Here is a 109,442-nt window from a genome sequence, read left to right on the forward strand (position 1 = left end):
CGTACAGCTCACGGTCCTTCTCGCCGTACGACAGCTCGTGCGCGTGAAAGTCCTTCAGCCGCGCCAACTGGGCCGGCGTGGTGGCGACTTCGAGCACCCCGCCCTTGTGCAGGTCGGCCTCGATGCCCTCTTCCCGCGCCACCCTCACGACCTCGTCGACGGTGTCGTTCATGGCCTTCTGCAGCCCTACGGCGGCCTCGTGCCCGTGCAGCCTCGCGTACCGGTCGCGACCCGCGATCCCGTTGTACAGCCAGCCGCCGTTGCGCCCCGAGGCCCCGTATCCGCAGAACTTCTGCTCCAGGACGGTGACGCGGAGGAAGGGGGCCGCCTTCTTCAGGTAGTACGCGGTCCACAATCCCGTGTACCCGCCCCCGACGATCACGACGTCCGCGGACGCGTCACCGCCGAGCGGCTCCCGCACCGCGGGGGGGCCGTCGTCCGCGTACCAGAAGGAGATCCCGCCGTTCACGACACTGCTCGCCGAGCTGCTCATGGCCGGAAAGCTAATCCCTCAGGGCGGCCACTGTCTCCTTCGGATTCCATGCTTTTCCACGCCCTCTGACCAGCGGATAGCACGCCAGCCCGATCAGCACGGAGAGGAGGTGCCCGAAGTCGGTGAAGGTCGGCGATGACACGAACGGAACCCCGTACACGGCCAGCACGCCCGCCAGATACAGATACCGCCAGGGCGCCGCGATCCGGTACGTCAGCACCGCCACCACTCCGGCGAGCGCGTAACTCACCCCGATGTCGAGGGAGTTGACCGCCGAGTGCGGCACCATCCCGTCCCGGACCGCCTTCAGCAGCGCCCCCTCACTGATCAGCGTCGCCAGCACGTGCGCGGCCACACACACCATCAGCCAGCGCAGCGTCCCCAGCCAGCGCTCGGCCTGCGCATGGAACACCGTGTAGAGGAAGACGTACGGGAACCAGTGGCCGCCGTCGATCCACATCGCGCTCTGCACCAGCACCCGCGTCGGGTCGCTCGACAGCTCGTGGATGTTGGTGGACCGCTGCCGCAGGAACTCCTGCTCGAACTCCGGTGACATGTGGTGCAGCGCGACGGTGGTCACGAACAGGATGGCCAGCCAGACATACGTGCCGGGGGCGGAGCGGACGTAGGCCCACACCTTCTCTCCGAGCCCCCGGTCAATTCGCATGAAGCGATTCACGCACGCCAGTATCGTCGGTCGGGTGATCGACATCCCGAGCGAACTGGCTGCGGCACAGGCGGAGTACAACGGCGAGGCGGGTCGGGCCTTCATCGCGGCGCTGCCGGACCTGGCGGAGGAGTTCCTCCACCGCTGGGAGCTACGACTGGACGGGCGCCCCATGCACGGAGTCACCGCCCTCGTCCTGCCCGTCGTCCGCGCGGACGACACCCCGGCCGTGCTCAAGCTGCAGCTGCTGGACGAGGAGAGCGACGGTGAGCCCGTCGCCCTGCGCCTGTGGGACGGCGACGGCGCGGTCCGCCTCCTCGACCACGACGAGACGACCCACACCATGCTCCTGGAGCGCCTCGACCACACCCGCATGCTCTCCGCGCTCCCCAGCTCCCGCGAGGCCGTCCTGGTCATCGCCCACCTGCTCGCCCACCTCAGCGCCATGCCGGCCCCGAAGGGCATGCGCCGCCTCGGCGACATCGCCCAGGCCATGCTGGACCGCACCCCGTGGGCGCTGGAGCGCATCCCGGACCCCGACACCCGCCGCCTGGTCGCGGACGGCGCGGCCGCCGTACGGGAGGTCGTGGACGAACCCGGCGACCGCCTCCTGCACTGGGACCTGCACGACGAGAACGTCCTCGCCTCGGACCGCGCCCCCTGGCTCGCCATCGACCCCAAACCCCTGGCCGGCGACCCGGGCTTCGAGCTCTGGCCGGCGCTCGACAACAACTTCGACGCCGACGAGATCCGCTGGCGCTTCGACGCCATGACCGACGTGCTCGGCCTGGACCGCGCCCGCGCGCGGGCCTGGACCCTGGGCCGCCTCCTGCAGAACACCCTCTGGGACGTCGAGGACGGCCGCCCGGCGGAGCCCCGCCGACTGGAAATCGCACGACGCCTGCGCGATTAGCCCAGCTAGCCTCCCCTCTATGATCCGCACCGCGACCCCGGCCGACATCCCCGTCATCCACGCCTTGATCCGCGAACTGGCCGACTACGAGAAGGTCCCGCACGAGGCGAAGGCCACCGAGGCCCAGCTCCACGAGGCCCTCTTCGGCGAGCACCCCGCCGCCTACGCCCACATCGCGGCCGACGACACCACCGGCGACCCGGTCGGCTTCGCGCTCTGGTTCCTGAACTTCTCCACCTGGCGCGGCGTCCACGGCATCTACCTCGAAGACCTCTTCGTCCGCCCCACCGCCCGAGGCGCCGGCCACGGCAAGGCCCTCCTCACCGAACTGGCCCGCATCTGCGTGGAGCGCGGCTACGAACGTCTCGAATGGGCCGTCCTGAACTGGAACACCCCGACCATCGCCTTCTACGACTCCCTCGGCGCCCGCCCGCAGAACGAGTGGACGGTGTACCGGCTGACGGACGACCCCCTCACCGAGCTTGCCGGACAGGGCAACTGACTCCCGCCCGGCCATGCGAAAGCCCAGGCCGGATCGCTCCTGGCCTGGGCTTTGAGCCACCCCTGCGGGAGGGCGGCGAGGGTCTCGCGGAGAAGGGTGTGATGCGGCCGCTCAGAGGGCCTTGCTGTTGCAGCCCATGTCCGAACCGAGGTGGTGGTCCTGCGCGCCCGGGTTGCCTTCACCGTTCAGCGCGTTGCCCAGCACGCCGTTGAGGGCGCCGACGCTGCCGAGAACGTCGATGTTCATGTCGTGCGAACGACATTCGATGCCCTGCGAGATCTCGAAGCCGTCGTGCCCCGGCTCGCCGTGCGCGAAGGCGGGCCCGGCGCCGAAGGATCCGATGCTGCCGAGGACGGCGGCGCCCACGACGGCGGCCTTCTGAAGCTTGCGCATTTCTTCTCCATTGATCGAGCGAAAGTGATCTGCAGCAGATCGGGTTGAGACGGAGGACAACCGACGACGGCCGTCAGCCGAGTCGCGGCAGACCCAACTGACCGACGGGCGGCGCCGCGACCTGTCCAAGGCCGAGCCCGGGCACCTGCGGCGCGCTGGCCGGCGAGATCAGCGGGTTGATGAGCGGGTTCACCTCGGGGTTCACCTGCGGGTTGACCTGCGGGGCGACCCGCGGCGGGGGCTCCGGGTTGAAGACCTGCGGCACGGCAACCTGGGGGGCGACCTGCGGAGTGACCTGCGGCGCCGTCTGCGGGGCGACCTGCGGCACGACCTGCGCCGGCTGCTGCTGCGGAGCGGCCTGCTGGGGAGCGTACGACGGCGCACCGGCCTGCGCGGTGCCACCGGACGAGGCGAAGGCGGAGGCCTGACCGATCTGCGGCGCGGGCGCCGGAGCGGCCTGCATCATCGGCTGGGCGTACGGCTGCGGACCGGACTGCGCGCTGCCCGCCGCGGAGGTCGCGGCCGTGGCCTGCTGCTGGGGCGCCGGGTAGTACTGAGGAGCAGGTGCCGCGGCCGGCTGGTAGTACTGCGGAGGGGGCGCCTGGTACTGGGGCGCCGGGGCGGGCTGGTAGTACTGGGGAGCAGGCGCCGGAGCTGCGGCCTGAGGTGCCGGGTAGTAGGGAGCGGGCACCGGAGCAGCACCGGGATACCCGCCGTAAGAGTCGGCGTGGCTGACGCCGGCACCGATGGCGGACAGACCGCCGGCCGCCGCTACGACGAGCGCGGCCTTGTGAAGCTTTCGCATGGAACCCTCGGCCCTTCAATACCTGTACAGGGAAATCCGTTGTATTCAGTGCAGTCGTGCGTGCGCTCAGTCTGATGTTCACACTGCGCACCAACAGGGTTAATCCTGGGCTGTCTTGTGGACTTCACGCCGGAGGCGACAGCGGATCCCGTCGTCCCTCTCACCGATTCACGTCCGCTGTTCTCTCCCAGCTGGCAACGACATTTCATCGGTCCCGGTCACGGCATACAAAAGCCCGTCACCCGTTTGGCATCGATCGGATGAACAGCCCGCCGGTCGACGATTCACTCCGCTGGCAAATGGGTGACCCCGCCCCGACTCCCGTGACTGGGCCCGCACTTATGTCGTTCCCCACTGGGTCAGAGCAATGATGCATCGCCGCATTTCAGTACGTTCCATGCACGTCAATGAAGGGCCGAGGGTTTCATGCGCAAGTTCCAGCACGTCGCGCTCGTAGCAGCAGCGGCCGGCGGTCTGTCGGCCATCGGCGTCGTCCCAAGCTTCGCCGACGCCCCCGCCGCGTACAACGCCGCTCCGCCGCCCGCTCCACAGCAGGGGGTTCAGGCCGCGTCCTGGACCGGCTCGCAGGCCACCGCCCACACCTACGGCTCGCCCGCTCAGCAGCAGGCGCTCCCGCAACGCGGTGCCGATGTCAGCCCGCAGGTCAACCCGCAGGTGAGCCCGAAGCTCAGCCCGCAGCTGACCCCGCAGCCCGCCGCGGCGCAGTCCGGCGCGGTGGAGCAGAACAACCTCTTCCGTCCCTACCAGGAGTGCAGCCCGCAGAACCTGCTGAACGCGAATCTCCCGGTCGCCGTGCTCGCCGCCGCCGAGACCAAGGGCGTCAACTGCGGGCAGTCCAACAGCCAGGCGAACGCCCTCGCCAAGGCCCACTAGAGCCACGGGACCAGCGGATACCCACACCCGGCACGGGCCCTTCGAGGGAGTTCCAGAAGGGCCCGCCAGAAGGCGATACGGCTTCAGGGTGCTTCTACGACAAGATCACACGACACGGCGCGTCGGTGGTCGATTTGCCCATATTTCCTATTAATCTCCGTGACTGTACGAAGTCGATCTGGCACAGATCGCATCCACTTCACTCCACCGGAGATGACATGCACAAGCTTCGCAAGGCTGCCGTTCTGGTCGCTGCCATCAGCAGCGTCGCGCTCCTCGGTGCCGGCACCGCCTCGGCCGGCGAGGGCGGCCGTGACGGGGGCAAGGGCGGCGACCAGCGCACCAACGTTCTGCAGAGCTCCAACTGCAAGTCGCACGACCTGAACCTGGACGTCCTCGGCCAGGTCGGACTGCTCAACGGCCTGCTGGGCAACGCGCTCAACGGCGAGGGCAACCCCGGCGCCCAGGACACCCACATCGGCTCGAGCATGGGCTGCAACAACAGCGCGTTCTAGTCGCATGACGGTCGCATAGCGGCCAAGCGGGAATCAGGTCCCGGCACCGAGCGCGGAGCTCGGTGCCGGGACCCCCTTTTTCCCGGTTTTCCCGGGCGGGAAATATCCCGCCTTCGACCAAGGCAGTGATGGCGTTCCGAATACGGCGTGCCGCACGGTTTTTGACGGATATTTCGTATTAGCCTCCGTAACTACACGAAGTCGATCTGTCACAGATCGCATCCACTTCACTCCACCGGAGATGACATGCACAAGCTTCGCAAGGCTGCCGTCCTGGTCGCTGCACTCGGCAGCGTCGGACTTCTGAGCGCCGGCGCCGCCCACGCCGACCAGGGCGGCTGGGGTTCGGGCTCGGGCGAAGGTGGCAGTCGTGGCGGCTCCTCTGCCTTCAGCGTCCTGCAGAGCAGCACCTGCAGGTCGCACGACGCCAACGTCGACGTCCTCGGTCAGGTCGGCATCCTCAACGGCCTGGGCGGCAACCTGCTGAACGGCGAAGGCAACGCGGGCGCGCAGTCGACCTCGCTGGGCTCGAACATGGGCTGCAACAACAGCGTCGGCAAGTAAGTCACAAACCTTCCTCGGTGCCCCGGCCCACAGGCCGGGGCACCGAGGCTTTGATGTGCCAGGAACGCCAGAATGCCGGATCGGGATCCATCCCCGATCCGGCATTCGCCGTTCGCACCCGGTCGCGCCTCAGAACTCGATATGAGGGCGAGTGATGTGAGGCCGCTTGAAACCCTTGGGCAGCGGCGTCGTGTTGGAGCATTCCACGACCGGACCGACGTTCGTGGATCCCGTGTCCAGCATGCTGTCCTCGGGCAGCACCACCCGCGGCCGGTAGATGGTCGAGCAGTTCTGCGCCTGCTTGACGACGTACGTGCCGTCCTTGCCCTTGTGGACGGTCTCGGTCTTGTGCACGCAGGTGGTTTCACCCACGGCCGTGGTCTTGCAGTCGCCCGGGGACCCGTCGGCGTGTGCCTGCGCGGCACCGCCGACGTAGACCAGGGCGAGACTCCCGATGAGGCCTGTGACGGTTGCGATCTTCTGCCGACTGACCATGCGTGGTGCTCCCTTGCAGTCGAGGCCCGGGCGCCGATGCCGTCGATCGGCGTGCGCCCGAGCCTTGGGGTGAAATGCGGAAACCGGCGCCTGACGCGTCATCAAACGCATCCGGCGACGGCATTGGCGCAGCCCGGACGCGCACCGTGATGGTTTTGCCGCGCGTCCGGGCTGCCATTGCTTTGTGAGGGGTGTTGCTACGGGGCCCGCTGAAGCCTGCGCACCGGGCCCTCGGCGCTTCCTTTACTTGGTGCCGTACGGGGCGGCGTACTGGCCGTAACCGGCCTGCGGCGCGGCGTAGCCCGTCTGCGGTGCGGCGTAGCCGGTCTGCGGGGCCGCGTAGCCGGTCTGCGGGGCCGCGTAGTAGCCCGTCTCCGGCGCGTAGTTGGAGCCGTTCGTGGGCGCGAAGGACGGGGCCGCCTGCGGAGCGGCCTGCGTGCCGTACGGGGCGCCCGACGTCGCGATGGCGTTGGCCTGCGACGACGCCACCGCGGTGACCCCACCGTCGTAGCCGCCGGCGCTGCTGACGCCGGCGCCGAGAGCGGACAGCCCGGCGACCGCTGCGACTACGACCGCGACCCGCTGGAACTTGCGCATAGTTAGACCCTTCCCTAGCTGGGCATGACGCCCTTGCTTGACTACTTAATGTGAGCATATACACACGTAGCGTAGCCATTTGGGACATTCCGCCCTTCTATGCGCCGTGTCGGCCTATGGCGAGGCACCTTTCGTCCGCCAAGCGTTTTCCCTGTGGAAACGACGCTTCCCCCAGGCCAAGTCACGGGCCCCGAAAGGCAGTCACCCATTTGCCCGCCGACGCGTCGCTGCTCGCGCGCACACCAAAACAGCGGACGGCCGGTCCAGGTCACCCCGGTCCGGCCGTCCGCCGCTTGGAAGTTGAGGAAGGCGTCGGAAATCCGCCCCCCGAGGATCAGCTCAGCAGGCCGCCAGGCAGCTCGAATCCGCCTTCGCCCTTATCGGCCTGGTCGGCCTGGTCGGCCACCGGGGTCGCGCCGGGGTTGCAGGTCACCTCGGGACCGATCCGCGTGGACCCGTTGTTCAGAAGGGGGATGACAGGCAGCTGCATGGGCTTCACCGGCGTACAGGTCGACGCCTTGCGGATGGTGAAGCCTCCGCCTTCGGGCATTTCGCCGGTGACCCGCTGGACGCAAGTGACGTCGCCGGAGAGGCTGACGGAGCAGGCGCCCGGGTCCGCCGCAGCGTGGGCCTGGGTGACACCGACACCGGTCACCGCGAGGCCACAGAGAAGCCCCGAGACGGCCGCGATCTTCTTCCTACTGAACATGGATCCGTTTCCTTTGTTCCCTGGGAATGTCGGAAAGTGAAGGGCTGACCTGATCGATGCACCGAATCTCAGAGCCGTCGTAGGCGCATACGGGTCAGACGAGCGGCCTCTCGCTCCGCGCCGCCACACGTCAACGGGCCCCTTCGGGGGGTGACCCCCGAGGGGCCCGCGGAAGGCGTCGCGCAGGACCTGGCCGCCGACTTCAGCCAGTGAAGGCGTTGTTGAACTGGCCGCAAGTGGTGTCGAAGGTCTCGGAGAGACCCAGTACGCCGATCGGCAGGTCGCCCTCGGCCACCGTCTGCGGGCTGCACTCCTGGTAGGGGCGGTAGTGCTCGGCCACCTTCGGCACACTGTCGTGGCCGTGGTCGTGGGCGTAGGCGGTACCCGCACCGGCACCGATGGCGGACAGCCCGCCGGCCGCCACTGCCGCTGCGATCATGGCCTGTTGAAGCTTGCGCATGGAACCCTCGGTCCTTCATTGCCTGGATGTCGAGGCGGATTGCCTACTGTGACTGCACGAACACTATCAGTTACAACACGGTATTCCGCACTCCCGGAAATCCCGTGTCCAAGCGGGGACATGAGGGCATGAAGACTCACCGCGCTTTCAGGCACGACCTGTTCGTATGCTGAAAAGCCTGAATCGGCGCCACAGGATGTCCGGCAGACCGATTGGCTCACATCCGCCGATCACTCAATCCACTCAAAAGTGGGAACACATCATGTTCCGGGTATCTCCTTTCGCGGTCGCGGCATTCCCTTGATCGGGTCCGCCCGATCCGGGCTCCAACTGCGAACGGAGACGCCCGTGCGAATGACCGACATCCAGCGTTGCGAGGTCCGGCCCGGACGGCTTGTCGAGTGGGCGCTCAGTCCGGCGACGATCGCGGCCGCCGCGGACCTTCCGGCCGACCCCCGCCCGCCGGCGTACGTCCAGGAAGGGCACATCAGGACCGCCCGATCCGTGCGGGAGGACGGTCTGTTCGTGCCAACCTGGCTCGGTACCGCCTTCGACATCCCGGGCGCTGTCGACCTCGACGCGCTGGAGGTCGCACTGCGTGGCTGGACCCTGCGGCACGAGACGCTGCGCAGCGGATTCCGCTGGGCGGGCGACGACATGCACCGCTTCACCCTCGCCCCCGAGGCGGTGTCGCTGCAGCGTGAGGAGGTCGGCGACTTCCCCGACGCGGACGCGCTGGTCCAGCGCCTCCAGGACCGCTTCGACGCCGCCGCGAACGCGCTGAGCTGGCCCAACTTCCTCTACGCGGCGGTCATCAGGGACGACAGCACCAGCGTGTACGTTGGCTTCGACCACAGCAACGTCGACGCCTACTCCATCCAACGCATCCCGGCCGAGATCCACGAGCTCTACGCGGCAGCAGTCGAGGGCCGTCCCGTGGAGGAGCCGCCGGTCGGCAGCTACGTCGACTTCTGCGAGATCGAGCGCGCGGACGCCGACCGGATCGACGGCACCCACGCGATCGTCGCCCGCTGGCGGGAGTTCATCCAGCGCTGCAACGGCAAACTGCCCAACTTCCCCGTCGAACTGGGCCTTGAGCCCGGTGGGCCACTGCCCACGCAGAAGCTGATGCGCGAGATGCTCGTCGACGCGGACGCCGCCGCCGCGTTCGAGGCGTACTGCCGGCCCTTCGGCGGCAGCCTCGTCGGAGTCCTGGCCGCCACCAGCCTCATCGTCCACGAGATCGGCGGACAGCCCGTCTACCGGGCCGTCGTTCCCTTCCACACCCGAGTGAAGTCCAAGTGGTCCAACTCCGTGGGCTGGTACGTCGGCGGCGCACCCGTCGAGGTCGCCATCGACCAGGCGCCCGACTTCACCGCCGCCCTGAAGGTCGTGCGCGCCGAACTGCAGGCCAACCGGTCGCTGGCCCGCATGCCGCTGGCCCGGGTACTGCGCCTGCTCGGTGCGGACTTCCGGCCGACCTCGCCCGACCTGTACTCGATCGTCTCGTTCGTGGACGCCCGCGGGATCGCCGGGGCGGAGCGCTGGGACGAGCTTTCGGCCTACGGACTCGTCAGGGTGTCGTACGGCGACCAGGTCTGCGTCTGGCTGAACCGGCTCCACGAGGGCCTGTGGTTCACCTGCCGCTACCCCGACACCGACATCGCGTACAAGAACATGCAGCTCTACGTCGAGCGGCTGCGGGACGTCATCCTCACCGTGGCCCGCGAACAACGCGCCACGGAACTCGCGGCACACGGTCTCGCCGGATGACCGACAAACACAGCAGGCCCCGCCGGCGGTGACGCGGGCGGGGCCTGCTGTTCGACGAGCCCCCTGTCGGATTCGAACCGACGACCTTCGCTTTACAAGAGCGGCGCTCTGACCAGCTGAGCTAAGGAGGCCTACGCACGTGCGTCACGTACGTGCCCGTGCAGTGTACCCAGGTCCCAGAGGCCCCCTGTCGAAAATTTCCGCGAAGTTCACAGGCCCGAAGCTACTGACAGATCGGGCAAACGCCAGGTACCGTCCTGAGCCAGTTCACTCTCGTGGACTACACCACCACCTTCCTACAACGGATCGTCCGGCACGTTCCTGCCGGTAGAAGGGGGCCCTTCATCATGGCCACTGTTTCGTTCGACAAGGCGACCCGGATCTACCCGGGCACCGAGAAGCCCGCCGTCGATGGTCTGGAGATCGAGGTCGGGGACGGCGAGTTCCTCGTCCTCGTCGGTCCGTCCGGCTGCGGCAAGTCCACCTCGCTCCGCATGCTCGCGGGGCTCGAGGACGTGAACGGCGGCGCCATCCGCATCGGTGACCGCGACGTCACGCACCTGCCGCCGAAGGACCGGGACATCGCCATGGTGTTCCAGAACTACGCGCTGTACCCGCACATGACCGTCGCCGACAACATGGGCTTCGCGCTCAAGATCGCCGGCGTCAACAAGGCGGAGATCCGCAAGAAGGTCGAAGAGGCCGCGAAGATCCTCGACCTGAGCGACTACCTGGACCGCAAGCCGAAGGCGCTCTCCGGTGGTCAGCGCCAGCGTGTCGCCATGGGTCGCGCCATCGTGCGTGAGCCGCAGGTCTTCCTCATGGACGAGCCGCTGTCCAACCTGGACGCCAAGCTCCGCGTGTCCACCCGTACGCAGATCGCGTCGCTGCAGCGCCGTCTCGGCATCACCACCGTCTACGTCACCCACGACCAGGTCGAGGCCATGACGATGGGCGACCGTGTGGCCGTACTCAAGGACGGTCTGCTCCAGCAGGTCGACTCCCCGCGCAACATGTACGACCGCCCGGCCAACCTCTTCGTCGCCGGCTTCATCGGCTCCCCGGCCATGAACCTGGTCGAGGTGCCGATCACCGACGGCGGTGTGAAGTTCGGCAACAGCGTCGTCCCGGTCAACCGTGACGCGCTGAAGGCCGCCACCGACAAGGGCGACCGCACGGTCACCGTGGGTGTCCGCCCCGAGCACTTCGACATCGTCGAGGAGAACGGCGGCGGTGTCGCCGCGTCCCTGACGAAGGACACCGAGGACAAGCCGGCCGGTCTCGCGGTCTCCGTCAACGTCGTCGAGGAGCTCGGCGCCGACGGTTACGTCTACGGCACCGCCGAGGTCGGCGGCGAGACGAAGGACCTGGTCGTCCGCGTCGAGGGCCGCCGGGTGCCGGAGAAGGGCGCCACGCTGCACGTCGTGCCGCGCCCGGGCGAGACCCACGTGTTCTCGACCTCCACGGGCGAGCGCCTCACCGACTGAGGCCAGTTGGCCGACCGGCAACTCCCGAAACGCCCATCCCGGGTAATTCACCCAGGTTGACGAAGAGGGCCCCGTAAACCACTGCGGGGCCCTTTTCCATGTCGACAAATACCCCGACAGATCGGTCATTTCGAGCAGCGTGCGTCAACCTCGTACCCCATCCGAGTCACCTCTTCATCCCCCGAACCGGTGACTAAATGTCGCCAAATCATCACCGGGCGCTACTCTCACTCGGGTGAAGCACTCCACTAACGAACAGACGCGACGTGGCCGGGGCCCCGCCCGCCGGATCGGCCGCTCGCTCGCCCTTGTCCTGCCCGTCGTCCTGGTGCTTTCCGGGACCCTCGCGGTCACCCGAGTGAACTGGACGGGGAACCCCTCGAACTCGGTCCTGACCGCCTCTGACGCCTCCGACATCACCTCGGACGCCAAGGCGCTCCACCGCGCCCCGCAGGACGTGCTGCGCGACAAGCTCCTGGCCGAGCTCCAGGAGAACGACCCGGGCGTGGTGCTCACGCACCTCCAGCAGGCGGTGAACCAACGCCCGTCACTCGCCAAGCACTGCGCGTCCATCGCCCGCGCCGTGGGCCGCGCCGCCGTCCGCGTGTACGGCCCGACGCGCGCCCAGTCCTACGCCCGCCCGGTCTGCGACACGTCGTTCGCCTCGGGCGTCGCGACCGCGCACATCTGAGACCCGCCCCTCCTCCACCGCCGATGGTTCGGAGGAGGGTAACGGCTGATTAAGGAACGGTTGCCGGCTCCGGCCGTGGGCGGGCAGCGCCGTACAGTTCGGTCATGACCGATCCGAACGCCGCTTCCCGCCCCGTTCAAGCCGTCGTCCTGGCCGGTGGCCAGGGCTCCCGGCTGCGTCCCTACACCGACGACCGGCCCAAGCCGATGGTCGAGATCCCCGGGACGGGGACTCCGATCATCGGCCATCAGCTTGTCTGGCTGGCCGACGAGGGCGTCACGGACGTGGTGGTCAGCTGCGGCCATCTCGCCGAGGTCCTGCAGGACTGGCTGAAGTCGTCCGACCTGCCGGTGAAGGTCACCACGGTCGTGGAGACGGAACCGCTCGGGCGTGGTGGCGGGTTGAAGTACGCCGCCGCGCATCTCCCGCACCCGGACCGGCCCTGGTACGCCACCAACGGCGACATCTGGACCCGCTTCTCGCTGCGCGACATGGCGGACTTCCACGCGGAGCGCGACGCGGTGGCGACGCTGGCCCTGGCCCGCCCGCGCATCCCCTGGGGCGCCGTGCAGACGGACGGCTTCGGGCACATCACGGACTTCATAGAGGCGCCGCCGTCGACGTTCGAGATCAACGCGGGGGTGTACGTCTTCTCCCCCGAGTTCGCCGGTCTGCTCCCGGAGCGCGGCGATCACGAGCGTACGACGTTCCCGCATCTGGCCCGTGAGCGGCGCCTTGCCGGTTTCCCGCTCCCTCAGGGCTCCTACTGGCGTGCCATCGACACGGCGAAGGATCTGACCGAAGCGGCGAAGGAGCTGGCCGCTCTGGGGCGGTGAGGGCTTGGGGGGCGGGCGGTTTTTGGCTGCCTGGTTAGTGGGGGCTGATCGCGCAGTTCCCCGCGCCCCTTGCGGGGCATTGCGGCGGCGTATGTCGAAAGGGCCCCGCACATTGGTCGTGCGGGGCCCCTTCCTATCGGGTGCGGCCGGCCCGGCAAGAGGATCGTCATGCGGCTGCGGCCCGGTGGGGGCTGATCGCGCAGTTCCCCGCGCCCCTTGCGGGGCGTTGCGGCGCTGGGCGTTGAAGGGGCCCCGCACCTTTGTGGTGTGGGGCCCCTTTCGTTGGGTGGCTTGGCTAGCCCAAGAGGCCGCCTACCAGGCCCGAGTCGCCGGAGGATGAGCCTCCGGAGCCGGTGCCGCCGGTTGAGCCGGTGCCGCCTGTGGCGCCGCCCGAGGTGGGGCCGGCGCTGGTGCTGGGGGCACCGCCGGTCGGGGAGGACTGCTGGGGCGGGGTCTGGCCCGCCGTGCCCTGGGTCTGACTGGGCGCGCCGCCGGTCGCGGTGGCACCCGGCGTCGTCGCCGCGCCGGACGGAGTGGAACCGGCGGTGGCGCCCTGGGTGGGTGCGTTCGAGGCCGACGGCGACTGGCTGTGCCGCTTGTTCGGCTTCTGCGGGAGCGGAGAGCCCGGCAGTTCGTTGCGCGGAGCCTCGCCGGGCCCGGGGACGATCACGCGGTCGGCGTCGCGGACCGCACCGCCGAGCAGCGAGCCGACGAGCAGCGTGATGCCCGTCACGATCGCCGTGACGAGGGCGCCGCGGCGCAGGACGTAGCGGCGCAGCTCCCAGATGTCGGAGCCGGGACCGAGGCGCCGCCAGGCGCCGCCCGCGAGGCGGCCGTCGACGGAGTAGACGGGGGCGCCGGCGATGATCAGCGGTGACCAGGCGGCGAGGTAGATGATGTCGGGGGCGTCATAGGCGGGAACGGTCTTCCAGCTGACGGTGACGATGAGCGCGGCGGAGAGCAGGGCGCCGAAGACGGCGGCGACGCGCTGCCAGCAGCCGAGGACCGTGAGGACGCCTACGACGACCTGTGCGAAGGCGATGACTAGGCCGGAGCCGACAGGGTGCTGGAGGGCGAACTGGCGCAGCGGCTCGGCGACTTCCCACGGGTGCAGGGTGTTGAGCCACTTGACCATGGAGCCGCGCTTGCCGCCGTCGAAGTAGACGGGGTCGCACAGCTTGCCCATGCCGGCGTAGATGGAGATGAAGCCGAGGAAGATGCGGAGGGGGAGCAGGACGACGCCGAGGTTCATCCGGCGGCCGGGGTAGTACGCGTGCCGCGCCGGGTCGTCGCCGTGGCGCTTGGCCGGCCGGCCGGTGTCGTCGTCCGCCTCTTCCGAGTCGTCGAAGTCCTCGAACTCCTCGGCGCCGTAAGCCTGTTCCTCCTCGTATGCGCTGCCGACGGTGCGCATGTGGGGGAGCAGGCGGGTGCCGCCGGTGTCGTCGTGGTAGCTGCGCTGGGCGCCGACGACCCGGGTCTCGACGGTCTGCTCCAGCTCGTCGTAGACCTTGTCGTAGTCGCCGGCCTCGACGCGGGGGATGACCTGGGTGGCTCCGGCATCGGCGGAGGATTCCTCGCCGTGCCGGACGCTGCCGCCCCGTACGGCCTGGAGCAGGCGGTGCGCGCCCGTGTCGTCGGGGGCGGACCTGCCGCTCCAGACGACGGGCCGACGCCGGGCGCCCACGGCCGCCCCCGCTCTGCCCGCGGCGGCGCCGACGGGTACCCGGGCGCCGTCCTGGGTGGCGCTCAAATGCCGTGCGATCCGCGGCGACTGGGTGCGCGTCGAGGCGCCCAGCATCACGCGGAAGCTCGCATGATTGACGATGACCTGCGCTGGATCGCTCGGCACCTTCACCATGCTCAGCGCGGGAGCGTCATCGAATCCCGACGGGCCGTCCCCCGTGGGTGTGCGGGGTGTTCTGGTGTCCACGCTCATCTAACCGAGTGACGTGCGGTTAGGACACTGCCTTGACTCGCCGGATGTGTCCGGATCGCGTCAAGCTTGTCCTGGACAGCCAGATTGCCCCGTACGAGTGAAGATGCGGACGTGCGTTCAGCCGCGCCGACGCGACGCCTCGTACAGCACAACTCCCGCCGCCACGCCCGCGTTCAGCGACTCCGTCCCACCCGGCATCGGGATCCGGACCCGGAAGTCGCAGGTCTCGCCGACGAGTCGGGACAGGCCCTTGCCCTCACTGCCGACGACGATGACGACCGGGCCCGCCAGGGCCGCCAGCTCGCCGACCTCGGCCTCTCCGTCGGCCGCGAGGCCGACGATCGCGATGCCCTGCTTCTTGTACGCCTCCAGGGCGCGCGTCAGGTTGGTGGCGCGGGCGACCGGCGTGCGGGCGGCAGCGCCGGCGGACGTCTTCCAGGCACCGGCGGTCATGCCGGCCGCGCGCCGCTCCGGTACGAGGACGCCGTGGCCGCCGAAGGCGGAGACGGACCGGACGACGGCACCGAGGTTGCGCGGGTCGGTCACGCCGTCCAGGGCGACGATCAGCGGGTCCTCGCCCTCGTCGTAGGCGGCGTTCGCGAGGTCCTCGGGGTGGGCGTACTCGTACGGCGGGACCTGGAGGACGAGGCCCTGGTGGTTGAGGCCGTTGGTCATGCGGTCGAGCTCGGGGCGCGGCGCTTCCATGAGGTTGATGCCGCCGCGCTCGGCGGCGAGCTGCAGCGCCTCGCGGACCCGCTCGTCGTTGTCGATGAACTGCTGGACGTAGAGGGTGCTCGCGGGCACGCCCTCACGCAGCGCCTCGACGACCGGGTTGCGGCCGACGACCAGTTCGGAGGACGACTTGCCACCGCGGCCGCGGGGCGCGGGGCGGCGTGCGGCCTGCTTCGCCTTGGCGTTCGCGATGCGGTTCGCCTTGTGCTTCTTGCGCATCTCGGCGGGCGGGGTGGGGCCCTTGCCTTCCAGGCCCTTGCGCCGCTGGCCGCCACTGCCGACCTGCGCGCCCTTCTTGCCGGACATGCGGCGGTTGTTGGCTGCCATGACCTACCTGTCTGCTCTGTGAAGGAGTGAAGCGTGTGTTCGTACGTCTATGAAGTGTGCCGCCCGGAGACCCGGACGGCACAATCGATCTTCTGATCAGCTGCTGGGCTCAGCGCGGGCCGAGGCTCCAACGCGGGCCCTGCGGGCCGTCCTCGATGTCGAGGCCCGACTGGTTGAGCTGGTCGCGGATGGCGTCCGCGGTGGCCCAGTCCTTGCGGGCGCGGGCGGCCTCGCGCTGGTCGAGGACCAGACGTACGAGGCTGTCGACGACGCCGTGCAGGTCCTCGCCGCGGTCGGTCTCGCCGGCCCAGTGCGGGTCGAGGGGGTCGAGCCCGAGGACGCCGAGCATGGCGCGCACCTCGGCGAGGCGGGCCACAGCGGCTTCCTTGTCGTCGGCGGCGAGGGCCGAGTTCCCCTGCCGGACGGTCGTGTGCACGATCGCGAGGGCCTGCGGCACGCCCAGGTCGTCGTCCATCGCCTCGGCGAACGCGGGCGGCACCTCGGCGGACGGCTCGACGGCACCTGCCTTCTCCACCACCCGCTGCACGAAGCCCTCGATCCGCGCGAACGCCGACTCGGCCTCGCGCAGCGACTCCTCGCTGTACTCGATCATCGAGCGGTAGTGCGGCGTACCGAGGTAGTAGCGCAGCACGATGGGGCGCCACTGCTTGACCATCTCGGAGACCAGGACGCTGTTGCCGAGCGACTTGGACATCTTGTCGCCGGCCATGGTCACCCAGGCGTTGTGCACCCAGTACCGGGCGAACTCGTCGCCGTAGGCCTTGGCCTGGGCGATCTCGTTCTCGTGGTGCGGGAAGATCAGGTCGAGGCCGCCGCCGTGGATGTCGAAGGCGGTGCCGAGGTATTTGTGCGCCATCGCCGAGCACTCCAGGTGCCAGCCGGGACGCCCGCGGCCCCACGGGGTCGCCCAGGTCGGCTCGCCGGGCTTGGCGGACTTCCACATGGCGAAGTCGCGCGGGTCGCGCTTGCCGGTCTCGCCGACGCTCGCGGGTTGCTGGAGGTTGTCGAGCTCCTGCCGGGACAGCTCCAGGTAGCCCGGGAAGGAGCGCACGTCGAAGTAGACGTTCCCCTCCGACTCGTACGCGTGACCGCGCTCGATGAGGCCCTGCATCATCTCGACCATCTCGGTCACATGGCCGGTGGCCCGCGGCTCGTACGTCGGCGGGAGGCAGCCGAGCGCGGTGTAACCGTCGTTGAACGCGCGCTCGTTCTCGTACCCGATCGACCACCACGGGCGGCCCTGCTCGGCCGCCTTCGCGATGATCTTGTCGTCGATGTCCGTGACGTTCCTGATGAAGGTCACGTCGTAGCCGCGGTAGTCGAACCAGCGGCGCATGATGTCGAAGTTGAGGCCCGAGCGGATGTGCCCGATGTGGGGTGCGGCCTGCACGGTGGCACCACAGAGGTAGATCGAGACACAGCCCGCTGCGAGCGGGACGAAGTCACGGATCTGCCGGGCGTTGGTGTCGTACAGGCGAATAGTCACGACACCTAGGGTAGTGGGCGCAAGGGGGTGCGTGGAGCAGTCCCTTGTTTGTCGCGCCCCCGTCCGGTCGGGCCACTTATCCCACTCGTACGACCAATGCGGTCGCCACTGCCATCAGGCCCTCGTCGCGACCCGGAAAGCCCAGGCCGTCCGTGGTCGCTCCCGATACCGACACCGGGGCCCCGGCCGCCTCCGACAGGAGTTTCTGGGCCTCGTCGCGGCGCTTGCCGATCTTCGGGCGGGGGCCCACGACCTGTACGGCGATGTTGCCGATACGGAAGCCGGCCTCGCGGACGATCCGGGCGGCCTCCGTCAGCAGCGTGATGCCGGACGCGCCGGACCATTCGGGACGCCCGGTGCCGAAGTGCTGCCCGAGGTCACCGAGCCCCGCGGCGGAGAACAGTGCGTTGCACGCGGCGTGCGCGACGACGTCCGCGTCGGAGTGGCCGGCCAGCCCCGGCCCCTCGCCCTCCCACTTCAGGCCCGCGCACCACAGCTCGCGGCCCTCCTCGAAGGCGTGGATGTCGGTGCCGATACCGACCTGGGGCAGCGGCGGAAGCGGCTCAGAAGCCATCGTTCAGCCTCCTGCGGGCCAGGACCGCCTCGGCCAGGACCAGGTCCAGCGGGCGCGTGACCTTGAAGGCCTCTTCGTGGCCGGGCACGAGGAGAACCGTCTTTCCGAGCCTCTCGACCATGCTGGCGTCGTCGGTGACGTCGTCGGTGACCTCTTCGTGGGCGCGGATCAGCGTGACCCGGTCGAAGCCCTGCGGGGTCTGCACGGCACGGAGGCGGGCGCGCACCGGGGTGGCCACCACCGGCTCCGGCTCACCCGGCACCGACGCCGGCTCGACCTCCTTGACGGTGTCGGCGAGGGGCAGCGCGGGCACGACGGCCGGCGCGCCCTCCCGTACGGCCTCGATCACCGCGTCCACCGTGTCCACCGGCACCAGCGGCCGCGCGGCGTCGTGCACCAGCACGATGTCGTAGTCGGGCGGCAGCGCGTCGAGACCGAGCTTCACGGACTCCTGGCGTGATTCGCCGCCCGGCACCACCAGGAAGTCCGTCCGCTCGGGCAGTGCGTGCGCGTCGAGCAGCGACTTGACCTCGGGGGCACCCTCGGGCGGTGCCACCACGACGACCAGGGAGACCGCGCGGGATGCGGCCATGGCGCGCACCGCGTGGATGAGCATGGGGGTTCCGCCCAGCGCGCGGAGCGCCTTGGGGGCGCCCGGACCGAGGCGTACGCCCCGGCCGGCGGCCGGGATCACGGCGGCCGTACGGGCCTTCGTGCGGTCTCCGACGGGCGAAGGACGCGAATCGTCAGACATCGGTTCCTGTCAGGTTTGTGTGCCGGCCCTGCGTGGGTATGGCCTGGGGAGTGCCGGGCGCGACGCCTTGACCGGACCCTTCCGTGACACCGGTCGAGCCAGCAGCCCGGGCCCGGCACGCCACACAGGGGTCCCAACCTCCCCGCACGTAGTTGTACGCACGGCGTTCGAGGACAAGCATGCCCGGGTACGAACATGCCGCAGCGCCCGGCGACAAAAATACGTCATCGGGCACCGCGGCATTTCGATGTACTGAGTGCTGAAGCGGGCTTACGCCTGCGTCAGGTTCAGGACGCGAGAACCTCGTCGAGCAGGGCCTCGGCCTTGTCCTCGTTCGTGTTCTCCGCGAGGGCGAGTTCGCTCACCAGGATCTGGCGGGCCTTGGCAAGCATCCGCTTCTCACCCGCGGACAGTCCGCGCTCACGCTCACGACGCCACAGGTCACGCACCACTTCCGCGACCTTGATGACATCACCGGAGGCGAGCTTCTCCAGGTTTGCCTTGTATCGACGCGACCAGTTCGTGGGCTCCTCGGCGTACGGCGCGCGCAGTACCTCGAAGACCCGGTCCAGCCCGTCCTGACCGACCACATCACGTACGCCGACGAACTCCGCATTGTCCGCTGGCACACGTACCGTCAGGTCACCCTGGGCGACCTTCAGCACCAAGTAGGTCTTGTCCACGCCTTTGATCTGGCGAGTTTCGATAGCCTCGATCAGCGCGGCCCCGTGATGGGGATAGACCACGGTGTCGCCAACCTTGAACGTCATGTGACAGGTACCCCTTCCGTGGCTATCCAGAGTAACACGGAAACTGCGGGTTCTGAATGGCGTTTTCGCAGGTCAGGGCATATCTCGGGGCTTGACAACTGCAACAGGAACGTGCTGCGCGGCCCGAGCGGAAGAAGGTATTCGCAGGTCGGAGCGGCTCTCCAGGGGAGGAGAAACGCGTACGTTACACACATCCGGAGGCCCCTCCAAGGGGACGAACATCCACATATGTCTGGTTCCAAGTGTGCGACTTCCGCTACTCCGTTCGGTACCGGGAGTCGCTTCCGCGTCGATTCCGAAATTGATCACAGGTGCCCGTCCACGTGGTCCGTTGTTCCGCGCGGTGATCAATTCCGGGGTCCTCGCGTATTCCTTCACGGAAATTTTGCGCACCGCCGGATGGGGTATGCCGGAGGGGCTTATGTGAATGGCGGACGAGTGTCCCGGCTACCCCTGCCGAGCGATGCCGGGGGCTGAAGGGAGGGTCGGGTGCGGTGACTCGGGAACGGCTCGGTAACCTGAGGCCGCTGACAGACACTTAGGGCGGCTTTCGTGAGTCGCCACGCTCAAGTCAAGGAGTTGCCGCCGCCGTGAGCAGCAGCCTTCGACGCGGGGCCCTCGCCGCCTCCGCCATCGCGTTCTCGATCGCCTCGCTCGCCGGGTGCGGTGCCGGGAGCGACGCCCAGACGCTGGAGGTCAAGCCGGACAACGCGGCGACCAAGGTCGGGAACCTCAAGGTTCAGAACGTCCTCATCATCACCCAGCCCGACCTGCAGTCGACGGGGCCCGCCGCGATCGCCGCGACCCTCTTCAACAACGGTGACAGCGCCCAGACGCTGGACGCGATCACGCTGCCCGGCACGGGCAAGACCGCCGAGCTGAAGCCCGCCAAGGGCAACGGGCCGCTGAGCGTCCCGGCCCACGGCTCGCTCGTGATCGGCGGCAAGGGCAACGCCTCCGCCTCCCTGCCCAGCAGCCGTGAGGCCCTCCAGGACGGCAACGCGCAGCAGATCACCTTCACCTTCAGCGAGACCGGCGCGGTGAGCCTGCGCGCCTTCGTGGTCCCGTCCGACAGCTACTTCAAGAAGTGGGGCCCGAGCGACATCCCGACGGGCGTCCCGGCCACGAGCCCCAAGCCGAGCAACAGCACGTCGGCGACGCCGAGCGGCGCGGCTTCCGGGAACACCCCGAACAGCTCGGCCACCCCGACCGACGCGGTCTCCGCGAGCGTGTCGGCGTCGAAGCCGGCCGCCGGGCACTGAGCAGTCGTCGTACTCAGTCACCGTAGGACGAAGGGCGGGACCTCCCCTGGAGGTCCCGCCCTTCGTCGTAAGGCCTGGTGGTCGGTCTACGGCTCAAATTTGTAGCCGAGGCCTCGGACCGTGACCAGGTACCTGGGCGCGCCCGGGTCCGGCTCGATCTTGGCGCGCAGGCGCTTGACGTGGACGTCGAGGGTCTTGGTGTCGCCGACGTAGTCGGCACCCCAGACCCGGTCGATGAGCTGCATACGGGTCAGCACCCGGCCCGCGTTGCGCAGCAGCATCTCCAGCAGGTCGAACTCCTTGAGGGGGAGGTCGACCTTGGAGCCGGAGACGGTGACCACATGGCGGTCCACGTCCATGCGGACCGGACCGGCCTCCAGGGCGGCCGGGGTGACCTCCTCGGGCTCCCCGCGGCGGCGCAGGACGGCGCGGATACGGGCGACCAGTTCGCGCGAGGAGAACGGCTTGGTGACATAGTCATCGGCTCCTATTTCCAGGCCGACGACCTTGTCGATCTCGCTGTCCTTGGCGGTGACCATGATCACCGGGACGTTGGAGCGGCCGCGCAGCTGGCGGCACACCTCCGTGCCGGGCAGGCCCGGCAGCATCAGGTCGAGGAGGACGAGGTCGGCGCCGTTGCGCTCGAACTCGTCGAGTCCGTCGGGCCCGGTGGTCGCGACAGCGACCTCGAAGCCCTCTTTGCGGAGCATGTAGGACAGGGCGTCGGAGAAGGACTCCTCGTCCTCGACGACGAGCACACGGGTCACGGAAGGACCTCCGGGGCGGGAAGCGGTTCGTACGGGGATGACTGGGGGGTGCTCAGGCCGGCCTCGTCGTCGAGATCGTCCAGGTCGGGGTGTTCGTGCGCGCGGTCGCGGGCAACCCCCGCCTCCGGCAACCTCAGGGTGAACGTGGAGCCCTGACCCTCGGAGCTCCACACCGTGACCTCCCCGCCGTGCGAGGCGGCCACGTGTTTGACGATCGCGAGCCCCAGGCCCGTGCCGCCGGTGGCACGGGAGCGAGCGGGGTCGACGCGATAGAAGCGCTCGAACACGCGCTCCCTGTCCTTCTCGGAGATGCCGATGCCCTGGTCGGTGACGGCGACCTCGATGTGGTCCCCGCCGGGCGCGGTCACCCGGCGGGCGGCTATGCCTACGCGGGTGCGTGCCGGGCTGTAGTTCACGGCGTTCTCGACAAGGTTTCCGAGGGCGGCGGCCAGCTGGCCCCTGTTCCCCCAGACGTGCAGGTCGGCGGTGCCGCCTGCGGCCATGGTGATCTGTTTGGTGCCGGCCTGGTGCCGGCAGCGGTCGATGGCCTCGGCGACCAGTTCGTCCACGCGGACCGGTTCGGCGTCCTCAAGGGGATCGTCGTTCTGGACCCGGGAGAGGTCGATCAGTTCCTGCACCAGGTTGGTGAGCCGCGTGGCCTCGATCTGCATACGGCCGGCGAAGCGCTCGACCGCCTCCGGGTCGTCCGAGGCGTCCATGACGGCCTCGGACAGGAGGGAGAGCGCGCCGACGGGTGTCTTCAGCTCGTGGCTCACGTTCGCGACGAAGTCGCGCCGTACCGCTTCGATACGGCGGGCCTCGGTGAGGTCCTCCACCAGCAGGAGCACCAGCCGGGAGCCGAGCGGGGCGACGCGCGCGGAGACGGCGAGTGCATCGCCCCGCCCTGTCCCCCGCCGCGGCAGATCCAGCTCGACCTGCCGTATCTCCCCGTCCCGCCGTGTGTCCCTGGCCATCTTCAGCATCGGCTCCACGGAGAGCCGGCCGCCGCGGACCAGGCCGAGGGCGTACGCCGCCGAGCTGGCCTTGACGACCGCGTCGGCCTCGTCGAGGACGACGGCCGACGAACGGAGCACGGAAAGGACGGTGTCCACGCCCGGCGGAAGCACCGGGTCGGTGTGGAGAGAGGTGCGGGTGGGGCGCTTCTGCTCCCGCTCGCTCCAGCGGAACGCCAGCACGGCGATGACACCGGTGAGCACCCCGGCGATCGCTGCTGCTGCGGCGACCGCCGCGTTCACGTTCATGCATCCAGGTTAGGCATGCGATACGACATCCCCACAGCCGTCGAGGTGCGACCTCGAACACTCGTCGCCCAGAGTTCACCTTGGAGCCAGTGATGGTTCATTTGGGGTGACGGAAACCGACGCGTTCCGGCCGGATCGTGGGAGCGTGGGGTGCGGAGCGTCGGTTTTGGACGGCCGGTGTCGGCCGACGGACGCGCGGGCCCCTGCCCGGCAGCCCCGAAGAACACGTAAGAGAGGGACCCCTGATGCGGGACGCGTACCACGAGGAACTGGACTCGATCGGCGACAGTCTGGTCGAAATGGCCCGGCTGGTCGGGTCGGCGATCGGGCGCGCCACGACCGCCATCCTCGACTCCGACCTCAAGCTGGCCGAGACCGTCATCGAGGGCGACCAGAAGGTCGACGACCTCCAGCACGACCTGGAGGCCCGGGCCATAGCCCTGCTGGCCCGCCAGCAGCCGGTGGCCACGGATCTCCGTATCGTCGTCACCTCGCTCCGTATGTCGGCCGACCTGGAGCGTTCGGGTGACCTGGCGCAGCACGTCGCGAAGCTCGCCCGCCTCCGCTTCCCGGAGAAGGCGATCCCGCACGACCTGCACGCGACGATCCTGGAGATGGGCCAGCTCGCGCAGCGCCTGATGGCGAAGGCGGCCGAGGTGATCATCACGAAGGACGTCGATCTGGCGATGCAGTTGGAGCAGGACGACGACGAGATGGACCTGCTGCACCGCACCCTCTTCCAGCACCTGCTGGACGACCGCTGGAAGCACGGCATCGAGACGGCGGTGGACGTCACCCTCCTCGGCCGCTACTACGAGCGGTACGCCGACCACGCGGTGGCGGTCGCCAAGCGCGTGGTGTTCCTGGTGACCGGTGAGCACGCGGACGAACTGCAGCCCGACATCCAGCCGGAGATCCAGGCGGTGGCCGGGGGCGAGGGAGCGTAGTCCGGCGGGTGGCGGGGGCGCGGGCCCGAAGGGCGGGGCGTGCGGGCGCCACTGTGCGCCGTTGATGCGCCCAATGGAACGGGCATGCAATGGGCACAGGCACCAGCCTGCCTCTAGGCCTCCAGGAGGACCCATGGCCGAAGCCCCCACCACGCCCGACCCGACGCAGGAGCGCGAGACGGAGCAACCCGCCGACATCAAGAGCCTCCCGCTCTTCGGCGCGTGCGGCTGCGGCTCGGGCTGCGGCTGCGGGTGCCAGTCGGGTAACCCCTGCCAGTGCGGTTGACCGCGTAGGACGCCGGTCCCGTACGGCGATCTTGTACTACCCAGCAGTGCGGTGAATGGCGAAGGGCTCCGGTGCACACACCGGGGCCCTTCGTCGCGCGTGGGCCGCCGTGGGCGGGGCGCCACCCAGTGCGCTCAAGGAGTTGCATTCTCCTCGTCGGCGGCCGGGCGCGTCTTGGTCCATCCCACCGAGAGGGCCCAGGATCCGCTTGTCCTGCTGGTCACCGATACGGCGACGTTCTTGTGGCTGCGTCCGAAAGTTGGGGTGGCCTGTGCGTGTCCGCGGTCAGGGTCGCGGTCGCGGAAGAAGTGGCGGAGGGTGCGGCGGACGAGGCGGTCTCGACCGGCGTACCGCTCGCGGTTGACCGGTGTCCCGTTGGCGTCGTACCGGTGCATCCCGTCAACGCCAGGAGGGCAACCGGAATGGCCAAGGCCACCCCTGTCCGGTACCAGGCGTGACGTCCCGGACGTCGCGGAGCCAGGTGCACTTGTTCCCCCTTGTCACCCGTGAGTGGAAACGGATGGTCAGACCGTTGATCACGAATCCTAGGAGGCGGGTACGGGGGTCGGGCAGGCGAGGTCTGCCTCTGTCGTCATCCCGGTTGCGGTCGCCGGTCTTGAAGCAGCCCACACTGGCTTGCGGGTGCCGGTGGGGGCGGTTCTCATTGTGTGGGGCGTGTCGTCAGTCCCGGGGAGCCGTGTCGGCGGCTACGGAGCACCTCCTGCAGGGCCTGGGAAGCGTGAGTTGTGGGCCGTCAACCGTGCCACCGACCGCTGGAGGCGGAGATGGGCAGCATGGAAGCGACACCCGCCGGGAGCACCGGAACGCCTCCGGTGCAAGCCGGTGAGCTGCGACTCGAAGTCGTGACGTTGCCGGTCTCGGATGTTGACCGGGCCATGCGGTTCTACGGATCGCTCGGCTGGCGGCTGGATGCCGACCTGGCCGTCGAAGAGGGCTACCGCGTGGTGCAGTTCACCCCGCCGGGTTCTCTGTGCTCGATCATCTTCGGCGAGGGCGTGACCTCGGCCCCGCCCGGCTCCGCGCAGGGCCTGCAGCTCTCCGTGTACGACATCGGCGCGGCCCGGGCGGATCTCGTCGAGCGCGCGGTGGACGTGAGCGAGGTGTTCCACGACGTCACGGGCGTCTTCCGCCGCGCCGGGACCCGGGGACGCGTGGCCGGACCCGCTCCCGAGCACGCGGACTACGGTTCCTTCGTGTCGTTCGGTGACCCGGACGGCAACGGCTGGTTGCTCCAGGAGATCAAGACCCGCCTGCCCGGCCGCTGACAAGGACAGGCCGACGGCGCCCGCGTGGCCACCCGGCCCCCGGCCACCCGGGGCGGGATGTAGTGAAGGAGTCTGCGGTGACAATCCCAGCGCGCAAGCCCGAACTGCTCGGCCAGACCGTCGTTGTCATCGGCGGTAGCGCCGGCATCGGGCTGGAGACAGCCAGGCGTGCCCAGACCGAGGGTGCCGAGCTCGTCCTCGTCGGCCGCGATCCCGGCCGGCTGGAGCGCGCGGCCAAAGAGCTCGGCACGCAGCGCACCGCGGCGTTCGACGCAACCGATCCCGCGGCCTTGGCGGGGTTCTTCCAGGATCTGCCGGCCCCGATCGACCACGTGATGGTGACGGCCGGCGGCCCGAGCTACGGGCCGCTGCTCGACATGAGCGCCGCACAGCTACGCGACGCGATCAGTGATCACGCAGTGCTGGAGCTCGAGGTCGCGCGCAACGCAGTCGGCCGGGTGAGGCCCGGAGGCAGCCTGGTGTTCATGGGCGGCACCGGCGCACGACGCGTCGCCCGAGGTCTCGGGGTTGCCTCCGCCGCCACCAACGCGCTGCCTCCGTTCACCGCAGCCCTCGCACTCGAACTTGCACCGGTACGCGTCAACCTCATCGCGGCCGGCTTCGTCGACACTCCGCTCTCGGCCTCGCTGCTGGGCGACCGGATCGAGGAACGCCGCGCCGAGCTGCGCGCGACACTGCCGATCGGCCGCGTCGTCGGACCCGCGGACGTCGCGGCGCTGGCCGTCCACCTCATGGTCAACACGGCATTGACCGGCGCGACTTACGACATCGACGGCGGCCAGCAGTTCGTCTCATGAGGTGAAGCCGCGTCCCGGGCAGCGGCTGAGGGACGCCCGGGACGCGATCCGCCAGGAGCGGAAGGGAAAGGAAAGGAAAGGAAGGGACGGGACGGGAATGGGCGGTCAGGAGGTCTCCGTACCCGCGCGGCGACGCCGTACGGCGAGGACCAGGAGGGCACCGAGCGTCGCGGCGGCGGCTGCGGCGCCGGCGATCAACGGGGTGCCGTCGGAGCCGGTGCTCGCCAGGTTGCCGGTCGCGGAGCTGTCGGCGGACCCGTATGTGGAGCCGCTCGTCGACGCACCGCTGGTCGAGGAGCCCGAGGTGCCGGTACCGCCCACGGTCTGCCCCTGCGGGTCGTTGCCGCCCGTGTCGGAGCCGCCGTCCCCGGAGCCACCGGTGCTGGAGCCGCCCGAGGTGCTGGGGCCGTCTTCGTTGTCGGTGGGGATGGCGATGTGGATCTGCGCCTTGTCGTTGGCGGGGTTCTTGTCGAAGGCCGGATGGATGTCGTAGACCGAGGTCGCCTTCACCTCGCTGGTGGTGGTCTTGGTGCCCTTCTTGATCTTCAGCATGAAGGTGAAGGTGGCCGTCTCACCGACGTCGAAGGTGTCGTCGGCGGGCCGGCAGACATAGCGGGGCCTGCCCGGCTGCCCCGCGGATCCGGCGGGCCCGTCGATCCCGAACGGCACGCACTCCTTGGGCACTTCGGTGGCGACGGTGCCTGCCGGGATGTTCACCATGAGCGCCGTCAGGTCGTCGCTCTCCTGGTTCTGGATCCAGCCGGGGCCGTCGTTGCGCAGACTCACGTTGATCGACTGACTGCCGCCGGCGAGGGCCTCGGTGTCGTCACCGATGGCGACGAGGTCGGCCGTGCTGTCGGCGGTCAGGGTCTGACGCCGGTAGCTGTCGCCGAACCCCTCGCCCGGGGTCTCGCCGGTCTTTCCTGTGCCGTACTCGACGGCTTCCATCAGCGCCTGCGGCAGCGCCTTGAACCGTACGGGAGTCTCGATGGACGTGCCGGGTTCGATGACCTTGTCGAGTCGGCACAGAGCCTGCCTGACCTGGTTCTCGATGGTCGAGTAGGCGCAGCCCTCGACGGGTTCGGGAAAGTCGAGACCCCTCGTCAGCCGGATCCGGAAGCTGACGCCGTCGGCTGCCGCAGTGCCCTTGTTGGTGATGACGACGTTCTCGTCGTACACCTCACCGGGCTTCGGCGAGGAACTCGGCAGCTCCGAGATCACCAGGTCGGCCCCGGCCTCCTCGGCATACGCCGCGGGAGCCACGACCGCGGGCACGGCGGCGGCGATCGCGGCAGCGGCCACGACGGCGGCCGATGGGCGGATGTGCGAGCGCATGTGCTGGCGCACGGGGGATCTCCTCGTCGGAACAGTGAAGTCGGAACAGGAAGTACGGCGACCGGAATGTTCGTCATCCGGTCATGTACTGGACACCCGAGGTGCGCGGAGGGTTGTGGCCGCGTTCCCGACTTCGCCGCGCCGTTGCTGCCGCCCGCAGTGGGCCAGGCCATGAAAACGCCCCCGCCCTGCACCGTAAGCGCAGGTCGGGGGCATGATCGCAAAGGCTACTTCTTCTTGCCCTGGTTCTTGACCGCCTCGATCGCCGCTGCCGCTGCCTCCGGGTCGAGGTACTTGCCGCCCGGGGTGACCGGGTTGAAGTCGGCGTCCAGTTCGTAGTAGAGCGGGATGCCCGTCGGGATGTTCAGGCCGGCGATGTCGGCGTCCGAGATGCCGTCCAGGTGCTTGACCAGGGCGCGGAGGCTGTTGCCGTGGGCCGCGACGAGGACCGTGCGGCCCGTCAGGAGGTCGGGGACGATGCCGTCGTACCAGTACGGGAGCATGCGGACGACGACGTCCTTCAGGCACTCCGTGCGGGGGCGGAGCTCCGGGGGGATCGTCGCGTAGCGCGGGTCGTCCGACTGGGAGAACTCCGTGCCGTCCTCAAGCGCCGGCGGCGGGGTGTCGTACGAGCGGCGCCACAGCATGAACTGCTCCTCGCCGAACTCCGCGAGGGTCTGCGCCTTGTCCTTGCCCTGGAGGGCGCCGTAGTGCCGCTCGTTCAGGCGCCAGGAGCGGTGGACCGGAATCCAGTGGCGGTCCGCGGATTCGAGGGCCAGCTGGGCCGTGCGGATCGCTCGCTTCTGGAGGGACGTGTGGACCACGTCGGGGAGCAGGCCGGCGTCCTTCAGCAGCTCACCGCCGCGGACCGCCTCCTTCTCGCCCTTCTCGTTCAGGTTGACGTCCACCCAGCCGGTGAACAGGTTCTTCGCGTTCCATTCGCTCTCGCCGTGGCGGAGGAGGATCAGCTTGTACGGTGCGTCGGCCATGGGACAGAGCGTAATCCACGCATTCACCCCCCAGGAGGGGCGCCCATCAGCCGGACAGTTGACGAGATCCGTTAATTGAGTGGCCCGGGGAGACAGACGCTTTGTAAGTTGTGCCTGCACAAGGCGCCGCTTACATGCGCGGCTTACGTGCGCCGCTTACGTGTGCTTCATCTTCGTGGGGGATCCCGATGTCACTCGCCAGCCTGAGACGTGCCACTCGGGAAACCGTCTCGGGGCTCCCCCGCGCGTTCTGGTGGCTGTGGACCAGCACCCTCGTCAACCGGCTCGGGGCTTTCGTCGCCACCTTCATGGCGTTGTACCTGACCATCGACCGCGGGTACTCCGCCTCCTACGCCGGTCTCGTCGCCTCCCTGCACGGGCTCGGCTCGGTCGTCTCCTCGCTGGGTGCCGGCGTGATGACCGACCGGCTCGGCAGGCGGCCCACACTCCTGATCGCCCAGTCGTCCACCGCCGCCTCCGTCGCCCTCCTCGGCTTCATGCACGACCCCGTCGCCATCGCCGCGGTCGCGTTCCTCGTGGGCATGGCGTCCAACGCCTCCCGGCCCGCCGTGCAGGCGATGATGGCCGACATCGTGCGGCCCGAGGACCGGGTACGGGCCTTCTCCCTGAACTACTGGGCCATCAACCTCGGCTTCGCCGTCTCCTCCATGGCCGCCGGGTTCATCGCCGAGTTCAGCTATCTCGCCGGGTTTCTCATCGAGGCCGGTATGACGGCGGCGTGTGCGGTCGTCGTGTTCCTGAAGCTCCCCGAGTCCCGGCCCGCCGTCCCTGGCTTGAAGGGAGCCAAGGACGAGGTCGGGCTCGGCACCGTCGTACGCGACAAGCGCTACATGGCCGTCGTCGGCCTGTCCTTCCTCGTCGCCCTCGTCTTCCAGCAGGGCTCGGTCGGACTACCGGTCGCCATGGGCGAGGCCGGGTTCACTCCCGCCGACTACGGCATGGCCATCGCCGTCAACGGCGTCCTCATCGTGGCGCTGCAAATCCCCGTCACGCGGTTCATCGAGACCCGGGATCCCCGGCGCCTGCTCGTCGTCTCGTCCCTGCTCGCCGGGTACGGCTTCGGGCTCACCGCGTTCGCCGGATCGGTCGGCCTCTTCGCACTCACCGTCTGCGTGTGGACACTGGGCGAGATGGTCAACGCGCCCACGCAGACCGGACTGGTCGTCCGGCTCTCGCCCATGCACGGGCGCGGGCGCTACCAGGGCGTGTACACCCTGTCGTGGTCCCTCGCCGCGCTCATCGCTCCGCTGATGTCCGGCCTTGTCATCGACCGGTTCGGTGCGGAGTGGCTGTGGGGGTTGTGCGCCGTCGTCGGCACGGTGGCGGCCGTGGGGTACGAGGTGTTGATGCGGCGGCTTCCGGCGGCGGAGGAGCCGGCGGCGCGGGTTCCCGCCTCCGCCGATGCCGAGGCTGAGGTCGGTACGGCCTGATACGTCGGCCGGATCCGGGTCAGCCCTCGGACGCGTACGTCACGAACTCCGCCCACGGGTAGTGGCGGTCTCGATGCAGGAGTCGCCGTCGGGGCCGCTGCTGTAGCTGCTCTTGAACCACTCCCGCTCGGACCTTCACCGGCGGTGGACTTGCGGATCATGTGTCTCCGTCAGAACGCCCGACGGCTGTGCCGTCCTCGAATTTCAGCAGCTCGATCCTGCCGCTCATGCCCGGGTGGGCCGCGCTGTTCATGCAGAGCGGCAGCCCGTCGGTCGGGATCGTCCAGTCGCCGACGGTGACGTCCTCGCCGTGGACAGGACTGATGACCGTCCTCGGCCCGTACAGAGCGAGGCCCTCGTCAGGGATGCATCCGCGCCCCCTTGATCACCTTGTCCACCGCGTTCTTCGGGCCGTACACCGCCAAGCCCACCAGGTCCAGCTCGCCCGTGCCCACGGCGCGTACCGCCGCCCGGTTGTCGTGGTCGTTGCCCGTGGTGAACAGGTCGGAGGTGAAGAGCGAGCGGGGCAGGGACCGGGAGAGGGTCTTGGTGTGCGCCGCCGTGAGGATCTCCTTCGTGCCCTCGAAGACCAGTACCGGCTGGCGGAACATCGGCAGGTACGGGACGCCGTCCGCATCCTCGTACGGGGCGCCGATCACCTCGGGGACCGTCGAGCCCAGGCCGCTGACCAGGAACGCTGTCACGTTCAGGCGCTGCCAGGGCTCCAGGTCCTCCCGCAGCAGGACGGCGATCTTGGTGTCGAAGCGCATCGGTTCAGTGCTCATGCACTGAGACTGCCGACCGTGGTCCAACCTGGTCTTGTACGTTTTTTGCATGGCCCCGCAGCCGGAAGTGTCCGCCTGGCGCCCGCGTATCCCCGGTGTCGTCGAGGTCTTCCACGCGCACTTCACCGAGTACGCCTACCCGATGCACGTCCATGAGGCGTGGACGCTGCTCATCGTGGACGACGGGGCCGTGCGCTACGACCTCGACCGGCATGAGCACGGAACCCCGCACGACACGGTGTCCCTGCTCCCGCCGCACGTTCCGCACAACGGCTCCCCCGCCACCCCGCACGGCTTCCGCAAGCGCGTCCTCTATCTCGACGGCACCCACATCTCCGACGAGCTGATCGGGGCCGCCGTCGATCAGCCTGATCTCCGTGATCCGGTGCTGCGGCAGCGCGTCGGGCAGCTGCACACCGCTCTCGCGCGCGCCGGGGACGAGTTGGAGGCCGAGAGCAGGCTGACGTTCATCGGGGAGCGGCTGCGCGACCATCTGCGGCCCGCGGTCGCCACCCCTCCCAGGCCCGACCCCGCCCTGGCCCGCCGTCTGCGCGAACTTCTCGACGAGCACGTCGTCGACGGGCTCAGTCTGGAGCAGGCCGCCGGGCTCGTGCACGCCCATCCCGCCCATCTGGTACGGGCGTTCAGCACCGCCTACGGCATCGCGCCGCACCAGTATCTGAACTCCCGCCGCGTCGACCGTGCCCGCCGGCTCCTCCTCGACGGACGGCCGCCGGGAGAGGTGGCGACGACGACGGGTTTCTTCGACCAGTCCCATCTGACGCGCCACTTCCGGAAGTTGGTGGGCGTCACGCCGGGACGGTATGCAAAGACGGTGCGCGGCTGAGCACCGTATTCAAAGAGGGTGACTGAGCCGACGGGGTCACAGCCTCCGTTGCGCGTCGTACAGGTTGCTGGGGCGGATCGTGTTCGTCGTCGGGTACAGCTCCAGGCGTGTGTGCAGGTCGCCGGGGAAGTCCGGTACGTCGATCTGGTCGAACTCCGTGACCTCGTCGACGCCGACCGTCGCGGAGTACGGAGCCAGGCCGTCGAGCTTCACCAGGCCCGCCCTGCCGTTCGTCACGCGGATGTTCCAGTGGGCGAAACGGGCGCCGAAGAGCGGGCCCGCGCTCGCGTCGCCGCCGTGGCGGCCGTTGTTGTCGACGGTGATGTCGGTCCGGACGTTGGCGAAGGGCAGGCCGCGGTGGGAGTCGAAGGTGCCCATCCGCATGTCGCCGCGCGACCAGACGTTGTACGACGACAGTCCCTCGACGTTGATGCCGTGGAGCTGGGTGTCCGCGGGGGCCGGGACCGTGCGCTGCTCGATCGTGAAGTCCTCGATGAGGTTGTCGTGCGAGCCCTCGCGGCAGAAGTAGGGGTGGTGCTCGCCGCGGCCGCCGACCCGGGTGCGGCGCAGGGTGCAGGAGGACGCGGCGACCAGCCCGAAGCCGTTGTCCACGTCGCGGACCGTGACGTCGTCCACCCAGCAGTCGTACGCACACTGGAGCACGACCCCGTTGTAGCCCTTGTCGAGAAGGTGCGGGGACTGCGGTGTCGGAATCATCCGGAGGGTGAGGCCCTCCACGGCGGATCCCGTCAACTCCCGGATGTGAGTGGTGAATTGGGGGGACCATTCGGGGCGCAGGTCCAGGGGGAGCGGGCGCTGAAGTGTGACGGTGCAGCCGCGGACGCGAGCGATGCGTACGGGCCACTCGTAGGGGACGTACGAGAGGAGTTTGGTCTTGTCCTCCCAGTAGTACGCCGCCGGGCCGGGGCCGCCACCCGCCATGTGCTGGAGGAGCGTGTGGGCCGGGTCGTCGGAGAGGCGGAGGAGGACCAGGGTGCCCGGGCGCAGAGGGGCGGGGTTCGCGACCCTCACCGTCCATGAGCCCTGGCGTGCCGGCTCGACGGCCGTCAGGGTCTGCCACTCGTCCCTCCTGTTGCCGGTCCAGCCTTCGAAGGGCCATGCCTGTGCCCTGATGGCGGCGACGAGCGAGTCCCAACGGGCCTTCGGGGCAAGCCAGATGAGGCCGCCGGCCCAGGACCAGGACGACTTGGTGCCGCCGTAGCGGGAGCCGTAGACGCCGATCAGTTCGGTGAGATTCTTCGTGGCGTAGAGCGTGGTGCGGCTGCTTCCGGCTCCGCGCAGCACGACGTTGTCGTGGCCGATGCGGATGACGTCGTCGATGCGGAACGTGCCCGGCGGGACGGTGACCGTGCCACCGCCGGCCCTTCCGGCGGCGGCGATGGCACGGTTGATCGCGGGGGCGGAGTCGGTCCTGCCGTCCGGCACGGCTCCGTAGTCGCGTACGTCGACCTCGGCGGCACCGGGGGACACGGCGGCCGAGGCGGGGCGGCGGGGGAAGTGCGCCGCCCCGCCCCGGTAGCCGGCCCGGCCGACGTACGGGATCTGCGGGTGGGTGAAGGGGGTGCGGGTGAACTCCCGCCAGAGGGTGGGGACTTGACCGCCGGGTGAGGGGGCGGCGAGGGCGGGTGTCCCGGTCGCGGCGGCGGCCGCCACGGCTGTGGCACCGGTCAGGAGACTCCGTCTGGTCATGCCGTGGTGCGCGTTGCCCATGTCCGTACGTCCTTCCATGCGACTCTTCATGGATGTGAACGACGTTCAGATCTGCGTCGGGCGTGAGCATGCCACGGCACCCCCTGGGCGCGGAAGGGGTTATGCAGGGTTGTGCAGGGGTTGCGCGGGGGTTAGTCAGCTGGGCGTTGGGTCAGATGTGTGAACGCGTCCAGGTTTCGCGTCGACTCGCCGCGTGCCACCCGCCACCCGTACTCCTTGCGGATCGCGGACGCGAAACCCAGTTCCAGGAGGGTGTTGAAGCTGCCGTCCGCCGCCTCCAGGACCTGGCCGAGGAGGCGGTCGATCTCGTCGGGGGTGACGGCGGGGAGGGGGAGCTTTCCGGTGAGGTAGACGTCGCCGAGCCGGTCGACCGCGTAACTCACGCCGTACAGCTTGAGGTTGCGCTCCAGGAGCCAGCGGTGGACCCCGGGCTCGTTCTCGTCGGGGTGGCGGATCACGAAGGCGTTGAGCGAGAGGGAGTGGCGGCCGACGAGGAGGGAGACGGTCGTCTTCAGCTTGCGGGTGCCGGGGAGCTGCACGACGTAGTTGCCGCGAGCGGGGCTCTCCCATTCGAGCTCGGCGTCCTTCAGGACGCCCTCGATGATCTGGGCCGCCTTCTCTGCATCAGCCATGGTGGGAGCGTACGCGACGCCGGTACGACTGGATCGCGGCCGTGTAGACGTCCGCCGTCGCGGCGGCCGCGGTGTCCCAGCCGAAGGACTGCGCGTGCCGGGCGGCGGCCTCCCCCATACGGGACGCGAGCGTCGGCTCGTCAGCGAAATCGCTCAGCACGCGCGCGTAGTCGGCGGGATTGTGGCCCCGTACGAGGAAACCGGTGTGTCCGTCGCGCACGGCCACCGGGAGGCCGCCCACCGCCGCCGCGAGCACCGGAGTGCCGGCTGCCTGTGCCTCGATGGCGACCAGGCCGAAGGACTCGCTGTAGGACGGCATGACGAGCACCGAGGCGGCGCGGAACCAGTCCGCGAGCTGGTCCTGGCCGACGGGCGGGCGGAAGCGGACCACGTCCGCGATGCCCAGGCGGGCGGCGAGCTTCTGCAGGCCCTCGGGCTTGGCAAGGCCGCTGCCGCTGGGGCCGCCGACGATCGGGACGACGATGCGGGAGCGCAGGTCGGGGCGCTCGTCGAGGAGGACGGCGATCGCGCGCAGGAGGATGTCCGGGGCCTTCAGGGGCTGGATGCGGCCCGCGAAGAGCGGGACGAGCGCGTCCTGCGGGAGACCCAGGCGGGCGCGGGCTGCCGCGCGGCCGTCCGCGGGGCGGAAGCGGTCGAGGTTGACGCCGGGGTGGACGACGGCGACCTTGCCGGGGTCGGCGGAGTAGTGCCGTACGAGTTCGTCGGCCTCCTCCGCGGTGTTCGCGATGAGGCGGTCGGCCGCCTCGACGATCTGGGTCTCGCCGATGACCCGGGCGGCGGGCTCGGGGGTGTCGCCGTCGGCCAGGTTGGCATTCTTGACCTTGGCCATGGTGTGCATGGCGTGCACCAGGGGGGCGCCCCAGCGCTGGGCGGCGAGCCAGCCGACGTGGCCGGAGAGCCAGTAGTGCGAGTGGACGAGGTCGTAGTAGCCGGGGCGGTGGCCGGCCCAGGCCTGCATCACGCCGTGCGTGAAGGCGCACATCTGCGCCGGGAGCTCCTCCTTGGCGAGGCCCTCGTAAGGGCCCGCGTCCACGTGGCGGACCAGGACGCCGGGGGCGAGTTCGACGGTCGGGGGGAGGGACGCCGTGGTGGCGCGGGTGAAGATCTCCACCTCGATGTTGATCGCGGCGAGGCGTTGGGCGAGTTCCACGATGTAGACGTTCATGCCGCCGGCGTCGCCCGTACCGGGCTGGTGCAGCGGTGAGGTGTGCACGGAGAGCATGGCGACGCGCCGGGGGCGGCGGTGGAGTCGCAGTCGCGGGGGTGCCGGTTGGGAGCGACGCCCGAGCCTGCTGCCGTACTGGCTCACGTGGCGTTCCTCCTTGTGCGGGCATGCCTGGGGGAGGGTGTGGGGCGCCCTCCACGGGGGTGCAACATCGGAGGGGCAGGTTCCCATTCCGGGCGGGGTGAATTTTGCCGAGGCATTACCGGGTATCGCTCAACCGTTCGAGGCCTGGATGCGTGGGGTGCCCGCGGCCGTCTGTGGGGGTGCGCGTTGCGCTTCTTCGTTGCGGTTGACAGTGGGAAGCCTGCGGCGGCCTGTGGGGGTGCGCGTCGCGCTTCTTCGTTGTGGTTGACAGTGGGGTGCCCGCGGCGGTCAGTGGGGGTGCCCGTTGCGCTTCTTCGTTGTGGTTGACAGTGGGATGCCTGCGGCGGCCTGTGGCGGTCTGTAGGGGTGCGCGTTGCGCGTCGGGGTTTGTTGGGGGTCGGGGCCGCGCCGGGGGGTGTCCGTCCTCGGTCGGGCGGTCGCTGTTTCTTGGGGCGGTTGCCGGTGATGGACGCCCGACGCTGCGGGCGGGCACCCCCCGGCACGTCCCCTGCTCGCCGTTGCGCCCGTGCGGCCGCCTAGTCTCGTATTCATGACAGCCCGCGCCTCGCACCGCCCCGTGGGGACAGTCACGCGCGGAACCACCAATCCCAATCGGCTACGGCGTATGGATCGGTGGATCGCCGCCGTGCAGGGGGCTGAGTTGCGGCGGGCGGTCGATCCCGTCGCCGTCGATCTGGGGTACGGGGCGGCGCCCTGGACGGCCGTGGAGTTGCTGGGGCGGCTGCGTGGCGTTGCGCCGGGGGTGCGGGTGGTCGGGGTGGAGATCGAACCGGTGCGGGTCGCGGCCGCCAAGCCGTATGAGCGGGATGGGCTCGTGTTTCTGCACGGTGGGTTCGAGATTCCTGTTGCCGGGCGGCCGGTGCTGGTTCGGGCCGCCAATGTGTTGCGGCAGTACGAGGAGGCCGAGGTCGCCGGTGTGTGGGAGCGGCTGTGTGCGCGCCTCGCCCCGGGTGGGCTGTTGGTCGAGGGGACCTGTGACGAGGTGGGGCGGCGGCATGTGTGGGTCGCGCTTGGGCCGGAAGGGCCGCGGACGGTTACGTTCGCCACTCGGCTCGGCTCCCTGGAACGGCCCTCCGACCTCGCCGAGCGTCTCCCCAAGGCGCTGATCCACCGCAACGTTCCCGGCGAACCGGTGCACGCCTTTCTGCGCGACTTCGACCGCGCCTGGTCCGCCGCCGCGCCCTACGCCTCCTACGGCGCCCGTCAGCGATGGATCCGTGCGGTGCGGGATCTGACGGCCGACTGGCCGGTGACGGACGGGGCCGAGCGGTGGCGGCAGGGTGAAGTGACGGTGGCCTGGGAGGCGTTGGCGCCCCGGAGTTGAGTGCCGGGCGCTGTGTGACCTGCGGGGAACGATCTCCGCGAATTGTTCGTCACACAGGCTGGAGATCGTTGTGGGGGGAAAGGGGAGTCTGACTGCCTCTGTCGTTTTGTGGGGTGGCGTGGCACGATCCGTAAGTTACTGACGGTAAATCAGTTTTGGTTTGGGGGAAGCCGTATGGGCACGGGCAGGCGCGGACTGGTCGCGACGGCAGTGACAGTGGTCTGCGCGGTCACGGTGCTGGCCGCACCGGGCACGGCGTTCGCCAGCCCCGAACCAAGGCCTTCCGCTTCCTCGACTCCCCTGGCGGACACGGGCCTGGAGGCCGTCCGCGAGAAGCTCGACACGCTCTACCACGACGCGGCGGTCGCCACGGACTCGTACAACGCGGCCCAGGAGAAGGCCCAGCAGCAGTCCGCCGCGATCGTCGACCTGGCGGAGAAGATCGTCACGGGCCAGAAGAAGCTGGCCGAGTTGAAGAAGCGGGCCGGTTCCGCGGCCGCCGCCCAGTACCGGAACGGCGGACTGCCGGACGAGGCCCAGCTGCTGCTCAGCAATGATCCGCAGGAGTTCCTCGACGGGGCGGGGCGGGTGCTGCAGGGGCAGCGCGCGACCAAGGGCCTGATCGCGGAAATGACCCGCACCCAGCAGGACTTGGAGCAGTACGCCGCGGACGCCTCCACCCAGTGGAAGAAGCTGGAGGCGAACCGCAAGGCGAAGGACTCCGCCCGCAAGAAGATCAAGAAGCAGATCGCGGCCGCCGAGAAGCTTGAGAACCGGCTGAAGAAGGTCGAGAAGGAGCGGCTCGCCAAGCTGGAGCAGGAGGCCGCCCTCAAGGCGCAGACCACCTGGCTCGACTCCGGGATTCTGGATGAAATCAGCGGCAAGGCGTCCGCGCAGGGCAAGAAGGCGGTCGGCTTCGCCACGGCCCAGATCGGAAAGCCGTACGAATGGGGCGCCGAGGGCCCGGACACGTACGACTGCTCGGGGCTGACCTCACAGGCCTGGGCCGACGCCGGCCACGCCATTCCACGTACCTCGCAGGAGCAGTGGAAGCAGCTGAAGCACATCGACATCAAGGACATGCGGCCCGGCGACCTGATCATCTATTTCGACGACGCCAGCCATGTCGGGATGTACCTCGGCGACGGCGCGATCGTGCACGCCCCGCGCCCCGGACGGACGGTGACGATCACGGGCGCGGGATCGATGCCGATCCTCGGAGTGGTGCGACCGGACGCGTAGAAAAGGGTGGTTCGGGCGGATGTGTGAGAGGCCTGTCACGTGACCCACGGCACGTGGAACTCCCCGGCAAACGCAGGGCGGACGTGACGTTCGTCATTCCTGCCTCAGGCCCCTCCTGTCCAACTGCGGTACGGATCGCGGCATATGACGCTGGCGCCTCTCCAAGCAGCGTGTCTCACGCCATTCCTTTACGGCACCGCCACCCGCTATGGTCCCCGTCGGTGGATCGAGATCTCTCGCCCCACCGTGCCCTCGGGGGGAGGGAAGGAACTCAAGACGATGCCCGTACCCATACCGCGGCAGCGAGCGATCCCGGCCGTGGAGAGTGGTCAGGCGCAAGCCGCGCAACGAGGCGGCCCCTCAACGGACCAGACCCCGCACAAGGAAGCCACGGTCGACAACCACGCCGCCACCACCAACCTGACGCTGCTGCTGATCGAGGACGATCCCGGCGGCGCCACGGTCATACCCGAACTGCAGGACTCGGCCGGCCGGCCGATCCGCGTCCGTACGGCCCGCAACCTCACCGAGGCCGCGCGGCTGCTGACCGACGACGTCCACTGCATCCTGCTGGACCTCGCGCTGCCGGCCCCGGGGCGCGGCGGTGACGACGAGGAGCTCGCCGTGCTGCGGCATGTGCTGGAGCTCGCGCCCCGGCACGCCGTCCTCGCGCTCACCGCGTCCGGTGACGCCGAACGCGGCGCCGAAGCGGTGCGCGTCGGCGCCCAGGACTACCTTTTCCGGGATGAACTGGACGGCCGGCTGCTGAGCCGGGCGATCCGCTACGCCGTCGAGAGGAAACGTTCCGACACGGCCGAGCGACGGCTGGCCGAGGGGCGGGTTCGCGCGCAGGAGAACCGCCGCCTGGAGCGGGGGCTGCTGCCCACGCCGCTGCTGGAGGGGTCGTCGCTGCGGTTCGCCGCGCGGTATCGGCCGGGGCGGTCCCGGGCGCTGCTCGGCGGTGACTTCTACGACGTCGTCCGCACCCCGGACGGCACCGTGCACGCCATGATCGGTGACGTCTGCGGGCACGGCCCGGACGAGGCGGCGCTCGGCGTGGAGCTGCGCATCGCCTGGCGGGCCCTGACGCTGGCGGGCCTGTGCGGCGACGAGCTGTTGGGCACCCTGCAGCAGGTACTGGAGCACGAACGGTCCGACGAGGAGATCTTCGCGACCCTGTGCACGGTGGACATCTCCCCGGACGGCCGCCGCGCCGGGCTGTGCCTGGCCGGGCACCCGTCCCCGCTGATCGCCCGCCCGGGCCGGACGGCCCAGCTGCTGCCGTACGACAACAACGGGCCCGCCCTCGGGCTGCTGCCGGGCGCCCGCTGGCCGCGGATGCAGGTGGAGCTGGGCCGGGAGTGGAGCCTGATGCTCTACACCGACGGGCTGATCGAGGGCCGGATCGGTGAGGGGCTGGAGCGGCTCGGTCAGGACGGCATGGTGGAGATGGTGCGGCGGCAGCTGGCCGCCGGCCTGCGGGGCGAGGAGCTGCTGCGGGCCGCTGTGAACGAGGTGCGTGAGCTCAATGGGGGCGAGCTGACGGATGACGTCGCGGTGTTGCTGCTGGACCGCGGGGTCTGAGCGAGTGGACTGAGAGGGAGTCTGGGGTGGGGAGTCTGAGGTGGGGAGTCTGAGGGGCTGAGCGGGGACTCGCGCCTTCGGGGCCCTTCGGGCGCCTCGGGGTCTTTCGGGCTCCCCGCGGGGATCAGCGTCCGCCGTTGTACGGGCCGTATGGGCCGTCGCTGCTCGAACCACGGCGGCTTCTGCCGCCGCCCGGGAGGCCTCGTAGGGCCGGGCGCACGTCGACCATGTAGACGATGGTGGCGACGAGGCCGATGACCGGCAGGAACGACAGGATGTTGAAGATCAGGTTCACCACGAAGGCGAGCCCCAGGATGATCAGCCAGAAGGGCTTGGTCTTCTTGTCGGCCGCGCGGTAGGCGTCCTCACGACGCGTGGCGGCGTCGATCAGCGCGAAGCCGCTGAAAAGGATCAGGGCCATGCTCAGCAGCCACATGAACCCTGCGAACCCCTGCATCAGCACTACGTCCACCACCCGACTCGGCTTGTTCCTACGCGGTCACCGTACCCGTTACAACAAGTCGGCTACACGGAGAACGGGCCGGGCACCGTAGTAGTGCCCGACCCGTTACCGATCACCCGTCCGTGTTACTTCGCGGGCGGCGTCGTCTTCTTGGCGGTGGTGGTCTTGCGAGGAGCCGGCGCCTTCTTGACGGCGGCGGGCTTCTTCGCCTGAGCGGGCTCGGCCTTGGCCTCGGCGGGCTTGGCCTCCTCCTTGACCTCGACGGGCTCGGCCTTGGGCTCGACGGCGACGGCGAGCTCCTCGATCTCCTCGGCGGCCTCGCCGCGCCAGGTCTTCACGGCCTGCTCACCGTGCTCGGCGACCTTCTCGTAGGTCTCGCGGGCCTTGACGGCGTACTCGGCGGCCACGCCGACACCGCGCAGCGCGAAGTCCTGGGCCGACTCACCGAACTTCTTCAGGTCGGCGTCGATCGTGGAGCCGAGCTTCTTGATGTCACCGTCGATGGTCGCGAGGAACTCGGTGACCTTGGTCTGGAGGGACTCCTGCGTCTCCTTGACGCGGGCCTGCGCCACCTTGGCACGGGCCTGCGCCTCCTTCGCACGAGCCTGGGCCTTCTCCTGGACGGCCTTCGGGTCGGTGCTGCGGACGGCCTCGAAACGGGCCGGGGCCTCGGCGCGCAGCTGCTCCACGATGCCGGGCACCTTCTTGGCCTGCTGAAGGGCCAGGTCGGCGGTGCCGGCGGCGAAGTAGAGCGGCGTCGGGTCGCTGAGGGTCTTGCGGAGGTCGTCGGTGATGGCCATGGTGATGGTCCTCCCGGGTCGCTGTCAGCTGAGGGTTTTGGTTCCCGCGGTCGGTCGGTCGGCCGAGTGCACGTACTGCTCCTGGTCAGCCGGCCGTCTGCTGCGGGTCGTTCGGGTCGTGCGGTGCGGCATCGCTGCCGTCGGACGTGCGGGTGCGGCGCGCGGCGGACTTGCGTCCACCGGCCGTGCGGGTCTTGCGGGTTCGGCGCTCGCCGGTCTGCTCACCGGCACCCGTGGGGGCGCGGCGTATGGCGGTGTCGTCGCCGTCGACGTCATCGGGGTCATTGACGCCATCGACGTCCTGGGCCTCGGTCGTGGCGGCCCGAGTCGCAGCCGTCCGAGTCGTACCCGGGCTGGGCTCGGTGGTCAGGACCACCTCGCCGGCCTCCGGGGCCAGGTCCGTCGCCTCGTCCGCCGTGCCGATCCCGAACCCGTTCTCCTTGCGGAAGGACTCGTAGATCTGGAGCAGCACCTGCTTCTGCCGCTCGTTCAGCGTGGGATCGGCGAGGATGACGGCGCGCGTCTCCACCTCGTCCCGGTCCCGCTCGGCGTCGAGGATGCCGGCGCGCACGTACAGCGTCTCGGCGGAGATCCGCAGCGCCTTGGCGACCTGCTGCAGCACCTCCGCGCTGGGCTTGCGCAGCCCGCGCTCGATCTGGCTCAGATACGGATTCGACACCCCGGCGGCATCAGCGAGCTGCCTGAGCGACAGCTGCGCGGTGCGCCGCTGCTCGCGCAGATACTCGCCAAGATTGCCGACGTTGAGCGATGCCATGCCCCCACCTTGCACCACCCTCGCTAACTATTGCAAGCACCTGCTTGCAAAAGTGCGCCACGCCACTCGGACGGGTGCGTGTGACTGGGCGGGATAGGTGTCACCTGGGCGCGGTACCTGTCACCAGTGACCGGCAGCCAGGTCGCGCGCGGGGTGCTTCGCGTCATGCCGTGGTGGGTTCTGGCGGGCAGCAGCGCCTGTGCGCCGCCTTCGATGGGGCAGCCAGGTCCGTCACATGCGGCGAAGAGCAGGGCTACCGCACAGGTCCGACTTTCAGCAGCGCGAGGGCGTTGTGAACGCCTTGGTCGAGGACGTCGTCAGCCAGCCTGGGGTCGGCCAGGGCGCGGGAGAGTTGGAGCGTCCCGAGCATCATGGCGAACACGCTGAGCGCCTGCGGGGCGGGCCGAGGGCGGGTTGTCGGGTGCCAAGCGGGCGGCGATGTCGTCGATGACGGCCAGTAGGCCCTCGGTGAACGCCTGCTTGGTCGCGTCCGCGCATCGTCCGATCTCGTCGAGCAGGGCGGCGGTCGGGCAGCCGTTCTCGGGATCGTCGCGGTGCTCGGCAGACAGGTACGCGCGGACGAACTGTTCGAGCCCGGCGCGGCCGGGCGCCAGCGCCCCAAGGTTCGCGTTCTGCGCGCCCAGCTGGTCGGCGACGGCGTTCGCAACGAGGTCCTCCTTGGAGGCGAAGTGGGCATAGAAGGCCCCGTTGGTCAGCCCCGCGTCCGCCATGAGCATTGAGACCCCGGAGCCATCGATGCCGTCCTTCTTGAACCGGCGGCCGGCCGCCTCGATGATCCGCTGCCGCGTCGCCTGCTTCTGGTCTTTCGCGTAGCGCGCCACGCGATCCTCCTCCTCGCTCCGGCCGAGAGGCCGCTTGCCGCTCGCCCGCTCCTGTCCTAGAGTAATTGGATTACGATCGTAATCCAATTACTGAGGAGGCCCACCATGACCACAAACCAGCCAGTAGCACTCGTGACCGGAGCATCGTCAGGCATCGGCAAGGCGGCCGCGCTCGCGCTCGTCGACGCGGGATTCGAGGTCGTCGGAACGAGCCGCCAAGCCTCCGGGGACGCCCGCCGCGACGGCGTGACGTTCCTCGACCTCGACGTGGCCAGCGACACCTCGGTCGCCAGCGCGGTCGACCGCGTCATCGAAAAGTTCGGGCGGATCGACGTCCTGGTCAACAACGCCGGCATCGGCTCCGCCGGCGCCGGCGAGGAACGCTCCCTCGCCCAGGACCAGCAACTGTTCGACATCAACGTCTTCGGCCTGATCCGCATGACCAAGGCCGTCCTGCCGCACATGCGCGCCCAGGGCCGCGGCCGGATCATCAACATCTCGTCCGTGCTCGGGTTCGTCCCCGCGCCGTACATGGCCGCCTACGCCGCGTCCAAGCACGCGGTCGAGGGCTACTCCGAGTCCGTGGACCACGAGGTCCGCCAGCACGGCGTCCGCGTACTGCTCGTCGAGCCCGCCCAGACCAGGACCGCGTTCGAGGCCAACTCCCCGAAGCCCGCCACGCCTCTGCCGGTCTACGAGCACCAGCGGCAGGTCTTCGAGCGCGTGATGGGCGCGGCGATGAAGGACGGCGACGATCCCGCCACCGTCGCCAAGGCGATCGTCGCCGCGGCGACCGACCCGAAGCCGAAGCTGCGCTACCCCGCCGGGCCGACCGCCGGACGCGTCAGCACCCTGCGCCGCCTCGTCCCCTCCCGCGCCTTCGACCGGCAGATCCGCAAGCTCAACCAGCTGCCCGCCTGACCGACACCCCCATCCCCCGACGCCACAACCTGCACCAGGAGCCTTCCGTGGACCTGTCCACCAGCACCGCCCTCGTCACCGGAGCCAACCGGGGCCTTGGCCGCGCCCTCGCCACCGAACTGCTCGACCGCGGCGCCACCGTCTACGCCGCAGCCCGCAACCCCGACCAGGTCGACCTGCCCGGCGCCAAGCCGATCGCGCTCGACATCACCGACCCCGCCTCCGTCGCCGCCGCTGTCCAGGCCACCGGCGACGTCACCGTCCTGATCAACAACGCCGGCGTCTCCACCGGCGCCAACCTGCTCGCAAGCGACCAGGACGCCATCCGCCTGGAGATGGACACCCACTACTTCGGCACCCTCTCGGTGGTCCGCGGCTTCGCCCCCCAAATCGCGGCCAACGGCGGCGGCGCGATCCTGAACATCCTCTCCGTCCTGTCCTGGCTCAGCTTTCCGCAGGCCGGCGCATACAGCGCCGCCAAGGCCGCGCAGTGGTCGTTGACCAACGCCCTGCGCGTGGAACTCGCCCAGCAGGGCATCCGGGTGGCCGGACTGCATGTCGGCTTCATGGACACCGACATGACCCGGGGGATCACCGAGCCCAAGTCCGACCCGGCCGACATCGCCCGGATCGCGGTCGACGGCATCGCCGCCGACGCCCACGAGATCGTCGCGGACGACCTCAGCCGCCAGGTGCAGTCCGGGCTGGCCGGAGGCGTCGCAGCCCTCTACCCGCAGCTGGCCGGGACCGCCCGCTAGGCAGCACTCAACATGGTGACCACGTGTCAAAGACTCCGCCGCACCGGAGGAAGCGCGACGGTCGCCGGGAAACGAACGGCGAACCCGTCGTGCCGCAGGCGACTCTTCTCACCCATTTCAGGCGGGCCGCTCCGGTATCCGAACCCCCACGGTGGCCAGCACCGCCATCCGCGCTCGCGCTGTCTGGCGTGAGCTCGGATGGCGGTCCTGACCCGAGCAGGTGACAACTTCAGCACCCAGATGGTGACAACCATCGCGCCCAACGGGGCGATGAAGTGCAGGCCACCGGAGGCGCTTGATGACAACTATCTCGCTCAGTCACAGTGCGCCGCCCGCCGTCGGGCTCACCTCGCCCCACCCGGACGACTCCCCCGCAGCCACTCCTCCAGTACCGCGAAATCCGCGTCGGTGAGTGCGTACCGAGGGTCGACTCGGTGCAGCAGGGCGGGTGCCGGGTGATGGGTGGCGACCCAGTCGCGGTCGGCGGCGGTGATCTCGTCGTCGAGCCAGACGAAGGGGCGGCCGTCCGCCCAGGCGACCAGGGGCCGGGTCTTCCAGTGCAGTGGCGCGGGCAGCGCGTCCTCGTCGGGCCAGTCGACCAGCGGCAGCGGGGGCAGGCCCAGCCAGGCCGCGAGGCACACGTTCGCGTCCTCCATCCAGGTCGTGGCCCACACCAGCTCGCAGTCCAGGGCCGTGAGCCGTGCGCCGAGCGCGGGATCGATACGGCTGAGCAGCGGATGGTCGAGGGCCTCGCGCGGCACGGCGAAGCGCGCCCGGTACGACGGGTACGGGCGCGCCGATCCGAACGGGATCAGTGTTCCGTCGATGTCAAGGAAGAGAAGCATCAGGAAGAGGATCGGCGATCGGCGTTCCGAGGGAAAGACGAAAGCGGATCAGCCCTCGTCAGCCCTCGAATCCCTGCTCCGCCAGGATCTTGTCGATACGCGCCCGGTGCGCCGCCTCCCACGCGTCCAGGGACTCACCGGCCTCCTTGGCGAGCCTGCCCCGGGCTGCCGTGAGCACCTCGTCCCGCCGGGCGGCGGGTACGGCGACGACGCCCTCCTCGTCGGCCACGACGACGTCCCCGGCCTCGACCCGTACGCCACCGCACGTCACCGGCGCGCCGAGCGGCCGTACGACCGACTTGGCGCCCGGGATCGGGATGACACCCCGGGCGAACACCGGGAACTCCATCGCCCGTACCTCGGCGAGGTCGCGGATCAGCCCGTCGAGGACGAAGCCCGCGATGCCCTGTCGCTGGGCGACGGCGCAGACGTTGCCGCCCGCGAGCGCCCAGTCCAGGTCTCCGGACTCGACGACGAGGACCGATCCGGGCTCGGCGCGATGGATGGCCGCGTGCAGCATGAGGTTGTCGCCGGGCGCACAGCTGACGGTGAAGGCGGGCCCGGCCACCCGCCCGGCCGGCCCCCACAGTGGGCGGATTCCGATGTCCATGACCTGCCCGTGGCCGAGAAGGTCGGCGAGTGTGGTCGTGGGGACGGCGCTGAAGTCGGTGGCAGTGGCGTCAGTCATACGTCGGACGTTATCGCTGTCGCTCCTGCCCGGACCGGGGTATGCCGACGCCTGCTCAGTGGACCGTTCTGCTCAGTGGACCGCTCCCTGCCGCCAGGGCGGCTCGGCGGCAAGCTCCCACAGATCGTCGAAGTGCTTGATCCACTGACGAAGCTGCCCAGCTGACTTGAGTTGACGAGGGCGCGCGACGGCACCCGCACCGACGAGGAGAGCTCCCGCACCGTGTCGTACAGCACGTAGCCGACCAGACTGAGCAGAGCGCCACCGAGGAACGCCTTGCCTTCCAGGGCGTCGCCGACCGGTTTGATGAACTGGGCGGCCAGCCCCGTGATGAAGATCCCCGCCAGCAGGACCCGGGTCACGATGGGTTCGAGACGTTCCTGGAAGCGCCTCAGCCGTTGTCCTACTCCGTCATCGGTCGATCCACCCGTCCGCCCCGGCATGCCGCCCCCTTGGCCCCCCGACAACCGACGGAACGTCATATTCCCGTGGTCGCACCGGCTTTCGGTGGAATCATGTTCCCCCTAGGCCAGGGCGCGGGCAAGATAGGGGTTCGCTGTGATGCGCGTGGGCAGGCCGAGTGAGGCGGTGGCCGCCGCCAGGGTCATGGCGTACGAGTCCACGGCCCGGCGGACGTTGGGAGCGTCCAGGGCGTCGCCGGTCATCAGACGGTCGAGGTCGATGTACGCGGAGCGCACGATCTCGATCCAGCGGTAGGCGCGCCAGTCCTTGCGCCAGTCGACGGTGTACTTGTCCGGCAGCCCCACCTCCCAGCGGCGGAACATCCGGTCCCGGATCTCCGGACGGGTGGGCGTGAGATGCATGTGCCGGACCAGGTCATAGAGGGGATCGCCGACGATCGCCATCTCCCAGTCGATGATGGTCAGCGCCAGGTCGTCGTCGCGGCGTACGAGGTTCCACGGGTTCAGATCGCCGTGCAGGAGTGCGGGCGCCCGGTGACTCACCTCGTGACGGGACAGAATCTCCCCCAGCCGGTCCGCGTCGGGCAGCCCGAGGAGCCTGGCCAGTTGCTGTGACTCCTTCGGCAACTCCCTTACCAAAGAAACCAGTTGCTCCCGAAGCCAACTGAAGAACCCACCCTCGCCGGCCGCCGGGTCCACCTGTTTGTAGTCGACCCGTGTCATGGCGCAGAGCTGGTCGACCAGCCGGTCTGCCTCGTGCGGGAGCAGGCCGTACACCGGATGGCTCGGCGGCTCGTCGATGTCGCGGTTTCCGACATACGTGTGGATCGCGAAGGGTTCCTTGCGATAGCTCTTGCCCAGGGCGAGAACGCGCGGGGCGGCCACCTCGACACACGACTGCTCGATGGCCCGCAGCACGGCGTGCTCGCTGAGAAAACTGCGCTCACGTCGGCACAGCTGCGCCACCTTGCGCCGCACCACGACCGGGAAGTCGATGTCCGTCACCCAGACGACCGTGTTGAGGTGGGCCGTCCCCTTGAACACCCGGTTGGCAGGTGCGGCACCCTCCGCGATCAGAGCCCGGTCGACCGCTTCGCGCGGGAAGTCGCTGTGCTCCGGAAGGCGCCTGTCCGATCTCCAGTGGACGCCGTACGGGTCCTGTCTCCGGCCACGAATCCTGTCGTCCCGTGAGGCCCGCCAGCGGAACAGGATCCGCTCGATCTCTTCCAGGTTGGGCACGGCCCGCAGCCTGAGCGGCTTGGCCGCGGCCTCCAGGGCACGGCGCACCGCGGCGGTCGCGTCGTCCAGACTCTTCTGGTCGATCGAGCCCTCCAGCGACCTCGCCGCCCGCATCACGTCCGGGTAGACGGACTGCGCCCGCTCGAATTCGACGTAGTGGTGCAGGTCCTTGTCCAGGCCGCTGACGGCCGCCGGGCGGGTCGTCTCCATGGCGTTGGCCCACGCCCCGACCACCTCGTCCCACTGGTGATCCGGATAGTGCATGCGCACCAGGTGCGTCGCGAGTTCGTGCAGGGGGTCCCCGTAGGTCGCCAGCTCCCAGTCGACGCAGATGAGGGGCGGATCTCCGCCGTACGACACGATGAGGTTGTCGCGGTGGAGATCCGCGTGGAGCAGGCTGTACGGCCGCCGTTTCATGGCGGGCACCCGCTCCGCGAACCGGGTCAGGGCGTCCTCGGAAATGCCCAGAGCCGCGAACAGGCCGCCGAAGGCCCGCCAATTGGGCCGTCGGATCTGCTGGTCCGCCTGGTGCGCGAGAGCGTGCAGGAAGCCCTGGCTGTCCTTGTTCTGGGGCCAGGCCATCGGCAGCGCCGGCAGCGCCTCCCTGCGCACCTGGGTCATCTGCGCGAAAAGACCGGCCAGTGCCTTGACCAGGAGAGCGTCCACCGGCTTGTCGTTCCCGCAGATACTGGAGAGAGGCACGCCCTCGACGTAGCTGTGGATCGCAAAGTGCTCCCGCTTGACCAGGCACTCCGGGACATGGGGGAGGATCCCCTTGATCGCCTGGAGAATCTCCGCCTCGTTGTCCCAGGTCCTGATGACCACCGGCAGGGCGTCCTTGCGCCGGACCCGCACCGTCACGGGCGTACCCACCTCACGCCGCAAGAGGCGCGCCATCGGTTCGGTGAGCGGCAGCATGTAGTTCTTGTTGTGGTGCCCGCTGGTCGCCTGCCCCAGCGTCGCAGCGTGACTCATGAACGCCTGATAGGCGTCATCGAGTGTGGCGCGTTCCCCGCGAAAGGGGCGGGGAAGAGGAGGTGCGCCCACTGGCCGCTCCGGGTGCGAAATGGGTGAAGGTAGGGCAAACCGTAAGCTCGCGCTGGATCCTGCGCACACCAGAATGGGGTGCGCGTGACCACAACGGGTGGTGTTCCACCCTTTTGCCCAGAGTCTGCATGAGGTCGTCCGAGATTTATCTGTTCGACATGGTCATACGGACGAAAGCGAGCGATTGCTCAGTCGGTGCGGGCATGCTACAGCACCCCACTGGGCTTCAATCGGGCATCACTGGCATCGTTCACCCCGCCTGCACGGCCTACTCGGAGAGCCGCTCCCAGACCGACTCGAACCAGTCCCGCATGCTGTCCACGAAGACCGAGCCCTGGGAGCTCGGGTCCGCGTCCTTCGCATGGTGGGTCAGGGTGGCACCGAGCCCCAGCACGTCGAGCGCCGTGACCTCGTCCCCGCTGTCCAGGACCACCGGGCGCTCGATGACCTCGTAGAGACCATGCAGGACCTCGGCGCCGTTGAACACGTAGAGCTTGAACGTCGGGGTCAGTGGTGTGTGCCGGATGTCCAGGTCGACCGAGGACACCAGCTTTTCCGCCTGCAGATCGCGCAGCACGTCCCGCAACGAATCCACGTGCCGCTGTGTGATGCGGTGGAGGCGGTCCCGCAACCGCGGATCGTCCTTGTCGTCCTTGATCCGCGGATACGGCAGGTTCAGCGACTCCGAAGGCAGGAGCATCCGCAGGGCGATCCGCTGGGGCGCGATGGCTCTGGCCCGGATCCGTTCCGCCTGCAGCCGGATGTGCGCGTCGAGGGACTCCGAAGTCAACGTGTAGACGTCCAGGGTGACTTCGGGCCGTTCGAAGGCCTCGCTGATCAGCGGTCCCAGTGTCATGGGCTGGCGCGAACGGGTGGCCCTGGCCTTGGTGGACTGGATGCGCTGACTCTTGATGACGCGCGCGTTCGTTCCCTGCCGGTTCTCGATCCAGCCTTCGTTGCCCAGTTCCTGCACCACGCGCTGGACGGTGTCCCGGGAGACCCCGAACTCCCTCGCTAGCTCTCGCTGCGAGGGCAGCAGCGTGCCGAGCGGATACGTCCCGTCCGTCATCCGGATCCGCAACTCGTCGGACACCTGCCGGAACGCCTTGCCGTCACCACTCCGCTTGGCCGTCACACCGCCTACCTACCGCCGTCGGCCAGGCGGCAAACCGGTTTCAGTCAGGCAAGCAGTCCAGCCAACTTGCCGGTTAACGGATCAAGTTGGGCGGGCATGCCTGATAACAGCCGACAACCAGTCAAGGGCATAGTCCAGTTGCCTGGTTCGCCGAATGCGACAGGGGGTGGCAGCCGTGGTCCTCCTCCAGGCTGTGGGAGGCACTGTGCAGGTCGACAATCTGGTTCAACTGGTGGGCGGCGTACTGGGGTTGCTGACCTCGGTGGCGGCCATGTGGCGGGCCCGCTCCGAGGCGAGGGGGGTCGAGGGGCGCGGGGCCCGCTCTAGCCCCGAACCATCTTCAGCAGCGGCTCCAGAGAACCGACGACCGCGTCCGCTCCGGCTTCCATCAAAAGCTTGGCTTTCTGTCCGTTACGCGCGTAGCCGAGGAAAGGAACGCCGGCCTGGAGTGCGGCCTCGAGGTCGGAGGGGGCGTCGCCGATCATCAAGGAGGCCGAAGGGGCGGCGCCCATCGCGCTCAGGGCGCGGTTGAGGCAGTGCGGGTGCGGCTTGAGGTGGTGGAGGTCCTGGGTGCGGCCGTAGATGTGGGGCGTGAAGCAGGAGACCAGGTCCCGGCTCATCAGGTATTTGCGTACCACGCGCGGGGAGTTGTTGGTCGCGATGGCCAGCCGGGAGCCGATCGCCGTCCAGGTCCGTATCAGCGGGTCGGCGTATGCGGTGGGCATGGCCGAGGACGCCGCCCGCAGTTCCTCCTGGGTGAGACGTTCCTCCAGTTCCGCGACCAGGTCACTGCCCGGGTGACGGCGATCGACGGCGCGCAGGACCACGTGAGGGTCCAGGGACTGTCGTTCCGGCTCCGTCAGCAGGCCGTGCAGGCCTCTGCCTTCGAGCCACTCCACCAGTTCGGTCGCCACGCGCTCCGCCGAGTGCCCGGCGAACAGGCGGCAGATCGGGCCGTCGAAGTCCCACAGCACCACGTGGGTGCGCGTGATCAGTTCCCGGATCTTCTCGGTGTCGTGCTCCGTGTCTTCTGCCACCGGTTCAGTCTGCGTCGTATCACTAGTCACTAGGAGAGTGTCAGGTCCGTCGTAATGGTTTCCCAGAGGGCGTCGAACCACTTCTGGGATTCCTCCACGAACGCGGCGTCGCGCTGGCCGGCCTGCTTGGCGAAGGAGAAGAGGACGGAGGCGGAGCCGAGGGCGTCGTACATCTCCAGGGTCTGGCTCTCGTACTCCTCCTCGCGCTCGGTGAGGACGTAGTACCCGAGCAGGACTTCCACCCGGTTGAGCACGTACAGCTTGATCGGCGGGGTGAGGGGCAGGGCGCGGAAGGTGACGTGGACGTCCAGGCCGTGTGTGGAGCGCAGGGCGAGGAGGTTGTGCCGCAGGACGTGGAGCTGCGCGTTGCGCATCGCCAGCCACCGCTGGTGCACCGGGTCGTCGTCGCCTCGGCCCTCGACGAGGACCGGAAAGGCGAGGTTGATCTCCCTGGACGGCACCAGGATGCGGACGTCGATCGACTCGGGGCGGAGGTTGCCCTCATGGATCTGACGCACCGGTTCCCCGAGGGCCAGCATCAGGGTCTCCGCCGTGTGGCATACGACGTCCACGCGCACGTGCGGGGCGGAGAACGCCTCCGTCAGCCGTGGCGCCAGCCCCACCATGGTCGGCTGAGGCTCCCCCAGGGCGGGCGCCGGCGGCTCGGCGATCCGTGGCGGGCTCCCCTTGCTGACGTTGCTGAGCAACCCGTCTTCCTGGAGGGCGCGCAGGGCCTGGCGGACGGTGCCGCGCTCCACCCCGAACTCGTCTGCCAGCTCGGCCTGGGTGGGCAGGCGGTCTCCGGCCTTGAGGTCACCGCTGTTGATCCGTTCCCGCAGGATGTCGGCGATCTCCTGCGGCGTGAGCCTTCTGCTGCCGTTCACTGCCACGTTCTCCTGGGTCACGACCAAACGCTACAACTCGGATCCATCTACGGGGAGTTGTTTGAAACTTGTTTATGAGTAGGTACCAAGTGGGGACAACTTAAGTGAAGTTGGTTGCCAACTCGATCGAGTTGGCGGAAGTTTTGCTTCCTCTCTCCACCCGCCTCGATTCGAGTTCCCACGCAACACCCCCCACCGCACCGTCCCGCCCGCGAAGCCTGAAGGGGGAACCACCGTGCCTGCTCTCGCCCTCCTCTCCGCCATATTCGTCGTCGGCTTCGAACAGGTCGTCAGCTGGAAGTACGGCGCCACCGGCATCATCGGTCTGCTGCTGCTCACCATCGGCATCAAGGCCAAGAACCCGGCCGTCAGCTCCATCGGGGCCGTCGTGCTCGCCCTGCTGGTCGCGGGGCCCGCTCTATGAGCGAAGTAGCAGGCCGCGGCCTGGTCGGTCGCACTGTGGGAGACGTCAGCTCGTGAGCATCAGCTCCGAACTGATCGTCTCCCACAGTGCGTTGAACCACAGGTGGGACTGCTCGACGAAGGTGGTGTCGCGCAGGCCGGCGCCCTGGGCGAAGGCGAACAGCATCGACTGCGTGCCCTCGGCGTCGTACATCTCCAGTTGCTCGTGGTCGATCTCCTCCTCGCGTCGCGTGAGCGTGTAGTACGCGAAGAGCGCCTCCATGCCGTTGAGCAGGTACAGCTTCACGGGCGGGGTGAAGGGCAGGGCGCGGAAGGTGACGTTCACGTCGATGCCGTGCGTGGTGCGCAGGGCCAGCAGGTTGTGCCGCAGGACCTGGCCCTGGGCGTTGCGATGGACCAGCCAGCGGCGCTGCAGCCGGCCGTCGGCGGACGGGTCCACCGGTGTCGGAAAGGCCAGTTCGATGTCGCGGCTGGGCAACAGGACCCGGACGTCCACCTTGGCTGGTTTCAGCTGTCCCGCGTGGATCCGGCGCAGCGGTTCGCCCATGGCGAGGGTCAGGGAGACCGAGGTCAGGCAGAGGGCGTCGATCTCGACGTGCGGGGCCGCGAAGGCGTCCGATATGCGCGGGGCGAGGGACACCATGGTCGGCAGCGGTGGCGCTCCGGGGCCGGTCAGGGCCTTGCCCAGGCCCAGGTCGGAGGCGACGGTCGCCGGGCTTCCCTTGGAAACGTTGGTCAGCAGGTGCTCCGACTGCAGGATCCGCAGCGCCTGGCGTACGGCGCCGCGCTCCACGCCGAACTCGTCGGCCAACCTGGCCTGCGTGGGCATGCGCTGACCCGGCCGCAGCTCACCCGACGTGATGCGGGCGCGCAGCTCGTCGGCCACGTCTCGATGGGACGTCTGGGACGTCTGTGGCTGCCGTGACCTCTTCCGCCCATTGACGGCGGCGTGTTTCGGGTCCACAACCAAACACTACAACTTCCCGCCATCTTTGGGCAGTTCCAGGAAAGGTGGTTATAAGCCGCTTCCAAACGGAGATAAGTACAGTGAAGTTGGTGACCAACTTCTGCAACATGGTCAAACTTCAGGAGGGTTGGCCGCAACCAGGGGTCCGCCTCCCCGTCCCGAAGGAGGGACCGTCATGCCGCTCATCGCTCTCGCCGTCGCCGCCCTCGCCATCGGATTCGAGCAGCTCATCCAGTGGAAGTACGGGCCGATGGGCATCATCGCCTTCGTGGCGCTGTCCGTCGGAATCAAGGCCAAGAACACCACGATCAGCGGCATCGGCGCGGTCATCCTCGTGATGCTGCTCGCCCAGTCCGGCTGAGCCCTACCGGGTTCGTCGTCCCAGGATCCGGCTGGCCGGGCTCCCTTCCGGAGGGGAGCCGGGAGCCCGACCAGTCTGTACCAGCACAGCCACAACCGAACACCGACAACTGAAGAGCTCCGACAGCACAGCCACAACTGAAGAGCACGGCAGCTGAACCGCACAGCCACAACTGAACAGCACGGCAAGTGAAACGGTCAGTCACAACTGAAGAGCACAGCTACGGATGAGTCGTCAGTCGTCGTCGGAAGGAAGGGGCTCAGAACATGTCCGGGCACCACGGTCGCCTGGACGTACGCAGCAGGGCGTCGGCCATTCGGGCGGCGCCCGCTCGTTCTTCCCGCACCCGGCCCAGCGCCGCGAGCCGCACCACCGACTCGTCGCCCAGCCAGAGCCTCGCCAACTCCCCTACTTCCAGGGTGAGTTCGGCGCTCCGAGTGGTCGGTGTGCAGGACGCGCCCTGCGCCGACGCCTCAAGGCGGAAGCGGCCGCCCGCCAGGCCGGCCCGGTCTGCGACCTCCAGTACCAGGGAGCCCGCCCCTTCGTACGTCCGCGACTCCAGCGCCCGTACGACATCCAGGATCCGTACCCACAGCCAGTCCGCGGACGCGGTGATGGCGGCGGCCCTCGGGTCCGGCAGGAAGAGGGGAAGCAGGTCGTCGGGGGCCCGCTGGCCACTCTTGACCTTGGTGACCCAGTCGATGGAGCAGAGGTAGGTCCACAGGGCGCGCTCCGCGGCCGGGGTCGCCGCGGTCAGGTGCCGTACGGTCGCCGTGTTCAGGGGCTTGCCCTCGCCCCACGTGTCCTCGACCTCGTACATGGCCAGTCCCCCGACCTCGCCGTCCGCCGTGCGGTACACGGCGAAGAACGGCTCGGTCCACTTCGGGTCGAGCCGTATGGCGCCCGTGTTGAGCTGCCACCACCAGTCGTCGCGGCTGACGACGCCGGGGGTCGCGCGGCGGACGCGGTCGTGCAGTTCGGGACCGAGTTTGCGTACGTCCTCGGCGTCCACGAGGTCCACACGGCCGCCGTCGTCCGGGCCGGACCAGCGGCGGTCGAGACCGGTGCGCGGGACGTCGACGGTCCACTCGGCGGCCGTGGTGGCGGGGCCGAAGCCGTAGCGTCCGTAGATCGGGTACTCGGCGGCGATCAGGGTGGCCACGGCGTCGCCGCGCTCCTTGGCGCTCGCGAGGTCCTGGCCCATCATGCGGGTGAGCAGGCCGCGGCGGCGGTGGGTGGCGGTGACCGTGACCCCCGAGACAGCGTCGGCGGCCACGAGGGCGCCGCCGACCGCGGTGACCTCCTGGGCGAAGGAGCGGAACGTCGCCACGCAGCGGGCTCCGTCGAAGGCGCCCAGCCAGCGGCCCTGTTCGAACTGGGTGCGGCGGGCTTCGAGATCGGTCTCGGTGACGGTGGGTTCACGCAGGAAGCCGGTGTTCACGGCGCGGAGCCACTCGGGGAGTTCTGCCTCGGTGATCGGGCGGACGTCTATGTCGGAGTGCGCGCGGGTCATGGGATCACGGTAGGTGTCCGGAGGTGGGGTGTCGCGGTGTTTTCTCCCGCCCCCGCCAGGGGCTCACCTGGGGACCCCCGTCAGGCCCAATGGGGACCCAGGGGCTCGTCCTCGTACGCCGGACGGTCGGTCTGCGAGACGCACGACCGGCCGCTCCAGAACACCGCCCGGACCTCCCCAGCATCTTCAGGACCAGGTCCCGGTGGAAGGACTCCCCCGAGTGGCTCGCGGCGGCGAGGGCGAGGGCTCGCCCGACTGGTCGAGGCCCGCCCGCAGGACGCCCGCCGCCTGCATCGGCTTGTTGGAAGAGCGCGGGAAGACCGGGGAGGTCACGTCCCCGAGGGCCAGCTGAACCGACCCGTCCGCGCCCAGCACCACCAGGCTGCCCCGATGCCGGCCCTCGACGAATCCCGAACGTACGACCTCGCAGAGGACGGGCGGTGCGACGGGCTCGGACATCGGCGGTGACCCTTCGGAGGCGTCACATCAGCAGGTCGTCGACCTGCGCTTCCCCCTCACGGTACCGGCGCGCCATCTCACCGCTGCAGTCGTCCGCGGTCCGCTGCAGCCGCTGCCGCCTCAGGGACACCTGCTGCTCGTAGCGGACGAGCCGGCCCATCGCCGTGTTCAGCTCCAGGTCGGTGCGCGCCTGGAGGTCGGAGAGTTCGACCTCGGCGAGCATGTCGGCGGCCAGCCGCCGGTACTCCTCGTTGTGCGGGGTGCCCAGGGTGACGTGGCGGGCGGAGGAGCGGTGACGGGCCGGGGCGTCCGTGAGGATCTCGGACAGCCGCTCGACCACGGAACCCGCGCCCGCCGGTGAACGCCGCGCCAACTCCGCCCGCAGGATGTCGATACGCCCCTGCAGCAGCCGCCGTACGTAGCTGAGATCGGCCTCGTCGCGCTGCGCGTCACGGCGCAGGATGCGCAGTTCGGCGAGGCTCAGCACGGCCAGGTCGTGCGCGGGTGGATCGCAGGGCCGCTGCGGGCTCGGGCTGTCGGTGCGCTGCACGGGCGGCCGCAGGGCCATCCGCTCTCCTGTTCGGATCAGCGAGACAGCCCCAGGCGGCTGCCCGGTACTCGATGTGCTCATGTGCCTCTACCGTCCCCTCGACCGGCGCGTGAAAGCATCGTGCCACCCCAAGTGGTCGCTATGTGAACGAGTGCCCCCGATCGGCCCCAGATGGGGGGTTAAGGAATAAAAAAGAATGCTGGTGCAGTACCCTCCGGGCCGCCCGGCATGATGGGTCGTATGCGAGCAGTGGTGCAGAGGGTGGACGGCGCGAGCGTCGTCGTCGGCGGCGAGACGGTCGGGGAGATCATCGGCGAGGGGCTGTGCGTCCTCGTCGGGGTGACACACGAGGACACCAAGGAGAAGGCGGCCCAGCTCGCCCGCAAACTCTGGTCGATCCGCATGCTGCACGACGAGAAGTCCTGCAGTGACATCGACGCCCCGCTGCTCGTGATCAGCCAGTTCACGCTCTACGGGGACGCCCGCAAGGGCCGCCGGCCCACCTGGAACGCCGCCGCCCCGGGTGATGTCGCCGAGCCCCTCGTCGAGGAGGTCGTCGCCCAGCTGCGGGCGCTCGGCGCGACGGTGCGGACGGGCCGTTTCGGTGCACAGATGCGGGTGTCGCTGACGAACGACGGCCCGTTCACCGTCTTCCTTGAGATCTAGGGTCGATCCAGGCTTGATCTAGGGTTCCACGACGGCTTCCTGCGCGGCAGCCGTGTCCCCCGCCATCAGCCGCGCCTCCACCGGCACGTTCCGCTTCACCAGGGCCAGGGCGACCGGGCCCAGCTCGTGATGGCGTACGGACGTCGTGATGAAGCCGATCTTGCGGCCGTCGGGATCCTCGTCGGCGAGGCGGATCTCCGTGCCGGGGACGGGCAGGTACACCTCGCTGCCGTCCAGATGCAGGAACACCAGACGGCGGGGCGGCTTGCCGAGGTTCTGCACCCGCGCCACCGTCTCCTGGCCCCGGTAGCAGCCCTTCTGCAGGTGCACCGCGCTGCCGATCCAGCCCAGCTCGTGCGGGATGGTGCGGTGGTCGGTCTCGAAGCCGAGGCGCGGGCGGTGGTGTTCGACGCGCAGCGCCTCGTACGCGAGGATCCCGGCCGGCGGGCCGGACTTCTCCGCGTACGCCTCCAGGTCCGCCCGCGGCAGGAAGAGATCGCGGCCGTACGGCGTCTCGCGTACGGCGACACCCTCCGGCACGTCGGCGATCGAACCGGCCGGCAGGTGCACCACCGCGAACTCGGCCGTGCGGTCGGCGACTTCGACCCTGGAGAAGAACTTCATCGACTCCAGGTAGGCGAGGAGCGCGTCCTGCGTGCCGGGCTCGATGTGGGCCCACACCGTCTCGCCGTCGTCGACCAGGTAGAGCGCGTGCTCGATGTGGCCGTGGGCGGAGAGGATCAGCGCCTCGGTTGCCTGGCCGGCCGGGAGGTCGCTGACGTGCTGGGTGAGCAGCAGGTGCAGCCAGCTCAGCCGGTCGTCGCCGGTCACGGTGATGACGCCCCGGTGGGAGAGGTCGACGAAGCCGGTGCCGTCGGCGAGGGCGCGCTGTTCCCGGAACAGTTCGCCGTAGTGGGCGGCGACGCCTTCGTCCACGCCCTCGGCGGGGACGGCGCCGGGCAGGGACAGGAGAGGGCTCTTCATGGGCACAAGCCTACGACTCGGTAGTTGAACTCTTCAGAGAGCTCTGCGGAACCGCCTTCGCCGCGCAGTCCTTGCAGCGGCCGAAGATCGCGAAGTGCTTCATGTCCGTGTCGAAGCCGAACTCGCGGCGGAGCTTGGCGGTGAACTCGGCGGCCACCGACATGTCCGCCTCGATCACGTTCGTGCAGTCGCGGCAGACCAGGTGGATGTGGTGGTGCCGGTCCGCGAGGTGGTACGTCGGCGCGCCGTGCCCGAGGTGGGCGTGGCTGACCAGCCCGAGCTCCTCCAGGAGCTCCAGGGTCCGGTACACGGTGGAGATGTTGACCCCCGACGCCGTCTTCTTCACTTCCGTGAGGATGTCGTCGGGGGTCGCGTGCTCAAGGGTGTCCACGGCTTCGAGGACAAGCTGACGCTGCGGCGTCAGCCGGTAGCCGCGCTGCCTGAGGTCGCTCTTCCAGTCGGTGCTCACCACACCGCCGAGTCTAGAACTACTTGAAGAAGGCGATGCCGTCGTCGGGCATGTCGTCGGGGAGGGCCTTGGCCCAGCGCTCGACGTCGTCCGGGGTGACGACCTTCTTCAGGTGGGCCGACATGTAGGGGCGCAGCTCGACCTCGGGGGTCTGCTTCTCGCCGACCCACATGAGGTCGCTCTTGACGTAGCCGTACAGGCGCTTGCCGGCGCTGTAGGGCCGGGAGGCCGCCGTGCGGGCCACCGCGTCCGTGACGAGGTCGATCTGCGGCTTCTGGTGGGCGAGTTCGCCGTACCAGATCTCGATGACGCCGTCGTCGCGGGTCATCGTCACCTCGACCTTGCGCTGCGCGTCGATCCGCCAGAAGCCGGACTCGGTCTCCAGGGGCCGGACCTTGTTCCCGTCGTTGTCCAGGACCCAGGTGTGGGAGTGGTACTCCAGGAAGTCCCGGCCGTCGTGGGTGAAGGTGACCTCCTGCCCGAAGTTGCACTTCTCGGCGCCGGGGCTGTGTTCATCACTGTCTTCGACAGGGGCGTGCACGCCCGCGCCCGCCCAGGTGCCGAGCAGGAAGGCGAGGGGGACGAGGTCCTTGTGGAGGTCGGACGGGATCTCGATCATGGGGTCGGCAGTTCCTTGATGGGGGTCAGCGCTGGCCTTGGTACAGCTTCTTCACGGTCAGCCCGGCGAAGGCGAGGACGCCGACGCAGACCAGAACCAGCAGGGCTTCGAAGAATGCCTCAAGCACGGGGTGCTCCTTGATGAGCGAGGTGGGCGGTACACAGAAGGCCGGGCCCCAGCTTACGCGGCCGGGGCCGGGCTCTCTTTGTGAGGTACGCCCTCGGCGTTGACTACGCTTCGGTCATGGCGAAGAAGCTCGTGATCAAGGTGACGGCGGGGGCCGATGCGCCCGAGCGGTGCTCGCAGGCGTTCACGGTGGCGGCGGTGGCCGTGGCCAGCGGCGTCGACGTCTCGCTGTGGCTGACCGGTGAGTCCGCGTGGTTCGCGCTGCCGGGTCGCGCCGCCGAGTTCGATCTGCCGCACGCGGCTCCGCTGCCCGATCTGCTCGACTCGGTCCTCACGGCGGGCCGGCTCACCCTGTGCACGCAGTGCGCGGCCCGGCGGGACATCACGGAGAAGGACGTCATCGAGGGCGTACGCATCGCGGGCGCGCAGGTCTTCGTCCAGGAGGCGCTGGGCGACGAGACGCAGGCGCTCGTCTACTGACGGCGTTTCTTGCCGTCCAGTTCGTCCCACCACTCGTCGGACTTCGGGTCGCCGGAGGGGTCGTCCCACCAGCGGTCGTCGGGGCCCCGCCGGTTGGCGACCATGGCGGCGACCGGCGGGATGACCATGGCCACGACGCACATGGCGACGGCCGCGGGGACCGACCAGATGCGCACGACTCCCCAGGCCAGGACGAACAGCGTGATGCAGATGCCCATCATGGCGAAATAGACGCGACGGCGGCGTGCCAGCATGGCTCCAGGGTAGGTCCGGACACGCCGAAGGGCCGTACGACGAAAGGTACGGCCCTTCGTTCGCGCTGGTGGCGTCAGACCGCGATCGCGACCTCCGCGAGGCCGCCCTGCTGGGCGACGACCGTGCGGTCGGCGGTGGCGCCGGGGACGAGGGCGCGGACGGTCCAGGTGCCCTCGGCCGCGTAGAAGCGGAACTGTCCGGTGGCGGAGGTCGGGACCTCCGCGGTGAACTCGCCGGTCGAGTCCAGCAGGCGGACGTAGCCGACCACGGGCTCGCCGTCCTTCGTCACCTGGCCCTGGATCGTGGTCTCACCGGGCTTGATCGTCGAGGCGTCCGGGCCGCCGGCCTTCGCTCCACACATGTCTTTTCTCCAAGAGAGGTCTGACCGGAGGAAGGCCGGTCGGGATTTGCGGGTCTGCTCGCTTGCTGCGGTGACTTGCTGCTGGTGCTACTTGTTGGCGCCGAGCTCGATCGGAACGCCGACGAGGCTGCCGTACTCGGTCCAGGAGCCGTCGTAGTTCTTGACGTTCTCGACCTTGAGCAGCTCGTGCAGGACGAACCAGGTCAGGGCCGAGCGCTCACCGATACGGCAGTACGCGATGGTGTCCTTGGCCAGGTCGACGCGCTCCTCGGCGTAGAGCTCCTTGAGCTCGTCGTCCGACTTGAAGGTGCCGTCGTCGTTGGCGTTCTTCGACCACGGGATGTTACGCGCGGACGGGACGTGACCGGGACGCTGCGACTGCTCCTGCGGCAGGTGCGCGGGGGCCAGCAGCTTGCCGGAGAACTCGTCGGGCGAGCGCACGTCGACCAGGTTCTGCGAACCGATGGCCGCCACCACGTCGTCACGGAAGGCGCGGATGGCCTTGTTCTGCGGCTTGGCGGTGTAGGAGGTCGCCGGGCGCACCGGGACGTCCTCGACCAGCTCGCGGGCGTCCAGCTCCCACTTCTTGCGGCCACCGTCGAGCAGCTTGACGTTCTCGTGGCCGTACAGCTTGAAGTACCAGTAGGCGTACGACGCGAACCAGTTGTTGTTGCCGCCGTAGAGGACCACCAGCGTGTCGTTGGCGATGCCCTTCTCCGACAGGAGCTTCTCGAAGCCCTCCTGGTCGATGAAGTCGCGGCGGACCGGGTCCTGCAGATCCTTGGTCCAGTCGATGCGGATCGCGTTCTTGATGTGGTTCTTCTCGTAGGCGGACGTGTCTTCGTCCACTTCCACGATCGCGATGTCGGCGTTGTCCAGGTTGTCCTGGACCCAGTCGGCGTCGACCAGGACGTCGCTGCGGCTCATGCGCTTTCTCCTCCGGGCAGTTGCGGCGGGGCGTGCGAGTGTGAGGGTGCGCGCGCAGGCGGCGGCGCGCAGGGATGCCCTGGGCAGGGCGGCGGGGAATGCGGAAGCAGACGCTTCCGCTCAGAAGGTGCGACAGAGCATGGCGGCGACGCGGCACAGGTCTACTGCCCGCCGCTTCGTGAAATCCGCCTGTAGCTTCATGGGCTCGATCGTAGGGACGGACAGCGGGGCGTGTCACCGCCGTGTCGCATGTTGAGATGCGATCGTCCGGGATGTGAGACCAGAGAGGGGCCCGGGCCGTGTTTGCACGGCTCGCGGGCCTGCGTACACACCATCACACCTGTGGGGCGGACGAACCGTCTCGCCCTTCGGACGCCCGGAGTCCGCCGAGCGTCGTCCTACCCGGCCAGCCTGACGTTCGAACCCTTCACCGTGATGTCCACACCGTCCTTCGCAGCCTGCACGCTGTCCAGCTTCACACCGCCGGGGAGCTGGTCGATGGTCTGCTGGAAGTCGGTGATCGACCGGATGCGGGAGTCGGCCAGCTCGATGACCAGCTTGGGCAGGTTGTCGGCGTGCACCTTCACGGTGTCGCCGTCGACGGTCACCGTGCTGAGCACCGGATACGTCTGCGAGGCGCCGGCCGCCGAGACCTTGACGTCGACCTTGATCTTGCCGTTGCCGCCGTCGGAGAGACCGACGACCTGGGCGGTGACCCCGCTGAAGATGTCCGTCGGCTGGGACTTGGCCGCCTTGAGCAGTTCGTCGTAGGCGATGGTCGCGGTGCCGGTCGCAGTGGACGCGGTGGCGGAGCTGTAGTCGCCGGAGAACGTGACGCCCTTCATATCGGCCTTCAGGTCGTCGATACGGATCGTCTTCGGGCCGGCGCCGCTGCCGGTGCCCGTGCCCGTGTTCGCCTCGTAGTCCTTGATGCCGACCTCGACGTCGTCCAGCTCACCGGAGGCGACCTGGGTGAGGAAGGGGAAGCCCTTGATGGACACGTCGGGGGTGGAGGCGAGGTTCTCGGTGGTCTGCAGCTTGGACGCCGCCTCGTCCTCGGCGAAGTAGACCGCGACCCGGTCGACGACCGCGAACAGGCCGCCCAGGATCACGACGACGATCAGAAGTATTCGCAGCGCGCGCATACGGCGTTTCCCCCACCTGGCCGGACGATGACAGCGTTCCCGGCGACCGGGTGGCCGCCCAGCGCGAGACTAACCCTGCGGCGGCACGGACCGGGGAATTGTCGATCACCTGTGACAGGAGCGGGTGACCGCGGCCGGCTACTGACCCAGTGCCCGCCCCAGCACGTACACGACCGGCGCCGCGGCCGTCAGCGGCAGGGCGACACCCGCCGTGAAGTGCACGAACCTCGACGGATAGTCGTAGCTCGCCACCCGGTGGCCGATGAGGGCGCAGCCGGCCGCGCCCGCGCCCAGCAGCGCGCCCTTCGCCCCGAACCCCGTCATTCCGCCGACGGCGATGCCCGCACCCGCGGCGGCGAGGAGGGAGGCGACGACCGACGCGGGGGTGGGCAGCGGGATCGCGCGGGCCAGGACCGCCACCGCGACCGCCGCGGCGCCGACCGAGACGGCGTGCGCGGATGCCGCGAGATACCCGCCCGCGACGATGGACAGCGCGGCCGAGGCGACGCCCGCCATCAGGCCGTACATCCGCTCGTCCGGGTCCGCGTGCGAGCGCAGCTGGAGGACCAGGGAGAGCAGGACCCAGACGCCGAGGGTGCCCAGGATCGCCGCCGGGCCGTTCGACCGGCCCGCCACCATCAGCACGGTGTCCGCGGCGAGCGCGCCCAGGAACGCCAGCGCGATGCCCTGCCGGGCCGGCCACATGCCGTTCAGCCGGAACCAGCCCGCCGCGGTGACCGCCTGAAGGACGACGAGCGGGACGAGAAGGGCGTACGAGCCGACAGCGGCCGTGCCGGACAGGAGCAGGCCCAGCAGGGCCGTGAGCCCGGCCGGCTGCATGCCCGGCTCGATGATCGGGGAGCGGCCCTCCAGGCGGGCGCGCTGGGCGTCCGTGATGCGGGCGTTGCCCGCGAGGGTGGCGGGGCCGTAGGCGGCGCCCGGCGATTCCCCGGCGGAGGGGGCCGGCGCGGGGGCCGGTGCGGGGGCCGGTGCAGGTGCGGGGGTGGGGGCGGGAGCCGGTGCCTGCGGTTGCTGCCACTGCTGAGACGCCTGCGGGTACCCCTGTTGCGGTGCCTGCTGGGGTGCCTGCTGCATGTAGGCCGTCTCCGCGCTCGACACCGGCGCCTGCGGCTGCGGCTGCGGCTCCCAGGTCTGCCCCTGCCACTGCTGGGTGTACTGCTGGGCGGCATACGGGTCGTCGTAACCCTCGTATCCCTGACCCTCGTATCCCTGACCCTCGTATCCCTGAGCCTGGTATCTCTGACCCTGGTATCCCTGAGCCTGATACGCCTGCTGCGGCTGTTGCTGCGCGTGCGGCTGCGGCTGGTGGTACGGGTCGTACGGGTCGTACGGCTGATCGGTCATCCTCACCCTCCTGCGAACGGCGGGAGCACCTCGACCGTGCCGCCGTCGGCCAGCCGTACCGTCTCATGTCCGCGGGTGCCCACGGGGTCACCGTCGATGAGGAACGAGCATCGCTGCAGTACGCGCGACAGTTCACCGGGGTGTCGCTCGCGCACGGCGTCGAGCGCCTCGGCGAGGGTGGCCGCGTCGTACGGCTCCTCGGCGACGCCGGCCGCGGCCTTCGCGGCGGCCCAGTAGCGCACCGTGACCTTTGGCATCCGGTTCCTCAATCAATGGTCGATCAGTGGTCGATGAGCAGTCGATCGGCGGTGTACACCGTCAGGCTAGCCCGCCTGTGAGACGGCCCAGTCCCCGATGCGCGCCAGCAGCCCGTCCGTGGCCGCGTGTTCGGCGTGGCCCATGCCGCCCTCCACCCAGAGATCGCCGTGGTCACCGGCGGCCCCGGCCAGCATGCGGGGGTGGTCGAGCGGGAAGTAGCCGTCCCGGTCGCCGTGCACGATCAGGAGCGGAGTGGGCGCGATCCTCGCCGCCGCCTCCGCCGGGGAGAGCGGGACCGGGTCCCACTCCCGGTGGTGGATCCTCGTACCGAATCCGTAGCGGCCCACCAGCCGGCCCTCGGGGCGGGTTACCAGCCAGTGCAGCTTCCGCATAGGGGCGGTGCCCCGGTAGTACCAGCGGGCCGGTGCACTCACCGAGACCACGGCGTCGGTAGACGCTTCCGTGCGCCCCCCGCGCCCCGGCCCGTACAAGGCCGCGTGCCGAAGCACCACCGAGCCGCCCATGGAGAAGCCGACGGTCGCCACGCGCGCGTGGCCGAGCTCCCGCGCCCAGGTCACCGCGGCCGCCAGATCGAGCACCTCCCGGTCGCCCACCGTGGACCGCCCGCCGGACGCCCCGTGGCCCCTGAAGGAGAAGGAGACCACCGCCCCGTACTGCGCGAACGCCTCCACCACCCGGCGCACGTGCGGCTTGTCCACATCGCCCGTGAAGCCGTGGGCCATGACGAACACCAGGTCAACGGAGGATGACGCCGCGGCGTCGTATACGGCGGCCGGCGGGTCGTATACGGAATCGATCGACACCCCGTCGTCGGTGTGCAGAAACGTCCGCAAAGGGGTGCGTCTGACCGTCTCGGAGTTCGGACGAGCGATGGAACGCGCCACATGACCTGCCGGAGTGATGCTCATGTGGGCTATTCTGCTCGGCAGAGGACCTGGGCAGCGACGCCCCCGGGTCCTTTTGTGCTTTCGGAAGCGTTGTATACGAAGCGGGAAACCGCAGGTGTACGGGGCCCCGGGATCGCAGAGCGGTACCGCACCACCAAACGTCCTCGCAGGGACCGAGGAGGAACCAGACGTATGAGTTCTCTGCTGCTCCTGACCAATGCCCTTCAGCCGTCGACGGAGGTGCTCCCCGCCCTCGGCCTGCTCCTGCACAACGTGCGAGTGGCCCCGGCGGAGGGCCCCGCCCTGGTCGACACCCCGGGCGCCGACGTCATCCTCGTCGACGGCCGCCGCGACCTGCCCCAGGTCCGCAGCCTGTGCCAGCTGCTGCGCTCCACGGGCCCCGGCTGTCCACTCGTCCTGGTCGTCACCGAGGGCGGCCTCGCGGCCGTCACCGCCGACTGGGGCATCGACGACGTGCTGCTCGACACCGCCGGTCCGGCGGAGGTCGAGGCGCGGCTGCGGCTGGCCATGGGCCGGCAGCAGATCGTCAACGACGACTCCCCCATGGAGATCCGCAACGGCGACCTGTCGGTCGACGAGGCCACGTACTCCGCCAAACTCAAGGGCCGGGTCCTCGACCTCACCTTCAAGGAGTTCGAGCTCCTCAAGTACCTCGCACAGCACCCGGGCCGCGTCTTCACCCGCGCCCAGCTGCTGCAGGAGGTCTGGGGCTACGACTACTTCGGCGGCACCCGCACGGTCGACGTCCACGTACGACGGCTGCGCGCCAAGCTCGGACCCGAGCACGAGTCGCTGATCGGGACCGTCCGGAACGTCGGTTATCGATTCGTTACTCCGGAGAAGGTCGACCGGGCCGCCGAGGAGGCCAAGGCCAAGGCGGACCGGTCAAAGCAGGAGGATGCGGACGGGGCGGCCGCCCTGGACGAGGTCGAGGTGCGGGCGGAGGCATAAGGGGTGCCTGAGGGGGCATCGCTTCCACACGGGTGCTCCGGGCCGAGCTCCTTCTCGCCCTGCCCGGAGCCGGTATATCCGCGTAGACTCCGCGCGTGGCCAAGGTGACTCGGGATGATGTGGCGCGACTGGCGGGGACTTCGACCGCCGTCGTCAGTTACGTCATCAACAACGGACCCCGGCCGGTCGCCCCGGCCACGCGCGAGCGTGTCCTCGCCGCCATCAAGGAACTGGGGTACCGGCCGGACCGGGTCGCCCAGGCGATGGCGTCCCGGCGCACCGACCTCATAGGCCTGATCGTGCCGGATGCGCGCCAGCCCTTCTTCGGGGAGATGGCGCACGCGGTCGAACAGGCCGCCTCCGAGCGCGGAAAGATGGTGCTGGTCGGGAACTCCGACTACGTGGGCGAGCGCGAGGTCCACTATCTGCGGGCCTTCCTCGGCATGCGGGTGTCCGGGCTCATCCTGGTCAGCCACGCGCTCAACGACAACGCCGCCGCCGAGATCGAGGCCTGGGACGCGCGGGTGGTCCTGCTGCACGAGCGGCCCGAGGCCATAGACGACGTCGCCGTCGTCATCGACGACCTGGACGGCGCCCGGCAGGCTGTCAGCCATCTGATCGACCACGGCTACGAGTACGTCGCCTGTATGGGCGGCACCGCCGAGACCCCGGTCGTCGGCGACCCGGTCTCCGACCACGTCGAGGGCTGGCGGCGCGCGATGGAGGAGGCCGGGATCCCGACCGAGGACCGGCTCTTCGAAGCCCCGTACAACCGCTACGACGCCTACAAGGTGGCGCTGGAGATCCTCTCCGGGCCCCGGCGCCCGCCCGCGATCTTCTGCTCCACCGACGACCAGGCGATCGGCGTGCTGCGGGCCGCCCGCGAACTGCGACTCGACGTGCCGGGCGAGCTGGCGGTGGCCGGCTTCGACGACATCAAGGAGGCGGCGCTGGCCGACCCGCCCCTGACCACGGTCGCCTCGGACCGCTCCGCGATGGCCCGGGCCGCCGTGGACCTGGTGCTCGACGACGGGCTGCGGGTGGCGGGGTCCCGGCGTGAGCGGCTCAAGCAGTTTCCCTCGCGGCTGGTACCGCGGAGGTCGTGCGGCTGCCCGTGACGGTGCCTGCATACGGGTGCCTGCATACGGGTGCCTGCATACGGGTGCCTGCATACGGGTGCCTTCATATGAAAGTTGCCTGAACGGCCTCGCCGAGCTGCGAGAAGGTTCTTTATATCGGGCAAACAAGGTTCTGCCGGGCTTCTCAGCGGGCACTCAGCAAGCTCTCATGGTTGCGCGGGAAGCTCATTGTCATGACCGAGAGCATCCGCCGCAGCGGCGAGTACGAGAACCCCTACCAGGGCGAGCAGCAGCCCACGTACCCCCAGCAGCAGCACGCCTCCTCCCCCGTGAACCCCGAGTGGCCGCCGCCGCCGGCGCAGCCGCCGGTGCAGCCGCCGGCGCAGCCGGTCGCCGCCGAGGGTTCCGGCTATGACGGCTACGGCGGCGGCGGTACGGCTTTCCTCACCGCCGCTCCCGCCGCTCCCGCCGCTCCCGCGGCTGCTCCGGCGCCGAAGAAGCGCACCCGGGGCCCTCTCGCTCTGCTGGCCGCCGTGGCGATCGTGGCCGCGGCCATCGGCGGCGGCACCGCGTACGCCTTCCAGGAGCTGACCGGCAACGACACCGTCGCCGCCGGCAGCAGCACCAGCACCAATGTGGTGCCCTCCAGCAAGAAGGGTGACGTCGCCACCATCGCCGCGGCCGTCAGCCCGAGCGTGGTCGAGGTCAGCGCGACGCTGAGCAACGGTTCGTCGACCGGCTCCGGCGTGATCATCACCAGCGGTGGCGAGATCGTCACCAACAACCACGTCGTCTCCGGCGCCACGTCGATCAAGGTGACGACCAGCGGCGGCAAGACCTACACCGCGAAGGTCGTCGGCACCGACAGCAAGAAGGACCTCGCCCTGATCAAGCTGGAGAACGCCTCCGGCCTCAAGGCGGCCACCCTCGGCAACTCCTCCGGCGTCCAGGTCGGCGACACCGTCGTGGCGATCGGCTCCCCCGAGGGCCTGAGCGGGACCGTCACCAGTGGCATCGTCTCCTCCCTCAACCGGGACGTGACCGTCTCGACCGACGAGGGCCAGTCCCAGGACCAGGGCCAGGGCGGCGGCGACGGCCGGTGGCCGTTCTCCTTCGGCGGCCAGCAGTTCAACGGCGACACGGGTTCGTCGACGACGACGTACAAGGCGATCCAGACCGACGCGTCCCTCAACCCGGGCAACTCCGGCGGCGCTCTGATCGACGCCGCGGGCAACATCATCGGTATCAACTCCGCGATGTACTCGGCGAGTTCACAGTCGTCCTCGGGCTCGTCGGACGCCGGCAGCGTCGGTCTCGGCTTCGCCATCCCGATCAACACCGTCAAGTCCGACCTGGCCACGCTGCGGGCCGGCGGCAGCGACAGCTGAACCCAGCCGGGTGTTTCCCACCTCACCAGCAGGGAGTACGTCATGATCAAACAGGTTTCCCACACCGTCGCCGGCATCGATCCGGCCGGTCTCGCCCTGGCCCTCGATGTGGCGTACGCACTGCACGCGCCGGTGACCCGGGCGCCCGAGCTGGTGGCGACCGCCCCGGCCCAGATGATGGGCCTGCGCACCACCGCGGCCCGTCCGCACCGCCGCAAGGTGCCGCTGAACCGGATCGCGGCGATGCGCGGCTGATCGCGCCCGGCCGCCCTTCTCTCCGTACGCGCCCGAGGGGAAACATGCGAGGCTGAAGGCATTCAGCACGTTCCAGCACGTTCCAGCGTCTTCAAGCAGGTTCACGTACCTTCAGCCCCTTGCCGTCCCACCGCACCCGAGGAATCCGAAGCCCATGAGCCCCGCCGATGGCGACCGTGACCCGCAGCGCATCCTGATCGTCGACGATGAGCCGGCCGTGCGCGAAGCGCTCCAGCGCAGCCTCGCCTTCGAGGGATACGACACCGAGGTCGCCGTGGACGGCGCCGACGCCCTGGAGAAGACGACCGCGTACCAGCCCGACCTGGTCGTCCTCGACATCCAGATGCCGCGCATGGACGGCCTGACCGCCGCGCGCCGTATGCGCGGGGCCGGGACGACGACGCCGATCCTGATGCTGACGGCACGGGACACGGTCGGCGACCGGGTGACGGGGCTGGACGCGGGGGCCGACGACTACCTGGTCAAGCCCTTCGAGCTGGACGAACTGTTCGCCCGCGTCCGTGCGCTGCTGCGGCGCAGCTCGTATGCGGCGGCAGCGGCCGCCGGGGCGATCCACGAGGACGAGGCGCTGAGCTTCGGCGACCTGCGGATGGACCTGGCGACACGGGAGGTGACGCGGGGCGGGCGGCTGGTGGAGCTGACCCGCACGGAGTTCACGCTCCTGGAGATGTTCATGGTCCACCCGCGCCAGGTCCTCACGCGTGAGCAGATCCTGAAGGCGGTCTGGGGCTTCGACTTCGAGCCGAGCTCCAACTCCCTGGACGTGTACGTCATGTACCTGCGCCGCAAGACGGAGGCGGGGGGCGAGCCTCGGCTCGTGCACACGGTACGGGGCGTGGGGTACGTCCTGCGGCAGGGCGGCGCGGAGTGAGGAAGGTTCTACGCCGCTTCCAGACACTGCCGATTCGCTCGCGGCTGGCGATGCTCGTCGCTGCCGCTGTGGCGTTCGGGGTGGCGGCGGTTTCGGTGACCTGTTGGTTCATCGTGCAGGGGAAGTTGTACGACGAGGTCGACGACCGGCTCTCAAGCATCAACGGCAGGATCCTCAACCCCGCCGACGTGCCCGCCGTCCTCGCCGGCTGCACCGAGTCGACCGATGATTCGGACGGCAACCAACGCCCCTCCTTCCTCTACCTGCAACTGGTGACGTCGGACGGCAGGGCGTGCGTGCTCAACGAGTCCGAGGGCGTCGTGAAGGTCACAGCGGCGGACAAGGAAGCGGCCGCGAACCCCACCACCCGCGTGCGCACCTTCCACAACAGCACGGACGCCAAGGGGAACGACGTCCGAGTGGTGACCATCGCCATTCCTGTGGGCCCTGGGCCCAATCCCGAGGCCTACCCAGACGTGGCGATCATGGCTGCGATCTCCCTCAAGGACACCCAGAACACCCTCAACGACCTCGCCCTCATCCTCCTCCTCGTCTCCGGCGTCGGAGTCCTCGGTGCCGGAGCCGCCGGGCTCGCCGTCGCCCGCGCCGGCCTGCGCCCCGTCGACAAGCTTACCGAGGCCGTCGAACACGTCGCCCGTACCGAGGACTTGGGCATCCGCATCCCGGTGGAGGAGGACGCCGAGGACGAGATCGCCCGCCTGTCCCGCTCCTTCAACTCGATGACGTCCTCCCTCGCCAGCTCCCGCGATCTGCAGCAGCAGCTCATCGCCGACGCCGGCCACGAACTCCGCACCCCGCTGACCTCCCTCCGTACCAACATCGAGCTACTCACCCGCAGCGAGGAGACCGGCCGCCCGATCCCCCCGGCCGACCGCAAGGCACTCCTCGCGTCGGTGAAGGCGCAGATGACCGAACTGGCCGCCCTGATCGGCGACTTGCAGGAGCTGTCGCGGTCGGAGGGGCAGCGGGGCGAGCGCGTGCAGGTCGTCTCGCTGGAGGACACCGTCGAGGCCGCGCTGCGCCGCGCACGGCTCCGCGGACCGGAGCTCACGATCAACGCCGACCTCCAGCCCTGGTACGTACGGGCGGAGCCGTCCGCGTTGGAGCGGGCGATCGTCAACATCCTCGACAACGCGGTGAAGTTCAGCCCGGAGGGCGGCACGATCGAGGTGGAGCTCGGCAGCGGCATCCTGACCGTCCGGGACCACGGCCCCGGCATCCCCGCCGACGAACTCCCCTACGTCTTCGACCGCTTCTGGCGCTCGCCGAGTGCGCGCGCCCTGCCGGGATCGGGGCTCGGCCTGTCCATCGTGGCCCGCACGGTGGAGCAGGCGGGCGGTGAGATCGCGCTGGAGCGGGCTCAGGGCGGCGGCACGGTCGCGACGGTACGGCTGCCGGGGGCGCCCACGGCTCCGCCGGAGATGCCTTAGCCGGTCAGGCTCCCTGCCCCCGCGCCCTTGACCCCGTCCACGAACACGGACCAGGACGCGGCCGAGAAGAGCAGCGCCTTGGACGCCGGGGCCTTGCTGTCGCGGACGGGGACCATACCGGGGTGGCCGTCGGCGACCTCGACGCAGTTGTTGTCTCCCCCGTCGCTGTAGCTCGACTTACGCCAGGCGGCTGTGCTGAGGTCGGGGATCCCGTTCATGATCTGTGCTCCTCCAGAGGGCGTTTGAACGGTACGGCTGCCGGGGGCGCCTTAGCCGGTCAGGCTCCCTGCCCCTTCGCCCTTGACCCCGTCCACGAACACAGACCAGGAGGCGGCCGAGAAGAGCAGCGGGTTGGACGCCGGGGTCTTGCTGTCGCGGACGGGGACCATGCCGGGGTGGCCGTCGGCGACCTCGACGCAGTTCGTCTGTCCCCCATCGCTGTAGGACGACTTGCGCCACACAGCGGTGCCGAGGTCTAGAGTCCGGTTCATGATCTGCACTCCTCCAGAAGGCGCTTGATGAACGCCGTCGACTCCTCCGGAGTCAGCGCCGCGTCCCTGACCAGATCGTAGGACCAGCGGAAGGACAAAACCTTGTCCGGGTCGTCGATCAGCTCGCCGAAGCTGTTGCCTTCCACATAGGCAACGGGGTCACCAACTCGCTGCCACAACAGCGTGAGGTGACTGTTCATGAGGTCGTGCACGCCTGCTGTGTGGGGCAGCACCTGAAGCGCAACTGAGGGCAGTTCGGCCGCGTCCACCAGGCGCGACAGCTGGTCAGCCCACACCTTCACGTTGGGCACAGGCCGCCGAAGTGCCCCCTCATCCAGGATCACGCGGATGCTGGGCACCGGTTCGCGGTACAGCAGTTCCTGCCGTCCCATGCGCAAGGCCACCTGTTCCTCGATCTCCTCGCTGTTGCCAGCCGTTGTCTGGGCTCTGGACAACCCTGACAACACCGTGCGGGCGTAGTCCTCTGTCTGCAACAGCCCAGGCACCGCCAGCTGGAACATCCACATGACCCGGGCCGTCGCCTCCAGGTCCATGAACGCCTTGTACTTGTCCTTGACGACTTCACTGCGTGCGTCCCGCCACAGGCGAACGAGAAGGTCACCGGACTCGTAGTAGCTGTCCAGGTCCTCCATGACCGCCCGCTTCGAGAGCCGCTCCCCTTTCTCCAAGCGGAAGAGATAGCTCTTGTCGTACGACGTGTCCGCCGACAACTGCGCCAGCGTCTTGCCCGCCTTCTCCCGCAGGAAATGCAGCGTCCGCCCAAGCTCGGCACGCCTCGACTCCCGTTCCCCGTCAACGAGTTCGCTCATGTCACCCCTCGCCGTTGTCTGGCGCCCAGACAACGCCAGCGCTCTTCCGCAGCGTACGCGCGAGCAGTGACGATCGAGACACGAACGGTAACCACCGCTCGTCAGGACACCGTCACGACAAACCCCCGCGACCGATGCTGCTCGGCCCGGGGCCGTGGCCGACGCTTCGAAGGAGCGCCGACATGAGGGAACGTATCGCGGGATTCTGCGAGTCGCTACTGCTCGCAATCGTGCACGCGCTGCTACCCGCCCACGGCCGGCACCGAGCCGGGCCGGCCCAACCGCTCGGCGGGGAAAGGCCGTTCGCTCCTGCCGCGGCCACCTCCGCACGACTCGACCACCCCGTCGACGTGGGCCCCTTCGAGCAGGACACCCACCTCGTACGCCCCTACCTCCTCACCCACGACGAGCGCCGCGAACGCCGCCTCCGGCGCAGGCGCCGTCAGGCCCTCTGGCTCGCCGTGCACGGCATCGACGTAGGCCCTCGTCGCATTCACGGAGTGGCGGTGTCCGCATGAGCGCGGCCGAGGAAATCCCCATGCTTGAGCAGTTGCGGCTGCTTCCCTGGACCACTCCCGAAGGCAAACCCTGTTACCTCAGCACCGACGGGGGCGGCAGCAAGCTGTCCCTGCTGGCCGACGACGTGGAAGCGGCTCAACTGGAGTCCGGGGAACAGGTGCTCACGGGATCCGGGGCCGTACTCGCCGATCCGAAGGCGGGTGAACGAGCGGTGCGCTTCGCACTCACCAGGGCGGCCGAGTCCCTGGAGGACATCCTTCGGGTCACGGCCAGTCGAGGCCGGCGGGTCCACCGCTACGGCGGGTGACATCACGGTGATGGCCGGGCGGGACCACCACCTGTGTGGTGGTCCCGCCCGGCCATCGACTTCCGTTGTCCGGCGTCAGTGGAAGCCGAGCATTCCAGGGGAGTCGATGTCGACGGTGAGGAAGCCCGGCGGATAGTCGTCCTCGCGTCCCGTCAGGATGATGGACATGCCGCCGGTCTCCAGATGCGGCGTGGCCACGTAGACGACGTGGCAGGTGTCAGCCCCACCCCACCCGTCACGCACCATTCCGCCCACCGTCACGGCTGCTGTCTGACCGAGCGGGTCGATATGGATTCCCGGCAACGCGAGCAAATCGGCTCCGACGCCCGCGTCCTTCTCCTCGGCCTTCATGAGGCAAAGCGCCGGAACACGCAGCCAGTCACCGGGCGTGTGCGCAACGTTGTCCGCCAAGCGGTGCAGCGCCTGATGCCCGTGAGCGAGTGCGAAAGCCGCACTCGTGTCGAGGATGATCACGCAGCGTGCCCGCCGAGCGCCCGCGCCTTCTCCGCAGCCATCGCGTAGATGTTGGCCAGGACATCAGGCCCGTTGTCGAACTCCTCGTCGGTGAGCGTGCAGCCCATGCGTTCACGCAGCGCCTTGCGGGTGGCCGCCACCCGCTCCGCGATCTGCTCCGCCGTCGGCTGCTCGGACGCCAGCTGCTCGACGAGCTGACCCAGCGTCGTACCCCGCTCCTTGGCGACCTGGGCGAGATGGTCGCGGGCCTGCCGGGACACCTGAATGGTCGTGGTCTCTGCCATAGCGCCACCATAGCCCCACCACAGAACCTTCGGCTCGGTCACGGCGCCCACGTCATCCGATCGTGGTGCCCCGGCAACCTTGGCGGGCGACCGGACGCCGACCGCTTCCTGACCCGCCGCAAGGGCCCACAGCGAGCGGTCCTACTCTCTCCCCAGCCGCGCATCTGTTCGGTGCGCCTGGGGAGGGAAACCGTCGATGGACGAAAGTGGCGTGGAGCGCGAGTACCGCAAGCGACGGAAGCTGCCGCAGGCGTATCTGCTCCTGGTGGGTGTGGTGATGCTGAACGGCCTCATCCAGACCGGCCGCGTCCAGCTCGGTCACGACAACGGCCTGCGCATCTGGACATCTGCGGCGCTCGCGCTGCTCATGGTGGCGACCCTGGTCCGGATCGTGCTGGAGCAGTATCGGGCGCACACGCGCGTCACGGCCGCCGGCATCACCGTGCGGGGAGCCGTACGGTCGCGCACCTGGGCCTGGCAGGAGGTGTACGACATCCGGGTGCAGCCGTCCCCGCGCGGCTCGGGCCGGATGGCCCCCCAGTGGCTCGCTTATCTCTACGACATGGAGGGCCGCCGCGTCCGGCTCCCGCACCTCGACGACTGGCAGTTGGACGACCCGTACGCCGAGGTCTCGGCTCTGCGCCTGGCCGCCGCCCCGCACCGCGGCCTCACCTGGGAACGACGTCCCCAGGTCGAGGAGGGGATCCTGCGGCGGGCCGTGGGGCGCAAGGCGTGGACCTGGGCTGCGTACGGCACGCTCGCGGTGCTGTTCGGCATGTTCCTGGTCGATCTCTGGCAGATCGCCGTCGGTCGGTCGGAGCACCCGTTCCTGCTGTTCGTGTGCGTACCGCTGGCCTCCTTCGGCGTCCTAGGCGCCGTCCTCCAGCGGTACTGGACGGCTCGTCCCCCGCGCTCGCTCGCACAGCAGCCGTAGCTCGCCGAGTGCGCGCGGTGCAGTCCGGCGGAGAACGGCAGCGCGAGGAGCCGTGACGGCGGCGACCGGCCGCCGTCACGGCCCGAAGCACTCCCAGCTGCCGCTCCCGGCGAAATCGGTGAACCACCCGCCGACGGCGAGCGACCCGCGCCGGTTCTGACCGGCGTCAGCGGGACCGGCCCACCGCCAGACCCGAGCCCTGGATCCGCACCCTGATCCCGTCCTTCTCCACCCGTACGTCCCGAAGCCGCAGTTCACCGCGGTGCGGCGAGGGCAGGCTGAAGCCCAGGGACAGGCGGTCGGCGAGGACGGGGCGGGTGAGCCGGGGCAGGGCGTCCAGCAGGGCCGGGTCGAAGCCGAGGCGCTTGAGCAGGGCCGGGTGCTCCAGGGCCAGGTCGATCAGGTTGAGCCGCATGGCCCGGTGGAGGAAGCGCGGTGTGCCGGTCACCCGCGCCAGCTCGGCGTCGGAGCGCAGGGCCTCGCGCACCGCGGAGTCGGGCACGCCGAGCCGCCGTACCACCGACGGAACCGAGAACAGCGCCTTCGCCTTGCTCGTCTCGTGCGCCAGGCGCGCGGCGGAGCTGCGGGTCAGGTGCAGGCCCTCGGAGGCGCCGGTGCCGGGCCGGTAGGTCGCCAGGTCCCCGATGTCCAGCCGCATTCCGCCGATCCGCGTGGCGATGGAGCGGTCGCCGTCCCGGCTGATACGGGCGTCCGCCCGCAGGCGGAGGTCGTGTCCGGCCACCGGAAGCGTGCCGCGGGCGAGCACCCGGTCGCGGCCGTGTCCGGTGAACGTGACCTGGGAGGCGCCGAGTTCACGGTTCAGGTCGTCGAAGGAGAGCAGTACGTCGCCGTCGAGCCGGGGAACTGTCGCGCCCCGTACGGAGGTCGGACCGTCGGGGGCGTCGAGGCGTACGTCGTGCGCGGTCGCCGTCACCCTGGCCAGGGAGACCCGGTCGGCCGCGACGTCCGGCACGGTCACCTTCACCGACTCCAGTCGGCCGTCGGCGAGTTGGGTGAGAAAGGGGAAGCCGCTGATCTCCACTTCGGGCGCCGCGCTCAGCCGCATTCGGTCCTTGAGCGAATCCGCCACGCGCCGCTCGGCGTACAGCAGCGCCCAGCGGTCGGCGAGGCCGAGGAAGGCGGCGAGGACGACGAGTCCCGCCACGGCCTTCAGCGCGAGCGGCAGTCCGGCGAAGCGGCCGCGCCTCCGGCGGCGGCCGCTTCGGCGGTGGTTGGGCGGAGCCCAGGCAGCATCGTCATCATCGTCCTGGGCCTCCTCCGGTACGACCGGTGCCTGAACGAACGGTGCCTGAACGACTGGCGCCTGTACGTCCGTTGCCTGTACGTCCAGGGCGCCCAGTTCTTCGTAGGGGTTTGGATAGGGATGCGTCGATATGTGGTGGGGGGCACGCATCGTTCCATCCGACCATGCGAACGCCCCCCACCCACAACCGAACCCGCGGTTTGCGATCTAGCTCACGATCGTGATCCGGTTGGCGGCCGGCGGCGCGATCGGGTTCGTCGCCGACGAGTTGGCCGTCAGGTACTGCTGCAGCGCGGCGAGGTCATCGGTACCGACCAGGTCGTTCGTGCCCTGCCCCAGCGTCGTGAAGCCGTCGCCGCCGCCCGCGAGGAAGCTGTTGGTGGCGACGCGGTAGGTGGCGGCCGGGTCGATGGCGGCGCCGTTGAGCTTGACGGAGTCCGTCACCACACGGTCCCCGCCGGTCTTCGTCAGGTCCAGCGTGTACGTCAGCCCCGACGACGGCTGCAGGATCTTCGGCGCCGCGGCATTCGTACCGCTCACCTGCTCCTTGAGCACCTGGATGATCTGGGCGCCGGTGAAGTTCTGCAGATTCACGGTGTTGGAGAACGGCTGGACCGTGAAGCCCTCGGCGTAGGTGACGACACCGTCTCCCTCGGCGCCCTTGGCCGCGTAGGTCAGTCCGGCCCGCACCCCGCCCGGGTTCATCAGCGCGAGGTCGGTCTCCGGGTCGAGCTGCTTGCCGTACGCGAGCTGCGCGTCGGCGATCAGGTCGCCCATCGGGGACTCGGTGCCGGTGTTCGGGACGTCGTCGGAGATGTAGCCGATCGCGCGGTTGCCGATGGGGGCCGCGAGGGTGTTCCACTTGTCGATCAGCCGGGTCATGTCCGGCGCCTTGGCGACGGTCCGGGTGACCACGTGGTTCGCCGACTTCACCGACGTACGGGCGATGTCACCGGTGAGGCGGTCGTACGTGAGCGTGGTGTCCGTGTAGAGCCGGCCGAACGACGCGGCCGAGGTGACCATGCGGGGCTTGCCCGCCGGGTCGGGGATCGTGCACACGTACGCGTTGTGGGTGTGACCGGTGACCAGGGCGTCCACCGACGGCGTGATGTTCTTGGCGATGTCGACGATCGGGCCGGAGATGCCGCTGCCCGCGCCCGCGGAGTCGCAGTCGTAGTTGTACGACCCCGAGGCGGGGAAGCCGCCCTCGTGGATGAGCGCCACGATCGACTTCACGCCCTGCTTCTGCAGCACCTTGGCGTACTTGTTGATCGTCTCGACCTCGTCCTTGAACTTCAGGCCCTTGACCCCCTCGGCGGAGACGACACCCGGGGTGTCCTCCAGCGTCACGCCGATGAAGCCGATCTTGACGTCCTTCTTCTTCCACACCCAGTAGGGCTTGAGGATCGGCTTGTTCGTCTTCTCGTCGAGGACGTTGGCGGCCAGGTACGGGAAGTCGGCGCCCCTGAACTTCTTGTCCGTGTAGCAGCCGTCCTTGGGGTGGCAGCCGCCGTTCTGCAGCCGGGCCAGTTCCTTCGCGCCCTCGTCGAACTCGTGGTTGCCGACGCTCGTGACGTCCAGGTCGAGCTTGTTCAGCGCCTCGATGGTGGGCTCGTCGTGGAAGAGGCCCGAGATCAGCGGCGAGGCGCCGACCATGTCACCGCCGGCCGCGGTGACGGAGTACGCCTTGCCCTTGCGGGCCTCGCGCAGATGGGTCGCGAGGTACTCGACACCGCCCGCGTCGATGGTCTTCGTCGTGCCGTCGGCCTGCAGTTCGCTCACGCGGCCGGACGAACCCGACGGCGGCTCCAGGTTGCCGTGCAGGTCGTTGAAGGAGAGCAGCTGTACGTCCTGGTAGCGGCTCGGGCGGTGGTGGCCGCCGCCCTTCGACTCGTGCGCGTCCGCCGGCAGCGCGGCGGCGAATGCTCCGGCGGTGGCGAGTCCGGCGGCTGCGGCCACGAGACGGTACGTCCGTCTGCGGCGCTGGTTCGGCTGGGAAGTGGCTGGCATGCGCCCCCCTGTGGGTCGGCTGAGGAAGTGGTCCTCCGTCCGGCGCAGCCTAGGGTCAACGCGCGTAGCGTGAAAAGGGATCCGTGATGACATCCTGGTTTTCGTTTACCCCTCCCTTGACCCCCACTTTGCGGGGCGGTCCCCTTACCCTCGTACGCATGACCAGCGACGACACCAGCGGCGTACCCAGCGGCGACAGCGCCCGGCCCGGCCGGAACCGCTCCATCGAGACCTACTCCGTGCTGTCGCCGGAGCAGACCGAGGCCGTGCTCTCCCTGCTCGCCGACGCCGCCCGGGAGGACGGCCAGCAGGCGGTGTCCGAACAGGGGCGGCTGCAGCTGCGCCATCACATGGCGTCGCGAAGCGACTCGTTCGAGGGCGGTGGTGGGCGACGGGCGGGAGAGCGCGAAGGGGTGTCCCATCTGCTGCTCCGCGTCGAGGACGAACTCGTCGGCTACGCGCAGCTGGAGGACACCGACCCGGTCGAGGCACCGGCCGCCGAGCTGGTCGTCCACCCCGTGTACCGCGGGCACGGGCACGGGCGGGCGCTGGGCTCCGCGCTGCTCGCCGCCTCCGGCAAGCGGCTGCGGGTGTGGGCGCACGGCGGGCACTCGGCGGCGCGGCATCTCGCGCAGGTCCTGGGGCTCACGCTCTTTCGCGAACTGCGCCAGATGCGGCGGTCGTTGACGGACCTTAACCTGCCCGAGCCGGTTCTCCCGGCCGGCGTCGCGGTCCGTACGTTCGTCCCCGGCGCCGACGACGCCGCCTGGCTCGCCGTGAACGCCGCCGCCTTCGCCCACCATCCCGAGCAGGGCTCCCTCACCCAGCGCGACCTCGACGACCGCAAGGGTGAACCCTGGTTCGACCCGGCCGGGTTCTTCCTCGCCTTCCGCGGGGACGAACTCGTCGGCTTCCACTGGACGAAGGTGCATGCGGCCGAGCAACTGGGTGAGGTGTACGTCCTCGGGGTGCGGCCGGGTGTGCAGGGTGGGGGGCTGGGCAAGGCGCTGACCACGATCGGGCTGCGGCATTTGGAGGGGCAGGGGTTGCCTGCGGTGATGCTGTATGTCGATGCCGACAACAAGGCGGCGGTTGCTGTGTACGAGCGGCTGGGGTTCGTGACGTACGAGACGGACCTTATGTACCGCACGGAGACGTGAGCGTTCGGCGGTTTTGCGGGTTGTCGTGCGGGTGGGTGGGGGTGCGCGTCCCTGGGGGCTGCGCCCCCAGACCCCCGTCGGCCTACGGCCTCGTCCTCAAACGCCGGACGGGCTGAATTGTGCTGGCCTCGTCCTCACACACCAGACCAGCTGGATTGTGCCGGCCTTCTCCTCACACACCAGACCGCCTGGATTGCGCCGACCCCGTCCCCACACACCAGACCAGCTGGATTGTGCAGGCCCCGTCCTCACACGCGTCCCCACACGCCAGACCAGCCGGATTATGTCGACCCCGTCCTCACACGCCAGACGGGCTGGATGATGCCGGCCCGCGTTGAAAAGGTCCGCGTCGGAGAGACAGGGCCCGTCGCCGTAGCGGCTCCGGTATGCACAGGGTCAGTGCCGCCGCTGTCCCCACCAGCAGCCATGCCCAGCGGATGTGCGCTGCGCCCCAGCGGTCGTCCTGTACGGACACGAACAGGGCCCACCGGTCGGGCAGCAGCAGGGGTGCCACCACGGCTGTGAACAGCACGGTCGCTGCCACCGAGGGGCCCGGCCGGGGCTCGTCCGTCAGGCGTGGTGCCAGCGCGCCGATGGCCAGCGCCAGTGCGCAGGCCGTGGCTGCCTCCAGGGTGATGTCGCCGACCGGGGGGCGTACCTCCGAGGGGACGAGGAGGAGCAGGGCCGTCCACCACAGTGCGGTGAGCGCGACGGCGTAGCCCAGGCGCAGGGCGGTGCGCACGGGGCGGCGGACCGGCACCGCGGCGGTGGTGTGCCGGGCCGGGTCGTCCAGCAGGAAGGCCAGCCCCAGCGCGTGCGCGAGGATCGCGGAGCGCAGCAGGACGAGGGCGGCCCACGCGTCGGGCTCACCGCCCGCGAACCGCTGCACCCCGGCGATCACCAGCCCGAGCCCGCCGCCCGCCGCCACCGCCCGCCACGGCAGGGTCCGCAGGACGGGGAACGCCAACTCCCTCGTCACCCGCACTTGTCCGCCTCCTTCGGTGCGGCCACGCCCAGCAGCTGGGCTGCCCGCGCGCTCGTCACCTTCGGCGTCGTCAGTTCCGTCCAGTGGGCCTTCACGCGGGCGGCCACGGTGTCGCGGGGCTTGCCCAGGAGCTCTCGTACGACGTCCGTCTGACCCGCCGTCATCTCCATGGGATTGGTCGGCGAGAGGACGATCGCCGAGCCCGTCACGCTGTCGTCGAGCCGGACGTCGCGCAGGGACTGCATCGGGTCGGGCAACCAGCTCAGGGCGAGCCACATGACGGTCACCGTCCGGCCGTCGCACATCCCCTCCGTCGCCTTCTCGTCGCCCGCGACCAGCACCGAGGAGACGGCCGCGGAGAACTCCGGGACGCGGGGGCCGCCCCAGCGGGTGCCGACGGTGACCTGGTGCGGGGTGGTGGACGGGCGGATCGCCGAGTCGCCGGTGAGGCCGTAGGTGGCGTCGATGCGCTGCCGTACGACAAGCGGCTGCCGGTGCGCGGTACCGCCGGCCAGGGACCGGACGTGGTCCACCACACCGGACCAGATGGCTGTCCGCGGCATCCACTCGGGGAAGGCGCAGTACGTCGACCCGTTCCGCCGCACGCAGGGCTGCACCTTCTCCGGGGTGTGGGTGGCCGTCTCCCGGGCCGCGATCGTGGCGGCCGGCAGGTCCGCGGTCTGGACCGCACCGGCCGTGACCGCCAGCGCCAGCGCCGCGGCGACGGCGCCCCCGAGGGCCCAGCTGCGGCTGCCGCCCGCCAGGACGGCCACGAGCGCCACCGTGAGGGCCAGGCCCAGCAGGTACAGCGCGTGCCAGACCGCGGGGCGGCCCATCAGGTCCGAGGGCAGCGCGAAGGAGCTGTTCTCGCCGATCACCGGAGCCAGCCAGCGCAGGCCGCGCTCGCCGTCCGCGGCGGGGAACGTTCCGGCCACGAACAGGAAGAAGAACAGCACGATCAGCAGTGGCGCCGCGAAGGCCGAGGTCACGAGACGGGCGAGCAGCACCCCGATCGCCCCGAAGAGCAGGACCGTCAGCGGGCCGACGAGGAGTTCGGCCGGTGAACCGCTGCCCACGGCGTCGGACTTGAACGCCGACCAGCCGAACTGGGCCAGCACGCCCGCCGCGACGAGCAGCGCGGGCGCCACGACGGAGAGCACATGAGCCGTCGTCCGCCGCCACGGCTCCAGCACCAGCACCGCGAAGTGGCGTTCCGTGTCGCGCCGCTTGGAACGCAGCACCGCCTGGTTGACGCACAGCAGCACCACGAGGGCGATGAGCAGCGGGCCGGTCTGGGTGGCCCGGTCGGCGTCCTGGAGTGCGGGGTGGCCGTTCTCCAGCTTCGGGGTGCGCCACACGATCCAGGCGACGTACAGCGCGAAGGCGAGCAGCATCGGGATCCGCAGCAGGAGCCTGCGCGCCTCGAAGAGGGCCAGGGCGACGACGGCCGGCCAGGATCTGCGGGGCCCCTCGGTCCGCATCGCGACGGGGGTTTCCTCCATCACCGTGGTCATGCCGCCCTACCTTCGTGAGTGTGTCCCGCACCCGTGCCCGCGTCGTCCAGGGTGAGCAAGTAGCCGTCCTCCAGGGTGGGTTCGAGCAGGTCGGCACCGTCGGGCGGGCTGCCGACATTGCGGAAGGAGCCCGTGCCCGTGCGCCAGCCGGCCTTCGCGCCGGGGTCGCGTTCCGTGCTGCTCCACACGTGTCCGGCCGCGCGTGCGGTCAGTTCGGCCGGGGTGCCGTCGAAGCGGATGCGGCCGCCCGCCATCACCAGGACGCGGTGGCAGAGCATCGCCACGTCCTCGGTCTGGTGGGTGGACAGGAGGACGGTGCGGCCCTCTCCCGCCTGGGCGATCAGCTCCCGGAACCGCATGCGCTGTTCGGGGTCGAGGCCGACGGTCGGCTCGTCGAGGACGAGGAAGCCCGGATCGCCGACCAGCGCGGCGGCCAGGGCGACCCGTTGCCGCATGCCGCCGGACAGCTTCTTGATGCGCTTGGCCCGTACGTCGGCCAGGTCGACCTGGTCCAGCACACGGCGCACCTCCCGGTGGCGGGCGGCGCGGTCCGTCAGCTCCTTGAGGATCGCCACGTAGTCGACGAACTCGAAGGCGGTGAAGTCCGGATGGAAGCCGGGCGCCTGCGGCAGATAGCCGAGCCGGCGCCGCACCTCCTGCCGGCCGGCCGCCGTCGCCGGGTCGTGCCCGAGCGCGGTGAAGGCGCCCCGGTCGGCGGGCACGGCGGTCGCCAGCACCCTCAACAGGGTGGTCTTTCCTGCCCCGTTGGGCCCGAGCAGCCCGGTGACGCCCTGTGTCAGCCGCAGCGACACGTCGTCGAGGGCGTGCGTCCCGCCGTAGCGGAGGCTGAGCCCGGAGGCGGAGACAGTGGGTGTCATACGGCACTTCCCTGGAAACGGTCGAAACGGTCACGTACGAGGAAGAGCAGCCCGCCGGCGAGCGCGGCCACCGCCGCCGCCACCCCCTGGCCGGCCGCGGTGAACGGCACGAGCGTGCCGGCGCCCTGGGCGCGGGCCGCCAGCAGCAGCGCGACCCAGGCCCCGCCGACCAGCGACGGCGCGAGCACCGGGCCCAGTCGGGCGGTGAGCGCCAGTCCGGTCGCGGTGAGGGCGAGCGCGGGCAGCAGCCAGGCCAGGGCACGCAGCCCGAAGCCGGGCAGGGCGAGGGTCGCCAGGCCGTTGAGGCCGAGCCCCGCGACGAGCACGGCGACGGTCCGGATCATCAGCAGTCTGAACCCGTGCACCGGTGCGACGACCGCCATCTCGTACGTCGGGTCCAGCGCGGGTCCGTACGACAGCGCGACCCCGGCGAGGGGCAGCAGCGGCGCGAGGGCGAGGAAGAGTGTGGGCGCGGCGGTCGCCTTGGTCGTGTGGGCCGCCGCGACGCTCATCACGAGCACGGCGGCGACCGCGCCCAGCCAGGAGCGGCGCAGCACGGGCGTGGCCGCGAGCAGCCGTGCGGTGTGGTCGGCGACGCCCAGCCGCAGCAGCAGCGACTCGAACAGCCGCGGCCGGGGCGCGTCGAGTTCCGCGTCCAGCCTCTCCCAGCCGACGTCGAGCCCGACCGGATCACCGACCTCGGCGAGGACGGCCCGGCACCGCGCACAGGCGACCAGGTGGGTGTCGGCGGACCAGAGCAACGGCGGCGCCAACTCGCCCTGGGCGTAAGCCCGTAGATCCTCTTCAGCAACATGCCAGGTCATACCGCCACCTCCCACTTCCAACGCCGCACAGCACCTTTCAGCCCGCCCGCACCATTCAGCCCGTCCGGCGTTTGAGGACGAGGCCGTTCAGGCCGACACGGGGGTCTGGGGGCAGAGCCCCCGGGAACACCGGCCACCGAACCCTCGACGCATACGTCCTGGCTCATGCCAGTGCCTCCCGCAGCTGCATACGGGCCCGCATCGCCCGCGTCTTGACCGTCCCCGGCGGAATGCCGAGCAGGACGGCCGCCTCACGGGTGGTCAACCCGTCGATGACCGTGGCCTGGAGCACCGCGCGGAGTTCGGGGGACAGGCGGACGAGGGCGCCCGCGAGGTCCCCGTGCTCCACTCCCGCGAGCACGCGCTCTTCGGCGGACGCCTCGTCCCGGTGCCGCAGCCGCGTCAGCGCCTGCCGCAGCCGGCCGCGCGCCCCGTCGCCCCGCAGCGCGTCGATGAGCCGCCGCGAGCCGATCCGCCACAGCCACCCCGCGACGTCCCCTTCCTCGCGGTAGTGGGCCTTGCCCCGCCAGATCGCGAGGAACGTCTCCTGTACGACGTCGTCGACGACCCCCGCGTCGGCGCAGCGGCCGCGCAGCCGGGCGGTCAGCCAGGGCGCGTACCGCCGGTACAGCTCCTCGAAGGCGCGCCGGTCCCCGTCCGCCGCGACGGCGCGCAGCAGATCCCCGTCGCTTCTCGTTTCGCTCACGTCACCTCATCGGACGGCCCCGGCGGATCGGTTCACACGATCGCACTTGACTTTGCCGGGCGACTTGCACCACCCTTTCACTACTCAATTAGTGAAAGGGTGGTTGTACGGGTGGTCGAGTACCGCATCGACCGGCGCTCCGGCGTCGCCACCTACGTCCAGATCGTCCAGCAGACCAAGCAGGCCCTCCGCCTCGGCCTGCTGGAGCCGGGAGACAAGCTGCCCACCGCGCGCGAGGTGGTCGAGGCCACCGCCATCAACCCCAACACGGTCCTGAAGGCCTACCGCGAGCTGGAACGCGAAGGCCTGGTCGAGGCCCGCCGGGGCCTGGGCACCTTCGTGCGCAGAACGCTCGGCGCGCAGCCGGCCGACTCACCGCTGCGGGCCGAACTCGACGCATGGGCGCAGCGCGCCAGGGCGGGCGGACTCGACCGCGAGGACGTCGACGCCCTGTTCTCATCCGTCCTCGACCAGCGCTTCCCGAAAACCGACGAGCTCTTCCACGAGCATGAGGGGGACCAGTGAGTTCCACGAGCACCATCCCGGCCGTCGCCCTGGAGGCGTCCGGGCTGGGCAAGCGGTACGGCAGGAGGGCCGCCGCGGCCCTCGACGACTGCTCCTTCCGCCTGCCCGCCGGCCGGATCAGCGCACTGGTCGGCCCGAACGGCGCCGGCAAGTCGACCCTGCTGGCCCTGGCCGCCGGGCTGCTGCGGCCCACCGCCGGCACCCTCACCGTGTTCGGCCGAGCGCCCGGCGAGTTCCGTGACCGCGTGGCCTTCCTCGCCCAGAACAAGCCGCTGTACCCGCAGCTGACCATCGCCGACACCCTGCGCATGGGCGCCGAGCTCAACCCGTCCCGCTGGGACGCGGCGTACGCGTCCCGCATCGTCGAGGAGGGGTCGCTCGGCCCCGCGCAGAAGATCCGCGGCCTCTCCGGCGGCCAGCGCACCCGCGTCGCACTCGCCCTCGCGCTCGGCAAGCGACCCGACCTGATGCTGCTCGACGAGCCGATGGCCGACCTCGACCCGCTCGCCCGGCACGAACTCATGGGCACGCTGATGGCGGACGCCGCCGAACGCGGCACCACCGTCCTGATGTCCTCGCACATCGTCAGCGAACTCGCCGACGCCTGCGACCACCTGCTGCTCCTGGGCGGCGGCCGGATACGGCTCGGCGGCGGCATCGACGACCTGCTCAACGCGCACACCCTGGTGACCGGCCGCGGTACACCCGCCGACCTCGCCCCGCACACGGTCGTGGAGTCCCGGGCCGCCGGCCGCGGCCTGACCGCGCTGATCCGACGCGACGGCCCGGTCGACGGCACCTGGGAGACCGAGGAACCGTCCCTGGAGGAACTCCTGCTCGCCCATCTCCGCTCCCCCGACGCCCCGGCCCTGCTCACCCCGGGCACCACCGCGGCCCCCGTGGAGGTGCGGGCATGACCACGACCACCGCCCCCGCCCCCGCCCCCGTCTCCGCCGCACCCCGCCGCGGCGCCCTGCGCCCGCGCGGCCTGGTCTGGACGGTCCTGCGGCTGCACCGCACGGCGATGTTCGTCTGGCTCGGCTTCGTCGCCTTCACCGCCGGTTTCCTGCTCTGGCTGCAGGGGCCCGGCGCGAACGCCACCCAGGCCAAGCTCGACGCCTTCGGCTACGGCGGAGTGCTCGACGCCGCCTACGACCAGGGCATGCTGCTCGGCTTCACCGCGGGCGCCTACAACAACCTGTTCTACGACCCGGGCACCCTGATCAGCCTCGCCTCCTTCGGCGTCGCACTGTTCGCGGCGGGCCCGCTGACCGCCCGCGAGCTGGAGTTCGGCACCGCACAGCTCGTCTGGGGGCAGTCCCCCTCCCCCGCCCGCTGGCTCGCCACCAAGCTCGCCATGCCCGCGCTCGCGGTCACCGCCGGCATGAGCCTGCTGGTCGTGCTCTACCGCCTGCTGTGGAACGCGCACGGCAATCTCCTGATCGCTGGCATCGGCCCGCGCGCCTTCTACTTCTCCATCGGCCCGGCCACCGTCGCCGCGCCGCTCCTGGGGCTCGCCCTCGGCGCACTCGTCGGCCTGGCCGTGCGCCGTACGCTGCCCGCCCTCGCCGTGGCCGGCGTCGGGTACTTCCTGGTCAACTCCTTTCGCGGCAACTCCTGGCCCTTCCAGGGCCGCTACCAGCAGCCGGAGATCCACTCCCGCAGCTGGGCCGTGAACTCCAAGGGCGCCGTGATCCCGGACCCGGACTGCTACGACAACACACGCTGCCTGGCCCAGCACGGCGTGGTGCGCTTCGGCCGCGAGTACCTGCCGTCGTCCGACTACTGGCCCCGCCAGCTCCTGGAGACCGGTGTCCTGCTGGGCCTGACCGCGCTCGCACTCGCCGCCGCCTTCCTCCTCCTGCGCAAGAGGAGCAACCTCGTATGACCGCCCTCGCGTCCGCCGGTACGGGCTCCCCGGGCACCAGGGGCCTGTCCCGCACCGTGCTGCGCGTGCACCGCACGGCCCTGACCGTGTGGACCGTCTTCATCCTGGCCGCGGTCGGCCACCTGGTGTGGCTGACCGAGGTCACGGCGGACTCCGTACACGCACGCATCGCCGCCTGCAGTCCCATGCAGGACTCGTGCACCTTCTCCTCCGCACTCGGGGAGTACACCGGCCCCCTGGGCATGACCAGCACCTTCGCGTACTACAGCTTCTGGGCCGTCGCCGCCTGGGCGGGCGGCGCACTGATCGGCCGTGAGCTGGAGTCCGGCACCGCCCACCTCGCCTGGACCCAGGGCGTGAGCCCCGCCCGCTGGCTCGCCACCAAGCTCGCCGTGCCCGCGCTGGCACTCGTCCTCGGCGACACGCTGTTCGTCGTCGTGTTCCGCTGGGCCTGGGCCGCGCACCGGGACCTGATGGGCGACGACTGGACCTTCGCGGACGTCTTCGCGGCCCGCGGCCCGACCCTGGTCGCGTACAGCCTGTGCGCCCTGGCGGTCGGCGCGCTCACCGCCCTGCTGCTGCGGCGCGCGCTCGCCGCACTGGCGATCTCGGTCGCCGTGATGATCGTGCTGAACCAGTACCTGGAGATCCAGCGCGAGGACCGCTGGACCCGGCCCCGCTTCTGGCCCATGACCCTCATGGAGAGCGGCATCCTCCTCACCCTCGCCGCCCTCGCGACCACCGCCGCCTTCGTCGTGCTGCGCCGCCGCACCGTGTGACACAACAGATCCGCGTACGTCCTTCCACGAGCGGGAAGGGCGTACGTATCCTCCGGATGGTCCCCGGACGCGCCTTCCAGCCGGGTCCTATGTCCGCCCGGCCCACGTGGACGCCCGGGAGCCGCCCCCCGATATCCCGCACGCCATGTCGCCGTAACCAACGGTTCAGACGGGCTTGCGAGGCTCGGCCAATGACGCCCTCCGTGCCGAAGCCTTCGCCACTCCCCGAGGGGCCCGCGGGCAATGGGGACGCTCTCCGCTCCGTGCAAGCGCTCCCACCCGCGCTTTCCGACGCGCCCGTATCGCTCGGAACGCGGAAGAATGGGTTCATGAGTCAGCCAGAAACCGCCCAGGCACAGGTCCAGCACGCGCAGCCCTCCGTGGGCTCCATAGCCGCGCACCGCCCGCACACTGTGTCGGCCGCGGTATCCGACCTGGAACCCGACATCGATGCGGACCTCGACGCCTACGAGGAAGCACCGTACGACGGGCCGCAACTGCCGCAGGGACGGTTCCTCGACCGGGAACGCAGCTGGCTCGCGTTCAACGAACGGGTCCTCGAACTCGCCGAGGACCCGAACACCCCGCTGCTCGAACGGGCCAACTTCCTCGCGATCTTCGCCAGCAACCTGGACGAGTTCTTCATGGTCCGCGTGGCCGGACTGAAGCGCCGTATCGCCACCGGCGTGGCCACCCGTTCCGCCTCCGGCCTCCAGCCCCGCGAGGTCCTGGAGATGATCTGGGCCCGCTCGCGCGAACTCATGGCCCGGCACGCCGCCTGCTACCACGAGGACGTCGCCCCCGCGCTCGCGGAGGAGGGCATCCACCTGGTCCGCTGGGCCGAGCTGACGGAGAAGGAGCAGGCGCGCCTCTTCACCCTCTTCCGGCACCAGATCTTCCCGGTCCTGACCCCCCTCGCCGTCGACCCCGCGCACCCCTTCCCGTACATCTCGGGTCTCTCGCTGAACCTCGCGGTCGTCGTACGCAACCCCGTCACCGGCCACAAGCACTTCGCCCGGGTCAAGGTCCCGCCGCTGCTGTCCCGCTTCCTGGAGAGCTCCCCCGGCCGATACGTCCCCATCGAGGACGTCATCGCCGCCCATCTGGAGGAGCTGTTCCCGGGCATGGAGGTCCTGGAGCACCACGCCTTCCGCCTCACCCGCAACGAGGACCTGGAGGTCGAGGAGGACGACGCCGAGAACCTCCTCCAGGCCCTGGAGCGGGAGCTCATGCGGCGCCGTTTCGGGCCGCCGGTGCGCCTGGAGGTCGAGGAGTCCATCGACCGCGAGGTCCTCGACCTGCTGGTGCGCGAGCTGAAGATCAGCGAGGCCGAGGTCTACCCGCTGCCGGGTCCGCTGGACCTCACGGGCCTGTTCCGCATCGCCTCCCTGGACCGGCCCGAGCTCAAGTACAAGAAGTTCATCGCCGGCGTCCACCGTGACCTGGCCGAGGTCGAGTCGGCGTCCTCGCCCGACATCTTCGCGGCCCTGCGCACCCGGGACGTGCTGCTGCACCACCCGTACGACTCCTTCTCGACGTCGGTGCAGGCCTTCCTGCAGCAGGCGGCCGAGGACGACGACGTACTGGCCATCAAGCAGACCCTGTACCGGACCTCCGGCGACTCCCCGATAGTCGACGCGCTCATCGACGCCGCCGAGGCCGGCAAGCAGGTCCTCGTCCTGGTCGAGATCAAGGCCCGCTTCGACGAGCACGCCAACATCAAGTGGGCGCGCAAGCTGGAGGAGGCCGGCTGCCACGTCGTCTACGGCCTGGTCGGCCTCAAGACGCACTGCAAGCTGTCCCTGGTGGTCCGTCAGGAGGGCGACACGCTACGGCGTTACAGCCACGTCGGCACCGGCAACTACCACCCCAAGACGGCCCGCCTCTACGAGGACCTGGGTCTGCTGACGGCCGACCCGCAGGTGGGCGCCGACCTCTCGGACCTCTTCAACCGCCTGTCCGGCTACTCCCGCCGGGAGACCTACCGCCGTCTCCTGGTCGCCCCCAAGTCCCTTCGCGACGGCCTGATCTCGCGGATCAACAAAGAGGCCCAGCACCACCGTGCGGGGCGTCCGGCCTTCATCCGCATCAAGGTCAACTCGATGGTCGACGAGGCGCTCATCGACGCGCTCTACCGTGCGTCCCAGGCCGGCGTGCCGGTCGACGTCTGGGTGCGCGGCATCTGCGCGATCCGACCGGGCGTCACGGGCCTATCGGAGAACATCCGGGTCCGCTCGATCCTCGGCCGCTTCCTCGAACACTCCCGTGTCTTCGCCTTCGGCAACGGCGGCGAACCCGAGGTGTGGATCGGCAGCGCCGACATGATGCACCGCAACCTCGACCGCCGTATCGAGGCCCTGGTCAGGGTTACCGACCCGGCCCACCGCGCAGCCCTGAACCGGCTGTTGGAGACCGGCATGTCCGACACCACTTCCTCCTGGCATCTCGGCCCGGACGGCGAGTGGATCCGGCACGCCACCGACGCGGACGGCCAACCCCTGCGCAACGTCCAGGAGATGCTCATAGACGCCCGGAGGCGCCGGCGTGGCACAGCAACACCTTGACCCGACGGACCCCACGGCCGGGCCCGCCCCCGCTCTCGGCTCCGCCCGAGTGGGAGGTCCCCCCACAGGCGAAGCCCTCGCGGGCTACCTGCGGGCCCAGGCCACGGAGTTCCTCCGCGCCCTGCGGCTGCACCGGGAGACCGGCCCCGCGGCAGGCAACGGCACGGAGAATCCCGTCGACGCGGCACGCGCCCTGCGCCGCTCGGTCCGCCGCATCAGCGGCAGCCTGCACACCTTCCGCCCTCTGCTGGAGACCGACTGGTCCGAGGGACTGCGACCCGAACTGGCCTGGCTGTCAGGGACGTTGTCGATGGAACACGCGTACGCGGCCCGGCTGGAACGGCTGCTGCTGGCGCTGCACAGGCTGTCGGGGGCAGCGGTGTTCCCTGCCCAGTCGGCGGCCACAGCACCTGCTTCGCCCACCGGCGGACCCGCCACGACCGCGGCCACCACCGACCGGGGCAACCTGACCGTCGGCGCGGCCAAAGCCGGAGCCCTGCTCGAACGCCAGCTCACCCTCGCCCGGACCCGAGCCCACAGCACCGCCCTCCAGGCGTTGGGTTCGAGCCGCTTCCACGCCGTCGCGGACAAGGTCGCCGTCCTGGCCAGCGAGGTCCCCCTCACGCCCGGCGCCGCCACCACCGACCTGTGCGTCCTGGCCGCCGCGGCCGAGGACCGCCTGACCGACGCCGTGACCGCGCTCCCCCTCGTCACCGCGGGCAGCCCCTACAACGCGGAGGCCCTGATCCACGGCTTGTCCCCGGATCCGGACCCGCACCCCCAGGACGCCCCCTGGCACCAGGTCCGCCTGCTCCTGCGCCTGCACCGCTACGCCCGCGAGACCCTCCACGGCACGGACGGCCCGATCGACGTCCGCCTGCTGACCGCGGGCCAGGCCCTCGACCGGCACCGCGACGCCTCGGAGGCGGCGGCCGCCGCGGCCTCGGCGGCCCGCACCCCGCGGATCGCCCCGGCGACGGCGTACTCGCTCGGGGTACTCCACGCAGATCAGCGGCACGAGGTGGAGGCGGCCCGCTTCGCCTTCCAGCAGTGCTGGCAGAAGCAGGCGGTGAGCACGCCCTGAGCCGGCGACCCCGGCGCCCGCAACCCCTGTCGAGTACTAAGGGCTGTCCCGTAAATGATCTGCAGGCTGGTGAGGGTACGGTTGGCCGACGCTCCAACCGCTTGTCTATCCGGCGATGTTGAGGTTGTGCAGGCGCGCGATGCCGGACATTGCGTGGTGCACGCCGTCGCCGCGCAGGCGGCAGTCGCGCAGGATCTTCCAGGTCTTCATGCGGGCGAAGGTGTGCTCGACGCGGGCGCGGACTTGCTTGTGACTCTTGTTGTGGGCCTGTTTCCAGTCCGGGAGTTCCTCGTCCTTGGTTCGGCGGTGCGGGATGACCAGCCCGGTGCCGCGGTAGCCGCCGTCCGCGATGGTTGTGGTGGTGCCGACGGCGGCCTTGGCGCCGGACTCGGCCCAGGCCCGGCAGTCGTTACGGTTTCCCGGCAGTGGCCGACCGACCACGACTACGAGGCGGGTGTCGGCGTCGATGACGACCTGATGGTTGGTGGAGTACCGGTAGTTCTTCGACTGCTCGGCGACCTTGTGGTCGCGCGTGGGTACCAGGGGTCCCGTCGACGATCAGAACGGCGTCCTTCGCGAACCGCTGCCGCGGTTGGATGGCCAGCTTCGGTCCGAGGTGGTCGATCACGCGGTCGGCGGCGGACTTCGACACCCCGAACAGGGGGGCGAGTTGCCGCATCGTGAGGTTGGTCCGCCAGCACGCGGCGACCAGCAGCACCCGGTCTTCCAGGGGGAGCTTCCAGGGCCGACCGCGGGCCAGTGTGTCGGGGCCCTCGCGACGAAGCGCGGTCACCAACTTACTGAAGGCACGCGGGTTCAGCCCGGTGAACGGGGCTATCCAGGACGGCTCCGACGCCGTGATCACACCAGCATCCCATCCAGTTACCGGCGCCCGCTGTTCTCAGGCAGGAGCGCGGGCTGGCCACGCGCCTTACAACATCCAAATGCTCAGTGAACGCAGAACTCGTTGTCCTCTGGGTCGTGCATCACGGCGAAGAAAGAACCTGAGCCTTCCGAGTCCTCCATGCGCAATCGGGATGCGCCCACGGTCTCCAGCCGCGCCACCTCGGCGAGCACTCGCTCCTTGCGATCGGCGAACGGAACGCTACGCCCTCCGCCCACACCCAGATCAAGGTGGAGCCGGTTCTTGACGACCTTCCCCTCGGGTACCTGCTGGAACCAGATCCGCGGACCGACGCCGTCTGGGTCGATGACGGAGTCACTGCAGTCCCCTTCGCCCAGCTCCTCCTCTGCCAGGCCTTGGCCCAGCCAGTACGCGCGCCAGGTAGCGAACGGTGCAGGCGGCGGCTCGACTTTATAACCCAGCGCAGTGGCCCAGAACCTCGCGAGCCGCTCCGGATCAGCACAGTCGATGGTCAGCTGAAGTTTAGGACTAGTGGTCACCGGCCAACTGTACTAACCGTGCGAGCACTGACTCTGCGTCTTGGACCCAGGCGTCGGCGGATGCCGCAGCGGGCCAGCATCGTGCTCTCACCCGAACCATGGAAACATCACCCCGCACATCAGGCCGGTGGTACCAGGGGCGCTATAGCGCACCCCTGGACCCCGCCCAGCGAGGCATCCTCACGCGCGAATGCGAGTTTCGTCGTGGTCCAGATCCGTGCGCGCGTGAGGTCACCACTCACGTTGGCCAGCCACTTTCCGCCGTCGAGGGGAACTGAGCCGACTTCTCGCCGTGTGCCGGCACCCGCCCGTCCCAGCCGCCGTTTCCGCTAGTTCCGGCACCTTCGAGCGTGCTCCTGGGCGGCGAACTGCGCAGGACCCGCACCCGTGATCAGGATCGGCCGTCGACAGCCCTGGCACCGGATGAACTCTCCGCGCCGGTCCGCCTCGCGGGTTCGAGGGTTTCGGCGAGCCAGGTTTCGGCGTCGGTGAGGCCGGTTCCGGCGTAGACCCAGTCGAGAAGCCCCGCCCCTCCTTGCAGGGCGGCAGGGCTTCGCTGTCGGGGGGAGATCCACCGGCACTCTGGCGACCACCGCCTCTGACCTGCGTCATACCGCCGTCATACACGATTCCTTCACCCTGTAGGACACCCGCAAGTCCGGAATGACACCGAGTTCTTCGTGGCCGTTCCTCCACGCCAGTTCGAGGATGTTGGCCGCGACGGTCAGAGCCCACTTGGTTGCATCACTGTCCGACATGCCCGCCTGCCCGATAACACTGAGTGCTCGCCTCAGCTTGTCGTCCCGGCGGACAGACAGCACCTTGGAAGTCTTCTCACTCATACTGCCGCCTCCCCCGGAGCCGCAGCGTTGAACAGAGCAGTCAGCACCCCGCGCTGATCCTCACCAGGCTCAGGCGCCCTCTCCAACTGTGTCGCCACCCACTCAGCAACGCTGAGAGTCGACGGCCCGTCCCAGCGCCGTTCCTGTTGCTCCCCCATCACAGCTCCCTGATGTCTTCGTCCGTGACGATGACGATCAGCGCAGCTGAGATGAGATCGCGGTCCCTGTCGTGTGTGACTCGATCACGGGCTTCGTCCGGCCGAAGCCACACAAGATCGCTCACTTCGTCGTTGGATTCGAACGTTCCGCCCGTCGCTTCAGCTGCCCAGTAGCGGACTTCCTTGCGTCGGTTCTGATGATCGATGTACCGAGCTGTGGGGAGAGCCGCTCCCAGACGGCACGTGTGGCCGGTCTCTTCCAGCACCTCCCGGCGGGCCGCCTCTTCGTGCGTCTCCCCCCGCTTCAGCTTTCCCTTGGGCCAGGACCAGTCAGCCCACCTAGGCCTGTAGACCAACGCCAGTTCCAGCTGATGAGCGGACGAACGGCGCCACAGCACGCAGCCCGCCGCCTGGACCACGGATGCACGTTCCATGGTCTCTATGTTGCCGTGGTGCTCTCGAATACGCCCTGACCTGCGACGCTGTTGACCGTGGTTGAAGTTCATACGACGACTGGTCCCATCCCAAGGGCAAGCTCAAGCGCGGCGAGGACCACCTGAGCGGCGCGCTGCGCGAGGTGGCCGAGGAGTCGGGCTACACCGCGGACCCGGGCGCCGAGCTGTCCACGCTGCGCTACGTCGCGAACGGCCGCCCCAAACAGGTCCGTTACTGGGCGGCCGAGGCGGTCTCGGGAAGCTTCGCTCCCAACACGGAGGTGGACCGCATCCTGTGGCTCTCCCCCGCCGCGGCCCGCAGCCGTCTGACCCAGTACCGGGACCGCACCCTCGTGGACGAACTGCTGACCGTCCTGCGTCACACCGGACCGGACAGAACCCGCTGATCAGTAAGCGGCCAGATGGCCCTCGGCGTCGGCCCGGGCCAGGCTGCGGGCTCTGCGAGCCGGGCCACGCCACCCGCAGCTGCACCGTGCCATACAGAACCGGCCCTGTTCGACCGTCGTCGTGCGATGTTCTTGCTGCGCCACTCCGACAACGTTACCCACCCCCTCCATGGCGCATCCCTCACCTCCAGCCATCACCTGCCTCCGGCAGCGGGCTCCCTCTACGCGTGACGGCCCCCTCCGGCCGTCGTTAAGCGGAACGACAGGGGGCCCGTGACGGACGTACCGGCTGGGGGTAGCAGGCGATGGCGGAGCGGCAGCACAGAGGCACGGTCGTCGCGGCAGGACTCATGGTCTGTGTCTGCGTGGGGACCGGCGGATGCTCCGGCACCCGCTCCGCCGCGGCGGACTCCCGCGCCTCGGACCCCGTCGAGATCCTGCACCGCGCCGCGAACACCCTGGTGGAATCGGGCACGTCGAAGGCCACCACGTCGATGGAGATGGCCACCGGCGGCACCCGCGTCACCATCCGCGGCGAGGGCGACTACGACTACCGCCGCCGGCTCGGCCGGCTGAAGGTGCAGCTCCCGCAGACCCCGGCCGGCGCCGCCGAGCACCGGCCGATCACCGAACTCCTCGCGCCCGGCGCCCTGTTCATGAAGAACCGGGGCGCGGGCGTGCCCGCCGACAAGTGGGTACGGGTCGACACGACCGACCTCTCCGACGGCAACCTGGTGACCGGCGGCGTCACCGACCCGTACACCGCGGCCGAGTTGCTGCTCGGCACGCGCACGGCGACGTACGTCGGCCGGACCGAACTCGCCGGGGTCGCGGTGCGGCACTACCGCGGCACCGCCGACCTCGCGAGCGCGGCGAAGGGCGCCTCGGAAGGCGTCCGGGAGTCCCTGGCCACGGCGGCGAAAGGGTTCGCCACGGCCGAGGTCCCGTTCGACGTCTACCTCGACGACCAGGGCCGCATCCGCAAGATCCGGCACCGCTTCAGCTTCGTCAACGGCCACCGCAAGGACACCGTCGCGGTCGCCTCGACGACGCTGCTGTACGACTTCGGGGTCCGCGTCGACGTACGGTTGCCGGCGTCGAAGGACATCTACGCAGGGAAGATCGCCGAGCAGTAGGGCCGCGTGGTGGGTGACGCCGGGGGCGTCAAGAACTAGCCCGTCCGTGCCATGCGCGGTGTGTAGGCCGCTCCCTACTCTAGGAAGTCGGTAACGGCAGAGAAGAGGTGATGCACGTGGCTCCGGTCGGCGGTACGGCAGTCCAGGACCACGTGGCCCTCGCCGAGATCGAGCTGTGCGGCGAGCTGATCATCGCGGCCTCGGCCGCCGAGGACCGGCTCAGCCTGGAGAGCATCGACGAGGTGCTGAAAGTGGCCGAAGAGCGTGACTCCTCCGGCGACTAGCCGGAGGCCCCCTTCGCCCGGCCATCGACCGGCGGACGTCAGGTGCGCAGCAGCCGCCCGATCGCCTTCGTCGCCTCCTCGACCTTCGCCTCGACCTCGTCGCCGCCCTTGACCGCGGCATCGGCGACGCAGTGGCGCAGGTGTTCCTCCAGGAGCTGCAGTGCGAAGGACTGCAGGGCCTTGGTGGAGGCGGACACCTGGGTGAGTATGTCGATGCAGTAGACGTCCTCGTCGACCATCCGCTGCAGACCGCGGATCTGCCCCTCGATGCGGCGCAGGCGCTTGAGATGCTCGTCCTTCTGCTTGTGATACCCGTGCGTCGTGGTGTTCGTGCCGGTCGTGCTCTGCGTGCCGTTGCCGGAGGGCGCCGTCGCGCCGGCCTCGGTGGTCGTCATCGCGTCCTCCCGCAAGACGTGCGGACATATACCCCAGGTGGGTATATGGTATCGAACTTTGCTGGGTATAGGGCCCTTGGCCAACGCCTGATCCGGACCCCCGTACAGCCCCCGTGCCGACCACTCTGCACGATGGGCGACACTGGAGGACGGCCCATTAGCCGTGGCCGGATGATGCGCCTAGCATCAGCCTGACCGAAACCGATGCATCCCGAGGACCCCACGTGCGCTTTCGTCTGACCCCCAGGGAGACGAGCTTCTATGACATGTTCGCCGCGTCCGCGGACAACATCGTCACGGGCTCGAAGCTCCTGATGGAACTGCTCGGGGCGGACACCGCCGGCCGGGCCGAGATCGCAGAGCGTATGCGGGCAGCGGAACACGCGGGTGACGACGCCACGCACGCGATCTTCCACCAGCTGAACTCCTCGTTCATCACGCCCTTCGACCGCGAGGACATCTACAACCTCGCGTCGTCCCTCGACGACATCATGGACTTCATGGAGGAGGCCGTCGACCTGGTCGTCCTCTACAACGTCGAGGAACTCCCCAAGGGCGTCGAGCAGCAGATCGAGGTGCTCTCGCGGGCGGCCGAGCTGACCGCCGAGGCCATGCCGAACCTGCGCACCATGGACAACCTGACCGAGTACTGGATCGAGGTCAACCGCCTGGAGAACCAGGCCGACCAGATCCACCGCAAGCTCCTCGCGCATCTCTTCAGCGGCAAGTACGAAGCCATCGAGGTGCTCAAGCTCAAGCAGATCGTGGACGTGCTGGAAGAGGCCGCCGACGCATTCGAGCACGTGGCGAACACGGTGGAGACCATCGCCGTCAAGGAGTCCTGACTCCTTCATGGACACCTTCGCTCTGGTCGTGACCATCGCGGTCGCGCTCTTCTTCACGTATACCAACGGCTTCCACGACTCGGCGAACGCCATCGCCACGTCCGTCTCCACCCGGGCGCTCACGCCCCGGGCCGCGCTGGCGATGGCGGCTGTGATGAACCTCGCCGGAGCCTTCCTCGGCTCCGGGGTCGCCAAGACCGTCAGCGAGGGCCTGATCGAGACGCCCGCGGGCTCGAAGGGGATGGGCATCCTCTTCGCCGCGCTGGTCGGTGCCATCGTCTGGAACCTGGTCACCTGGTACTTCGGCCTTCCCTCTTCCTCCTCCCACGCGCTGTTCGGCGGCATGGTGGGCGCCGCGCTGGCCAGCGGCACCGGGGTGATCTGGAGCGGCGTCCTCGACAAGGTCGTCATCCCGATGTTCGTCTCCCCGGTCGTCGGCCTGCTCGTCGGCTATCTGGTGATGGCGGCCATCATGTGGATCTTCCGGCGGGCCAACCCGCACAAGGCCAAGCGCGGCTTCCGGATAGCGCAGACGGTGTCCGCGGCCGGCATGGCACTGGGCCATGGCCTCCAGGACGCCCAGAAGACCATGGGTGTCGTAGTGATGGCCCTGGTGATTTCCGGCCACGGGACCTACAACGACCCGATTCCGGTCTGGGTGAAGATCGTCTGCGCCGTGATGCTGTCGCTGGGCACGTACGCGGGCGGCTGGCGCATCATGCGCACGCTGGGCCGGAAGATCATCGAACTCGACCCGCCACAGGGCTTCGCCGCGGAGACCACCGGCGCGGCGATCATGTTCAGCACCGCCTACCTCTTCAAGGCCCCGGTCTCGACGACCCACGTCATCACCTCGGCGATCATGGGCGTCGGCGCCACGAAGCGCGTGAACGCCGTCCGCTGGGGCGTCGCCAAGAACATCGTCATGGGCTGGTTCATCACGATGCCGGCTGCGGCGCTGGTAGCAGGGGGAGCATTCGGCGTCGTGAACCTCGCGTTCCTGTAGGACATTGCCGACCGCGCGGGCTTCCGCTGCCGCGCAGGGTTCCGCTCCCTGGCGGGCTTCCGCTGCCGCGGGGGTTTCTGCTCCCCGGCGGGCTTGCGCGCTCCCGCGGGCTTGCCTCCCTCGTGGGCGTCCTGGGCTCAGGCTTCCGTTCCCTCGCGGGCGCCCGTGCCCTCGCAGGCTTCCCTCCCCCCGCAGGGAAGCCTGCGAGGGCAGGGATTTTCCTGATCCCGCCGGAACTTCTTCGACGCCGGTCGGCACATCTCAGCCCGTCCGGCGTTTGAGGACGAGGCCGAAGGCCGATTGGGGGTCTGGGGGCGAAGCCCCCAGGGACGCGCACCCCACACACCCGCACAGACAAACCCCACGCACCCCCACACAACGACGACGGGCCCGCCCCCAAATAGGGGCGGGCCCTTCACCGTCCCCACGGTGGCACCGCCATGCAGCACCGCGGGGGGTCCAATCACGGCCTAACCGAAGCGGCCGGAAATGTAGTCCTCGGTCGCCTGAACCGACGGGTTGGAGAAGATCCGCTCCGTGTCGTCGATCTCGATCAGCTTGCCGGGCTGACCGACCGCCGCGAGGTTGAAGAAGGCCGTACGGTCCGAGACACGCGCCGCCTGCTGCATGTTGTGCGTCACGATGACGATCGTGAAGCGCTCCTTCAGCTCACCGATCAGGTCCTCGATGGCAAGGGTGGAGATCGGGTCAAGCGCGGAGCAGGGCTCGTCCATCAACAGCACCTTCGGCTCCACCGCGATCGCCCGCGCGATGCACAGACGCTGCTGCTGACCACCGGACAGACCCGAGCCGGGCTTGTTCAGACGGTCCTTGACCTCGTTCCAGAGGTTCGCGCCCTTGAGGGACTTCTCCACTACGTCGCTGAGCTCGCTCTTCTTGTACGAGCCGTTGAGGCGCAGACCGGCCGCCACGTTGTCGAAGACGGACATCGTGGGGAACGGGTTGGGACGCTGGAAGACCATGCCGACCTCACGCCGCACGGCCACCGGGTCGACCCCGGCGCCGTACAGGTTCTCGTCGTCGAGCATGACCTTGCCCTCGACCCGGCCGCCCGACGTCACCTCGTGCATCCGGTTGAGGGTGCGCAGGAAGGTGGACTTGCCGCAGCCGGACGGGCCGATGAAGGCCGTGACGGTGCGGGGCTCGACGGTCATCGAGATGTCCTCGATGGCCCGGAAGGAGCCGTAGTAGGCGCTGAGGCCGCTGACGTCAATTCGCTTGGCCATGGAAATCACTGCTTCTTTCGAGGGGGAATCTGGTCGCTGTATGGCCGCGTCAGCGACCGGACTTCGGGGCCTTCCAGCGGGCGATGCCGCGGGCCGCGAGGTTGAGGATCATCACGAAGGCGATCAGCGTGAGCGACGCCGCCCAGGCTCGGTCGTACGCCGCGTTCGCGCCTGCGCTCTGCGAGTACTGCTGATAGATGTACAGCGGCAGCGACTGCTGCGCACCCTCGAAGGGGTTGTTGTTGATGAACCGGTTGCCGAACACCAGCAGCAGCACCGGCGCGGTCTCACCGGCGATACGGGCGATGGCCAGCATGATGCCGGTCGTGATGCCGCCGATGGAGGTCGGCAGGACCACCTTCAGGATGGTGCGCCACTTCGGGACGCCGAGCGCGAGGGACGCCTCACGCAGCTCGTTCGGGACGAGCTTGAGCATCTCCTCCGTGGAGCGCACGACCACCGGCATCATCAGGATGGCCAGGGCCAGCGAACCGGCGAAGCCGAAGGGCTCCATGTTGAAGATCAGCATCAGCGACAGGATGAACAGGCCCGCGACGATGGACGGGACGCCGGTCATGACGTCGACGAAGAAGGTGATGGCCCGGGAGAGACCACCGCGGCCGTACTCCACGAGGTAGACCGCGGTGAGCACACCGATCGGCGCGGCGATCACCGTGGCGAGGCCGACCTGCTCCAGGCTGCCGATGATGGCGTGGTAGATGCCACCGCCCGGCTGGGAGTCGGCGACCACACCCATCGAGTGGGTCAGGAAGTAGATGTCGAGGACCTTCACACCGCGCGAGACGGTCGTCCACACCAGGGAGACGAGCGGCACGACGGCGAGCAGGAAGGCGACCCAGACCAGAGCGGTCGCGATGCGGTCCTTGGCCTGGCGGCGGCCCTCGACGCCCGCGGCGATGCCGTACGTGGCGACGAGGAAGAGGAGGCCGGCGATCAGGCCCCACTGGACCTTGCTGTCGAGCCCGGCGCCGAGGCCGATGCCGACGGACACGGCCAGGGAGCCGGCGGCGATCGCCCACGGCGACCACTTCGGCAGCGAGGCACCGCGCAGGCTGCTGGGGCGCTTTTCGGTGATGGCGGCGTTGCTCATGCGTTGGCCCCCGAGTACTCCTTGCGGCGGGCGATGATCATGCGAGCCGCGCCGTTGACCAGCAGGGTGATGACGAACAGGACCAGACCGGAGGCGATCAGCGCGTCACGGCCGAACTCGTCCGCCTCGCCGAACTTGCTGGCGATGTTCTGGGCGAAGGTGCCGCCGCCCGGGTTGAGCAGGCTGGCGTGGATCAGGAAGTCGGGGGAGAGCACGGTGGCCACGGCCATCGTCTCGCCGAGCGCGCGCCCCAGGCCCAGCATCGAGGCGGAGATCACGCCCGAGCGACCGAAGGGGATGACGGCCATGCGGATGACCTCCCAGCGCGTGGCGCCGAGGGCCAGGGCCGCCTCCTCGTGCATCTGCGGGACCTGGCGGAAGACCTCGCGGCTCACGTTGGTGATGATCGGCAGGATCATGATCGCGAGCAGGATGCCGACGGTGAGCATCGAGCGCGGGGCGCCCTCTTCCCACGAGAAGATGCCGGTCCAGCCGAAGTAGCTGTTGAGCCAGCCGAAGAGGCCGTTCATGTGCGGTACGAGGATCAGCGCGCCCCACAGGCCGTACACGATGGACGGCACGGCGGCGAGCAGGTCGATCACGTACGCGATGGGACCGCGCAGCCTGCGCGGGGCGTAGTGCGTGAGGAACAGCGCGATGGCCACGGCGATCGGGACCGCGATGACCATGGCGATGATCGAGGAGATCACCGTGCCGTAGGCCAGGACGGCGATGCCGAAGCTCGGCGGGTTGACGCTGGTGTTCCACTCGAAGGTGGTGAGGAAGTTGCCGTGGTCCTTGCTGATGGCGAGGGAGGCACGGTAGGTGAGGAAGACCGCGATCGCGGCCATGACCACCAACAGGAAGATGCCCGACCCACGGGAGAGACCGAGGAAGATCCGGTCACCGGGTCGGGTGGCGCCGCGGGCCGCACGTTTTTCTTCGGCGGAGGGCTGCGGGCTGGGGGGAGGAGCGTCGGTTATCTGTGTGGAAGTGTCCATCGGGTTCTCCGGTCTGCGGAACCGCACATGGGGTGCGGCTCTGCGAAGCCGTACGCGACATACGGCTCATGGCGGCGGTGCACCGGACGGTGTGGTCCGGTCCCGGGGCAGGCCCGGGACCGGACCACACGCTCAGATCAGCTAAGGCCCTCGATGGTGGTACGGACCTTGGAGATGATGTCGGCGGGGATGGGGGCGTACTTCAGGTTGGTCAGGAGACCCTGGCCGTCCTCGGAGGCGATGTAGCGCAGGAACGCCTTGGTCGCCGGGAGGGTGTCGGCCTTGTTGCCCTTGTCACACGCGATCTCGTACGTGACCAGGGTGATCGGGTACGCGCCGTCGGCCTTGGTCGCGTAGTTCAGCTGGAGCGACAGGTCCTTGCCCGTGCCCACGACCTTCGCGTCGGCGATGGCCTTGGAGGCGGCGTCGCTGCTGGGGGCGACCGGCGCGCTGGCACCCGTGTTGATGCTGACGGCCTTCACGCCGTCGGCGACGTAGGAGAGCTCGAAGTAACCGATGGCGCCGTTGGTCTGCTTGACCTGGGCGGCCACACCGGAGGACTGCGCGGCGGACTGGCCGCCCTTGGCCTGCCAGGCCTTACCGCCCGAGTAGGTCCAGTCGCTCGCGGAGGCGGCCTTCAGGTACTTGGTGAAGTTGTCCGTGGTGCCGGACTCGTCCGAGCGGTGGAACGCCTGGATCTTGAGGTCGGGCAGCTTGGCGGACGGGTTCAGCTTCTTGATCGCCGGGTCGTTCCACTTGGTGATCTTGCTGTCGAAGATCTTCGCAAGGGTCGGAGCGTCCAGGACCAGGTTGTCCACGCCGGAGAGGTTGTAACCGACCGCGATCGGGCCGCCGACCATCGGAAGGTCGATGCCCTGGCCGCCGGAGCAGACCTTCTTGGAGGCGGTGACCTCTTCGGGCTTCAGCGCCGAGTCGGAACCGGCGAAGGCGAGCTGGCCCTGGGTGAAGGAGGTGACACCCGCGCCGGAGCCGCCGGCCTTGTAGTTGATCTGCACACCGCAGGCCTTGGAGAACTGCGCCACCCAGGCGTCGATCGCGTTCTTCTGCGCCGACGAACCGTCCGAGAGCAGCTGACCCTTGGCGTTGTCGCACTTGATCGAGCTGGCGGCGCCGGTGGCGGGCGCGCTGCTGCCGCCGTCGCTGCCGCTGGTGTCGTCCGAGCCGCACGCCGTGAGGACCAGGGCGCTCGAGGCGGCGATGGCACCGAGGGCGATGGCCCGCCGATTCATGCGCTGAAGCTTCACTTGAAAGAGTTCCTTCCAGGAGCCGCCGTCCTGAATACGGCGGCGTGCGGAGTAGAAGTCCGGATTGACGGGGGTCACGCCCGCAGAGGTGCGACCCACATCAGGTAAGGCCGAAATTAGGCAGAACAGGTGAAGGCACCTATGGCCGTAAATGAACGAGAGGTGAACCCCTGCAGTCGGTGTGGTTAGGTCACGGAATGCTCACGGGGAGAGCACATGAAGGTTCCGGCCTCACGGTGACACAGGGGTGACAATTCCCTCGGAACCCGAGGGGTCGGTGAGCCGTCTCGTTCCCCGAGAGCCATCGGGAGGCGCAACATGGAACGTCGTACGTTCATAGGGGGCGGCGCGGCCGCGATCGCCGCGGTCGCCACGACCGCGTGCAAGGGCGGATCCGCCGACGCGGGCGCCAGTGCGTCCTCATCTTCCTCCAGCACATCTCTCCGGGCCACCGCAGCAGCGGCCGCCCCGGCGAACTGGACGGCGCTCTCCCACGACCTCGACGGCACCCTGGTCCGGCCGGGCGACGCGAAGTGGGCCACCGCCCACCAGCTGTACAACACCCGCTTCGACGGGCTGAAACCCGCGGCGGTGGCCTACGTCGCCCACGCCGACGACATCCGGACGACCCTGGCGTACGCCCGCGCCCACCGCATCCAGGTCGCGATCCGCAACGGCGGCCACTCCTACGCGGGTTGGTCCTCGGGCAACGGCAAGCTGATCGTCGACGTCTCGAAGTTGAAGCAGATCCGGGTGGGCGGCGGTCAGGCGGTCGTCGGCGCCGGCTCCAAGCTGATCGACGTCTACCGCGGGCTGACCGCGAAGGGCGTGACGATCCCCGCGGGCTCCTGCCCCTCGGTCGGCGTCTCCGGCCTGGTCCTGGGCGGCGGCCACGGCGTGGTCTCCCGGGCCTACGGCCTCACCTGCGACAGCCTCACCCAGGCCACGCTGATCACGGCCGACGGCAAGGAGCTGACCGCCAACGCGAGCGAGAACAAGGACCTGTTCTGGGCCCTGCGCGGTGCGGGCAACGGCAACTTCGGCGTCGTGACCGAGCTGCAGTTCAAGACGCACCCGGCGCCGCAGGCGGTGTCCGCGTACGTGACGTGGCCCTTCTCGAAGGCCGCCGCCGTGGTGAAGGCGTGGCAGGAGTGGGGTCCCGACCAGCCCGACGAGATCTGGTCCTCCTGCCACCTGGAGAACGGCGGTTCGCCCACCGTCTCGGTGGCGGCGTTCTCGATCGGCACGTACGGGGAGCTGCAGAACGCGATCGACTTCCTGGTCTCGAAGGTCGGCTCACCGGCCCGCAGCGCCACCCTGAAGCGGCACACGTACGAGGGCGCGATGGAGGCGTACGCGGGCTGCGGGTCCTTCGCCACCGAGCCCCAGTGCCACCTGCCCGGCACCACCCCGAACCGCAACCCGCAGGGCGCCCTGGGCCGGGAGACCTACGCGGCCCGCTCGGACTTCTTCGACCGCTCGATCTCCGCGGCCGGCATCCAGACCCTGCTCACCCGCATCAGTTCGGTCCCGGGCGGCTCGGGCAGCATCGCCCTGACGGCCCTCGGTGGCGCGGTCAACCGCGTCTCCCCCACGGCGACGGCCTTCGTCCACCGCCGCTCCCGCATGCTGGCCCAGTACATAGCGTCCTGGGGCTCCGGCAACACGGGCACGTCCGCCCAGTCCTGGCTGACGTCGACCCACAACGCGATGCAGCCGTACGCCTCCGGCGCCGCGTACCAGAACTACACGGACCCGACGCTGACGAACTGGCGCAAGGCCTACTTCGGTGAGGCGGCCACACGCCTGACAGCCGTGAAGAAGCAGTACGACCCCAACCACTTCTTCACATACCCCCAGTCCCTGTAGCCCCACCCAAACCAAGCCGGCCACAAGGGGCGCGAGGAACCGCGCACCTCCAAGGAGCACGGTGAACCGCCCGTCTCCAGGGGCGCGAGGAACCACCCGTCTTCAGGGGGCGCGAGGAACCGCGCACCTTCAGGGACACGGGGTACTACCGGTCTCCAGGGGCCCGGGGAACCGCGCATCTTCAGGGGGCGCGGGGAACCGGCATCTTTAGGGGCGCGGGGAACTGCGCATCTTTAGGGGCGCGGGGAACTGCGCGACCAGCCACGACGAACCCGCAGCCAACCCACCACCCCACCACCCCTGCCTCCGCCGGCAGAACCCGGCGAACCGCTCAGGCGGCGAGATCCCGCTCCTCCGACCCCGCCGCCTCGGACCTCGCCCCCGGGATCACCGCACCCCGCCCCACCGCCGAGCGCGAGCGGGACCGCACCAGCCATCCACCCCACGACGACCGCTCGACGGCGCTCAGCACGGGCGTCAACAGGGCCATGGCGACGGGCGACAGCAGCAGCGCGACCGCCGTACCGAGTGCGAAGCCGCCGACCACGTCCGTCGGATAGTGCACGCCCATGTAGACCCGGCAGAACCCTTCGAGCAGGGCCAGCCCGATGCCGACGAGCCCGAACTTCCGGTTGGCGACGAACAGCCCGACCGCCACGGCCATGGTGATCGTCGCGTGGTCACTCACGAACGAGTAGTCGGTCTTCCCGGAGACCAGGACATCGAGCCCCTGGTGGGTGCGGAAGGGCCGGGGCCGCTCCACGAAGCCTCGTATCGGCACGTTCACCAGCACCGCGAGCGCGGCGGCCAGCGGCGCCCACACCAGCGCGGCCACGGACGACGCGGCGTCCTCGGCACCCCGCCGCCGCACGGACCACCAGCACCACACCACGAGCAGCACCATGGCCAGCAGCAGCCCGTACTCCCCGACGAACTCCATGGCCCGGTCGAACCAGTGCGGCGCGTCCTTGGCCAGGCCATTGATGTCGTAGAGCAGGTCGACGTCGGGGTTCGACCCGGATTCGGCGAGTCCAGCCATGGTCCTGCGGCCCCTTCGTCGTCTGCTGCCGGGCGCACTCGCGCACGCCCGCTTACCACCCCCGTGGCTGTGGATCACGTTGTAGACAGCTGCACTGATGACTACGAGAACAGGAACGCACGGTCCCGGTTAATACGTTCCACACTCCACCGAATGATCACGCAGACGTTATCGAAGAGAGACTCATTACTGCAGCTCAGGGGGTGGGTTCACGCTCGGTTCACACCGTCGTGGGGAGCGCTTTCGCGCCATCTTCGGTGACCCTCGTGGCACCGAAGTAGTCCACGCCGTCGATCGGGTCGAACCGGATCACGGCACCCGTCCTCGGGGCGTCGATCATGTATCCGCCACCCACGTAGATGCCCACGTGGTGAATGGCCCGGGAGTTGGTCGGGTCCTTCGAGAAGAACACGAGGTCTCCGGGCAGGAGCTCCTCCCGCCTCGGGTGCGGCCCCGCGTTGTACTGGTCGTTGGCGACCCGCGGCAGCGTGATCCCGACACTCTCGTACGCGGCCTTGGTCAGCCCCGAGCAGTCAAAACGCCCGTTGTCGGCGCTGGTCCCGTCCCCGCCCCACAGATAGGGCGTGCCGAGCTTCTTCTGCGCGTAGTAGATGGCGCCGGCGGCCTGCTTGGACGGATCGACCCGGGTGACGGGCGCCGCGAAGCTCTCCTCCAGCGTCGTGATCGTCTTGACGTAGTTCCGGGTCTCCTTGTACGGCGGCACGCCCCCGTACTTGATCACCGCGTAGGACCCCGCGTTGTACGAAGCCAGCATGTTTTCAGTCAGATTCCCGGGTACGTCCTTCACGTACGAGGCGAGCTGACAGTCGTAGGACGCGGCGGACGGAATCGCGTCCTCCGGATTCCAGACGTCCCGCTTGCCGTCGCCGTTGCCGTCGACGCCGTGCGTGGCCCAGGTTCCCGGGATGAACTGCGCTATCCCCTCGGCGGCCGCCGCGCTCCGCGCGTTCGGGTTGAACCCGCTCTCCTGGTAGAGCTGGGCGGCGAGCAGCGCGGGATTGATGGCGAGGCAGAGGTTGCCCCACCGCTGCACGATGGCCGAGTACGCGGCGGGCACGGCCCCCTTGGCGAGCGCCTTCGTACCCCCGCCCACGCCGCCCATGATGTTCCCGGCGACGATGTACACGCCCACGACGAGCAGCATCACGAAGGCCATGGCCGAGCCGACACCCACGGTCGCTACGATCCATGCCTTACGCACCGTCAACCGCCCCTCGCCGCCCGGGAGTCCGTTCGCCCACGTCAGTGTAGGGGCGCGTCCCGCGTTCCGGGGTGAGCACACAGAAGGAGAACCCGCACGTGGCGACGCCTTACCCGCCGCAGAACCCGACCCCGGGCAACCCCTACGCCCCGCAAGACGGTTACGCGCCAAATGGGACCCCGTCCGCGCCGTACGGCGCCCCGAACGCGGCGTACGGCCGGCAGCAGGGCCACGCGCAGGGGCCGTACGGACAACAGGCCCACCCGCAGCAACAGGCGTACCCGCAGCAGGCTTACGGACAGCAGCCGTACGCACCGCAGCCTCACGGACACCAGCCGGGTGCCGGCCAGGCCGCCGCCCAGGGATACGCCCCCGCCCCGCAGGGCCACACCCCGGGATACGCCCCGGCGTCCGGCCCCGTCTGCCGTATCTGCGGCGCGGGCCCGGCCAAGAACATCACCGTCCGCCAGCACACGGGCATGGTCCTCGCGATGCGCTTCTCCAAGATGGAGGGCCCGCTGTGCCGCTCCTGCGGGGTCGCGATCCACCGGGACATGACCACCAAGACGCTCGCCGGCGGCTGGTGGAGCCCGGTCTCCCTGGTCTTCTTCGGCTGGGCGACCCTGCTGTGGAACCTGGTGGTCCACTTCCGTCTCGCGCGGCTGCCGCAGCCGACGCCGTCCCCCACGGGCGTCGTCATGGACCAGGGCAAGCCGATCCACCAACGCCCGCTCGCCTACGTACCGATCCTGCTGGTGGTCTCCTGGATCGCCCTGTTCATCGTCAACGCGTCGAGTTAGCGTCCGGCCGGATCAGGGATCGGCGGCGGCGTCCCGGTACAGCTCGGCGGCCTCCGCGCCGAGCACGACGCTGTACGAGATGTCGGGCGTGAGCCCGCCCTGCTCGTGCCCGCCGAGGATCCCGACGACCTGCTGGTCCCCGTTGACCCAGGGACTGCCGCTGGTGCCTCCCGTGAGGCCGGGGCACTCGATCCGCTGTTGCATACGGCTGTGCTTGGTCGGTTTGTTGGTGCAGCTGACGGGGACCTCGCCGGAGCTGGGATACCCGGTGATGGTGACGGCGGTGGCCCCGGTCGCCACACCGGCCACGAACCGGTTCCCGCCGACGACGTCCTCGACGCCCTTGCCGTCCTTGTCACCGAGGACGGCGAAGGCGACGTCACTGTCCTCGTGCTGCCCCTTGGCCCATCCGTCGGGCAGGAAGGCCCGGCGGACCGTCCACACCCCGTGCGGCGCCTTTCCGTCGCGGTACCCGGGCACGAACACGACGTCCCCGTCCCCGATGTCGTCCAGGCAGTGGGCCGCGGTGACCACGAGATTGCGGTTCGGGCTGTGCACGACGGAGGCGGTGCAGAAGTGTCCGCCCGGGAGGGAGGATCTCCGCTCGGCGCCGAAGAGCGCCCCGACTCTCGCGCTCTGCTCGCTCACCGTCGCGACAGCGGTCACTCCGAACGGCCCGGGACCGTCGTCGGCCGACGCCAGGGAGGCGGAGGTGAGGGCAGGCACGAGCAGCACGATGGCGGCGTATACCGGCGTCGCTGTGCGGCGGCTGATGCGTGAGGTGCGCTTCATCGGGGACCACTGTGGCCGATGAAGGTGAGAAAACGGTCTGCCGTTCACTGAGATCTCTCCGTGAATGGCCCCTTCTGCCGTTGGGGGTCACGAGGAGAGACGCCGTACACCGGAAAGTCGTCCGTGACGATCTCCATGGCCAACGGCCCGGGCAGCCGCACGGACTCCCCGAACTTCCCCGGCAGTACGTCCTGGTAGGCCCCGTTGTCCGGACGGGTGTGCAGGGCCCAGGTGCCCTTGCGTGGGTCGACGACGAGGAGGACCGGAACCCGCGCGACGGCATACCAGTCCGCCTTGTCGCGGATCTCGCGGGATTTCTCGGACTGGGAGATGACCTCGACGGCGAGCGCCGTGTCCTGCGGGTCGGCCAGCCAGTCGTCGTCCTCCTCCCACTCGGTGGGCAGGACGATCAGATCCGGCGTGACGTAGTCATCGGGATCATCCGGCAGCGCGATCGAGGACACCTCGTACATGTCCAGCCCTTCGGGCAGGACGGCGCTCTCAAGCTGTCGCCGCAGCCGCTTCACCACACCCGCGTGCTTGCCACGCGGAGGCGGGGACATCACGAGCTTTCCTCCCATGATCTGCACCCGCAGACCCGTCGCAGCCTCGATCGTCTCGGCGATCTCGCGCAGATTCCCGGGACGGGGACGCAGTTCGGGCAGGCCACCCGGTGACACGGACATGGCTCGCCGCCTCCGTCCCTCGGCCTCATCGGCTGCGTGAGCGGGGGCGTTGGGAGATCCGACATCCCGCTCGACGTCGAATCCACCGTACTGTGCGGTCGCCTCACCCGCCTCCGCGTCGCGCCCCTCGCAGGCGCGTACGACCCTCCTGACCTGCTGTTCCGCCTTCGCCACAACACCCCTCCGTCACACTCTGATCACACACCGTCACCGTAGACCATCCCACTGACACTCGGCCCACAGCAGCTTCCCGCCCTTCGAGGCGCCCAGCTCCCGCAGCACGGATGCCCCGACCGCGTCCGCGCACTCCCGCACGAGATGCAGCCCGCGACCACCCTCGGCGTCCTGCGGCGGCAGGGCGGGCGGTGGACCGCCGTCCGCGAACCCGGACGGGACCCTCGGGTCGGTGTCCCATACGGCCACCCGGAGCCGGCCGGTTTCCATCGGCAGGACACGGAGGGCGTAGGGCCCACGGGTGTGCCGCTGGGCGTTGGCGAGGAGTTCGGCGGCCAACAGCTCGGCAGTGGGCGCGAGTTCGGCGAGTCCGTGGGCGGCGAGGACGGTACGGAGGGTGGCACGGGCGATGCCGGGGGCGCGTGGATCGTGCGGGAGTTGGAGGGTGTAGGCCCAGGACGGGGATACGGTGGCCATCGGAAGTCTCCGATCACTGTGGGGAGTTGGGTTGTGACCCAGTGACGGTGCCGCCCCGTCGGGCGGTGTTCTTCTGGGCCCAGTTGTAAGGTAGCGGCACACAGTGAAGGTATTAACTGAAATCCAGGAATCTCCTTCACTATCATCCGTGTGAGTGACAACAAGGAGGCGGCAAGCCCGTGAGGAACCCAACGGGTCGCCAACTGCGTTTCGGTGCGGAGCTGCGGAAACTGCGCGAGCGTGCAGGCCTGAGTTCCACCGAGGCCGGTCAACTCCTGGGCATCAAGCAGGCACAGGTCAGCAACATGGAGGCCGGTCGCGTCGGCGTGAGCCCCGAGCGGGTACGCACCATCGCCTGCCACTACGACTGCTCCGACAAGGCCCTCATCGAAGCGCTCAGCGAGATGACTTCCGAGCGCACGCGCGGCTGGTGGGAGCAGTACCGGGAACTCCTGCCCGACGCACTCCCCGACCTAGCCGAACTGGAGCATCACGCGCAGTCGTTGCGGGACGCCACCACCGCCCGTATCCCCGGCCTCCTCCAGACGCGCGAGTACGCGCTTGAGATCTTCCGCCAGGCAGTCACCGAACTCTCCCCGCCGGACATCGAGCACCGCCTCTCGTTCCGCATCAAGCGACAGGCAGTCCTTTTCCGCGAGGAAGACCCGACCCCGTACGAGGCGATCGTCCACGAGGCCGCCCTGCGCATGAAGGTCGGCGGGCCCACGGCCGCCCGGCAGCAGCTGAAGCATCTGCTCGACATGAGCGAGCGGGACCACATCACCCTGCGCGCCATCACCTTCGAG

At 69.5% G+C, this 109,442-nt stretch carries 117 protein-coding genes, 1 tRNA gene and 6 pseudogenes (2 of these 124 running past the window's edge); 48 read left to right on the forward strand and 76 right to left on the reverse strand.

Going from position 1 to position 109,442, the window contains the following annotated elements; genetic code table 11:
• Together OG870_RS21250 and OG870_RS21255 are read right to left on the reverse strand one after the other, a co-directional pair.
• On the reverse strand, positions 1-493 hold the beginning of the coding sequence (locus tag OG870_RS21250) for an NAD(P)/FAD-dependent oxidoreductase (RefSeq protein WP_266839748.1). It extends 914 nt beyond the left edge of the window; the window shows 493 of its 1,407 coding nt (coding positions 1-493); it begins with the start codon at positions 491-493; its stop codon lies off the left edge, out of view.
• Between the two features lie 10 nt (positions 494-503).
• Complete coding sequence (locus tag OG870_RS21255) at positions 504-1,160, reverse strand: rhomboid-like protein (RefSeq protein ID WP_266516785.1); 657 nt, start codon at positions 1,158-1,160, stop codon at positions 504-506.
• Between OG870_RS21255 and OG870_RS21260 the strand changes: the two genes are divergently transcribed.
• Both OG870_RS21260 and OG870_RS21265 read left to right on the forward strand, forming a co-directional pair.
• Positions 1,159-2,073, forward strand: a complete 915-nt coding sequence (locus OG870_RS21260) for an aminoglycoside phosphotransferase family protein (protein WP_405624534.1) — start codon at positions 1,159-1,161, stop codon at positions 2,071-2,073. The two genes, OG870_RS21255 and OG870_RS21260, sit on opposite strands and share 2 nt — an antisense overlap.
• Positions 2,074-2,092: 19 nt before the next feature.
• A complete protein-coding gene (locus OG870_RS21265) occupies positions 2,093-2,575 on the forward strand; it encodes a GNAT family N-acetyltransferase (RefSeq protein ID WP_266583520.1) in 483 nt (160 codons plus the stop codon).
• Positions 2,576-2,686: 111 nt separating this feature from the next.
• On the opposite strand, the gene OG870_RS21270 is transcribed toward OG870_RS21265, so the two are convergent.
• Positions 2,687-2,968, reverse strand: coding sequence for a hypothetical protein (locus OG870_RS21270; protein ID WP_266516793.1), 282 nt, complete (start codon positions 2,966-2,968; stop codon positions 2,687-2,689).
• Positions 2,969-3,041: 73 nt separating this feature from the next.
• Positions 3,042-3,773 (reverse strand): hypothetical protein, encoded by a 732-nt coding sequence (locus OG870_RS21275; RefSeq protein WP_266583518.1) that lies wholly within the window; start codon positions 3,771-3,773, stop codon positions 3,042-3,044.
• A gap of 426 nt (positions 3,774-4,199) precedes the next feature.
• Between OG870_RS21275 and OG870_RS21280 the strand changes: the two genes are divergently transcribed.
• From OG870_RS21280 to OG870_RS21290, 3 genes are all read left to right on the forward strand, one after another.
• Positions 4,200-4,667: a hypothetical protein gene (locus OG870_RS21280; protein WP_266516796.1), complete on the forward strand. Its 468-nt coding sequence runs from the start codon at positions 4,200-4,202 to the stop codon at positions 4,665-4,667.
• Between the two features lie 218 nt (positions 4,668-4,885).
• A complete protein-coding gene (locus OG870_RS21285; protein WP_266516798.1) occupies positions 4,886-5,182 on the forward strand; it encodes a hypothetical protein in 297 nt (98 codons plus the stop codon).
• 246 nt (positions 5,183-5,428) lie between these two features.
• The gene (locus OG870_RS21290; protein WP_266516801.1) at positions 5,429-5,746 is read left to right on the forward strand and encodes a hypothetical protein; all 318 of its coding nucleotides are present in this window, start codon (positions 5,429-5,431) and stop codon (positions 5,744-5,746) included.
• Positions 5,747-5,875: 129 nt separating this feature from the next.
• On the opposite strand, the gene OG870_RS21295 is transcribed toward OG870_RS21290, so the two are convergent.
• The 4 genes from OG870_RS21295 to OG870_RS21310 form a co-directional block, all read right to left on the reverse strand.
• Positions 5,876-6,241: a hypothetical protein gene (locus OG870_RS21295; protein ID WP_266516804.1), complete on the reverse strand. Its 366-nt coding sequence runs from the start codon at positions 6,239-6,241 to the stop codon at positions 5,876-5,878.
• Between the two features lie 243 nt (positions 6,242-6,484).
• Entirely contained in the window at positions 6,485-6,838 is a 354-nt protein-coding gene (locus tag OG870_RS21300) for a hypothetical protein (protein WP_266516807.1), read from the reverse strand.
• Positions 6,839-7,172: 334 nt separating this feature from the next.
• On the reverse strand, positions 7,173-7,547 hold the full coding sequence (locus OG870_RS21305) for a hypothetical protein (RefSeq protein WP_266516809.1): 375 nt from the start codon (positions 7,545-7,547) through the stop codon (positions 7,173-7,175).
• Between the two features lie 202 nt (positions 7,548-7,749).
• Positions 7,750-8,007, reverse strand: coding sequence for a hypothetical protein (locus tag OG870_RS21310; protein WP_266516811.1), 258 nt, complete (start codon positions 8,005-8,007; stop codon positions 7,750-7,752).
• A gap of 348 nt (positions 8,008-8,355) precedes the next feature.
• On the opposite strand from OG870_RS21310, the gene OG870_RS21315 reads away from it, so the two are divergent.
• Positions 8,356-9,780 (forward strand): condensation domain-containing protein, encoded by a 1,425-nt coding sequence (locus OG870_RS21315; RefSeq protein ID WP_266516814.1) that lies wholly within the window; start codon positions 8,356-8,358, stop codon positions 9,778-9,780.
• A 57-nt stretch (positions 9,781-9,837) separates the two neighbouring features.
• On the opposite strand, the gene OG870_RS21320 is transcribed toward OG870_RS21315, so the two are convergent.
• Positions 9,838-9,911, reverse strand: a tRNA-Thr gene (locus OG870_RS21320).
• A 216-nt stretch (positions 9,912-10,127) separates the two neighbouring features.
• Between OG870_RS21320 and OG870_RS21325 the strand changes: the two genes are divergently transcribed.
• The 3 genes from OG870_RS21325 to OG870_RS21335 all read left to right on the forward strand — a co-directional run bounded on the left by OG870_RS21325 (position 10,128) and on the right by OG870_RS21335 (position 12,794).
• Positions 10,128-11,267, forward strand: coding sequence for an ABC transporter ATP-binding protein (locus OG870_RS21325; protein ID WP_266516816.1), 1,140 nt, complete (start codon positions 10,128-10,130; stop codon positions 11,265-11,267).
• 235 nt (positions 11,268-11,502) lie between these two features.
• The gene (locus OG870_RS21330) at positions 11,503-11,958 is read left to right on the forward strand and encodes a hypothetical protein (protein WP_266516819.1); all 456 of its coding nucleotides are present in this window, start codon (positions 11,503-11,505) and stop codon (positions 11,956-11,958) included.
• Positions 11,959-12,062: 104 nt separating this feature from the next.
• Positions 12,063-12,794 (forward strand): nucleotidyltransferase family protein, encoded by a 732-nt coding sequence (locus OG870_RS21335; RefSeq protein ID WP_266516822.1) that lies wholly within the window; start codon positions 12,063-12,065, stop codon positions 12,792-12,794.
• A gap of 295 nt (positions 12,795-13,089) precedes the next feature.
• Here OG870_RS21335 and OG870_RS21340 read toward each other — a convergent pair whose 3' ends face one another.
• The 6 genes from OG870_RS21340 to OG870_RS21365 form a co-directional block, all read right to left on the reverse strand.
• Positions 13,090-14,730 (reverse strand): DoxX family membrane protein, encoded by a 1,641-nt coding sequence (locus tag OG870_RS21340; RefSeq protein ID WP_266583516.1) that lies wholly within the window; start codon positions 14,728-14,730, stop codon positions 13,090-13,092.
• Between the two features lie 117 nt (positions 14,731-14,847).
• The gene (gene rlmB / locus OG870_RS21345) at positions 14,848-15,789 is read right to left on the reverse strand and encodes a 23S rRNA (guanosine(2251)-2'-O)-methyltransferase RlmB (RefSeq protein WP_266516828.1); all 942 of its coding nucleotides are present in this window, start codon (positions 15,787-15,789) and stop codon (positions 14,848-14,850) included.
• 109 nt (positions 15,790-15,898) lie between these two features.
• Entirely contained in the window at positions 15,899-17,296 is a 1,398-nt protein-coding gene (gene cysS / locus OG870_RS21350; protein WP_266516831.1) for a cysteine--tRNA ligase, read from the reverse strand.
• Between the two features lie 76 nt (positions 17,297-17,372).
• Positions 17,373-17,870: a 2-C-methyl-D-erythritol 2,4-cyclodiphosphate synthase gene (gene ispF / locus OG870_RS21355; RefSeq protein WP_266516834.1), complete on the reverse strand. Its 498-nt coding sequence runs from the start codon at positions 17,868-17,870 to the stop codon at positions 17,373-17,375.
• Positions 17,860-18,624 (reverse strand): 2-C-methyl-D-erythritol 4-phosphate cytidylyltransferase, encoded by a 765-nt coding sequence (ispD, locus tag OG870_RS21360; protein ID WP_266516837.1) that lies wholly within the window; start codon positions 18,622-18,624, stop codon positions 17,860-17,862. The genes ispF and ispD overlap by 11 nt, the downstream gene beginning before the upstream one ends.
• A 287-nt stretch (positions 18,625-18,911) precedes the next feature.
• A complete protein-coding gene (locus OG870_RS21365) occupies positions 18,912-19,394 on the reverse strand; it encodes a CarD family transcriptional regulator (RefSeq protein WP_003953493.1) in 483 nt (160 codons plus the stop codon).
• Between the two features lie 590 nt (positions 19,395-19,984).
• Here OG870_RS21365 and OG870_RS21370 point away from each other — a divergent pair.
• Positions 19,985-20,656: a DUF461 domain-containing protein gene (locus tag OG870_RS21370; RefSeq protein ID WP_266516839.1), complete on the forward strand. Its 672-nt coding sequence runs from the start codon at positions 19,985-19,987 to the stop codon at positions 20,654-20,656.
• 86 nt (positions 20,657-20,742) lie between these two features.
• Here OG870_RS21370 and OG870_RS21375 read toward each other — a convergent pair whose 3' ends face one another.
• Both OG870_RS21375 and OG870_RS21380 read right to left on the reverse strand, forming a co-directional pair.
• Positions 20,743-21,423: a response regulator transcription factor gene (locus tag OG870_RS21375; RefSeq protein WP_015659563.1), complete on the reverse strand. Its 681-nt coding sequence runs from the start codon at positions 21,421-21,423 to the stop codon at positions 20,743-20,745.
• Positions 21,420-22,685: a sensor histidine kinase gene (locus OG870_RS21380; RefSeq protein WP_266516841.1), complete on the reverse strand. Its 1,266-nt coding sequence runs from the start codon at positions 22,683-22,685 to the stop codon at positions 21,420-21,422. The genes OG870_RS21375 and OG870_RS21380 overlap by 4 nt, the downstream gene beginning before the upstream one ends.
• Positions 22,686-22,930: 245 nt before the next feature.
• Between OG870_RS21380 and phoU the strand changes: the two genes are divergently transcribed.
• From phoU to OG870_RS21395, 3 genes are all read left to right on the forward strand, one after another.
• The gene (gene phoU, locus OG870_RS21385) at positions 22,931-23,632 is read left to right on the forward strand and encodes a phosphate signaling complex protein PhoU (protein WP_266516844.1); all 702 of its coding nucleotides are present in this window, start codon (positions 22,931-22,933) and stop codon (positions 23,630-23,632) included.
• Positions 23,633-24,712: 1,080 nt separating this feature from the next.
• Positions 24,713-25,204, forward strand: a complete 492-nt coding sequence (locus tag OG870_RS21390) for a VOC family protein (protein WP_266520402.1) — start codon at positions 24,713-24,715, stop codon at positions 25,202-25,204.
• A 62-nt stretch (positions 25,205-25,266) separates the two neighbouring features.
• Complete coding sequence (locus OG870_RS21395; RefSeq protein WP_266583512.1) at positions 25,267-26,022, forward strand: SDR family oxidoreductase; 756 nt, start codon at positions 25,267-25,269, stop codon at positions 26,020-26,022.
• Positions 26,023-26,127: 105 nt separating this feature from the next.
• Here the strand turns inward: OG870_RS21395 and OG870_RS21400 are convergent, their stop codons facing one another.
• Together OG870_RS21400 and OG870_RS21405 are read right to left on the reverse strand one after the other, a co-directional pair.
• Complete coding sequence (locus OG870_RS21400; protein ID WP_266924979.1) at positions 26,128-27,369, reverse strand: LPXTG cell wall anchor domain-containing protein; 1,242 nt, start codon at positions 27,367-27,369, stop codon at positions 26,128-26,130.
• Between the two features lie 215 nt (positions 27,370-27,584).
• On the reverse strand, positions 27,585-28,346 hold the full coding sequence (locus tag OG870_RS21405; RefSeq protein ID WP_266516854.1) for a phosphoglyceromutase: 762 nt from the start codon (positions 28,344-28,346) through the stop codon (positions 27,585-27,587).
• Between the two features lie 188 nt (positions 28,347-28,534).
• Here OG870_RS21405 and OG870_RS21410 point away from each other — a divergent pair, with 188 nt between their 5' ends.
• A complete protein-coding gene (locus OG870_RS21410; protein WP_266516856.1) occupies positions 28,535-29,797 on the forward strand; it encodes an MDR family MFS transporter in 1,263 nt (420 codons plus the stop codon).
• A 39-nt stretch (positions 29,798-29,836) separates the two neighbouring features.
• Here OG870_RS21410 and OG870_RS48205 read toward each other — a convergent pair.
• The 3 genes and pseudogenes from OG870_RS48205 to OG870_RS21420 all read right to left on the reverse strand — a co-directional run.
• Positions 29,837-29,890, reverse strand: a pseudogene (locus tag OG870_RS48205) (hypothetical protein); the annotation flags it as partial.
• Positions 29,891-29,963: 73 nt separating this feature from the next.
• Positions 29,964-30,050, reverse strand: a pseudogene (locus OG870_RS21415) (transcriptional regulator); the annotation flags it as partial.
• 106 nt (positions 30,051-30,156) lie between these two features.
• Complete coding sequence (locus OG870_RS21420; RefSeq protein WP_266516859.1) at positions 30,157-30,582, reverse strand: DUF2000 domain-containing protein; 426 nt, start codon at positions 30,580-30,582, stop codon at positions 30,157-30,159.
• Positions 30,583-30,631: 49 nt separating this feature from the next.
• On the opposite strand from OG870_RS21420, the gene OG870_RS21425 reads away from it, so the two are divergent.
• Positions 30,632-31,429 (forward strand): helix-turn-helix transcriptional regulator, encoded by a 798-nt coding sequence (locus OG870_RS21425; protein WP_266583508.1) that lies wholly within the window; start codon positions 30,632-30,634, stop codon positions 31,427-31,429.
• A 36-nt stretch (positions 31,430-31,465) separates the two neighbouring features.
• Here OG870_RS21425 and OG870_RS21430 read toward each other — a convergent pair whose 3' ends face one another.
• The 3 genes from OG870_RS21430 to mshA form a co-directional block, all read right to left on the reverse strand.
• Positions 31,466-33,178, reverse strand: a complete 1,713-nt coding sequence (locus OG870_RS21430; RefSeq protein ID WP_266839732.1) for a glycosyl hydrolase family 28-related protein — start codon at positions 33,176-33,178, stop codon at positions 31,466-31,468.
• A gap of 113 nt (positions 33,179-33,291) precedes the next feature.
• Positions 33,292-33,792, reverse strand: coding sequence for a YbjN domain-containing protein (locus OG870_RS21435; RefSeq protein WP_266516867.1), 501 nt, complete (start codon positions 33,790-33,792; stop codon positions 33,292-33,294).
• Positions 33,785-35,122, reverse strand: a complete 1,338-nt coding sequence (mshA, locus tag OG870_RS21440) for a D-inositol-3-phosphate glycosyltransferase (protein WP_266516869.1) — start codon at positions 35,120-35,122, stop codon at positions 33,785-33,787. Before mshA ends, OG870_RS21435 begins: the two co-directional genes overlap by 8 nt.
• 550 nt (positions 35,123-35,672) lie before the next feature.
• Between mshA and OG870_RS21445 the strand changes: the two genes are divergently transcribed.
• The 3 genes from OG870_RS21445 (at position 35,673) to OG870_RS21455 (ending at position 39,293) form a co-directional block, all read left to right on the forward strand.
• A complete protein-coding gene (locus OG870_RS21445) occupies positions 35,673-36,467 on the forward strand; it encodes a class I SAM-dependent methyltransferase (RefSeq protein ID WP_266516872.1) in 795 nt (264 codons plus the stop codon).
• Between the two features lie 174 nt (positions 36,468-36,641).
• On the forward strand, positions 36,642-37,709 hold the full coding sequence (locus OG870_RS21450) for a C40 family peptidase (RefSeq protein ID WP_266516875.1): 1,068 nt from the start codon (positions 36,642-36,644) through the stop codon (positions 37,707-37,709).
• 279 nt (positions 37,710-37,988) lie between these two features.
• Positions 37,989-39,293: a PP2C family protein-serine/threonine phosphatase gene (locus OG870_RS21455; protein ID WP_266516878.1), complete on the forward strand. Its 1,305-nt coding sequence runs from the start codon at positions 37,989-37,991 to the stop codon at positions 39,291-39,293.
• Between the two features lie 124 nt (positions 39,294-39,417).
• On the opposite strand, the gene OG870_RS21460 is transcribed toward OG870_RS21455, so the two are convergent.
• The 4 genes and pseudogenes from OG870_RS21460 to OG870_RS21475 form a co-directional block, all read right to left on the reverse strand.
• Positions 39,418-39,750 (reverse strand): DUF2516 family protein, encoded by a 333-nt coding sequence (locus tag OG870_RS21460; RefSeq protein ID WP_266520404.1) that lies wholly within the window; start codon positions 39,748-39,750, stop codon positions 39,418-39,420.
• A 131-nt stretch (positions 39,751-39,881) separates the two neighbouring features.
• Complete coding sequence (locus tag OG870_RS21465) at positions 39,882-40,556, reverse strand: hypothetical protein (RefSeq protein WP_266516881.1); 675 nt, start codon at positions 40,554-40,556, stop codon at positions 39,882-39,884.
• A gap of 85 nt (positions 40,557-40,641) precedes the next feature.
• The gene (locus OG870_RS21470) at positions 40,642-41,331 is read right to left on the reverse strand and encodes a helix-turn-helix domain-containing protein (RefSeq protein ID WP_327691286.1); all 690 of its coding nucleotides are present in this window, start codon (positions 41,329-41,331) and stop codon (positions 40,642-40,644) included.
• A gap of 253 nt (positions 41,332-41,584) precedes the next feature.
• A pseudogene (locus OG870_RS21475) lies at positions 41,585-42,173 on the reverse strand (TetR/AcrR family transcriptional regulator).
• A 105-nt stretch (positions 42,174-42,278) separates the two neighbouring features.
• Here OG870_RS21475 and OG870_RS21480 point away from each other — a divergent pair.
• Positions 42,279-43,094: an oxidoreductase gene (locus tag OG870_RS21480; RefSeq protein ID WP_266516886.1), complete on the forward strand. Its 816-nt coding sequence runs from the start codon at positions 42,279-42,281 to the stop codon at positions 43,092-43,094.
• A gap of 47 nt (positions 43,095-43,141) precedes the next feature.
• The gene (locus tag OG870_RS21485; protein WP_266583490.1) at positions 43,142-43,852 is read left to right on the forward strand and encodes an SDR family oxidoreductase; all 711 of its coding nucleotides are present in this window, start codon (positions 43,142-43,144) and stop codon (positions 43,850-43,852) included.
• A gap of 344 nt (positions 43,853-44,196) precedes the next feature.
• Here OG870_RS21485 and OG870_RS21490 read toward each other — a convergent pair whose 3' ends face one another.
• From OG870_RS21490 to OG870_RS21520, 7 genes are all read right to left on the reverse strand, one after another.
• On the reverse strand, positions 44,197-44,697 hold the full coding sequence (locus OG870_RS21490) for an HAD domain-containing protein (RefSeq protein ID WP_266516892.1): 501 nt from the start codon (positions 44,695-44,697) through the stop codon (positions 44,197-44,199).
• A gap of 58 nt (positions 44,698-44,755) precedes the next feature.
• The gene (locus tag OG870_RS21495; RefSeq protein ID WP_327691287.1) at positions 44,756-45,385 is read right to left on the reverse strand and encodes an RraA family protein; all 630 of its coding nucleotides are present in this window, start codon (positions 45,383-45,385) and stop codon (positions 44,756-44,758) included.
• The gene (locus OG870_RS21500; protein WP_327691288.1) at positions 45,382-45,747 is read right to left on the reverse strand and encodes a hypothetical protein; all 366 of its coding nucleotides are present in this window, start codon (positions 45,745-45,747) and stop codon (positions 45,382-45,384) included. The genes OG870_RS21495 and OG870_RS21500 overlap by 4 nt, the downstream gene beginning before the upstream one ends.
• Before the next feature lie 162 nt (positions 45,748-45,909).
• Positions 45,910-48,021, reverse strand: coding sequence for a phosphotransferase family protein (locus OG870_RS21505; RefSeq protein ID WP_327691289.1), 2,112 nt, complete (start codon positions 48,019-48,021; stop codon positions 45,910-45,912).
• Between the two features lie 340 nt (positions 48,022-48,361).
• Complete coding sequence (locus tag OG870_RS21510) at positions 48,362-49,228, reverse strand: GntR family transcriptional regulator (protein ID WP_266516903.1); 867 nt, start codon at positions 49,226-49,228, stop codon at positions 48,362-48,364.
• A gap of 323 nt (positions 49,229-49,551) precedes the next feature.
• Positions 49,552-50,265, reverse strand: coding sequence for an HAD family hydrolase (locus OG870_RS21515; RefSeq protein WP_266516905.1), 714 nt, complete (start codon positions 50,263-50,265; stop codon positions 49,552-49,554).
• 29 nt (positions 50,266-50,294) lie between these two features.
• Entirely contained in the window at positions 50,295-51,176 is an 882-nt protein-coding gene (locus tag OG870_RS21520) for a GntR family transcriptional regulator (RefSeq protein ID WP_266516908.1), read from the reverse strand.
• Positions 51,177-51,384: 208 nt separating this feature from the next.
• Between OG870_RS21520 and OG870_RS21525 the strand changes: the two genes are divergently transcribed.
• A complete protein-coding gene (locus OG870_RS21525) occupies positions 51,385-51,573 on the forward strand; it encodes a hypothetical protein (protein ID WP_266516911.1) in 189 nt (62 codons plus the stop codon).
• 45 nt (positions 51,574-51,618) lie between these two features.
• On the opposite strand, the gene OG870_RS21530 is transcribed toward OG870_RS21525, so the two are convergent.
• Positions 51,619-52,542, reverse strand: coding sequence for a winged helix-turn-helix domain-containing protein (locus OG870_RS21530; protein WP_266516913.1), 924 nt, complete (start codon positions 52,540-52,542; stop codon positions 51,619-51,621).
• Positions 52,543-52,714: 172 nt separating this feature from the next.
• Here OG870_RS21530 and OG870_RS21535 point away from each other — a divergent pair, with 172 nt between their 5' ends.
• Positions 52,715-52,900 carry a hypothetical protein gene (locus OG870_RS21535; protein WP_266516915.1) on the forward strand — a complete coding sequence of 62 codons (186 nt, stop codon included), beginning with the start codon at positions 52,715-52,717 and terminating at the stop codon, positions 52,898-52,900.
• A 259-nt stretch (positions 52,901-53,159) separates the two neighbouring features.
• On the opposite strand, the gene OG870_RS21540 is transcribed toward OG870_RS21535, so the two are convergent.
• The 3 genes and pseudogenes from OG870_RS21540 to OG870_RS21550 all read right to left on the reverse strand — a co-directional run bounded on the left by OG870_RS21540 (position 53,160) and on the right by OG870_RS21550 (position 55,503).
• Positions 53,160-54,413 carry a GNAT family N-acetyltransferase gene (locus OG870_RS21540; RefSeq protein WP_327691290.1) on the reverse strand — a complete coding sequence of 418 codons (1,254 nt, stop codon included), beginning with the start codon at positions 54,411-54,413 and terminating at the stop codon, positions 53,160-53,162.
• Between the two features lie 166 nt (positions 54,414-54,579).
• Positions 54,580-54,872: pseudogene (locus tag OG870_RS21545) on the reverse strand (asparaginase); the annotation flags it as partial.
• Positions 54,873-54,894: 22 nt separating this feature from the next.
• Positions 54,895-55,503, reverse strand: coding sequence for an RsiG family protein (locus OG870_RS21550; RefSeq protein WP_266516921.1), 609 nt, complete (start codon positions 55,501-55,503; stop codon positions 54,895-54,897).
• 159 nt (positions 55,504-55,662) lie between these two features.
• On the opposite strand from OG870_RS21550, the gene dtd reads away from it, so the two are divergent.
• A complete protein-coding gene (gene dtd / locus OG870_RS21555; RefSeq protein ID WP_266516924.1) occupies positions 55,663-56,088 on the forward strand; it encodes a D-aminoacyl-tRNA deacylase in 426 nt (141 codons plus the stop codon).
• Between the two features lie 18 nt (positions 56,089-56,106).
• Here the strand turns inward: dtd and ygfZ are convergent, their stop codons facing one another.
• From ygfZ to OG870_RS21570, 3 genes are read right to left on the reverse strand one after another with little or no spacing between them, the layout of a single operon-like run.
• Entirely contained in the window at positions 56,107-57,072 is a 966-nt protein-coding gene (ygfZ, locus tag OG870_RS21560) for a CAF17-like 4Fe-4S cluster assembly/insertion protein YgfZ (protein WP_266516926.1), read from the reverse strand.
• A gap of 10 nt (positions 57,073-57,082) precedes the next feature.
• Positions 57,083-57,544: a Fur family transcriptional regulator gene (locus tag OG870_RS21565; protein WP_266516928.1), complete on the reverse strand. Its 462-nt coding sequence runs from the start codon at positions 57,542-57,544 to the stop codon at positions 57,083-57,085.
• Between the two features lie 16 nt (positions 57,545-57,560).
• A complete protein-coding gene (locus tag OG870_RS21570; RefSeq protein WP_266516931.1) occupies positions 57,561-58,160 on the reverse strand; it encodes an FABP family protein in 600 nt (199 codons plus the stop codon).
• A 243-nt stretch (positions 58,161-58,403) separates the two neighbouring features.
• Between OG870_RS21570 and OG870_RS21575 the strand changes: the two genes are divergently transcribed.
• The gene (locus tag OG870_RS21575; RefSeq protein ID WP_266516933.1) at positions 58,404-58,766 is read left to right on the forward strand and encodes a DsrE family protein; all 363 of its coding nucleotides are present in this window, start codon (positions 58,404-58,406) and stop codon (positions 58,764-58,766) included.
• Here OG870_RS21575 and OG870_RS21580 read toward each other — a convergent pair.
• From OG870_RS21580 to OG870_RS21610, 7 genes are all read right to left on the reverse strand, one after another.
• Positions 58,760-59,020, reverse strand: a complete 261-nt coding sequence (locus OG870_RS21580) for a DUF3099 domain-containing protein (RefSeq protein WP_266516941.1) — start codon at positions 59,018-59,020, stop codon at positions 58,760-58,762. The two genes, OG870_RS21575 and OG870_RS21580, sit on opposite strands and share 7 nt — an antisense overlap.
• A gap of 74 nt (positions 59,021-59,094) precedes the next feature.
• Positions 59,095-59,382 (reverse strand): DUF1416 domain-containing protein, encoded by a 288-nt coding sequence (locus tag OG870_RS21585; RefSeq protein ID WP_003991226.1) that lies wholly within the window; start codon positions 59,380-59,382, stop codon positions 59,095-59,097.
• Positions 59,383-59,469: 87 nt separating this feature from the next.
• Positions 59,470-60,309 carry a sulfurtransferase gene (locus OG870_RS21590; protein WP_266516944.1) on the reverse strand — a complete coding sequence of 280 codons (840 nt, stop codon included), beginning with the start codon at positions 60,307-60,309 and terminating at the stop codon, positions 59,470-59,472.
• A 398-nt stretch (positions 60,310-60,707) separates the two neighbouring features.
• A complete protein-coding gene (locus tag OG870_RS21595; protein ID WP_327691292.1) occupies positions 60,708-61,454 on the reverse strand; it encodes an LmeA family phospholipid-binding protein in 747 nt (248 codons plus the stop codon).
• A 138-nt stretch (positions 61,455-61,592) separates the two neighbouring features.
• Positions 61,593-62,819: a hypothetical protein gene (locus OG870_RS21600; RefSeq protein WP_327691293.1), complete on the reverse strand. Its 1,227-nt coding sequence runs from the start codon at positions 62,817-62,819 to the stop codon at positions 61,593-61,595.
• Between the two features lie 2 nt (positions 62,820-62,821).
• The gene (locus tag OG870_RS21605; protein ID WP_266516953.1) at positions 62,822-63,076 is read right to left on the reverse strand and encodes a MoaD/ThiS family protein; all 255 of its coding nucleotides are present in this window, start codon (positions 63,074-63,076) and stop codon (positions 62,822-62,824) included.
• Positions 63,077-63,142: 66 nt separating this feature from the next.
• Positions 63,143-64,006: an alpha/beta hydrolase gene (locus OG870_RS21610; RefSeq protein ID WP_266583476.1), complete on the reverse strand. Its 864-nt coding sequence runs from the start codon at positions 64,004-64,006 to the stop codon at positions 63,143-63,145.
• A 171-nt stretch (positions 64,007-64,177) separates the two neighbouring features.
• Here OG870_RS21610 and OG870_RS21615 point away from each other — a divergent pair, with 171 nt between their 5' ends.
• The 6 genes from OG870_RS21615 to OG870_RS21640 all read left to right on the forward strand — a co-directional run bounded on the left by OG870_RS21615 (position 64,178) and on the right by OG870_RS21640 (position 70,022).
• Positions 64,178-64,957: a winged helix-turn-helix transcriptional regulator gene (locus OG870_RS21615; RefSeq protein WP_266516965.1), complete on the forward strand. Its 780-nt coding sequence runs from the start codon at positions 64,178-64,180 to the stop codon at positions 64,955-64,957.
• Between the two features lie 95 nt (positions 64,958-65,052).
• Entirely contained in the window at positions 65,053-66,075 is a 1,023-nt protein-coding gene (locus tag OG870_RS21620) for a LacI family DNA-binding transcriptional regulator (protein ID WP_266583474.1), read from the forward strand.
• 194 nt (positions 66,076-66,269) lie between these two features.
• Positions 66,270-67,424: a S1C family serine protease gene (locus OG870_RS21625; RefSeq protein ID WP_266839710.1), complete on the forward strand. Its 1,155-nt coding sequence runs from the start codon at positions 66,270-66,272 to the stop codon at positions 67,422-67,424.
• A gap of 42 nt (positions 67,425-67,466) precedes the next feature.
• The gene (locus OG870_RS21630) at positions 67,467-67,679 is read left to right on the forward strand and encodes a hypothetical protein (protein ID WP_266516972.1); all 213 of its coding nucleotides are present in this window, start codon (positions 67,467-67,469) and stop codon (positions 67,677-67,679) included.
• Between the two features lie 154 nt (positions 67,680-67,833).
• Entirely contained in the window at positions 67,834-68,571 is a 738-nt protein-coding gene (locus OG870_RS21635) for a response regulator transcription factor (protein ID WP_266516974.1), read from the forward strand.
• Positions 68,568-70,022 carry a HAMP domain-containing sensor histidine kinase gene (locus OG870_RS21640; protein ID WP_266583470.1) on the forward strand — a complete coding sequence of 485 codons (1,455 nt, stop codon included), beginning with the start codon at positions 68,568-68,570 and terminating at the stop codon, positions 70,020-70,022. The genes OG870_RS21635 and OG870_RS21640 overlap by 4 nt, the downstream gene beginning before the upstream one ends.
• Here the strand turns inward: OG870_RS21640 and OG870_RS21645 are convergent.
• From OG870_RS21645 to OG870_RS21655, 3 genes are read right to left on the reverse strand one after another with little or no spacing between them, the layout of a single operon-like run.
• Positions 70,019-70,240: a DUF397 domain-containing protein gene (locus tag OG870_RS21645; RefSeq protein WP_266583469.1), complete on the reverse strand. Its 222-nt coding sequence runs from the start codon at positions 70,238-70,240 to the stop codon at positions 70,019-70,021. The genes OG870_RS21640 and OG870_RS21645 overlap by 4 nt on opposite strands.
• A 51-nt stretch (positions 70,241-70,291) precedes the next feature.
• Positions 70,292-70,513: a DUF397 domain-containing protein gene (locus tag OG870_RS21650; RefSeq protein ID WP_266583467.1), complete on the reverse strand. Its 222-nt coding sequence runs from the start codon at positions 70,511-70,513 to the stop codon at positions 70,292-70,294.
• Positions 70,510-71,343, reverse strand: a complete 834-nt coding sequence (locus OG870_RS21655) for a helix-turn-helix domain-containing protein (protein ID WP_327691294.1) — start codon at positions 71,341-71,343, stop codon at positions 70,510-70,512. Before OG870_RS21655 ends, OG870_RS21650 begins: the two co-directional genes overlap by 4 nt.
• A 182-nt stretch (positions 71,344-71,525) precedes the next feature.
• Between OG870_RS21655 and OG870_RS21660 the strand changes: the two genes are divergently transcribed.
• Positions 71,526-71,861 (forward strand): hypothetical protein, encoded by a 336-nt coding sequence (locus OG870_RS21660; RefSeq protein WP_266583465.1) that lies wholly within the window; start codon positions 71,526-71,528, stop codon positions 71,859-71,861.
• Positions 71,858-72,169, forward strand: coding sequence for a hypothetical protein (locus tag OG870_RS21665; RefSeq protein ID WP_327691295.1), 312 nt, complete (start codon positions 71,858-71,860; stop codon positions 72,167-72,169). Before OG870_RS21660 ends, OG870_RS21665 begins: the two co-directional genes overlap by 4 nt.
• A gap of 75 nt (positions 72,170-72,244) precedes the next feature.
• Here OG870_RS21665 and OG870_RS21670 read toward each other — a convergent pair whose 3' ends face one another.
• Positions 72,245-72,643, reverse strand: coding sequence for a hypothetical protein (locus OG870_RS21670; RefSeq protein ID WP_266516987.1), 399 nt, complete (start codon positions 72,641-72,643; stop codon positions 72,245-72,247).
• Positions 72,640-72,927, reverse strand: a complete 288-nt coding sequence (locus OG870_RS21675) for a hypothetical protein (RefSeq protein WP_266516989.1) — start codon at positions 72,925-72,927, stop codon at positions 72,640-72,642. Before OG870_RS21675 ends, OG870_RS21670 begins: the two co-directional genes overlap by 4 nt.
• Positions 72,928-73,123: 196 nt before the next feature.
• On the opposite strand from OG870_RS21675, the gene OG870_RS21680 reads away from it, so the two are divergent.
• A complete protein-coding gene (locus OG870_RS21680; RefSeq protein WP_266583460.1) occupies positions 73,124-73,861 on the forward strand; it encodes a PH domain-containing protein in 738 nt (245 codons plus the stop codon).
• 166 nt (positions 73,862-74,027) lie between these two features.
• Here the strand turns inward: OG870_RS21680 and OG870_RS21685 are convergent, their stop codons facing one another.
• Both OG870_RS21685 and OG870_RS21690 read right to left on the reverse strand, forming a co-directional pair.
• On the reverse strand, positions 74,028-75,275 hold the full coding sequence (locus OG870_RS21685) for an LmeA family phospholipid-binding protein (protein WP_327691296.1): 1,248 nt from the start codon (positions 75,273-75,275) through the stop codon (positions 74,028-74,030).
• A 57-nt stretch (positions 75,276-75,332) separates the two neighbouring features.
• A complete protein-coding gene (locus tag OG870_RS21690) occupies positions 75,333-77,135 on the reverse strand; it encodes a bifunctional metallophosphatase/5'-nucleotidase (RefSeq protein ID WP_327691297.1) in 1,803 nt (600 codons plus the stop codon).
• 158 nt (positions 77,136-77,293) lie between these two features.
• Here OG870_RS21690 and mshD point away from each other — a divergent pair, with 158 nt between their 5' ends.
• Positions 77,294-78,295, forward strand: coding sequence for a mycothiol synthase (mshD, locus tag OG870_RS21695; RefSeq protein WP_266583454.1), 1,002 nt, complete (start codon positions 77,294-77,296; stop codon positions 78,293-78,295).
• Between the two features lie 298 nt (positions 78,296-78,593).
• On the opposite strand, the gene OG870_RS21700 is transcribed toward mshD, so the two are convergent.
• The 5 genes from OG870_RS21700 to OG870_RS21720 all read right to left on the reverse strand — a co-directional run bounded on the left by OG870_RS21700 (position 78,594) and on the right by OG870_RS21720 (position 83,202).
• The gene (locus OG870_RS21700; RefSeq protein WP_405626804.1) at positions 78,594-79,223 is read right to left on the reverse strand and encodes an ABC transporter; all 630 of its coding nucleotides are present in this window, start codon (positions 79,221-79,223) and stop codon (positions 78,594-78,596) included.
• A gap of 47 nt (positions 79,224-79,270) precedes the next feature.
• Complete coding sequence (locus OG870_RS21705) at positions 79,271-80,794, reverse strand: ABC transporter permease (protein WP_327691298.1); 1,524 nt, start codon at positions 80,792-80,794, stop codon at positions 79,271-79,273.
• A complete protein-coding gene (locus OG870_RS21710) occupies positions 80,791-81,672 on the reverse strand; it encodes an ABC transporter ATP-binding protein (protein WP_266517003.1) in 882 nt (293 codons plus the stop codon). Before OG870_RS21710 ends, OG870_RS21705 begins: the two co-directional genes overlap by 4 nt.
• Positions 81,669-82,496 (reverse strand): zf-HC2 domain-containing protein, encoded by an 828-nt coding sequence (locus OG870_RS21715; protein WP_266583449.1) that lies wholly within the window; start codon positions 82,494-82,496, stop codon positions 81,669-81,671. Before OG870_RS21715 ends, OG870_RS21710 begins: the two co-directional genes overlap by 4 nt.
• Before the next feature lie 163 nt (positions 82,497-82,659).
• On the reverse strand, positions 82,660-83,202 hold the full coding sequence (locus OG870_RS21720) for an RNA polymerase sigma factor (RefSeq protein ID WP_266517006.1): 543 nt from the start codon (positions 83,200-83,202) through the stop codon (positions 82,660-82,662).
• 111 nt (positions 83,203-83,313) lie between these two features.
• Here OG870_RS21720 and OG870_RS21725 point away from each other — a divergent pair, with 111 nt between their 5' ends.
• From OG870_RS21725 to OG870_RS21750, 6 genes are all read left to right on the forward strand, one after another.
• Positions 83,314-83,727, forward strand: coding sequence for a GntR family transcriptional regulator (locus OG870_RS21725; RefSeq protein WP_266583447.1), 414 nt, complete (start codon positions 83,314-83,316; stop codon positions 83,725-83,727).
• A complete protein-coding gene (locus OG870_RS21730; protein ID WP_266517010.1) occupies positions 83,724-84,644 on the forward strand; it encodes an ABC transporter ATP-binding protein in 921 nt (306 codons plus the stop codon). The genes OG870_RS21725 and OG870_RS21730 overlap by 4 nt, the downstream gene beginning before the upstream one ends.
• A complete protein-coding gene (locus tag OG870_RS21735; protein WP_266839665.1) occupies positions 84,641-85,615 on the forward strand; it encodes a hypothetical protein in 975 nt (324 codons plus the stop codon). The genes OG870_RS21730 and OG870_RS21735 overlap by 4 nt, the downstream gene beginning before the upstream one ends.
• Positions 85,612-86,394: a hypothetical protein gene (locus OG870_RS21740; protein ID WP_266583443.1), complete on the forward strand. Its 783-nt coding sequence runs from the start codon at positions 85,612-85,614 to the stop codon at positions 86,392-86,394. The genes OG870_RS21735 and OG870_RS21740 overlap by 4 nt, the downstream gene beginning before the upstream one ends.
• Before the next feature lie 329 nt (positions 86,395-86,723).
• Positions 86,724-88,958, forward strand: coding sequence for an RNA degradosome polyphosphate kinase (locus tag OG870_RS21745; RefSeq protein ID WP_266517017.1), 2,235 nt, complete (start codon positions 86,724-86,726; stop codon positions 88,956-88,958).
• Positions 88,939-90,042, forward strand: a complete 1,104-nt coding sequence (locus tag OG870_RS21750; protein ID WP_266583441.1) for a CHAD domain-containing protein — start codon at positions 88,939-88,941, stop codon at positions 90,040-90,042. The genes OG870_RS21745 and OG870_RS21750 overlap by 20 nt, the downstream gene beginning before the upstream one ends.
• Before the next feature lie 105 nt (positions 90,043-90,147).
• Here the strand turns inward: OG870_RS21750 and OG870_RS21755 are convergent.
• The 4 genes and pseudogenes from OG870_RS21755 to OG870_RS21770 form a co-directional block, all read right to left on the reverse strand.
• A pseudogene (locus OG870_RS21755) lies at positions 90,148-90,907 on the reverse strand (transposase).
• A gap of 83 nt (positions 90,908-90,990) precedes the next feature.
• Complete coding sequence (locus OG870_RS21760) at positions 90,991-91,446, reverse strand: VOC family protein (RefSeq protein ID WP_266583439.1); 456 nt, start codon at positions 91,444-91,446, stop codon at positions 90,991-90,993.
• Positions 91,447-92,054: 608 nt separating this feature from the next.
• The gene (locus OG870_RS21765; protein ID WP_266583437.1) at positions 92,055-92,288 is read right to left on the reverse strand and encodes a hypothetical protein; all 234 of its coding nucleotides are present in this window, start codon (positions 92,286-92,288) and stop codon (positions 92,055-92,057) included.
• A gap of 157 nt (positions 92,289-92,445) precedes the next feature.
• Positions 92,446-92,880, reverse strand: coding sequence for an NUDIX hydrolase (locus OG870_RS21770; protein ID WP_266517023.1), 435 nt, complete (start codon positions 92,878-92,880; stop codon positions 92,446-92,448).
• A gap of 71 nt (positions 92,881-92,951) precedes the next feature.
• On the opposite strand from OG870_RS21770, the pseudogene OG870_RS21775 reads away from it, so the two are divergent.
• The 3 genes and pseudogenes from OG870_RS21775 to OG870_RS21785 form a co-directional block, all read left to right on the forward strand.
• Positions 92,952-93,287: pseudogene (locus tag OG870_RS21775) on the forward strand (NUDIX hydrolase); the annotation flags it as partial.
• A gap of 305 nt (positions 93,288-93,592) precedes the next feature.
• On the forward strand, positions 93,593-94,423 hold the full coding sequence (locus OG870_RS21780) for a hypothetical protein (protein ID WP_266583435.1): 831 nt from the start codon (positions 93,593-93,595) through the stop codon (positions 94,421-94,423).
• Positions 94,424-94,533: 110 nt separating this feature from the next.
• Positions 94,534-94,707, forward strand: coding sequence for a hypothetical protein (locus OG870_RS21785; RefSeq protein WP_266517027.1), 174 nt, complete (start codon positions 94,534-94,536; stop codon positions 94,705-94,707).
• A gap of 38 nt (positions 94,708-94,745) precedes the next feature.
• On the opposite strand, the gene OG870_RS21790 is transcribed toward OG870_RS21785, so the two are convergent.
• On the reverse strand, positions 94,746-95,102 hold the full coding sequence (locus OG870_RS21790) for a metal-sensitive transcriptional regulator (protein WP_266517029.1): 357 nt from the start codon (positions 95,100-95,102) through the stop codon (positions 94,746-94,748).
• Positions 95,103-95,326: 224 nt separating this feature from the next.
• Here OG870_RS21790 and OG870_RS21795 point away from each other — a divergent pair, with 224 nt between their 5' ends.
• Positions 95,327-95,947, forward strand: a complete 621-nt coding sequence (locus OG870_RS21795) for a DUF47 domain-containing protein (RefSeq protein WP_266517031.1) — start codon at positions 95,327-95,329, stop codon at positions 95,945-95,947.
• Positions 95,948-95,954: 7 nt separating this feature from the next.
• Positions 95,955-96,953: an inorganic phosphate transporter gene (locus OG870_RS21800; protein WP_266839661.1), complete on the forward strand. Its 999-nt coding sequence runs from the start codon at positions 95,955-95,957 to the stop codon at positions 96,951-96,953.
• 470 nt (positions 96,954-97,423) lie between these two features.
• On the opposite strand, the gene pstB is transcribed toward OG870_RS21800, so the two are convergent.
• From pstB to pstS, 4 genes are all read right to left on the reverse strand, one after another.
• Positions 97,424-98,200 carry a phosphate ABC transporter ATP-binding protein PstB gene (gene pstB, locus OG870_RS21805; RefSeq protein ID WP_266517036.1) on the reverse strand — a complete coding sequence of 259 codons (777 nt, stop codon included), beginning with the start codon at positions 98,198-98,200 and terminating at the stop codon, positions 97,424-97,426.
• A gap of 49 nt (positions 98,201-98,249) precedes the next feature.
• Positions 98,250-99,311 carry a phosphate ABC transporter permease PstA gene (pstA, locus tag OG870_RS21810; protein ID WP_266517038.1) on the reverse strand — a complete coding sequence of 354 codons (1,062 nt, stop codon included), beginning with the start codon at positions 99,309-99,311 and terminating at the stop codon, positions 98,250-98,252.
• Complete coding sequence (gene pstC, locus OG870_RS21815) at positions 99,308-100,312, reverse strand: phosphate ABC transporter permease subunit PstC (RefSeq protein ID WP_266517040.1); 1,005 nt, start codon at positions 100,310-100,312, stop codon at positions 99,308-99,310. The genes pstA and pstC overlap by 4 nt, the downstream gene beginning before the upstream one ends.
• A 137-nt stretch (positions 100,313-100,449) precedes the next feature.
• Entirely contained in the window at positions 100,450-101,577 is a 1,128-nt protein-coding gene (gene pstS / locus OG870_RS21820; RefSeq protein ID WP_266842142.1) for a phosphate ABC transporter substrate-binding protein PstS, read from the reverse strand.
• Positions 101,578-101,895: 318 nt separating this feature from the next.
• Between pstS and OG870_RS21825 the strand changes: the two genes are divergently transcribed.
• Positions 101,896-103,446, forward strand: coding sequence for an FAD-binding oxidoreductase (locus tag OG870_RS21825; protein WP_266583433.1), 1,551 nt, complete (start codon positions 101,896-101,898; stop codon positions 103,444-103,446).
• A gap of 331 nt (positions 103,447-103,777) precedes the next feature.
• Here the strand turns inward: OG870_RS21825 and OG870_RS21830 are convergent, their stop codons facing one another.
• Both OG870_RS21830 and OG870_RS21835 read right to left on the reverse strand, forming a co-directional pair.
• Positions 103,778-104,485 (reverse strand): phosphatase PAP2 family protein, encoded by a 708-nt coding sequence (locus OG870_RS21830; protein WP_266517045.1) that lies wholly within the window; start codon positions 104,483-104,485, stop codon positions 103,778-103,780.
• Between the two features lie 220 nt (positions 104,486-104,705).
• The gene (locus OG870_RS21835; protein WP_327691300.1) at positions 104,706-105,713 is read right to left on the reverse strand and encodes a C40 family peptidase; all 1,008 of its coding nucleotides are present in this window, start codon (positions 105,711-105,713) and stop codon (positions 104,706-104,708) included.
• 92 nt (positions 105,714-105,805) lie between these two features.
• Between OG870_RS21835 and OG870_RS21840 the strand changes: the two genes are divergently transcribed.
• Positions 105,806-106,507, forward strand: coding sequence for a hypothetical protein (locus OG870_RS21840; protein WP_266839654.1), 702 nt, complete (start codon positions 105,806-105,808; stop codon positions 106,505-106,507).
• 12 nt (positions 106,508-106,519) lie between these two features.
• On the opposite strand, the gene OG870_RS21845 is transcribed toward OG870_RS21840, so the two are convergent.
• The 3 genes from OG870_RS21845 to OG870_RS21855 form a co-directional block, all read right to left on the reverse strand.
• Positions 106,520-107,299, reverse strand: a complete 780-nt coding sequence (locus OG870_RS21845) for a trypsin-like serine peptidase (RefSeq protein ID WP_266839652.1) — start codon at positions 107,297-107,299, stop codon at positions 106,520-106,522.
• Positions 107,300-107,343: 44 nt separating this feature from the next.
• Positions 107,344-107,985 carry a Uma2 family endonuclease gene (locus tag OG870_RS21850; RefSeq protein ID WP_266583425.1) on the reverse strand — a complete coding sequence of 214 codons (642 nt, stop codon included), beginning with the start codon at positions 107,983-107,985 and terminating at the stop codon, positions 107,344-107,346.
• A 207-nt stretch (positions 107,986-108,192) separates the two neighbouring features.
• The gene (locus tag OG870_RS21855) at positions 108,193-108,636 is read right to left on the reverse strand and encodes an ATP-binding protein (protein ID WP_266517055.1); all 444 of its coding nucleotides are present in this window, start codon (positions 108,634-108,636) and stop codon (positions 108,193-108,195) included.
• A 179-nt stretch (positions 108,637-108,815) separates the two neighbouring features.
• Between OG870_RS21855 and OG870_RS21860 the strand changes: the two genes are divergently transcribed.
• Positions 108,816-109,442: the 5' portion of a helix-turn-helix domain-containing protein gene (locus OG870_RS21860; protein WP_266583421.1), read on the forward strand. It continues 219 nt past the right edge of the window; the window shows 627 of its 846 coding nt (coding positions 1-627); it begins with the start codon at positions 108,816-108,818; the stop codon falls past the right edge of the window.

Origin of the sequence: Streptomyces sp. NBC_00461 (assembly GCF_036013935.1) — a bacterium.
Classification (GTDB): domain Bacteria; phylum Actinomycetota; class Actinomycetes; order Streptomycetales; family Streptomycetaceae; genus Streptomyces.

Excerpts from the sequence above, each read along its gene's own strand:
- OG870_RS21260 (WP_405624534.1), top strand. The coding sequence starts at position 1,159 with ATGAAGCGATTCACGCACGCCAGTATCGTCGGTCGGGTGATCGACATC.
- OG870_RS21255 (WP_266516785.1), bottom strand. The coding sequence starts at position 1,160 with ATGCGAATTGACCGGGGGCTCGGAGAGAAGGTGTGGGCCTACGTCCGC.
- OG870_RS21265 (WP_266583520.1), top strand. The coding sequence starts at position 2,093 with ATGATCCGCACCGCGACCCCGGCCGACATCCCCGTCATCCACGCCTTG.
- OG870_RS21270 (WP_266516793.1), bottom strand. The coding sequence starts at position 2,968 with ATGCGCAAGCTTCAGAAGGCCGCCGTCGTGGGCGCCGCCGTCCTCGGC.
- OG870_RS21275 (WP_266583518.1), bottom strand. The coding sequence starts at position 3,773 with ATGCGAAAGCTTCACAAGGCCGCGCTCGTCGTAGCGGCGGCCGGCGGT.
- OG870_RS21280 (WP_266516796.1), top strand. The coding sequence starts at position 4,200 with ATGCGCAAGTTCCAGCACGTCGCGCTCGTAGCAGCAGCGGCCGGCGGT.
- OG870_RS21285 (WP_266516798.1), top strand. The coding sequence starts at position 4,886 with ATGCACAAGCTTCGCAAGGCTGCCGTTCTGGTCGCTGCCATCAGCAGC.
- OG870_RS21290 (WP_266516801.1), top strand. The coding sequence starts at position 5,429 with ATGCACAAGCTTCGCAAGGCTGCCGTCCTGGTCGCTGCACTCGGCAGC.
- OG870_RS21295 (WP_266516804.1), bottom strand. The coding sequence starts at position 6,241 with ATGGTCAGTCGGCAGAAGATCGCAACCGTCACAGGCCTCATCGGGAGT.
- OG870_RS21300 (WP_266516807.1), bottom strand. The coding sequence starts at position 6,838 with ATGCGCAAGTTCCAGCGGGTCGCGGTCGTAGTCGCAGCGGTCGCCGGG.
- OG870_RS21305 (WP_266516809.1), bottom strand. The coding sequence starts at position 7,547 with ATGTTCAGTAGGAAGAAGATCGCGGCCGTCTCGGGGCTTCTCTGTGGC.
- OG870_RS21310 (WP_266516811.1), bottom strand. The coding sequence starts at position 8,007 with ATGCGCAAGCTTCAACAGGCCATGATCGCAGCGGCAGTGGCGGCCGGC.
- OG870_RS21325 (WP_266516816.1), top strand. The coding sequence starts at position 10,128 with ATGGCCACTGTTTCGTTCGACAAGGCGACCCGGATCTACCCGGGCACC.
- OG870_RS21335 (WP_266516822.1), top strand. The coding sequence starts at position 12,063 with ATGACCGATCCGAACGCCGCTTCCCGCCCCGTTCAAGCCGTCGTCCTG.
- OG870_RS21340 (WP_266583516.1), bottom strand. The coding sequence starts at position 14,730 with ATGAGCGTGGACACCAGAACACCCCGCACACCCACGGGGGACGGCCCG.
- rlmB (WP_266516828.1), bottom strand. The coding sequence starts at position 15,789 with ATGGCAGCCAACAACCGCCGCATGTCCGGCAAGAAGGGCGCGCAGGTC.
- ispF (WP_266516834.1), bottom strand. The coding sequence starts at position 17,870 with ATGGCTTCTGAGCCGCTTCCGCCGCTGCCCCAGGTCGGTATCGGCACC.
- ispD (WP_266516837.1), bottom strand. The coding sequence starts at position 18,624 with ATGTCTGACGATTCGCGTCCTTCGCCCGTCGGAGACCGCACGAAGGCC.
- OG870_RS21365 (WP_003953493.1), bottom strand. The coding sequence starts at position 19,394 with ATGACGTTCAAGGTTGGCGACACCGTGGTCTATCCCCATCACGGGGCC.
- OG870_RS21380 (WP_266516841.1), bottom strand. The coding sequence starts at position 22,685 with ATGAACGTGAACGCGGCGGTCGCCGCAGCAGCAGCGATCGCCGGGGTG.
- phoU (WP_266516844.1), top strand. The coding sequence starts at position 22,931 with ATGCGGGACGCGTACCACGAGGAACTGGACTCGATCGGCGACAGTCTG.
- OG870_RS21390 (WP_266520402.1), top strand. The coding sequence starts at position 24,713 with ATGGAAGCGACACCCGCCGGGAGCACCGGAACGCCTCCGGTGCAAGCC.
- OG870_RS21405 (WP_266516854.1), bottom strand. The coding sequence starts at position 28,346 with ATGGCCGACGCACCGTACAAGCTGATCCTCCTCCGCCACGGCGAGAGC.
- OG870_RS21410 (WP_266516856.1), top strand. The coding sequence starts at position 28,535 with ATGTCACTCGCCAGCCTGAGACGTGCCACTCGGGAAACCGTCTCGGGG.
- OG870_RS21420 (WP_266516859.1), bottom strand. The coding sequence starts at position 30,582 with ATGAGCACTGAACCGATGCGCTTCGACACCAAGATCGCCGTCCTGCTG.
- OG870_RS21425 (WP_266583508.1), top strand. The coding sequence starts at position 30,632 with ATGGCCCCGCAGCCGGAAGTGTCCGCCTGGCGCCCGCGTATCCCCGGT.
- OG870_RS21430 (WP_266839732.1), bottom strand. The coding sequence starts at position 33,178 with ATGGAAGGACGTACGGACATGGGCAACGCGCACCACGGCATGACCAGA.
- OG870_RS21435 (WP_266516867.1), bottom strand. The coding sequence starts at position 33,792 with ATGGCTGATGCAGAGAAGGCGGCCCAGATCATCGAGGGCGTCCTGAAG.
- OG870_RS21445 (WP_266516872.1), top strand. The coding sequence starts at position 35,673 with ATGACAGCCCGCGCCTCGCACCGCCCCGTGGGGACAGTCACGCGCGGA.
- OG870_RS21450 (WP_266516875.1), top strand. The coding sequence starts at position 36,642 with ATGGGCACGGGCAGGCGCGGACTGGTCGCGACGGCAGTGACAGTGGTC.
- OG870_RS21455 (WP_266516878.1), top strand. The coding sequence starts at position 37,989 with ATGCCCGTACCCATACCGCGGCAGCGAGCGATCCCGGCCGTGGAGAGT.
- OG870_RS21460 (WP_266520404.1), bottom strand. The coding sequence starts at position 39,750 with ATGCAGGGGTTCGCAGGGTTCATGTGGCTGCTGAGCATGGCCCTGATC.
- OG870_RS21465 (WP_266516881.1), bottom strand. The coding sequence starts at position 40,556 with ATGGCCATCACCGACGACCTCCGCAAGACCCTCAGCGACCCGACGCCG.
- OG870_RS21470 (WP_327691286.1), bottom strand. The coding sequence starts at position 41,331 with ATGGCATCGCTCAACGTCGGCAATCTTGGCGAGTATCTGCGCGAGCAG.
- OG870_RS21480 (WP_266516886.1), top strand. The coding sequence starts at position 42,279 with ATGACCACAAACCAGCCAGTAGCACTCGTGACCGGAGCATCGTCAGGC.
- OG870_RS21490 (WP_266516892.1), bottom strand. The coding sequence starts at position 44,697 with ATGCTTCTCTTCCTTGACATCGACGGAACACTGATCCCGTTCGGATCG.
- OG870_RS21495 (WP_327691287.1), bottom strand. The coding sequence starts at position 45,385 with ATGACTGACGCCACTGCCACCGACTTCAGCGCCGTCCCCACGACCACA.
- OG870_RS21505 (WP_327691289.1), bottom strand. The coding sequence starts at position 48,021 with ATGAGTCACGCTGCGACGCTGGGGCAGGCGACCAGCGGGCACCACAAC.
- OG870_RS21535 (WP_266516915.1), top strand. The coding sequence starts at position 52,715 with ATGCCGCTCATCGCTCTCGCCGTCGCCGCCCTCGCCATCGGATTCGAG.
- OG870_RS21540 (WP_327691290.1), bottom strand. The coding sequence starts at position 54,413 with ATGACCCGCGCGCACTCCGACATAGACGTCCGCCCGATCACCGAGGCA.
- OG870_RS21550 (WP_266516921.1), bottom strand. The coding sequence starts at position 55,503 with ATGAGCACATCGAGTACCGGGCAGCCGCCTGGGGCTGTCTCGCTGATC.
- dtd (WP_266516924.1), top strand. The coding sequence starts at position 55,663 with ATGCGAGCAGTGGTGCAGAGGGTGGACGGCGCGAGCGTCGTCGTCGGC.
- ygfZ (WP_266516926.1), bottom strand. The coding sequence starts at position 57,072 with ATGAAGAGCCCTCTCCTGTCCCTGCCCGGCGCCGTCCCCGCCGAGGGC.
- OG870_RS21570 (WP_266516931.1), bottom strand. The coding sequence starts at position 58,160 with ATGATCGAGATCCCGTCCGACCTCCACAAGGACCTCGTCCCCCTCGCC.
- OG870_RS21575 (WP_266516933.1), top strand. The coding sequence starts at position 58,404 with ATGGCGAAGAAGCTCGTGATCAAGGTGACGGCGGGGGCCGATGCGCCC.
- OG870_RS21580 (WP_266516941.1), bottom strand. The coding sequence starts at position 59,020 with ATGCTGGCACGCCGCCGTCGCGTCTATTTCGCCATGATGGGCATCTGC.
- OG870_RS21585 (WP_003991226.1), bottom strand. The coding sequence starts at position 59,382 with ATGTGTGGAGCGAAGGCCGGCGGCCCGGACGCCTCGACGATCAAGCCC.
- OG870_RS21590 (WP_266516944.1), bottom strand. The coding sequence starts at position 60,309 with ATGAGCCGCAGCGACGTCCTGGTCGACGCCGACTGGGTCCAGGACAAC.
- OG870_RS21595 (WP_327691292.1), bottom strand. The coding sequence starts at position 61,454 with ATGCGCGCGCTGCGAATACTTCTGATCGTCGTCGTGATCCTGGGCGGC.
- OG870_RS21600 (WP_327691293.1), bottom strand. The coding sequence starts at position 62,819 with ATGACCGATCAGCCGTACGACCCGTACGACCCGTACCACCAGCCGCAG.
- OG870_RS21605 (WP_266516953.1), bottom strand. The coding sequence starts at position 63,076 with ATGCCAAAGGTCACGGTGCGCTACTGGGCCGCCGCGAAGGCCGCGGCC.
- OG870_RS21610 (WP_266583476.1), bottom strand. The coding sequence starts at position 64,006 with ATGAGCATCACTCCGGCAGGTCATGTGGCGCGTTCCATCGCTCGTCCG.
- OG870_RS21615 (WP_266516965.1), top strand. The coding sequence starts at position 64,178 with ATGAGTTCTCTGCTGCTCCTGACCAATGCCCTTCAGCCGTCGACGGAG.
- OG870_RS21625 (WP_266839710.1), top strand. The coding sequence starts at position 66,270 with ATGACCGAGAGCATCCGCCGCAGCGGCGAGTACGAGAACCCCTACCAG.
- OG870_RS21630 (WP_266516972.1), top strand. The coding sequence starts at position 67,467 with ATGATCAAACAGGTTTCCCACACCGTCGCCGGCATCGATCCGGCCGGT.
- OG870_RS21635 (WP_266516974.1), top strand. The coding sequence starts at position 67,834 with ATGAGCCCCGCCGATGGCGACCGTGACCCGCAGCGCATCCTGATCGTC.
- OG870_RS21645 (WP_266583469.1), bottom strand. The coding sequence starts at position 70,240 with ATGAACGGGATCCCCGACCTCAGCACAGCCGCCTGGCGTAAGTCGAGC.
- OG870_RS21650 (WP_266583467.1), bottom strand. The coding sequence starts at position 70,513 with ATGAACCGGACTCTAGACCTCGGCACCGCTGTGTGGCGCAAGTCGTCC.
- OG870_RS21655 (WP_327691294.1), bottom strand. The coding sequence starts at position 71,343 with ATGAGCGAACTCGTTGACGGGGAACGGGAGTCGAGGCGTGCCGAGCTT.
- OG870_RS21660 (WP_266583465.1), top strand. The coding sequence starts at position 71,526 with ATGAGGGAACGTATCGCGGGATTCTGCGAGTCGCTACTGCTCGCAATC.
- OG870_RS21665 (WP_327691295.1), top strand. The coding sequence starts at position 71,858 with ATGAGCGCGGCCGAGGAAATCCCCATGCTTGAGCAGTTGCGGCTGCTT.
- OG870_RS21675 (WP_266516989.1), bottom strand. The coding sequence starts at position 72,927 with ATGGCAGAGACCACGACCATTCAGGTGTCCCGGCAGGCCCGCGACCAT.
- OG870_RS21680 (WP_266583460.1), top strand. The coding sequence starts at position 73,124 with ATGGACGAAAGTGGCGTGGAGCGCGAGTACCGCAAGCGACGGAAGCTG.
- OG870_RS21685 (WP_327691296.1), bottom strand. The coding sequence starts at position 75,275 with ATGCGTGCCCCCCACCACATATCGACGCATCCCTATCCAAACCCCTAC.
- OG870_RS21690 (WP_327691297.1), bottom strand. The coding sequence starts at position 77,135 with ATGCCAGCCACTTCCCAGCCGAACCAGCGCCGCAGACGGACGTACCGT.
- mshD (WP_266583454.1), top strand. The coding sequence starts at position 77,294 with ATGACCAGCGACGACACCAGCGGCGTACCCAGCGGCGACAGCGCCCGG.
- OG870_RS21705 (WP_327691298.1), bottom strand. The coding sequence starts at position 80,794 with ATGACCACGGTGATGGAGGAAACCCCCGTCGCGATGCGGACCGAGGGG.
- OG870_RS21710 (WP_266517003.1), bottom strand. The coding sequence starts at position 81,672 with ATGACACCCACTGTCTCCGCCTCCGGGCTCAGCCTCCGCTACGGCGGG.
- OG870_RS21715 (WP_266583449.1), bottom strand. The coding sequence starts at position 82,496 with ATGACCTGGCATGTTGCTGAAGAGGATCTACGGGCTTACGCCCAGGGC.
- OG870_RS21735 (WP_266839665.1), top strand. The coding sequence starts at position 84,641 with ATGACCACGACCACCGCCCCCGCCCCCGCCCCCGTCTCCGCCGCACCC.
- OG870_RS21740 (WP_266583443.1), top strand. The coding sequence starts at position 85,612 with ATGACCGCCCTCGCGTCCGCCGGTACGGGCTCCCCGGGCACCAGGGGC.
- OG870_RS21745 (WP_266517017.1), top strand. The coding sequence starts at position 86,724 with ATGAGTCAGCCAGAAACCGCCCAGGCACAGGTCCAGCACGCGCAGCCC.
- OG870_RS21765 (WP_266583437.1), bottom strand. The coding sequence starts at position 92,288 with ATGAGTGAGAAGACTTCCAAGGTGCTGTCTGTCCGCCGGGACGACAAG.
- OG870_RS21770 (WP_266517023.1), bottom strand. The coding sequence starts at position 92,880 with ATGGAACGTGCATCCGTGGTCCAGGCGGCGGGCTGCGTGCTGTGGCGC.
- OG870_RS21780 (WP_266583435.1), top strand. The coding sequence starts at position 93,593 with ATGGCGGAGCGGCAGCACAGAGGCACGGTCGTCGCGGCAGGACTCATG.
- OG870_RS21785 (WP_266517027.1), top strand. The coding sequence starts at position 94,534 with ATGCACGTGGCTCCGGTCGGCGGTACGGCAGTCCAGGACCACGTGGCC.
- OG870_RS21790 (WP_266517029.1), bottom strand. The coding sequence starts at position 95,102 with ATGACGACCACCGAGGCCGGCGCGACGGCGCCCTCCGGCAACGGCACG.
- OG870_RS21800 (WP_266839661.1), top strand. The coding sequence starts at position 95,955 with ATGGACACCTTCGCTCTGGTCGTGACCATCGCGGTCGCGCTCTTCTTC.
- pstB (WP_266517036.1), bottom strand. The coding sequence starts at position 98,200 with ATGGCCAAGCGAATTGACGTCAGCGGCCTCAGCGCCTACTACGGCTCC.
- pstA (WP_266517038.1), bottom strand. The coding sequence starts at position 99,311 with ATGAGCAACGCCGCCATCACCGAAAAGCGCCCCAGCAGCCTGCGCGGT.
- pstC (WP_266517040.1), bottom strand. The coding sequence starts at position 100,312 with ATGGACACTTCCACACAGATAACCGACGCTCCTCCCCCCAGCCCGCAG.
- OG870_RS21825 (WP_266583433.1), top strand. The coding sequence starts at position 101,896 with ATGGAACGTCGTACGTTCATAGGGGGCGGCGCGGCCGCGATCGCCGCG.
- OG870_RS21830 (WP_266517045.1), bottom strand. The coding sequence starts at position 104,485 with ATGGCTGGACTCGCCGAATCCGGGTCGAACCCCGACGTCGACCTGCTC.
- OG870_RS21845 (WP_266839652.1), bottom strand. The coding sequence starts at position 107,299 with ATGAAGCGCACCTCACGCATCAGCCGCCGCACAGCGACGCCGGTATAC.
- OG870_RS21850 (WP_266583425.1), bottom strand. The coding sequence starts at position 107,985 with ATGTCCGTGTCACCGGGTGGCCTGCCCGAACTGCGTCCCCGTCCCGGG.
- OG870_RS21855 (WP_266517055.1), bottom strand. The coding sequence starts at position 108,636 with ATGGCCACCGTATCCCCGTCCTGGGCCTACACCCTCCAACTCCCGCAC.